This window comes from Citrobacter sp. UYEF32 (assembly GCF_040546205.1).
In the GTDB taxonomy this organism is placed as follows: domain Bacteria; phylum Pseudomonadota; class Gammaproteobacteria; order Enterobacterales; family Enterobacteriaceae; genus Phytobacter; species Phytobacter diazotrophicus.
This window is the reverse complement of record NZ_JBEPNI010000007.1, coordinates 56,200-171,542: the sequence shown is the minus strand read 5'-3', so window position 1 is coordinate 171,542 and position 115,343 is coordinate 56,200. Positions and strand designations below refer to the sequence as shown.

Genomic DNA, 115,343 nt, shown 5'->3' with positions numbered 1-115,343 from the left:
CCGTAGGCACCGCCCATGATGGCATTGACCGTGGCGTCGATATCAGCGTCCGGCATGACGATGGCATGGTTTTTCGCCGCGCCAAAAGCCTGCACGCGTTTGCCGTGTGCGCTGGCCGTGGCGTAGATATGCTGCGCCACGCCGGAGGAACCTACAAAGCTGACGGCCTGAATGCGCGGATCGCTGGTCAACAGGCTGGCCGTCTCATTACCACAATGCACCACGTTGAACACGCCATCCGGCAGACCGGCTTCTTTCAGTAATTCCGCAATGCGCAGTGAGGCTGACGGCACCGGGGCGGGCGGTTTAAGGATAAAAGTATTGCCGCAGGCCAGCGCGATAGGGAACATCCACATCGGCACCATCGCCGGGAAGTTAAACGGCGTGATCCCGGCAACCACCCCCAGCGGCTGCATGAGCGAATAGCTATCAACGCCGGAACCGACCGTGGAGGAGTACTCACCTTTGCTCAGGTGCGGGATCCCACACGCAAACTCCACCACTTCCATCCCGCGGGTCAATTCGCCCAGTGCGTCCGACCACACCTTGCCATGTTCACTCACAATGAGTTCGGCCAGTTCGTCGCGATGTTGTTCCAGCAATCCATTGAATTTGAAGAGAATACGTGCGCGACGTAACGGCGCCGTTTTACTCCACGCTGGAAACGCGTCCTGCGCGCAGCCGATGGCATCAAGCATTTCCTGATGTGTACTCTGCGTGACCTCGCGAATGATTTCACCGGTCGCGGGGTTAGTGACGGGCAGGGTTTTACCGCTGCGGCTCAGACACGTTTTACCATTGATAAAATTACCGACTATTTCCATCTCTATGTACCTTCTGAACGAGAGCTTGAGCCTGTTGAGGACCAGGAGTGGCCGCAGCCAGGCGAAAACATATGCAACATCAATGTAATTTTTTGGATTAAAAATTTCAAATCTAATTTTATGGAATTTTGATTTGATTTTTGAAAAAGGTATGAAAAAGAGATTTGATAACAGAATCCCCTCAATGAAATCACTTAATGTATTGAATTTAAATATTTTTAATTTACAGTACAACTGGGAGAGGAGATTTTCGTCTTCTGAATTTGGAAAGAATTATGATCTGTATAGCATTTTTATTTCATTTTAAGTGATATAAAAATTCAAGAAGCAGTCAGGTAGTAAATGTGTAGCGGAACGTTGGGGAACCGACATGGATGGCCCCCAACAGAGCCCGTGATGAGGTCAGAGACTGCGTCCACCGCCTTGCGCTAACTCAGCGTCGGGGCGGGCTAAAGATTGCATCGTGATGTCAGCCAGGAGAAGTAAGTCATGCGTTTGTGCTTCTGTCCGTTGGAACGTGAAAACAAAACCTTGCCGCAATTGGTTTATGTCAGTCAGGTGAGTGAAAGCGATGGGCCCTTTGTCCGATTTATGCACATGCATCCGCAAACCGTCGAGCTCATCCTCATCACCGAAGGGGAAGGGGAATACTTCATTGGCGATAGGATCTATCCTGTGCGCAAAGGCGATCTGGTTATTTACAACAGCCAGGTAGTACATGATGAGTATCTGGAAAGCGGGCGGCCGATAGGGACAATTTGCTGTGGTATCAATCATATCGATTGTCCTGGGCTGCGGGAAAATGCGTTGATTCCGGACGACCTGGTCCCTGTTATTCCGCTTTATCACCATTACGAAACCGTGATGAAAATCATGAGTTCCATTTTTACTATCATAAACCAGCGTGCGGTCGATGGCCCGGCAATGGCGCAGCTTATGACTCGCGCATTGTTGAAGTACATTGAGGGCAATGTGTTGATGCGCTCGGACAGTGAATTTATCCAGCGTAACGAGAATTTACTGGATTCGATAAAAAGCTATATCGATCTTAACTTCTACGAACCGATTCGTCTCGATACGCTGGCATTAAAATTCAACGTGAGTCCTTACTTTGTCTCCCATGAATTTAAAAGGCGCTATGGCTATTCGCCGATGGACTATCTTATTAAGCGCCGTTTGGGTGAAGCCCAGTCGTTGTTAACGACGGATGAAGGCGGCCGCGAGAAAATAACCTCGATTGCCTATCGGGTTGGCTTTAGCAATCTTAGCCACTTCCAGAACTACTTTAAAAACAAAGTGGGAAAAACACCGGGGCAATACAGAAAAGATTATCGAAAAGCAAATTATCTGTTTTTCGAAGGATAGTGAATAAACATTCCATTTTAAAACGACTGCCTTTGCAGTCGTTTTTTTTACTATTTTTTGACCAGGAAAACGCATAAAAATACAAGTTCATGTATGACGCAAGAATCATTAAAAACAGCCGGTGAAACTGTGATCATTGACACTTTTTGTCCCACCGCTGACCACCAGAAACATAAAGTTTTTCCACCCTGAAAACGTACTATGTCGCTATGCCAGAGGTTACCGCCCGGCGGTCTAAATAATTTTCATTAAGCAGGAGCCAGCAACATGTACAGTATGAAAAATAACATCAAATGGGGGATCGCGCCGATTGGATGGCGTAATGACGATATCCCTGAAATTGGTAAAGAAAATACCTACAAACAGATCCTGAGTGATGCTTGCCTTGCAGGTTTTGCTGGTACCGAAGTCGGCGGGTGCTATCCACAAGATCCTGAAGAACTGAACACCGAGTTGGCGCTGCGCGGCATGGAAATCCCGGGGCAGTGGTTCTCCTCTTTTATTATCCGTGATGGTATTGAGGCGGCGAAAAAAGCCTTTGAGCAACATTGTGCATGGCTGGAAAAAGTGCATGCCTATGTTGCGGTTGTCTCTGAACAGACCTACAGCGTACAGGGCATTATTGATAAATGTGTTTATACCCAGAAACCGTATTTCAGCGACAGTGAATGGAACTTACTGTGCGAAGGGCTGAATGAACTGGGAAAAATCGCCAATAAGCATAACCTTAAACTGGCTTTCCATCACCATATGGGTACCGGCATTCAAACGCTGCCGGAAGTTGACCGCCTGATGGAAAATACCAATCCCGAATTCGTTCATCTGTTATTTGATACCGGCCACATTTATGTTTCCGATGGCGATGTCATGCCGCTGGTGAAAAAACATTTCAACCGAATTAAGCATGTGCATTTTAAAGATGTGCGTGAAGATAAATTAAGAGAGTGCCGTCTGGCACGGAAATCATTCCTTAATTCATTTCTTGACGGTGTCTTTACCGTTCCGGGCGATGGAAATATTGATTTCAAAACCGTATTAGCCTTCCTGGTTCAGCATCAATATAGCGGCTGGATTGTCGTAGAAGCCGAACAGGATCCTAAAAAATACAACCCATTAGAATATGCGCTGAAAGGCTCTAAGCATATTAATGAGTTACTTAAAGATTATCTCTGAACTTTGATAAAAGGAAAACGATCATGACTTTAAAAGCAGGTATTGTGGGTATTGGCGCAATCGGTTCTGACCATTTACGTCGTCTGGCTAACACCGTTTCCGGTGTCGAAGTTGTCGCTGTGTGCGATATCGTTGAAGGCCGTGCTCAGGCTGCCCTTGATAAATTCGCCATTCAGGCGAAAGATTACAAAGACTATCACGATCTGGTGAATGACAAAGAGGTTGAGGTCGTGGTGATCACGGCGTCTAACGGTGCGCATGCTGATATCGCCGTTGCCGCGCTGAACGCAAAAAAATATGTCTTCTGTGAAAAACCGCTGGCCGTCACCGCAGCTGACTGTCTGCGCGTTATCGAAGCAGAACAGAAAAATGGCAAACGTATGGTGCAGGTCGGCTTTATGCGCCGTTACGACAAAGGCTATGTACAGCTCAAAAACATCATCGACAGCGGCGAAATCGGCCAGCCGTTGATGGTCCATGGCCGTCACTACAACGCCAGCACCGTACCAGAGTACAAAACTCCGCAGGCTATCTACGAAACGCTGATTCATGAAATCGACGTGATGCACTGGCTGCTCGACGAAGACTACAAAACCGTTAAGGTTTACTTCCCGCGTCAGTCCAGCCTGGTGACCACCCTGCGCGACCCGCAATTGGTGGTTATGGAAACCACGTCTGGCATCAATATCGTGGTGGAAGTGTTCGTCAACTGCCAGTATGGCTACGACATTCACTGTGATGTTTCGGGTGAAAAAGGCATGGCAGAACTGCCGACCGTGGCCAGCGCGGCGGTACGTAAAGGCGCGAAATACAGCACTGACATCCTGGTGGACTGGAAACAACGCTTTATCGAAGCATACGACATCGAGTTCCAGGACTTCTTCGACCGCCTGAACGCAGGCCAGGCACCGGCAGGCCCGAACTCATGGGATGGCTACCTGGCAGCGGTGACCGCCGATGCGTGTGTTAAATCACAGGAATCTGGCGAAACCGAGTTTGTTGAATTGCCAGCGAAACCTGCGTTCTACAAGTAATCCTCCCCTTAAAGATGGGCTTCGGCCCATCTTTTCTCTTTTTACCTGAGATTTTCCCTATGAAAGGCAGACTGATTTCCACCGATCCGCGCCATAAGCGCTTCCTTGTTGAAGAGCCTGTGTCCTTCTCTGACCGCGATGCCGGTTGTGCTGAACTGATCAAAGTCTTTCCGCGCCATACGCTGCAAAGCATCGACGGCTTCGGCGGTAGCTTCACGGAAGGGGCTGGCATGGTCTACAACAGCATGAGCGAGAAGACGAAAACGCAATTTCTGCATGAATACTTTTCGCCGCAAGAGCATGGCTACACGATGGCGCGTATGCCGATTCAGAGCTGTGATTTCTCGTTGAGCAACTACGCCTATGTTGAATCGGCGGAGGATTTGCAGCAGGGGAATCTCTCTTTTGAACGCGATGAAGCCAACCTGATTCCGCTGATTTCTGCCGCTCTGCGCGTGAACCCGCAGATGACGTTGATGGCGTCGCCGTGGAGCCCGCCGGGTTTCATGAAAACCAACAACGATATGAACGGCGGCGGCAAGCTGCGTCGAGAATATTACGGCGACTGGGCCAACATCATTGGGCAGTATCTGCTGGCCTATCGCAACCACGGTATTGAGGTGAAATGCCTGTCGGTACAGAACGAACCTGTGGCGGTTAAAACCTGGGATTCCTGCCTGTACAGTCTGGAAGAAGAGACGGAATTCGCTGTCAAATACCTGCGTCCAATGCTGGCCCGCTACGGGATGCCCGATACCGAAATTTATATCTGGGATCACGACAAAGACGGGCTGGTCGATTGGGCGGAACGGGCCTTTGCCAGTGACGAAAATTACGAAGGCATCAACGGTCTGGCGTTTCACTGGTATACCGGCGACCACTTCACCCAGCTGCAGTTTATTTCTCAGTGCCTGCCGGATAAAAAATTACTCTTCTCCGAAGGCTGCGTCCCGATGGAGCACGACGGCGAAAGCCAACTGCGTCACTGGCACACCTATCTGCACGATATGATCGGCAACTTTAAAGCGGGCTGTACCGGGTTTATTGACTGGAACCTGCTGCTCGATAGCAAAGGCGGGCCGAACCATCAGGGCAATCTGTGTGAAGCGCCGATTCAGTACGACAAAGAAAGTGACGCGTTGCGCCACAACTTCTCCTGGTACGGGATTGGCCACTTCTGCCGCTTTGTGCGTCCCGGCGCGAAAGTGATGCTCTCCTCAAGCTTCGACGCCAGCCTGGAAGAGGTAGGATTTGTGAACCCGGACGGCGAGCGGGTACTGGTGGTGTATAACCGCGAAACCAACGCGCGAAGCTGCCGCGTGGTGGATGGCGACAAAGAGTATCGCCTGACGTTATCAGGCCATGGCGCGGCAACGCTTATCTGGCGGCAATGAAGGAGGGGCCATGAAACTGGGGTTTAATGAAGCAACCTGCATGCGTAATTCAACGCTGGCGCAGGATATCGTGCTCGCTGAAACGTACGGCTATGACTATATCGAACTGCGGCTCGATATGCTGAAAGCCTGGTTGCGTGAACATTCGCTGGACGAACTTGCCGAATTCTTTGCAGCCAGCCGCCTCAAGCCGTGGGGCTATAACTCGCTTGAAGATATCACGTTCTGCGATACAGAAGGCTGGAAAGAGAAGCAAGCAGAGCTGGCATTTGCCTGTAAAGCCTCTGCGGCGGTAGGCGGTGACTGTCTGGTGGTGGTGCCGACCATTAAAGCCGGGCAACGCTGGACAACGCGGGCAACGGTGAAAGACTCGGTGAAACGGCTGCGCGAAATGGCGGATGTTGCCGGTGAGCAAGGGATGCGGCTGGCCTTCGAGCCGATTGGCTCCGCCGAGTGCTGCGTACGCAGTCTTGATCTGGCAATGGAGATCGTTGATACCGTGGCCTGTAAAAATGTCGGGCTGGTGGTTGATGCGTTTAATCTCTATCTCCACGATCAGTGGCGCGATCTTTCAACGCTGCGCCAGATCCCGGTAGAGAAGATCTTTGTCTATCACATTGATGATGCGGACGATCTTCCGCTGTCGATGCTCGAGCACTGCCACCGTTTGCTGCCTGGGAATGGGGTGATTCCGCTGCATGGCATTACCCGTGAACTGGTGGCGATGGGCTATGACGGTATCTGTTCGCTCGAGTTGTTCAACCCCGGTTACTGGCAAATGATGGCGGAAGACGTATTCAGCATTGGGGCGCAAAAAACACGCCCCTATCTGCTGCCTTAAACCTGGCGCAGTAACCCTCTGAGGATCGCCGCACCCAGCAATGCGCTGGCTGCGGCGATCAGAAAGACGTGCTGATAGCCCATCCATGGTGTCAGCATGCCTGCCAGTGGCCCCGTCAGGCCATAGGCCAGATCCTGAAACGCCGACCAGGTGCCCAGCGCGGTACCGCGGATCTCCGGCGAAACCCGGCGTACCACTTCCACCCCCAACGATGGAAACATCAGTGAGCACCCGCACCCGGTTATCGCCGCGCCGATAAGCGCCACCGTTGGGGTGGGCGCTCCCCAGAGCAACAGCAGGCCGGTGCCTTCAATCAGCAGCGAACAGGTAGCCACGCGGACACCGCCGTAGCGGTCGGGGAAATGGGCAAAGAAGAGCCGGACCAGGATAAAGGCTCCGCCGAACAGGGTCATGGCGAACCCGGCGTAGTACCACCCCTTTTCGTTAAAATAGAGCACGGCAAAGGCGCTGAGCGAGGCAAAGCCAATCCCCTGTAATACCAGGCCCATGCCCGGTCGCCAGACCTGACGAAAAACAAGACGCATTGAGGCGCGAGCGCGCACCTCCGGGGCATTTCCCGGTAATCCCTGGGTGAGCAGAAAGCTGCACAGCGGCAGAAATAGAGTAATGGTTGCCAGCACGGACAGGTTGTAATGGGTATAGAGCATCAGCCCAAGCGGTGCGCCTGTCGCCAGCGCACCGTAGGTGGCCATCCCGTTCCACGAAATCACTTTCCCCGCACTGGGTGCACCGGCAAGCCACATGCCCCAGGTCAGGTTTCCGGTCAGGATAAAACTCTCACCAAGACCGAGCAGCACACGTCCAGCAATCAGCAGGCTCCAGGCGAAAATGGGCAGTTCAGCCCCCTGCGCGCTGGCCAGCATAAAGATACCGGATGTGGCGCAGCAGACCTGGCCCATAATCACCGTCTGGCGCCCACCGAAGGCATCGGCTTTTCTCCCGGCCAGACCGCGGCTAAAAAGGGTGGCAATAAACTGGCTGCCGACCGCAATGCCGATCATCAGGTCATTGAGCCCAAGCTGCTGCTGAACGTAAAGCGGAAGGGTGGCCAGAGGAAGGCCGATCGTCAGATAAGAGAGAAACATGGCGGCGCTGATACGCAGCAGTGCAGATGCCGGGGTATTCACGCTGCTCATCGCTGGGCTTGTATTCATAACTCGCATCTCAAAAAAAAGTGCCCCTGCCGCCGGAAAGGCAACAAGAGCACGGGGGAGGTGAGGGAACTTAGTGCGCCGGGCGGTATTCTCTCCAGAAGCCAATCAGCGCCAGGTACTTCTCTTTCACCGCATCAATAAGTTGGCTGTCATTGTAGTTGCCTGCCAGCCACTGACGGGACGGTTCACCAAAGATGGTACGGCCGACGGCGAAGCCTTTCACCCAAGGGGCATCGGCTGCGGCGGCGAAACCGGCTTTCAGTTCGCTTTCCGGCGCATCCAGACCGAGGATTAAAATGCCACGGCATTCCGGGTCGAAATATTCGATGTGCTGGCTGATAGTGCGCCAGTTTTCCGGGCGCAGCGGCGGCAGTTTCCACCAGTCCGGCTGGATACCCAACTGGTAAAAATGCTCCACGATCTGCACGTAGTGGCGCTCATCCTGATCGGCGTTGTCGCGTGGCAGGATCACTTCCAGCAGTAGGTCGTGCCCGGATTTACAGCAGGCACGATAGACTTCATCAATCAGCGCTTCTTGTTCCTCACGCACCGATTGCGCGTCGTCCGGATGGTAGAACACCAGGCATTTCACCACGTGCTCCAGCGGCCAGTCGATCAGCTGAGAGCCGATGTTGCCATGCTCAAGGCGCAATGGATATGAGCCGGGCATTTCAATCGGCCGACCAATCCACCACCCTTGCCCCGTGACATCGTTGAGGACGTTTTGCCCGAAGGTCGAGTCGGCAAGAATGCCGCTGTTATTTCTCAGACCAGCTTCCTGTGCCGCTTCGCGCGCACCCTGCAACAGCAGCTTTTTCAACTGCGGGATACGGGCAACCTCGCAACCCACTTCGTGAGCGATATCCACCAGTTGCTTACGGTGGTCGAAGGCGAAGACGCACAGCTCCTGCCATTGTTGTTTACGGGTCGTGGCACGGTGCAGGTGATTCAAGCGGACATCCTGATCCGGTCGCGGCACGGATTGCTCGCGTTGAAGGTAGTCATCCAGCTCTTGCTTCGTCGGCATCGCCGGTGCGCAGCCGTGGCGTGAGACAACCAGTGCCCCGCAGGCATTCGCGTAACGACATGCCTGCTCCCAGCTTTCGTCATTCAGCCAGCCTCGCAGCAGACCGGACATAAACGCATCGCCTGCGCCGAGCACGTTCAGCACTTCAACACGCACGCCGCTGTTCAATTTCACCTGCGACCAGTCATCGGCGATTTTGCCTTCAAAGACGGAACAACCCTGAGCGCCACGTTTACACACCAGCACGGCGTTGGTCAGATCACGTACGCGTTTCAGTGCCTGCAGGGTGTCGGTGCTGCCGCCCGCAATGTGAAACTCTTCTTCTGTACCGACAATCAGGTCAAAATGATGCAGTACCTCCTGGAGTTGCTGGGTCACCTGCTCAGAGGCGATGAAACGCGTTTCACCGTCGCCAAGCGAGGTCAGCCCCCACAGCACCGGGCGATAATCGATATCCAACGCACGCCGTAAACCATGTTTTGCGGCATAGTCCAGCGCCTTAAGTACCGCAGCACGCGTGTTAGGATGCGAAAGGTGTGTGCCCGTGATTGCCAGTGCGCGGGAAGAGGCGAGATAGCTTTCGCTGATGTCCTCTGGCGTCAGCGCCATGTCTGCACAGTTGTCGCGGTAAAAAATCAGTGGAAAGGTATCCTGATCTTTGATCCCGAGGATTACCAGCGCCGTCAGACGCTCATGATCGGTTTTCAGACATTCGGTATCCACACCGACGCGATTTAACTCCTCGCGAATAAAACGCCCCATATGTTCATCGCCGACGCGCGCCAGCATCCCGGAGCGCAGTCCTTGAATCGCCGTACCGTAAGCCACGTTGCCAGACGACCCGCCCAGATATTTGGAGAAGGTCGTCATATCTTCCAGCCGTGATCCAATTTGTTGACCATACAGATCGACGGCAACTCGCCCCAGACAGATTACGTCCAGCGTTTTTTGTTCACCCGTTATTGCTTTGCCCATTGACATATCCTCGTCAGGAGATGATGTGATTTTCGGCTCATACTAAGGTTTGATGATTTCATTTTCAACAATAATGAAAATTTCATTTTCTTTTTTGTTTTGAACTTGATCACAAAAATCAGTGCTTTCATGGCTTGCTGGCAACAAGGTTATCGCGTTAAAAATACTATAAGAATATGATTTAAAGGAGTAATAGTCTTTGAAATGAAAAGTGGAAGGAAAATTTCGCATTTTTGCAAAAACAGTGCATGAAGCCGAAATTTTTTAAATTTGATCTTCTTCCCACAAATGGAATATAAATTCCATATAATCATTGTCACGGAAATTTTGATTCTGATTACGCGTCTTTTTTTAATGTGGGGCTGATGCGTGCATAAGCATGCCAGCCAGACGGCCGATAAAAGCAGGTGGGGTACATGAAAACTATCAGGTTGACCATGGCGCAGGCTCTGGTGCGCTTTCTTGACAATCAGTACATCGACGTAGACGGGCAGGAAATCAAATTCGTCAAAGGGATATTCGCTATCTTTGGCCATGGTAATGTCGTCGGCTTAGGGCAAGCACTTGAAGAGGACTGCGGCCAACTGAGCGTGCATCAGGGGCGCAATGAGCAGGGGATGGCACATGTTGCCACCGGCTTCGCCCGCCAAAAACTGCGCCAGCAGATCTATGCCTGTACCTCGTCCGTAGGGCCGGGTGCGGCGAATATGATCACGGCGGCGGCAACGGCAACGGCTAACCGCATTCCTTTATTACTGCTTCCCGGCGATGTCTACGCCACGCGCCAGCCCGACCCGGTGCTACAGCAGGTTGAGCAGGAGCACGATCTTAGCCTGAGTACCAACGACGCATTTCGTGCGGTAAGCCGTTACTGGGACCGTATCACACGCCCGGAACAGCTGATGACCGCCTGCATTAGCGCCATGCGTGTGCTGACTGATCCGGCAGATACCGGAGCTGTTACGATCTGCCTACCGCAGGATGTTCAGGGTGAAGCCTGGGATTACCCGGACTATTTCTTCAAACGTCGCGTTTATCGCCTGGAGCGCCATGCGCCAACGGCGGCGATGCTGGCCGAAGCCGTAGAGGTGATTCGCCACCACAAACGTCCACTGGTTATCTGCGGCGGTGGGGTGAAATATTCACAGGCCGAAGCGGCGCTGCTCGATTTTGCGCAGCGTTTTGGCCTGCCAATTGCGGAAACCCAGGCCGGGAAAGGGGCGTTAAGCTCGGAGTTGGCGCTGAATGTGGGCGGTATCGGTGAAACCGGCTCGCTGGCGGCGAACCTGCTGGCGAAAGAGACCGATCTGGTGATTGGCGTGGGAACGCGTTACACCGACTTTACCACTTCCTCGAAATGGATTTTCCAGAACCCGGACGTGCATTATCTCAACATTAATATCAGCCGTTTCGATGCCTTCAAGCTCGATGGTGTGCAGGTGCAGGCCGACGCCCGTGAAGCGCTGACCCAGTTGAGCGAACGCTTAGGGAAAACGGGCTACAGCAGCGCATGGGGTGATGCTATCGCCTCGGCGCAGGCGCGGTATAAAGCCGAAGTGGAACGCGTCTATGCCATTGAATACACAGGCAACAATTTCCAGCCTGAAATTGACGACCATCTCGATACTCGCAAAGTGTATGCCGAGTTCCAGGAGATCACCCGCTCCTGCCTGACACAAACCCGCGTGCTGGGCGTGCTGAACCGCACGTTGCCGGAAAACGCGCTGATCGTGGCGGCGGCCGGGAGTTTACCTGGCGACCTGCAGCGTGTCTGGCAGAGCCGTGGAAACAACGATTACCACGTGGAGTATGGCTACTCCTGTATGGGATATGAAGTGAATGCGGCGCTGGGAGCGAAACTCGCACAGCCGGAACGGGATGTTTACTGTTTCGTGGGCGATGGCTCTTTCATGATGCTTCATTCAGAGCTGGTCACGTCGGTGCAGATGGGCAAAAAGATCACGATTATTCTGCTCGATAACATGACCAACGGCTGTATCAACAATCTGCAGATGGAACACGGGATGAACAGCTTCTTTACCGAGTTTCGTTTCCATCAACAGGAAAGCGGGCAGCAGGAAGGGGGGTTAATTCCGGTCGATTTCGCCCGCATTGCCGAAGGCTATGGCTGCAAGAGCTACCGTGTGACCACCCTGGAAGCGCTGCAGGACGCGCTGGAAGATGCGCAGCGCCAGACCGTTACCACGTTGATTGATATTAAGGTTCTGCCCAAAACGATGGTGCACAAATACCTGAGCTGGTGGCGCGTTGGTGGTGCTCAGGTGTCGCGCAGTGAGCGCGTGCAGGAAGTGGCCCGTATGTTGGACGAACGCATTGGTGAAGCGCGGAAATACTGATTGTTCCCGTCAGAGGCGCGCCAGTCAGGGCGCCTTTTACCGCCTGAATATTCTCCCTCCCGATATTCATCAAAATCAGCCTGGAGCCTGTGATACGTATCACTAAAAGGCAGGCTTTTTTCATCAAGATAGTAAAAGCTTATTTATAGCCCAGGCGCTAAATTGTGCTCATGATTTAAACATCTTCTATTAATTCAGGTCGCACCCTGGGGGATATAATGAATATTGAAATAAGCCGATTTTGTATTAACCGTAAAATTGCACCGAATTTATCCATTGAGCGCTTTTTTAGTCTGGTACAGCGTCTTGGATTAAATAAAGTCGAATTACGTAATGATATGCCGGGTGGGAAAGTAACGGATAACTTAAGCCATGCTCAGGTTGCTGATCTGGCGGATAAATACGGTTTGGAAATTTTGACCATCAATGCCGTATATCCCTTTAACCAGCTTAATGATGAGGTCCTGAAAAAAACACAGGGGCTATTATGTGATGCAAAGGGTGTTGGTGCGAAAGCGCTGGTGCTTTGTCCGCTGAACGATGGTACGCCGGTGGCGGACGGTGTCACGCTGAATGCCATTAAAGAACTCAGCGTACTGTTCGCCGATTACGGTATACAGGGCTATGTTGAGCCGCTGGGTTTCCCCATCAGTTCTCTGCGTTCTGCCATTCATACTCAGCAGCTTATCCGTGAGGCGAAGTCGCCATTTAAGCTGATGCTGGACACTTTCCACCATCATCTTTACGAGAATGCTGAAAAAGAGTTTTCGCAAGATATCGATATTTCCGCCATCGGTCTTGTGCATCTTTCCGGGGTTGAGGATAAACGTCCGACTGCCACTCTGACCGATGAAGAACGCATTATGTTGAGCGACAAAGACGTGATGGAAAATTACCGCCAGGTTAAACGTCTGGAAGAGATGGGATATCGCGGTAACTATTCCTTTGAACCTTTCTCATCAACATTAGCCGCGTGGAATGAAGCGGAAATTGAAAAGCAAATTAACCACAGTATTGCCCTGTTATTGAAATAATCCCGTTGGGTGAGTGTTTTTCGGCATCAATATTTATCTTTTGGTTTTTTTCGAGGTTAACTATGAAAATCGCTTTTGATGTGGATGTAATCAAACATTTGCCGATCACGCAAATGGTCCGCCAGGTTTCTGAGTGGGGATATAAATATATAGAACAGTCTCCTCATCCACGTATTAACCCATTTTATAAACACCCGAAAGCAGGCCGTGAAACGATCAAAGAATACAAAAATGCGCTGCGGACGTATGGTGTGGAGCTCTCCTCGTTCATCGTGGTGTATCGCTGGTCTGGCCCGGATGAAGAGCGCCGCTGTGCCGCGGTAACGAACTGGAAACGGATGATCGAAATTGCAGTTGAAATGGGTGTACAAGTCATCAATACCGAGCTTTCCGGTACGCCGGACGAACCTGAGATTTGCGAAGAGATGTGGTATCGCTCAATGGAAGAGCTGCTGCCGATTATCGAACGTGAAGGCATTCGCGTCGAAATCCAGTCCCATCCCTGGGATTTCTGTGAACTTAACGATGAAACGATCGATATGGTGCAGTCGCTGCGCAGCGACAATGTGACCTATTTGTACAGCGCACCGCATAGTTTCTTTTACGACAAAGGCGTGGGTGATGTAGCGCGAATGCTCAACTATGCGGGTCAGGATCTGTCGCACGTGCTGCTGGCTGACACACACAACCATACGCTGCCGTGCCGCTACATCATGAACCCGCCTGGCGTGAACGCGACCATTCACCAGCATATCGGGCTGGGTGAAGGGGAGGTCGATTTCGACAGCCTGTTCAGCACGCTGCGTGAAATGGATTTTGCGAACCGTGAGTTTAAGGTTGGTGGTGAGTCGATTATCACGACCTCATTGTTTGGCTATCCGGAAAAAATGAATGTGCAGGCGGTGGAAACACGTGAACGTATTGAGCGGGAGCTGCTGAAACGCTAGCTGCACGATGAAGTATGCAGGAAACCGCGCCATCTGATGGGAATGGCGCGGTTTTTTATGCTTACTCTTTGGCGATTGGCGTGTCGATGATCTGCGGTGCTTTAGCTCCCTGAATATCAGCGACGCGTTTTTCCACATCCTTCACCTGGCTTGCGTTGTGCAGCAGGGTGTAGGTCAGGTCGAAACGGGTGCTCTGGCCCGGTTCCAGTTTCTTCACGCGTTTCTGTTCGCGTTCAATGGTCACCGGATAGGCGTAGCTGGTACCCGGTTCAATCCCCGTCACATAGCCCTGTTTCAGGGTGTCGGTATTTTTCCACAGCGTCAGCACCGGCAACTGCTGGGTGTTAAAGCTGATGGCCGCCCCTTTATCACCGGCTTTGTTAATTACCGCCGCCACGGTCTCTTTACGCGCATCAGCCAGCGGCTTGAAGTTAAAGACCATTTCATCGAAGCCTTTGGTCGGCCCGCTATAGGTTTGCCAGTTTTTCAGCCCGGCTTTGGCGTAATCGTTGAACGGGCTGACGCTCTCAACAGGGGCGATAAAGCGCGCGCCCTCTTCCAGAATCGGCGTGCCGAAGTTGCTGTGGTAGATGATTTGGTAATCGTGCGCGTAATCAGCATGGTTGGTCAGCACATCATGCAGGGTAAAGCTGTTGCTGCCCGGAATATAGCTCAGCTCCATTTCGGTTTGCAGATCGGCTTTTTTGAAGGTGCTCTCTTTTACCAGCCCACGAATGCGAATTTCATACGGCGCTTTCTCGCTGACATCCACGGAAACCTGTGAGGCCGGGGTGTTGCCCACTTTGCCGTGAAGGGTATAAATCTGCCCGTCAGCGGTGACCGGATGGCCGGTCCATTCATAGCCACAGCGCACCAGCATTTCGTTGAATCCTTCCAGCCACCCCAGACCATTGCGGCTTTCCAGATTCATATACGCCGGGTTAACCACCTCTTTTACCGGTGAATCCCAGCCCATCCGCACGCCAAAACCTTCTACACGAAGCAAATTCATGCCGCGAGTCGGGCTCAGGGTGATTGTCAGGCCATTCTGGCTGCTGATGGTGATGATTTTACTGCCTTCCTGCTTGCCGCCGTGCAGGACTTTTTGCTCAATGCTGAAAGTCTGATCTTTAATTTTCAGCTGCTGGCTGGTGACCTGCCAGTTTCCTTGTTCTACGCCGCTTTCAGCGCTTGTCAGCAACCATGTTTTTGCACAGACGTTGCCAGAGATAAGCAGAGCGAGGGTTGATAACACCAGGGCTTTCTTCATTTTTATTCCTTTTTTGCTGAATCGATTATTTTCATGACCCCTGAAATCTAATAATTGCTGACGCTAAAAAATGTGATCCGTTTCATCTGGTGTAATTAAGCGCAATTGAGTGATCAAAAGTCTGCTATTGATCGCTTTTAACTATGTAATCATGAAAGTCCATGCATAAAATCTGTGAACTAGGATGATTTTAGCTTTAACGATTCAGCTTAAATAAGCTGTGATTATCAAACAGATAGCTGTTAAGGAAGCGTTGCCAAAAAGGCAGGGAGAAGAGGAAAAACGATGTGCGGGGCGAGCCGCACATCCGGGGGAGATTACTCTGCGGCTTCGGACAGCTCGCGCAGGTACTGGAAAATCAAACGCGCGGATTTCGGCGGTTTGTTTCCTTCCTTCTCTTTCTTCGCGTTGCGGATAAGCGTACGTAATTGCTGACGGTCCGCATCCGGCCACAGGCCTAACACTTCCGCAATGGCGTCATCACCTTCCTCAATCAGGCGGTCGCGAATCTGTTCCAGCTTGTGGAAAAACGCCACCTGTTGGTTATGGCGGTTTTTCAGCTTATCCAGCGCCTGGCGAATTGGCTCAACGTCACGTTGACGCAGCAATTTACCAATCAACTGTAACTGGCGGCGGCGGCCTTCCATCTTGATGCGCTGTGCCAGTTCAATGGCGTCGCGCAGATCCTGGTCGAGCGGGATTTTCTCCAGCGCATTTTTACCCAGGTCTACCAGTTCTGCGCCCAGGCGTTTTAATTCCTCGGCGTCGCGTTTAATTTCACTCTTACTGACCCAGATGATCTCATCATCTTCGTCCTCGATGTCGTCACCGGGAACGTCGTCGAGCCAGTCGTCGGGCTGCTTTGTCATCTCAGGTTCCTCAAAAAAGAGGCTAATGTTACCAGTTAAGGGGCGCACTGAAAAACGGTTCTCTGTTAGACTTCAAAGATTCTCTCCTCTAATTATGGCATTGGCGATGAAAGTAATCACACAAGTTGCACAACAACGCAAAGCACTGGAAGAAGCGGTTTCTACCGCGCTGGAGTTGGCCTCCGGAAAAGCGGATGGTGCGGAAGTGTCTGTCAGCAAGACCACCGGGATCAGCGTCAGCACGCGCTACGGTGAAGTGGAGAACGTAGAATTCAACAGCGACGGTGCGTTAGGCATTACGGTTTATCATCAAAATCGCAAAGGCAGCGCGTCGTCCACCGATTTAAGCCCGGATGCGATTGCCCGCACCGTGCAGGCCGCGCTGGATATCGCCCGCTACACGTCGCCGGATCCCTTTGCCGGGGTGGCGGATAAAGAGCTACTGGCCTTCGAAGCACCGGATCTGGATCTCTTCCATCCGGCGGAGGTGACGCCAGACGAAGCCATTGATCTGGCTTCACGCGCAGAGCAGGCGGCGCTGAAAGCTGACAAGCGCATTAACAATACCGAAGGCGGCAGTTTTAACAGCCACTACGGCGTCAAAGTCTTCGGCAACAGCCACGGTATGCTGCAGGGCTATGCCTCCACGCGTCACTCGCTCTCAAGCTGCGTTATCGCCGAAGAGAACGGGGATATGGAGCGCGATTACGCTTACACCATTAGCCGTGATATTCGCGATTTGCAAAGCCCTGAATGGGTGGGGGAAGAGTGCGCGCGCCGTACGCTCTCTCGCCTTGCTCCGCGTAAACTCTCCACCATGAAAGCGCCGGTCATTTTTGGCCATGAAGTGGCGACTGGCCTGTTCGGGCATCTGGTCGGGGCAATTGCGGGTGGTTCGGTGTACCGCAAATCCACCTTCCTGCTTGACTCGCTGGGTAAGCAAATTCTGCCGGAATGGCTGACCATTGAAGAACATCCGCATTTGCTGAAAGGGCTGGCCTCTACGCCGTTCGACAGCGAGGGGGTGCGCACAGAGCGTCGCGACATCATCAAAGATGGCGTATTAACGCAGTGGCTGCTGACTAATTACTCCGCACGCAAACTGGGGCTGAAAAGCACCGGGCACGCGGGCGGGATCCACAACTGGCGGATCGCCGGGCGCGGCCTGAGCTTTGAGCAATTGCTTAAGCAGATGGGTACCGGTCTGGTGGTTACCGAACTGATGGGGCAGGGTGTTAGCGGTATTACTGGCGACTACTCCCGCGGTGCGGCGGGGTTCTGGGTGGAAAACGGTGAAATTCAGTACCCGGTAAGTGAGATCACCATTGCAGGAAATCTGAAAGATATGTGGCGTAATATCGTTACGATTGCTGACGATATCGAAACACGTAGTAATATTCAGTGTGGTTCAGTGTTGTTACCGGAGATGAAAATCGCCGGTCAGTAATGCCCGCCATATTTCAGGTTACAGGCGCGTTGGTTGTACGTGCGCACTCCGGTCGTTTACTCCTGTAAGCGGCTGGAATTCACACGTTTTCCGGCTGCCTGAATCTCGAATTATTGAGGGTATGGCTTTTTTTAATAATAAAAAAGGAAGTGAGCAATGCGGAAAAAACTGCTGGCGATGTTAGCTGTCTCTACCCTTGTCCTGGGCTCGGCACATGTCTTTGCTGCCGACCTTGAAGATGACATGGACACCCTCAACAAAAATCTCCAGGTTGTCGAAAAATCGGATGACGCCGCCACCATTAAAGATGCGTTAACCAAAATGCGCACGGCTGCCGAAGATGCGCAAAAAGCGACACCGCCGAAGCTGGAAGGTAAAGCACCGGACAGCCCTGAAATGAAAGACTACCACCAGGGGATGCAAACGCTGATTGGTCAGATCGACGGCGCGCTGAAACTGGCGAACGAAGGCAAAGTCAAAGAAGCAAAAGCGGCGGCTGAAGATTTTAAAGCCACCCGCAACAGCAACCACAAGAAGTTCCGCTAACTATCCCGAAGCGGGGCAAATGCCCCGCTTCTCTCCCCGCTACGGGACAAGTACGATTTTCCCGCTAAATTCCCGGTTCTCCAGCAAACGATGCGCTTTTGCCCCTTCCCTCAGTGAAAACGCGGTGATATCGGGCAGCGAAACGTGACCCTCTTTGATAAGCCCGAACAGGCGATCCGCCCGCCGTTGACGTTGCTCCCGCGAGGTCAAGTATGTCCACAGATCGGCCCCCAGCACCCCAGAAGATTTCAGTAAAAACTCAGCCGGATCCACGGCCGGAATTTTTCCTCCTGACATACCAAACAGCACCACGCGACCGCCTTCTTTCACGGCTTCGAGGCTTTGCAACAGGGTGCTGCCGACGGAGTCAAAAACGATATCGCAGCCTGCGGCCTGTTTCTGCCAGGTGTCATAACCCACCGCAATTTCCGCCCCGTGGGCAAGGCAGATGGCCTGCTTCTCCTGGCTTGATGCTACGGCAAGCACCTGAACACCCCGGTGGACGAGCATCCGCGTCAGTAGCCGCCCAACACCACCGGCAGCGGCCAGTACGGCAACGCGCATCCCCGGCAACACCGGCAATACATCGTGGATCAGGTAATCAGCGGTTAATCCTTGCAACAGCACGGCGGCGGCCTGCGCCTCGCTAAGCCAGTCGGGAAGGTGAATAGCATGGGTTTGCGGCACGATAACGTGGCTGGCATGTGCCAGCGGCACATCGGTAAAGCCAATACGATCCCCCGGCTGCCAGCCGCTGACCCCCGCACCGACCTGCACCACGCGCCCGGCCCCTTCATAACCCGCTGTCCAGGGGGCGTCTCCGGCAAGAGGATAGCGTCCCTGTCGCCGATAGACATCGGCAAAGTTAAGCCCGGCCGCGGAAATTTCAACGAGAATATCGCCCGGCCCTGGCTGCGGCGTGACGCTCTCTCGCAAGTACAACACGTCGGCAGATCCAAACTCATCGAAAACCAGTGATTGCATAATAAAATGACCTAATAGAGGGTAATGTGACGATTATTCCTCCCTGTTATGGGCGGATAAAGTGGAGTCTGTTATTTTGATTTGATAGCCAGGGTTTAGAATTGGGGTGGTGAATGGATTACTTAAAATGCGTTGAGTCCTTTGTCCGCACGGTAACCTGCGGCAGCTTCACCGCGGCGGCGGAAGAGCTGGGCATCACCCCGGCGATGGTGGGTAAACATGTGCGCGAACTGGAAGCCAGAACGGGATGCCAGTTGATTCACCGGACGACCCGGCGACAAGGGCTGACGGATGCCGGCCAGCGTTTTTACCAGTATGGCCTGCAGATTCTCGCCACCATTCGTGAGGCGGACGGGCTGGCAAACCACCTGTATGACAATGTCGCGGGCATGCTGCGTATCAGTGCGCCGGTGACCTTTGGCCAGCGCGTTCTCACCCCCATCCTGTCGCGATTTTTGCAGCAATATCCTGGGGTCGATGCTGAAATGGTGCTGACCGATCGGAAAGTGGATCTGATTGAAGAGCGCTTCCAGTTGGCGATACGCATTGGCAATATCAACGATGACGGGATCGTCGCCATTCCGCTTCCGCCGTATCGTATGATCCTCGCCGCCTCCCCCGAATACCTGCAACGCCACGGTACGCCGCTCACGCCACAAGATCTGAGGCAGCATCATTGCATCAGTTTCAGCCAGTGGCGCTCGGATCATAGCTGGCAACTGGAAGGCCCGTCCGGGAAGCTGGAGATTGCGATTACACCGCGTCTGATGGTCGATTCTGGCGAGGCGATACGCCAGGCGGCGCTCGCCGGGTTGGGGATAGTGCAGCACTCTGTTCTGACGTTACAACAGGATATCGACGACGGCCGTCTCTGCCCGGTGCTGCCAGACTACCTGCCACCTCCGCGCCCCATGCATTTGCTGCGCTTACCGATCAGGCCGCTGCTGCCGATTGTTTCCTCGTTTACCGACTATTTTTTGCAGGCGCTAAAAACGACCCTTTGATCCTTTTTCATAAGGAACCCTTATCTCGTCACACTTTTCTCTTCATGTTGACCGTTTTTTTATTCTCCCGTAGCCCCGTTTTTCCGCATTTTTCCATCAAAGCTGTGAGCGCTGCACAGTGAAAAGCCCCGGAGGGGCGCATTAATGTGGCGCAGATCACTAAAGTCTCCCGGCTTTCCACTTCAAAGTGGAAAACTCCTCGCTACAAACTCTTAACCTGCAACGTTAGTTTTATTCCAGGCCATTAACGGGGTAAGACGAGTGAAAAACGGAGCGGTAATGAACGACGCTGGAGACGGGGCGGAACAAACGGCAAGCCTGGCCGGGCATATGCTCACGCAGGTATACACTTTGCTGAGCCAGCACAACATCACGCCTAACGCGGTGCAGCAGCAGATGTTGACCTCGCATGTCCGTGCGATGGCGCACCGGTCAGTGACTGGCGAGCCGCTACCGGAGGTGGATGCCAGCCTGTTTGACGAAATCTCGCCTGAATCAATGCAACTTGCCCGCGACGTCGTGGCGCAATTTGGCAACCTCCCGGAAGAAGAAGCCTGGCTACTGTCGGTGCACTTCGAAGTGGCAAAAGACAACCTGTAAGGAGCGAACAATGGAACAGATTACCGTAGTGATTGGCGACCGTCTGGGTAAAGGCCAGAAAGTGGCGGCAGGTGTTGAGAAAGCCGGTGGGCGCGCCGTGGTGGTGCCGGGTGTGGCGGCGGATATGAAGCTGGGCGATGTGATGAAAGCGGAAAACGCGACGTTCGGCATCTCGTTTTGCGGCAGCGGCGGCGCGGGGGCTATCACCGCGCAAAACAAACACGGCTATAAAGCCAAATACGGCATGCGTTCGGTTGAAGAGGGCGTTACCGCCATCAACGAAGGCTGCAATGTACTGGGTTTCGGCTTTATGGATAAAGAAGAGTTAGGCGAGCGCCTGGTGCAGGCGTGGCAGAAAAAATACGGCGCGTAACCATGAAAGAACAGTTCACCACCACGGTCAGGGTTAAAGGGAAAGGCGAGGCGAAAGCGCGCGCGTTTTCCGATGCGCTGAACCATGTTCAGGCCGCGGTGATGAAAGCGTCGCCGCACATTTTACTGCGTATAGAGCCACAGGACGTGCAGGTTGTTCATGCGCATGAAACGACGCGGAAAGAGGCTTTTTTGTTCTTCTTTCTGCGCCGCGAAAGACGGACATACAGCGTGGAGCTGGATGTCACCGTCAACGTGACCGCCATCAATCTCGACAAAGTGGATTTCGTCACGCAACGCTGATTTTGACTAAAAGGGCAGACTGATGTTCCTGATAATTTTAATAAAATCGCTCATCATCGGCGGCCTTGTGGGCGTCGGGGTAGGCGCTGGGGCTGCACGCATGTTTCATGCGCCAACCACGCAAGGGATGGGCGCATTTCGTACACTCGGCGAGCTGAATTCCTGCGAAGGGGATCCGGCTTCTCACTTCTCCTTTGGGTTAGGTTTCTTCTTCAATGCCTGGGCCTCGTCCGTAGCGGCGGGTTCCTTCACTCAGGACGTTGATCATCGCATCATTCCGAACTGGGGCGCGGCGGCGTTGATGGTGAAAAACCGCAACGTCGGCGAAACCCTCCACGATCCGAAAAAGATGGCTATCGCCTGCGGTCTGATCGGCATGATCGTGGTGACCTTCCTTAACCTGACGGCCTCCTCCGTTCCGGCGGCACTACAGGTGACGGCGGTGAAAGTTCTGGTGCCTGCGGCGAACCTGCTGGTTAACACCGTCATGCCGGTGATCTTCTGGCTGGCGGCGATCGATGCGGGGAAAAAATCCGGCTTCTGGGCCACCGTTTTTGGCGGTGCCGCGCAGCTCATCATGGGTAACGCCGTGCCGGGCCTGGTGCTGGGTATTCTGATTGGTAAAGGTGTGGAAGAGAGCGGCTGGCATCGCGTCACCAAAGTGATGATGAGCGCCATTGTGGCCCTGTTTGTCCTGAGCGCCTTCTTCCGTGGCTTCGATCTGAAAATGATCCAGTCCTTCCACCTGAGCGCGCCGAACTGGCTGGAGCTCATCCATAACTCGCTCAGCGGCAAGTAAGGAACGATGATGGAACAGAATAAAGGTTTTTGGTACGCCGACTGGTCATTCCCGATTTTTGTCGGTCTGCTCTCTTCCGGCGTCTTCGCCGGGACCCATATGTACTACCTCTACGGCATCGGTGCCTTTAACGAAGTGGCGTTCGTGGCGATGCTGAAATCGGGAATTGATACCGGCGCCTACGGCGCGGTGGCGGCCTTTGGCGCGAGCTTCCTGTTCGCCCGCATTATCGAAGGTTCACTGGTGGGGATTCTGGACATCGGCGGGGCGATTCAAACCGGCGTTGGTCTCGGCGTTCCCGCGCTACTGCTGGGCGCGGGGATTATGTTCCCGGTGACCAACTTTATCGCTTCGCTGGCGACCGGCCTGGTGATTGGCCTGGCGATTGGTTACATCATCATTCTGGCGCGTAAGTTCACCATCAACCAGAGCGATTCCACCTACGGGGCGGACGTCATGATGGGGGCGGGCAATGCTTCCGGCCGTTTCCTGGGCCCGTTGATTATCCTCAGCGCGATGACCGCGTCGATTCCTATCGGCATCGGCTCTCTGATTGGCGCGCTGCTGTTCTACCTCTGGCAAAAACCGATTACCGGGGGCGCTATCCTCGGGGCGATGCTGCTGGGCTCCATTTTCCCGATTGCACTTTGATCTGACCGGGCGCGTAAGCGCCCGTTATCACTGGAGATTCGCATGTTTGATTTACTCCTGCGCCGGGCGCGTCTGGTGGATGACACGGTGACGGATATCGCCATCGAAAACGGTAACATCGCGGCGCTGGGCGACATTAGCGGCCCGGCGATGAAAACCGTTGATTTAGGTGGTGAGCATTATGTGAGTGCGGGCTGGATTGACTCCCACGTCCATTGCTACTCCAAATCGCCGATTTACAATGACCAGCCGGACAGCGTCGGTATCGCGACGGGGGTGACCACGGTCATTGATGCGGGAAGTACGGGGGCAGACGACATTGATGACTTTTATGCCATTACCCGTAAGGCGGTGACCGAGGTCTATGCGCTACTGAATATCTCCCGCGTTGGGCTGATCGCGCAAAACGAACTGGCAAACATGGCGAATATTGACGCCGATGCCGCGCGCGACGCGGTGAAACGCCATCCGGATTTTATCGTCGGCCTGAAAGCGCGTATGAGCAGTAGCGTCGTCGGCGAGAACGGCATTAAGCCACTAGAGCGCGCCAAAGCTATCCAGCAAGAGAACGGCGACCTGCCGTTGATGGTTCATATCGGTAACAACCCACCGGACCTGGATGAGATTGCCGATCTGCTGACTTCCGGCGACATCATCACCCACTGCTATAACGGCAAACCCAACCGCATTCTGACGCCATCCGGCGAACTGCGTGCCTCTATTACGCGTGCCATTGCGCGCGGCGTGCGTCTGGATATCGGCCACGGTAGCGCCAGTTTTAGCTTTGCCGTCGCAAAACAGGCTATTGCCCTTGGCATTCTGCCGCAGACTATCAGTTCTGATATCTACTGCCGCAACCGGATCAACGGCCCGGTCTTCTCGCTGGCGAAAGTGATGTCCAAATTCCTGGCTATTGGCATGTCGCTGCCACAGGTGATTGCCTGTGTGACCGACCATGCCGCCGACGGACTGCGTTTGCGTCGCAAAGGCCGGCTTGCCGTAGGCTATGACGCCGACCTGACCATTTTCGACCTGCGCCGTCAGCCCGCGCTCTTTCGTGACGCGGAAAACGACACCCTGCAGGCCGACCTGTTACTCACGCCGCTTGCCGCTATTCGCGCAGGCAAAGGCTATATGACCGAACAAGGGAGTGCGGAACATGTCTTCGATTTATGAAAAATATCAGTTAAAGCAAGTGATTAACGCCTCCGGGCGCATGACGATGCTGGGGGTTTCCACACCGCGCCCGGAAGTCGCTGAGGCCGTGTTGAACGGCATGAATCACTACTTCGAAATGAAAGATCTGGTGAACAAAACCGGCGACTACATTGCGAAGCTGCTGGAAGTGGAAGGGGCGACGGTTGTCTCCTGCGCCTCGGCGGGGATCGCCCAGTCGGTGGCGGCGGTACTGGTGAAAGATAGCGACTGGTTGCTGGAAAACCTGCACAGCACGACGATTGAGAACAACGAAATCGTCCTGCCACGCGGCCATAACGTCAACTTCGGCGCCCCGGTGGGCACCATGGTGGCGCTGGGCGGTGGAAAGGTGGTTGAAGCAGGCTATGCCAACGAGTGCTCTGCCGACCAACTGGCGGCGGCCATCTCCCCGCGCACGGCGGCAATCCTCTACATCAAATCGCATCACTGTGTACAAAAAAGCATGCTGAGTGTGGAACAGGCGGCGGTAGTGGCACGTAAACACAACCTGCCGCTGATTGTGGATGCGGCGGCGGAAGAAGATTTGCAGTGCTATTACCGTGCCGGGGCAGATCTGGTGATTTACAGCGGTGCGAAGGCGATCGAAGGGCCAACCAGTGGGCTGGTCATCGGCAAAACACAGTACGTGGAGTGGGTCAAACGCCAGACGGCGGGGATCGGGCGCGCCATGAAAGTGGGCAAAGAGGGTATCCTCGGGCTGACATGTGCCATTGAGCACTACCTGAGCGCCACCAAAGAGAGCGGCGCAGAGATGGTCGCCAAAATGACGCCGTTTATCGACAGGCTGAATACCCTCAACGGCGTCAGCGCCCGCGTGGTGTGGGACAGCGCCGGTCGTGATATCGCCCGGAGCGAAATCAAGTTTGATGAAGCGATCACCGGCATTGCCACCGGCGAGCTGGTCAGTGCCCTGAAACAGGGGGAATACGCCATTTATTTCCGTGGCTACAAAGCCAATGAAGGGATCATCGAAGCCGATGTACGCAGCGTGAGCGCTGAACAACTGGACATTGTGGCGAACCGTATCGCCGAAGAACTTAATAAGGAGCCCCGCGCATGAAACTGACGCCCAATTTTTACCATGACCGTGTCTGCCTGAATGTGCTGGCGGGGAGCAAAGAGAACGCCAGCGCTATTTACGAGGCCGCAGAAGGTCATGTTCTGGTGGGGGTGCTCTCCAAAAACTACCCGGATGTGGCAAGCGCGGTGGCAGATATGCGGGAGTATGCGGCGCGTATCGACAATGCCCTCTCCGTGGGCCTGGGAGCGGGTGATCCGAACCAGTCGGCGATGGTGAGCGCCATCTCCCGTGAAGTACAGCCGCAGCATGTTAACCAGGTCTTTACCGGGGTGGCGACCAGCCGTGCGCTGCTCGGCCAGAACGCGACCGTAGTGAACGGTCTGGTGTCGCCAACGGGCACGCCGGGTCTGGTCAAAATCTCTACCGGGCCGCTCAGCAGCCAGGCGGCAGATGGCATCGTCCCGGTGGAAACGGCGATTGCACTGCTCAAAGACATGGGCGGCAGTTCGATTAAATATTTCCCGATGGGCGGCCTGAAATGTCGCGAAGAGTACCAGGCGGTGGCGGAAGCGTGCGCGCGTTATGACTTCTGGCTGGAGCCGACGGGCGGTATCGATCTGGAGAACTTTGGTGAGATTTTGCAGATCGCACTGGACGCAGGGGTGAGTAAAATCATTCCTCATATTTATAGTTCTATTATTGATAAGGTAAGCGGCGATACCCGCCCTGCGGATGTCCGCCAGTTGCTGGCGATAACCCAACAGCGCGTGGGTTAACACACCCTCACCCCGACCCTCTCCCTCAGGGAGGGGGAGAAAAGCCATGTTAAGAGGACAACGACGTGCGATTCCCCAACCAACGTTTAGCGCAACTGTTTATGATGTTGCAGAACGAGACGCTGCCGCAGGATGAACTGGCGCAGCGGCTGTCGGTTTCCACGCGTACCGTCCGGGCTGATATCACTGCGCTGAATGCTTTGCTGGAAAGCCACGGGGCGCAGTTTATCCTCAACCGTGGCAGCGGTTATCAGCTAAAAATTGACGACGCCAGCCGTTATCAGACCCTGCAGGCAGAGCGTCCGCGCACGCTGCGTATCCCCCGCAGCGGAGCGGAACGGGTACAGCATCTTCTGCTGCGTTTTCTGACGTCGGCCTTTTCCATCAAGCTGGAGGATCTGGCGGACGAGTGGTTTGTCAGTCGCGCCACGTTGCAAAATGACATGGCGGAGGTGAGGGAGTGGTTTTCCCGCTACCGCCTGACGCTGGAAACCCGACCGCGTCACGGTATGAAGTTGTTCGGCAGCGAAATGGCGCTGCGTGCCTGCCTGACGGATTTACTCTGGGAACTGACGCAGCAGAATGCCCGCAACCCGCTTGTCACCGAAGAGGCGCTCAATAAAGGGATACCGGAGCAACTGGCGGTGATTCTTCGCGATGTTTTTACCCGGCATCATATTCGGCTGACCGATGAGGGCGAGCGCTTCATCCGCCTGTATTGTGCGGTAGCGGTACGCCGTATCAGCGAAGGGTTTCCGCTGTCAGAGTTCACCGCCGAAGACGGTGACGAGAATGTGCGGGATGCTGCGCGCGAGATTGCCGCCGCGCTGCAACAGCTTGCCGAAAAACCGCTGGCGGCTTCGGAAGTCCACTGGCTGCGGGTGCATATCGCCGGGCGTCAGTTGCAGGACATTACCCCCAGCGCCATCAGTGCGGACGATGACGAAGCGCTGGTCAATTACATCCTCAATTACATCAACACCCACTATAACTACAACCTGCAAAACGATGTGCAGTTACATGCGGATCTGCTTACCCATATCAAGACCATGATCACCCGGGTGCGCTATCAAATCATGATCCCTAATCCGTTGCTGGATAACATCAAACAGCACTACCCGATGGCGTGGGACATGACGCTGGCCGCGGTCTCCAGTTGGGGGAAATATACGCCGTATGTGATCAGCGAAAACGAAGTCGGCTTTCTGGTGCTGCACATCGGCGTTGGGCTGGAGCGGCATTACAACATTGGCTATCAGCGCCAGCCGCGGGTGATGCTGGTGTGCGATGCGGGTAACGCGATGGCGCGAATGATTGAGGCGGTGCTGCAACGCAAATATCCACAGATTGAGGTCACCCGTACGCTGACGCTGCGCGACTATGAGCAGTGCGAGGCCATTAGCGAAGACTTTGTTATCTCCACGGCAAGGATCAGCGATAAAGAGAAGCCGATTGTGACCATCGCGCCGTTCCCGACGGACTACCAGCTTGAACAGATCGGCAAACTGGTGCTGGTGGACAGAACGCGGCCGTGGATTCTGGAAAAGTATTTCGATGCTTCGCATTTCACGATTATCGACCAGCCGTTAGACAGACAAACGTTGTTCACTACGCTTTGTGCCCAGCTTCAGCGGGAAGGGTTTGTTGATGCGGATTTCCTCGACTCGGTCGTGGAACGTGAAGCGATTGTCAGCACCATGCTGGGTGAGGGGATCGCGCTGCCGCACTCGCTGGGCCTGCTGGCGCAAAAGACGGTGGTCTATACGGTGCTGGCGCCCCAGGGTATTCAGTGGGGAGAGGAGACGGCTCACGTTATTTTCCTGCTGGCCATTAGCAAAAGTGAATATGAGGAGGCGATGGCGATATACGATATTTTCGTCACGTTCTTACGCGAGCGGGCAGCATCCCGATTGAGCGCCTGTAAGGATTTCATGTCATTTAAAGCCGTAGCCATGGAATGCGTTAGCCGCTTTTAATGGGGATTGCGCGTTGAAACAACGCGCCCCACCTGACCAGACGTTACTGCTTAATATTCCGAAAGAGTAAAACGAATATTCTATTTAAAGCTTGTGCTTATTTTCCTTGGCGGAAATAAGGTTTTCTTATTTTATATATCTGTGTGCGTAGTAAATGATTTACTATTCCGCAAGCAAGATTGATTATATTTTTTAATATTTATTCTGCGTTACCGGCGTGAGATTTAATAGTCTCTCCCGGAGTCCCTGCAATGTTTGCCATCTCTATATTTAACGATTCCTGAACGCTTTCTGTAGAACGACTAAACTGTTGCTGCAGGTCTTGCGCCGTTAATTTGACGCCAGAGAGGGCATCAACCATCTCTTCACTCCCGTCAGGATATTTCACCACCGAGACCAGCCGACCATGAAATAGCGGGATGCCCGTCATCTCCAGGGTGTAGTCAGTCTTTTTTATTTCTTCCTGTTTTAATTGATGTTGTTTCTTAATTTCCTCCGCTGTTTTGGACGATAGCGAAAGTTTGGTGCTGCTATCATCGCTGCCAGAGCTATTAGTGTCAGAATTAGCATCTGCTGATTTAGGTTTATTTCGCAGACCAAACGTACTTTCATTATTTGATAAATGAGGATCACCAAGTGTGCCTGCGCTTACGGCGGTAACTTTATCAATACCGTTCATTGTCATCTCCGAAAAATGCAATCCAGGACCTGACGCAAGGAGCCTTCTGCCTCGTTGGATGATGAATCTACGCGGGAAAGAACGAGACTACGTCATTATCGGCAGTAATAAAAATATGTTTAGTAAATAATCACACTAAGGGTTCTTTCACTTTTTTTGAACGATAGATACAAATAGTTCTGCTTTCCCTAACTGGCTGGCAGGGCTACTCTTTTCACAGTCAGAGTAAACAGCCTGCGGGGTGTTTGCTCTCGTTTAAAGGACCGACAGGAAGCAGCGAACCATGAACTCGTTTCAGCGAATTTTGAACGCATTACTTTCCCGGGAGCAGCCTGTCACGCACACCCCAACTCCGTTGGAATTCACCACGCTTTCAGGAGGCGTTATGCCAGAGAACTACCTTGCCTTAGCGAAACAACGCAGAACCATTTATGCACTGGGCAAAGACCTGCCGTTGCCGGAAGATGACGTTGTTCAGACGATTCAGGACGCCATCAAGCAAGCGCCATCCGCGTTCAACTCGCAGAGTTCTCGCGCGCTGATCCTGCTGGGTAATGAGCACAATAAATTCTGGGAACTGGTCCGTGAGCAACTGAGAAAAATTGTTCCGGCAGAGAGCTTCCACGCCACCTCCGACAAACTCGATGGTTTTGCCGCTGCCGCGGGTTCCGTGCTGTTCTTTGAAGATCAGGACGTCGTAACCGGGCTGCAGGAGCAGTTTGCCGCCTACGCCGACAACTTCCCGATTTGGTCAGAGCATAGTTCAGGTATCGCGCAATATGCGGTATGGCTGGCACTGGCAGAGAAAGGCATTGGCGCCAACCTCCAGCACTACAACCCGCTGGTGGATGCGGATGTTCAGCGTACCTGGAATATCCCGGCGAGCTGGAAACTGCGTGCGCACATGAACTTTGGTTCGATTATTGCGCCTGCAGGCGACAAAGCCTATATGGATGACGCCAAACGCTTTATCGTGGCGAAATAATCCGCCCAGGCTGGATGTATCACGTGTCTTCGTCGCCCCGGCAGCATCGCGCCGCCGGGGAAAACCCGGATGGCGGCGCAAGCGCCCGATCCGGGTGACTGATAACCCTGGTACCTGTGCCGGGGTTTTACTATCGCAGGTGATGCACCACCTGGTTGCTGCTGCCCCGCCAGATAAGCGCCGGGTCTTTTAGATCCTGCACAAATTTCCCGTCGATCAATACGTTAATTAAATCGACAACGGCCATTTGCGCGTCGTTCAGCTCGTTTAACTTATACCCCGTCCAGACCCAGATATCTTTGCCCGGACATTCGGTGCGGATGCGCTGCACCAGCTTGAGGATATCCGGGACATTCTGCGGATGGAGCGGATCGCCGCCGGACAACGAGATCCCCTGGCGCTTGACGCGGGTGTCGTTGAGATCGTCAATGATCTGGTCTTCCATCTCTTTGGTAAACGGCTGGCCCGAATTCAGCCGCCAGGTGCTTTTGTTGTAGCAGCCGGGGCATTCGTGTATGCACCCGGAGACAAACAGGGTGCAGCGCGTGCCGGGGCCGTTGACGATGTCGACAGGGTAGTATTGATGAAACCTCATTTTCGCTTCCCAATTGACGCCATTACTGCGTTGGCTGCTCTCACTCACCGGGGTCACTTACTTATGTAAGCTCGCCGGGATTCGCTCGTTTGCCGCCTTGTCCTGACGCCAATTGCTTTGCGAAAAGCGCGGATCAGGTAAGTTACAGTAATTGAAGTTGCTTTCGATCGGTCCCCTCTCCCTTGAGGGAGAGGGTTAGGGTGAGGGGGAGAGGTCGGTAAAAAACTTAACCTATCTGCCCATTCCCCAGATGCTTAACCCGGCGCTTCACTTCTTCCTGCTTCCCGGCGTTAAACGGACGGGCATCCGGACTACCGAGATAACCGCACACGCGGCGGGTCACCGATACACGTGCTGCATCGTGGTTGCCGCATTTCGGGCAGGTGAAGCCTTTACTGGTACACTCGAACTCGCCGGTAAAACCACACTCGTAGCACTCATCTATCGGCGTATTGGTCCCGTAATAGGGCACATGCTGATAGCTGTAATCCCAGACATCTTCCAGCGCACGCAGGTTGTGCTGAATATTCGGATACTCGCCGTAGCAAATGAACCCCCCGCTGGCGAGCGGTGGATATGGCGCTTCGAAATCAATCTTGTCGTACGGGTTTACCTTCTTCTCGACATCAAGATGGAAGCTGTTGGTGTAATAACCTTTATCCGTCACGCCATCCACCACGCCAAACTCAGCGGTATCCAGACGGCAGAAACGGTCACACAGGTTTTCACTTGGGGTGCTGTAGAGGCTAAAACCGTAGCCGGTCTCTTCTTTCCATTGATCCACCGCCTGGCGCAGACGTTCTACAATCGCAACGCCTTTGGCACGCAGCGTTTCACTGTCGAACATATGCTCTTTGCCGAACAGCGCGTTAATGGTTTCGTGGATGCCGATAAAGCCAAGCGAGATAGACGCACGGCCGTTTTTGAAAATTTCAGAGACGTCGTCGTCCGCTTTCAGACGTACGCCGCAGGCCCCTTCCATATAGAGGATCGGTGCCACACGCGCTTTCACCCCTTCCAGACGGGCGATACGGGTCATCAGCGCCTTACGCGCCAGCACCAGACGTTCATCCAGCAGTTTCCAGAACGCGGCTTCGTTGCCTTTGGCTTCCAGCGCGATGCGCGGCAGGTTCAGGCTGATGACGCCCAGGTTGTTACGCCCGTCGTGGATCTGTTCGCCGTTCTCTTCGTACACGCCGAGAAAGCTGCGGCAGCCCATTGGGGTTTTAAACGAGCCGGTCACTTTCACGACCTGATCGTAGTTGAGGATGTCCGGGTACATGCGTTTGCTCGCGCACTCCAGCGCCAGTTGTTTGATGTCGTAGTTCGGGTCATCAAACTTATGGTTCAGGCCATCTTTAATGGCGAAAACCAGCTTCGGGAACACGGCGGTTTTACGGTTTTTACCAAGACCCGCGATGCGGTTACGCAGAATCGACTGCTGAATCAGACGCGATTCCCAACTGGTGCCAAGACCAAAGCCGAAGGTGACGAACGGGGTCTGGCCGTTGGCGGTGTGCAGCGTATTGACTTCATATTCCAGTGACTGGAAGGCGTCGTAACACTCTTTTTCCGTGCGGCTGTGTGCGTAGCCGTCGGCATCCGGAATTTTCCATTCGTCGGCGACTTTACGGTGTTTGGCAAAGCTTGCGGTGACAAACGGCGCCAGCACTTCGTCGATACGGTTGATGGTGGTACCGCCGTAAATGTGGCTGGCGACCTGTGCGATAATTTGCGCGGTCACTGCGGTTGCGGTAGAGATGGATTTCGGCGGCTCAATTTCCGCGTTGCCCATTTTAAAGCCGTGGGTCAGCATGCCTTTCAGGTCGATCAGCATGCAGTTGAACATCGGGAAGAACGGCGAATAGTCGAGATCGTGATAATGGATTTCACCACGCTCATGCGCCAGTACCACATCGCGCGGCAACAGGTGCTGACGGGCATAGTGTTTGGCAACAATGCCGGCCAGCAGGTCGCGCTGGGTCGGAATGACTTTACTGTCTTTGTTTGCGTTTTCGTTCAGCAGTGCGGAGTTGGTCTGTTCCACCAGCCCGCGAATTTCCTGGTTCAGGCGGCCCCGTTTTTCACGCGCGATATCACGATCGTGGCGATATTCAATATAGGCACGCGCGAGCTGCTTGTGGGAACCGGACATGAGCTGGTTTTCGACAGCGGTCTGGATTTCGTTGATGTCGACCTGTGAACGGTTTTGCATCTGCTGACTGACAATTTCTGCGACGGTGGCGCAATAGTCCGCGTCATCGACTCCCGCTGCTTTAGCTGCACGCAGAATGGCTTCTTTGATGCGCTCTGATTTGAACGGCACTTTCTTACCGTCTCGTTTCATCACATGCGGTGTCATGATCACTCCATATTAAAAACAGGTTATCCACAGAGGTGAGGAATTATTCACTGGAGGTAAGTGTTGTTGCGACAGTGAGTTCCCCGAATCCTGACCCTTGTTATCCACAATTCCGGCCAGCGTCGATGCCGTTGCTTTGTTGGAATAATAGACGATTAATACAATATGTTGGGTCGGCGTGCATTCTAAGTTCTATATATAGTGATTTGCATCAAACAAGTTTGCGATTTTTTTGATTCAGAACAAAGTAAAAAAGGGAGAGTACAAACGGCGGGCACTGGCGGCTTTGTAAATTCTACCAAGAAAAATCTGATTAATTATTCAACAAAAACAGTAAGGTAATAGGACACGCGGATATAACGCACTCCCCGGTGTCGCTATGCTTGCCAGGGCTACGAATTTCTTTTCCCCCTCTCCCTCAGGGAGAGGGCCGGGGAGAGGGAGAAAACCGGTCGTTGCCCGGATAAGGCGCCTGCGCCGCATCCGGGGCCAGGTCAGTCGTCGGATTGCAGCCACCATACCGCTTCAAACGGACGCAGCGTCATCTCACCGGGCGCCGGGGAAATTTCGGCGTAATTGCTCATGATCGGCTGCCACTGCCCTGGCATCTCTTTAGGTTGCCACTGCTGGCATTCACGACTCAGGTTTGCCGCCACCACCAGCGTCTGCCCCAGCCACTGACGGCGATAACACCACAACCATGGGTGCGCGGGCAGCAAATCCTCATAATCGCCCCAGGTCAGGATCGGCTGCTCTTTACGCAAGGCGATCAGACGCAGATAGGTATAAAACACTGAATCCGGATCGTTCATCGCCGCCTGCGCGTTAACTTCGTCGCGGTTTTCACACAGGCCAATCCAGGGTTCACCGGTTGTGAACCCGGCATGCTTCTCGCCCGACCATTGCATTGGCGTGCGGCTGTTATCGCGGGATTTACTGGCCAGAATCGCCAACAGCTCATCGGCATCGCGTCCGCTGGCCCGTAATTCGGCAAACATATTGTGGCTTTCCACGTCCCGATAATCGGTGATTCGCGTAAAATGCGGATTGGTCATCCCAATCTCTTCGCCCTGGTAGATATAGGGCGTCCCTTGCATACCGTGCAGCACCATCGCCAGCATTTTGGCGGACGGCACGCGCAGTTCGCCTTCATCACCAAAGCGCGACACAATGCGCGGCTGGTCGTGGTTACACCAGAACAACGCATTCCACGCCACTTTATGCATGCCCTGCTGCCAGTGGCTGAACAGCGATTTCAATGCCACGAAATCCGGGCGCGCCAGCTCCCACTTCTTACCGCCGGGATAATCCACTTTCAGATGGTGGAAGTTGAACGTCATCGACAGTTCGCGTCCATCCAGCGCGGCATATTGCTGGCAATGTTCCAGCGAGGTCGATGACATTTCGCCTACCGTCATCAGGTTACGCGGCTGGAAAACATCCCGGCTCATCTCCTGCAAGAATTCATGGGCACGCGGCCCGTCCGTATAAAAACGACGGCCATCACCGTCATGATCGTCCGGGAAATCCTGATCTTTGGAGATCAGATTGACCACATCCAGGCGTAAACCGTCGACACCGCGATCGGCCCAGAATTCGCAGACCTTTTTCAGTTCGCTGCGAACCGCCGGGTTTTCCCAGTTCAGATCCGCCTGCTCCGGCGCAAAGAGATGCAGATAGTACTGCTCGCTTGCCGCGTGCCAGCGCCAGGCGTTGCCGCCAAACTTCGAGCGCCAGTTATTGGGAAGTTCATCCGGTGTGCCATCGCGCCAGATATAAAAACTGCGGTACGGGCTGGCGGGATCCTGAGACTCACGAAACCAGGCGTGCTGGGTGGAGGTGTGGTTAAACACCATATCCAGCACCAGACGAATGCCGCGCGCTTTGGCCTGAGCGACCAGCTCATCAAAATCTTCCAGCGTACCGTAGAGCGGGTCGATTGCGGTGTAATTGGCTACGTCGTAGCCGTTATCCACCTGCGGTGAGATATAAAACGGTGTCAGCCAGATGGCGTCTACGCCGAGGGTTTTCAGGTAATCGAGGCGCATAATCACGCCGCGTAAATCGCCCGTGCCGCTGCCGGTCGTGTCCTGGAAGCTCTTCGGATAGATCTGGTAGATAACACCGTTCTGCCACCAGTGAGGAAGGGTATTCATAATGATTTCCTGGTAAAAGCGAAGGGGCGCAATCGCGCCCCAAAAAAGTTACACAATCTGCAGCGTGCCCTGGCGGAACTTACGCTGGTAAACCACCGAGGTCAGCGCCATCGGCACGATAATCGCGACGGCCATCGCCAGTGCGAACACCTGCCAGAAAGAGGGCTGAATGGAGAGGATGCCCGGCAGGCCGCCGACACCGATGCCATTTGCCAGCACGCCGTTCAGGCCACACAGCAGCCCGGCAAGACCGGAGCCGACCATCGCGCAGAGCATCGGGAAGCGGTATTTCAAGTTGATGCCGTACATTGCCGGTTCGGTCACGCCGAGATAAGCCGCAATGGCCGCCGGGACGGAGATTTCACGTTCGTTCTGTTTACGGCTGACAATAATGATCCCGGTTACCGCTGATGCCTGAGCAATGTTAGAGAGCGCAATCAGTGGCCACACCGGGGTGCCGCCCATGCTCTGAATCATCTGCATGTCGATAGCCAGCGTCGTCTGGTGCACACCGGTAATGACCAGCGGCGCATAGAGGAAGCCAAACAGCGCCGCGCCAATGGGCGCAAAGCTGCCGGTCATCAGGTGGCGTACCGCGAAGGCCACGCCATCGCCGATCATGCGGCCGAACGGGCCAATAAAGGCATGAGCGAGGAACACCGCCAGCAGCAGGGAACAGACCGGCACGACCACCAGATAGAGGTAATCCGGCACCCATTTTTTAAGGCGCGTTTCAATGAGCCCCAGCGCCAGACCGGCCAGCAGGGCAGGAATAACCTGTGCCTGATAACCCACTTTGGCGATGCTAAACAGCCCGAAATTCCAGACTTCCGGCACCTGGGAGCCGAGCAGGTAAGCATTCATCAGTTGCGGGGAGACGAGGGTCACGCCCAGCACGATCCCAAGGATCGGCGTGCCGCCCATTTTACGTACCGCCGACCAGCAGATGCCCACCGGCAGATAGAAGAAAATCGCCTCGCCAATCAGCCACAGGAAGTCGTAGACGGTTTTGAGGCCGGGGTACATCTGCGCCAGCGTCTGGCCGTTACTCATCGGCAGATCGCCAATGACGTTACGGAAGCCCAGGATCAAACCGCCGCTGATCAACGCAGGCAAGAGGGGGAAGAAGATCTCGGCAAAGTGTGAGATCAACTGTTCGTGCCATTTCATGTTCTGGCGCGCCGCACGTTTGATCTGTTCTTTATCGGCAGAGGCCTGGCCGATGGCACTGATGAGTGCCTGATACCAGTCGCCCACGTCGGTACCAATAACAACCTGAAACTGCCCGGCGTTGGTAAAGCAGCCTTTGACCATCGGCAGCGTTTCGATGGTTTTTGGGTCGGCTTTGTCCGGTGCGTTCAGGACAAAACGCAGGCGGGTGATGCAATGACTCACCGTAGCGATGTTTTCACGTCCGCCGACCAGTTCAATAAGCCTGGCGAGATCCTCTTGTCTGACTTTGCTCATCGTGATGCCCCACTGAGAGAAATAATGACTGCTGATGAATGTGCGCAAGCATATCCATTGGCTCAATAACTGAAAATGGGAACGTTCCCGAAACCAAGCGAAGATCACAATAAACCGTGCGAGAGGGGGACTCAGGCGAGGTGGGCGGGGATCACAATTTGACGTGGATCGGTGCGGCCATTGACCTGATCGATCAGTTGCGCCGCGGCCTGGCGGCCTGCTTCGGCATAGCCAGGATCAACGGTGACGATCTCCGGGTGGAGAAATTTCATCAGCGGTGTATTCCCCACGCTCGCCAGTTGCAGATTATCAATACGCTGTTCCTGCAAATATTTGCTGGCTCCCAGGGCAAGGGTGTCCGTTGCACAGAGCAGGGCGCTGGTGTCGGGCGTCAGCACGCTGGCGACGTTATCGTAGCCATGTTTCATCGCAAGACCCGGCAAAATGAAATTGGGGGTGAGTTGATGGCGCTCGCAAAACGCCAGATAGGCCTCGTGGCGACGCTTGCCCGTGGTGATATCGCTGTGCGGTACGCCAATAAAACTGATGTGGCGATGGCCCTGATCGTAGAGATTCTGCATCAGCAGATTTATGGCCCCTTCGTCGTCATAGCAGACGGAAGCGAACCCTTTGGCATCCCGCGCCAGCAGGACCAGCGAGGCGCGCCACGAGGATAACAGCTTCTCCGTGACGCCGGTAAAGCCAAACAGCACCACGCCATCAATATTGCGGCGGCGTAGCATATGCAGATGTTCTTCGACCAAATCCGGCGAGAACTGGCTTTCCATCATGATCGGGTCATAACCCTGTTCATAGAAGGTTGGGAGCATGGTCTGGACGGCCAGGTTTTCCGAAAGAGAATCGAGACGGGAGACAATGATGGCCACCACTTTATCGCTCTGACCGCGCATGGCGCGTGCGGAACGGGAAGGTGAAAAACCGTGTTGATTGACCACCGCTTCCACGCGTTCGCGGGTACGTTCGCTTACACCGCTTTCATTATTCAGCACGCGAGACACCGTTGATTTCCCAACGCCACTTAAACGCGCAATGTCTTTGATCGTCAGCCGGTTTTGCATGCGTCCTGTCCTGTTCCTCTTCTGGGCGGATAGCAGAATAAAGAAAGTTTGGTGAGTACTCAACCAAACGACAATGGGTAAAGTCTGGTTTACGTTCGGTTTAATTCACCGGAGTTATAATAGCGACGCTTGAAATCGTACTCTTTTCACCCTTACCGGAGGTTTTATGGACCCTGATCCCGCACCTCTCCCGCGACGGAGACACTCTTTCCGGTAAGCCCGCCTTTGCTGCCTTACCGGAAACGTAAGGCAGCGACGCAAAACGTCCCTGCATAACTGAAAACGCCTGCTGGCGCGGATGGCCCGTGCCTGCGGCAATGCACAACATCTTTCGTGATATGTCGAGCCAACAAATCGACATCGCGAAGGATGACGTGCAGTGGCACCCGCGTGATGCGGGGGCAAGGATGACTACTATGTTCAAAAATATCACCCGACTCCTGGCCCGGCTTAACCGCCACTTACCTCGCCGTCTCGTTCAGCGTGACCCGCTGCCTGACGCCGCTAATATTCAACACGTCGAGGTTCCGGCTTCGCTAAGCGATCGTTGCCTGGCGCTGTCGACGATGGAACTCGCCGAACTGTGGCAACAGCTCAACAGCCATCCGGAAGGGCTGAATGAAAAAGAGGTGCAGGACGCGCGGGAAAAACACGGCGTTAACCAGATCCCCGGTCAGCGCCCGGTGCCCTGGTGGGCGCATCTGTGGTCCTGCTATCGCAACCCGTTTAACCTGCTGCTGACCTGTCTGGGTATTTTCTCCTACGCGTCGGAAGATCTGTTTGCCGCCGGGGTGATTGCGCTGATGGTCGCTATATCGACCTTCCTGAACTTTATTCAGGAAGCGCGTTCCACCAAAGCGGCGGATGCATTGAAAGCGATGGTGAGCAATACCGCAACGGTGCTTCGTGTAGCCAATGAGCAGGGGGAAACCCGTTGGATGGAGATCCCGCTCGACCAACTGGTACCGGGGGACATTGTGAAGCTGGCGGCAGGAGATATGATCCCGGCTGATCTGCGTGTGGTGCAGGCGCGCGACCTGTTCGTGGCGCAAGCGTCGCTGACCGGTGAATCCCTGCCGGTAGAAAAAGTGGCAAAAACCCGTGCGGCGGATCAGACCAACCCGCTGGAAAGCGACACCCTCTGTTTTATGGGGACCAACGTGGTGAGCGGCACGGCGCAGGCGGTAGTTATCGCCACGGGCGGCAACACCTGGTTTGGACAACTGGCCGGGCGGGTGAGTGAACAAGAGAGCGAGCCGAATGCGTTCCAGAAAGGCATTGGCCGCGTCAGCATGCTGCTTATCCGCTTTATGATGGTGATGACGCCGGTGGTGCTGCTGATCAACGGCTTCACCAAAGGTGACTGGTGGGAAGCGGCGCTGTTTTCGCTCTCGGTTGCCGTGGGGCTGACGCCGGAAATGCTGCCGATGATCGTCACCTCTACGCTGGCACGCGGCGCGGTGAAACTGTCAAAACAGAAAGTGATCGTCAAGCATCTGGATGCGATTCAAAACTTTGGCGCTATGGACATCCTGTGTACTGACAAAACCGGTACGTTAACGCAGGATAAAATCGTGCTGGAAAACCACACGGATATCGCCGGTAAAGTCAGTGAACGGGTGCTGCACTGTGCCTGGCTGAACAGCCACTACCAGACCGGGTTGAAAAACCTGCTCGATACGGCGGTGCTGGAAGGGGTGGAAGCAGAAGCGGCCCGGACGCTCTCGACCCGCTGGCAGAAAATTGACGAGATCCCGTTTGATTTCGAGCGTCGTCGCATGTCGGTGGTGGTCGCCGAAAACGCGGATGCACACCAGTTGATTTGCAAAGGGGCGTTGCAGGAGATCCTCAACGTCTGCAGCCAGGTGCGTTACAACGGCGATATCGTGCCGCTGGATGAAACCATGCTGCGCCGTATTCAGCGCGTCACCGAAACGCAGAACCGCCAGGGGCTGCGGGTGGTGGCGGTGGCAACCAAATATCTCCCGGCACGCAGCGGCGATTACCATCGTGTGGACGAATCCGACCTGATTCTGGAAGGCTACATTGCGTTCCTCGATCCGCCGAAAGAGACCACGGCACCGGCGCTGAAAGCGCTGAAAGCCAACGGTGTGACGGTGAAAATTTTGACCGGCGACAGCGAGCTGGTAGCGGCGAAAGTCTGCCTGGAGGTGGGGCTGGATGTCGGCGAGGTGGTGACGGGCAACCAGATTGAGCATCTGGGTGATGACGAACTGGCGTCGCTGGCAAAACGTACCACATTGTTTGCCCGTCTGACGCCGATGCACAAAGAACGGATTGTGACCGTGCTGCGTCGTGAAGGGCACGTGGTGGGCTTTATGGGTGACGGCATCAACGACGCGCCGGCGCTGCGCGCGGCAGACATTGGCATTTCCGTGGATGGCGCGGTGGATATTGCCCGTGAAGCGGCCGATATCATCCTGCTGGAAAAAAGCCTGATGGTGCTGGAAGAGGGGGTTATTGAAGGGCGTAAAACCTTCGCTAACATGCTGAAATACATCAAAATGACTGCCAGCTCTAACTTTGGTAACGTGTTCAGCGTGTTGGTGGCGAGCGCCTTCCTGCCATTCCTGCCTATGTTGCCGTTGCACTTGCTGATTCAGAACCTGCTTTATGATGTATCCCAGGTGGCGATCCCGTTTGATAACGTTGATGACGAGCAGATTCGTCAACCGCAGCGCTGGAATCCTGCCGATCTCGGTCGTTTTATGATCTTCTTCGGCCCGATCAGCTCCATTTTCGACATTCTGACCTTCTGCGTCATGTGGTGGGTATTTAAGGCGAATGTGCCGGAAGCGCAGACCCTGTTCCAGTCGGGCTGGTTTGTGGAAGGGCTGCTGTCACAGACGTTGATTGTGCATATGATCCGTACTCGCCGCGTGCCCTTTATTCAAAGCCGCGCCGCCTGGCCGCTGATCATGATGACGCTGATGGTGATTCTGGTGGGTATCGCGCTGCCGTTCTCGCCGTTGGCAAGCTATCTGCAACTGCAGGCATTGCCGCTCTCTTACTTCCCGTGGCTGATTGCGATCCTGGCCGGATACATGACGCTGACGCAGATGGTGAAAGGGTTCTACAGCCGCCGGTATGGCTGGCAGTAACTTGCTGTAATAATCGACCTGAAGCCGTTTTGTTCAGGTCGATTATCTCAAGATCAGGTGCACGAACAGATACCCCAGTGAGCAGAGGAAAAGAATAATCAGGCACCAGCTTAACTGATAAAAGACATTATCCGCTCCTAAGCCTGAACGTGCGAGGGAGGTATCTCCTTCCTTGATATGTTCTGCAGACAGCGCACGATAGCGGCGGATGTAACGCAGGCAGTAAAGTAAGACAAAGGGAATAACCCAACTGGCAACGGGTTTTGAGAAAATAAAAGCGAGCAGTAAAGTCGAAATCAAGAAGCCCAGAAAGACGTAGGACGCGGTTTTTTCTGCTTGTTTTAACTCACCGCGTATCCGTTGGGCGTGTAATTCTTGCCAGCGTCGAAGCGTGCTCGGGCTGAATCCAAATTTCTCGCACAATACGTTGTTGGGAACCCCATTTTTGGATTGTTGAAGAAAATCAGCAATCTGCTCCTCAGTGAAACGTACTTTTGCCATGATCACCCCTCCATGGCGGCTATTAATATGTTTTTAGCGAGATTAGCGGCGTACCACGATGGCTTCAATCGCGATTTTTACCGCCTTTGGCAGATGAGTCACTTTAAGGCATATGTGGGGGAGATCCCCGGTGTCGCTGCGCTAACCGGGGCTACGTGGTGCCCGGATAAGGCGCTTGCGCCGCATCCGGGAAAGCCTTAGCGGCGTACTGCGATGGCTTCAATCTCGATTTTCACATCTTTCGGCAGACGCGCCACTTCTACGCACGAACGCGCCGGGAAGGTGGCGTTGTGCTCGGTAAAGAATGCTTCGTAGGTCGCGTTAACAGTAGCGAAGTCGTTCAGATCTTTCACAAACACCGTCGTTTTCACGATATCGCCCACTTTAAGGCCTGCGGCTTCCACGATAGCTTTCACATTTTCCAGCGACTGACGCGCCTGGGCAGAAACGTCGTCCGGCACGCTACCGGTTTTCGGATCCACCGGGATCTGACCGGAGGTGATGATCATGCTGCCGAGATCAACACCCTGAACATAAGGGCCGATTGCTGCTGGTGCATTTTCCGTCGCGATAGTTTTGCTCATGATTTCTCCTGAATTACAGCGGTAATAAAGTCGGGGCTCATTATACCCGTCATACTTCAAGTTGCATGCTTGTTGGCCAGGTTTGTTCGTCCCAGTCACTGACTTGAGTACACCTTTGCATCAATTACCCTGCCAGTACCACAGAATGCGAAAACTCTTTTTCACAGTATTTGCATTTCAGGGCGATATCGTGTGGGCGTTTCTTCACCGCGAAGCTGGAGGCGACCGGTTCAGCGTGGCTGATACAGTTGCTGTTCGGGCAGACCAGCACGCTGTCGATGCGATCCGGCAGGTTCGGATGAGACTTGCTCACCACTTCATAGTTGTCGATGCGGTTTACCGTCGCCTGCGGGGCATACAGCGCCAGTTGGTTAACCTGCTCATCCGTCAGGAAGGTATTTTCGATTTTGATCAGGTCCTTGCGGCCCATTTCGCCTGACGGCAGGTTCAGACCGATAGTGATACGCTGCTCGGTTTCCGTCAGCTTGAATAGCGTCAGCAGCTTAAAACCTACCTGTGCCGGAATGTGGTCAATCACCGTACCGCGATTGATCGCTTCAACCTGGAGTTTATTGTCGTGTGTCATTGTCGCTTCCTCCTACAGAGCCAAATCACTATTCAGAACCAGTGCCAGCAGTGCCTGGCGCGCAAAGATGCCATTACCGGCCTGTTGGAAATACCAGGCGTGCGGCGTTTTATCCACGTCGGTAGTGATCTCATCAACGCGTGGCAGCGGATGCAGTACTTTCATGTTGCCGCGTGCGCCGATAAGGTCGCTGGCGCGCAGGATGAACTGGGCTTTGACGTTGGCATATTCTGATGGATCCAGACGCTCTTTCTGCACGCGGGTCATATACAGAATATCGACCTCAGCCATCACCTCTTCGATGCTGGCGTGAATGCTCCACGCCAGCCCTTTCTCATCGAGCATGTCGAGAATGTACTGCGGCATGGCCAGCGCATCCGGGGCGATAAAGTAGAAACGGTTGCCGTTGAACTTCGCCAGCGCCTGTGCCAGCGAGTGCACGGTGCGGCCATATTTCAGGTCACCGACCATCGCGATGTTGAGGTTCTCCAGGCGGCCCTGGGTTTCCTGAATGGTGAACAGATCCAGCAGGGTCTGAGTCGGATGCTGGTTAGCACCGTCGCCCGCGTTCAGAACAGGAATGCCGCCGGAAAATTCGGTCGCCAGACGGGCGGCGCCTTCCTGTGGGTGGCGCATCACAATCGCGTCCACATAGGTGCTGATAACTGAAATCGTATCCGCCAGCGTTTCGCCCTTCTTGCCGAGCGAGGTGTTGCTGCTGTCAGAAAAACCCACCACGCTCGCCCCCAGGCGATGCATGGAGGTCTCAAACGACAGGCGGGTACGCGTTGAGGCTTCAAAGAAGCAACTGGCGATCACTTTGTGCTTGAGTAACTCCGGCTGCGGGTTGGCTTTCAACCGGGCGGCAGTATTCAGCACCAGTTCAAGTTCTTCGCGGCTGAGATCGTTTATGGAAATGATATGTTTTTGATATAGCGGGTTAGCCATGTTTATCTCCTGACGACTGCGCAAAAAAAAGCCCCTCAATAGAGGGGCTATGGAATGGGGTGGGCAACGGGAAGAAAAACGGCAGGCCTGCGTCCTTTTTCAGACGCCCAGGGACATTATGTCGAACACACTGGACCATGCTTCCTCCCGGCAAATTGTCCGCGATTATACTCAGCTACTTTTCGGTTTCAAGCGATTAATGCAACATTTGCGTCAGGCAATCGGTTTATTTGCATATAAATGCATATTTAATAAATAAATAATTACTTTACGGGCGTGTGAATAGTCGTACTGACAATCCGGTGGAATAAACATGCGCAAGCGCAACTCTTCGCTAAAAAGGGGTGGTGAGCATCGCCATTTTTCCGTATAAAAGCTAAAAATGAAACGATGTTTTATCTTGAGGAGAGAGCTATGATCGTTGGCAACATTCACCACTTACAAAGCTGGTTGCCGGAAGAACTGCGCCAGGCCATTGAACATGTCAAAGCCCACGTGACGGATGCCACCCCGACCGGGAAGCACGATATTGACGGTAACAACCTATTTTATCTCGTTTCTGAAGACATGACTCAGCCGTTTGCCGAGCGCCGCGCGGAATATCACGCCCGTTATCTGGATATCCAGATTGTGCTCAAAGGTCAGGAAGGGATGACATTCAGTACGCTGCCCGCAGGCGCGCCGGACACCGACTGGCTGGCAGATAAAGATATCGCGTTCCTGCCGGAAGGCGGTCAGGAAAAAACGGTGGTGCTGAGCGAAGGGGATTTTGTGGTGTTCTACCCAGGCGAAGTCCATAAACCGCTGTGTGCCGTGGGCGCGCCCGCACAGGTGCGTAAAGTGGTTGTGAAGGTTTTAGTAGCCTGACTTGCGTTACCCGTTTCCCCTCATCCCACCGGGGTGAGGGGAGCGATCGCGCGTGGTTGCCCGGGAAAACATCCAACTACCCCTCCACCCTTATCAGAGCTACCCGAACAGCGCACCCAACGAATCTGACTTTCCACTCTCCCTCCCTGCCTGGCTTCCCCTTACCACATCGCATAACGGAAACATGATGGCGATCTCATTAATACGTATTATAACGTATTAATGTTATCCCGAATTCAATATCCCTGCGTCTAACTTATGTGGAGATTTTCAACGTTATGAATATCAAAGAAATTATTGAAAAACTGGCGGGCAATGTTAAAGACAATGGCGGGATTCGCCAGGTGTTTCTGGTGGCATGCGGCGGTTCGCTGGTGGATATGTATCCGGCAAAATACTTCTTCGACAGCGAAGCCACCACGTTGCATGTGGGCATGTACACCGCGAATGAGTTTGTTTATGCCACCCCGAAAACCCTCAGTGAAAACTCACTGGTCATTGTCTGTTCGCACGGCGGCAATACGCCGGAATCGGTCGCGGCGGCAAAACTGGCGCGTGCGCATCAGGCGCAAACCGTGACCCTGACCCACAACGAACAGGCGAAGCTTATTCAGCACGCCAGCCATAATATTCTGTATGCCTGGGGCAACGATACCAATGTCGTTGATAACCCGATGGCAATTATCCTCAGCCTGTGCGTCGAGGTACTCAATCAGGTGGAAGGCTATGCGGCTTATGCGGATTTTCAGCAGGGCATGGAACAAATCAACGGCGTTATTGCAAAGGCGCGTCAACAGGTGGCTGACCGCTGCCAGCGCTTTGCCCGTCGTTATCAGGACGAAAAATTGTTTTATATCCTTTCCAGCGGTGCGTCCTATGGCCATGCTTACGGCTTCGCCATCTGTTCGTTAATGGAGATGCAGTGGCTGCACGCCGCGCCCATTCACTCCGGCGAATATTTCCACGGGCCGTTTGAAGTGACCGATAAAGAGACGCCGTTTATCTTACTGATGAACGAAGGTCGCACCCGCGTGATGGATGAGCGGGCTAACGCTTTCCTTTCCACCTACGCAGAAAAAGTGGAAGTGGTCGATGCAAAAGAGCTGGGTATTGGCGTGCTCCCTCCGCGCGTCGTGGAGTTCTTTAACCCGGTGCTGTTCTACAGCATTATGTGTGAATATCGTTCGGCGCTGGCGGATATTCGTCAACACCCGTTGGAAACACGTCGCTATATGGGACAAGTCGCGTATTAAGGAGAGCATGATGAAAGTCATAGGCGTTGGCGATAATGTCGTCGATCAATATGCCCATATTCGTACGATGTACCCAGGCGGCAATGCGCTTAATTTTGCAGCTTATGCCTCTATGCTGGGCCATGAAGCGGCGTATCTGGGTATTTTTGGCAATGACAGCGCGGCAAAACATGTTATTTCCGTACTGGACGAACTGGGTGTCAGACATCCGCACTGTTTATATGTCTCCGGGGAGAATGGTTGTGCGCAGCTTAAAATAGAAGATGGCGAGCGAATATTTCTCGGATCAAATGCCGGAGGTATTCGTAAAACAACCTCAATGGATTTTATTTTCCATCATACGGACTATCTGCGGGAATATTCTCTCATTCACAGCGGTTGTTATAGCTATATGGAAGAACAGCTTCCGGCATTACAGCAACTGGGTGTGCCCGTCTCGTATGACTTCTCGGATGATTTTGTGCTCGAAGAGGCGTTGCCGCTTTGCCAGTATGTCGACTTTGCCTTTTTCTCCTGCGCTGATTACAGCCTTGAGCAGACGCGAGACATTATTCAGCAGGCGCACAATAGTGGCAGTCGGATTGTCTGTGCTACGCGTGGCAGCGAAGGGGCAATTCTGTTTGATGGCAAACAGTGGTATCAACAGGCCCCGGAATATGTCACCCCTGTGGATACGATGGGGGCAGGCGACGCGTTTATTACCGCCTTCCTGTGCCATTATCTTGCACAGACAAATATCCCGAATGAAGAAGCGATTCCTGCAAGCCTTAAGCAAGCCGCATTATTTTCGGCGAAAATCTGCCTCAAAGAGGGGGCTTTCGGTTACGGTGTTCGCTATTAAATAACGCTATCTAAATAGGTTTTTATTTCGCTCATTTTATGAGGGGAAGGGGCGCGGTTTTGCGCTTTTTCCCCAATAAGGAAAGAGTTATGCCTGAATATCATACTGCCGACCTTATTCTGCGGTCGGATAATATATTTACTGCCGACAGCGATGAATTATTTTCTGGATATATTGTTATAAACCACGGCGTTATTTCAGCGATACTTGCAAACGATGAAGATATTAGCCCGTGGCGCGGCCCCACTACCCATTTTCGCGATCTCGGCGAGCGGCTAATTTGTCCTGGTTTTTGTGATAATCACACCTTTTTCACGGGGTATATGAGCATGCATCGCGGCGTAGATCTTAGCGCCACGAACACTAGCGCGGCGGCACTATTGCTGCTCAAAAAAGCGGAGCAGGATCTGCCTGCCGGAAAAAGCCTGTACGCGTGGGGCTGGTCTGCGGCGCAGTGGGGAGCGTTACCTGCCAGTACAGAACTTGACGACGCTTTTCCCTGTCGCCCGGTGGTCGCGATTAATAGTGACAAGAGCTATTGCTGGATGAACCAGGCAGCGATCGCTCGCTACGGGTTCATGCCTGACGACTGTAGCGCGGAGGCACGTGTGCACCTGCTTACAGAAATGCTTAACGACGCGGGGCAGGTAAAAGAAGAGTTGCGCGCCTTTATGGAGATGCTGGCGACGCGCGGTATAACGGCAATTAAAGATGTCTGTTTTGATGACGCCCCCGCGCTGCTGGACGCCTGGGCCGGGCTTGAGGCGAATGATGAACTGTCACTGCGCGTCAGCCTGGTCAGTGAGCCAGTGGCCAGCGCCGCTAATTTTACTTTTGCCCGCCAGGCGCGTGACCGTTTTCACTCTGACCGGCTGCGTTTTCATGGCTTTAAATTTATGGTGGATGGCGTGATTGCCGATTACACCGGAGACATGTTGCAGCCTTATACCGACCGGCCGCACACGCATAACGAAAAACCGGTGGATTACGCGCTATTGCGCCAACAGGTGCTGGAGGCCGATCGGCTTGGGTTTAATTGCTGCCTGAACGCCGAAGGGGATGCCGCCATACGTCATTGCATCGATATTTTCGCTGAATGTCACCGCGCCAATCCTCCCCGAGTTCGCCATCACGCCTTAAGCGATCTCGAGTGCCCGCATCCGGACGATATCCCACGTCTTGCCGCACTGGGCCTTTCTGCTGAGGTCTTCGCGCAGATACTGCTGCTTAATCAGAGCGCGTCTGACGCCTATATGCGTGAGCGCGGAGGCGAAGCCAGAGAGAGGCAGTTCTTTAACTATGCCGCGCTGTTTAATGCCGGGGTTCTGGTGACCATCGGCACCGATTTGCCGCTGTTTATCCCCAGTATTCCCGATGCGATCTATGCGGCCTGCTGTCGCCATTTTGCCGATGGTTCGCCACCAGAAGGGTGGTATCGCGAACACGGAATGACGCGAACACAGCTTCTGAAAGCCTGGACCATCAACGCCGCCGTTCAGCATGGCATGGGGGCACAGACCGGAAGTCTGGCCGTGGGCAAGCGCGCGGATATTGCCGTGTTCGACCGCAACCTGCTCACCTGTGCCGATGATGAAGTGCGTAACGCGCGAGTGGTGCTGACCCTGATGGATGGCCGTACAACACACGATGTTTTATAGACGCCCGCCTTCACGCGCACAGACGACGTGATGACAGGCGATAAAGCGAATTCTTACCGAGGCAGATTATGCGTATTCCAACAATAAAATGGGCCGTACCCCACTGCTACGCTCTGATCTTTTTTATCATTGTTGTGGTTGCCGTTTTAACGTGGTGCATCCCCAGCGGCAGCTTTGACTATCATGCGGTCACTTTACCGGGTGGCGAGACCAAAAACCTGGTGGTGCCCGGCTCTTATCATGTACTTGAAAAAGTCACCGCTGATGGTGACTTACGACAGGGGCTTTCGGCCATTCTTGCCGCTCCCTTAGAAGGCATCATTAAAGCAGCCGATGTGATCGCCTTTGTGCTGATAGTCGGTGGCGCGTTTGGCATTATTATGCGGACCGGCGCCATTGAGCGCGGCCTGCTTGCGCTGGCGCAGCGGCTGGCAGGCAAAGGGATTCTGGTGATTCCGCTGTCGATGACGCTGTTCAGCCTGGGCGGTGCGACTTTCGGCATGAGCGAAGAGGTCATTCCGCTCTATGCCATCTTCATTTCACTGATGTTCGCACTGGGCTATGACTCCCTCACCGCCATTTTGATCTTATTTCTGGGGACGCAGATTGGCTACGTCGGCGCGATGACCAACCCCTTTTCCGTGCTTATCGCCCAGGGCGTTGCCGGTATTCAGGGCAACCCACAGCTCTGGCTGCGCGCCATTGCCTGGGTGGTTTTTACCGCGATGTCGATTATCTTCACCATGTGGTACGCCCATCGTGTGAAGCGTGACCCGAGCAAATCACCGTCGTATGAAAGCGACTCCCAGAACCGCTCGCTGTTTATGGGAGAGCAGACAGGAACGGTACACTTTTCGCTGAGTGACCGGTTGATCATCATCGCCTTTGTACTCGCGCTGGCGGTCATCTCCTGGGGGCTCATCACCCGTGGCTGGTATATGGTGGAGATTGGTACCGTCTTTTTAGCGCTGGGACTGTTTGCCGGTATCGTCAGCAGAATGTCTGTGAGCGATGTGGCGGAAAGCTTTGTCGATGGCTGCAAAGAGTTTGTCTATGCTGCGGTCGTTATCGGCCTGGCGCGCGGCATTCTGGTGGTGGCGGAAAACGGCAAAATCATCGACACCCTGCTCTATGGCCTGTCGGAAATGCTAGATGGCCTGCCGCAGTATGCTTTTACGACGCTGATGCTGGTGAGCCATAACATCATCACCTTCTTCGTGCCGTCCTCTTCGGGGGAAGCGGCGTTAACCATGCCGGTGCTCGCACCGCTGGGCGATCTGGTTAACATCAATAAAGAGGCGATGGTGATGGCCTATCAATTTGGTAACGGGCTCACCAATCTTATTTCGCCCACCGGCGGTGTGCTGCTGGCCGGGTTGTCGATTGCGCGCGTAGGGTTTGGTCAGTGGCTGCGGGTGATTATGCGCCTGTTTCCGCTGCTGTGGATCACCAGCGCCATTTTTGCGGCCATCTCCGCCTGGGTTTAAGCGCGCTATGCGCGCCGGCATAGTTTGCCGTGCGCGCATCGACTATAATCCGGGTTCAAATCATTGGCCCTGTTGGTGAAAACGCGATGTTGAGTAATGGACTGCAACAGCATACCGCTGTCCCGCTATACAGACAGTTGAAGGACAAAATCCTCAGCGATATCTCCTCCGGTAAACTTGCGGAAGGGGCGAAAATACCCACCGAAGTTGAGCTGAGTGAGCTGTATGACATTAGCCGTGTGACGGTGCGTAACGCTATTAAAGAGCTGGTGGACGAAGGCTATCTGGTTAAGAAACAGGGAAAGGGCACCTTTGTTTGTCTGCCGAAGATTGAACGTAAAGTGGTGCATCTGCTGAGCTTTACCGATGCCTGTGACAGCAGCCATCTAACTACCGCCAGCAAGGTGCTGCGTACCGCTATCCTCGACGATTATCACCATGTTCGCGAAGCGCTGCGCTTAGCTGACGACGACTCGCTGCTCTATATTCAACGCCTGCGTCGCGCGGGGGACCAGCCTTTGATGCTGGAGAATAACTACTACTCGCTCAAGCGATTTGGTTTTTTACAGCAGGAAGATCTGAGCGGTTCGTTGTATCAGCTTTTACGCGAAAAGTACGCGATCCGCCCAACCCATGCCGGGGAGACCACCGTGGAGATGGTGCGCGCCCACGGCGAGACGGCAACGTTGCTGGAACAGCCGCTCGGAGAGCCGCTGTTTTTAATGAAGACACTGATTCTGGATGCTGACTACCAGCCTATTCACTACGGCGAGCAGCTTATCGTTGCCGAGCGGTATAAATTCAATTTTTGAGATGCGGGTGTTTTTCCCGGATGCGCTGCGCTCATCCGGGCTACGCCTGAGTGTCGCCACGGTAGGCGTAGCGCGCTGTGGAAATGATTACTGAGCCAGGGTCGCGACCATCACCGCTTTGATGGTGTGCATGCGGTTTTCCGCCTGATCAAACACAATACTGGCCGACGATTCAAACACCTCGTCGGTCACTTCCATTCCGCCGTGCAGACCGAACTCTTCCGCCATCTTCTTGCCAAGCGTCGTCTGGTCGTCGTGGAATGCAGGCAGGCAGTGCAGGAACTTCACATCCGGGTTACCGGTTAGCGTCAGCATCTGGCTATTCACCTGATACGGACGGAGCAGGTTAATGCGCTCGGCCCACTTCTCTTTCGCCTCGCCCATCGATACCCACACGTCGGTGTAGATAAAGTCTGCCCCTTTCACCCCTGCGGCGATATCTTCGGTCAGTGTAATATTGCCACCGTTTTTCTCCGCCAGCGCTTTACACTTCGCTACCAGACTGGCTTCCGGCCAGCAGGCTGTCGGGGCGACGAGGCGTAAATCCAGCCCGGTCATCGCCGCTGCTTCCAGCATGGAGTTGCCCATATTGTTACGCGCGTCGCCTGCATAAACCAGCGTCATTTCATTAAACGCTTTGCCCGGCAGGTGCTCTTGCATGGTCAACAGGTCAGCCAGCAGTTGCGTCGGGTGAAACTCATTGGTCAGGCCGTTCCACACCGGAACACCGGCAAACTGCGCCAGGGTTTCGACGATCTCCTGGCCATAACCGCGATACTGAATACCATCGTACATTCTGCCGAGTACGCGTGCGGTATCCTTAATTGATTCTTTATGCCCAATCTGACTGCCGCTTGGGCCGATCCAGGTGACGCGAGCGCCCTGGTCAAATGCGGCAACTTCGAAAGAGCACCGGGTGCGAGTTGAGTCTTTTTCGAAGATGAGCGCGATGTTTTTGCCGGTAAGCTTTTGTTCTTCTTTGCCGTTTTTCTTATCGGCTTTCAGTTTGGCGGCGAGTTGCAGCAGAGCGTTGATTTCAGCAGGGGTAAAATCGAGCAATTTCAAAAAATGTTTCTGGTAAAACGACGACATGGTTCCCTCACCTGGCTAAAGCCACTTATTGAATTAAAATTCAATTTATATGTATGAATATTCATTTGCAAGCCAAATGAATAAATCTTTTCCGCCAGGAGTGGAGGCATTGCCAACGGTATGTGACAATATCTCTATCTGCCACATTATGAGGAATGAGCCATGGCGAACCCGGAACACCTGGAAGAACAGCGCGAAGAGACGCGTCTGATTATTGAAGAATTGCTGGAAGATGGCAGCGATCCTGATGCGCTCTACACCATTGAGCATCACCTGTCGGCAGATGACTTCGAGACGCTGGAAAAAGTGGCCGTCGAAGCGTTTAAACTGGGTTACGAAGTGACCGAGCCGGAAGAGCTGGAGCTGGAAGAGGGCGAAGTCGTGATTTGCTGCGACATTCTGAGCGAATCCGCCCTGAAAGCCGAGCTGATTGACGCGCAGGTGGAACAACTGATTAACCTGGCCGAGAAATTTGACGTCGAATATGACGGTTGGGGCACCTACTACGAAGATCCGAACGGTGAAGACGAAGACGGCGACGAAGATGAATACGAGGATGAAGACGACGACGGCGTACGTCACTAAGTCTTCCCTGTGCGGCAGCTACGGCTGCCGCAGTGCAAGGAACAGCCATGGATTACCCGCAAATACTCTCCCCGGTTTTACACTTTCTGCATTGCCCAACACCTCAGGCCTGGATAGATAAAGCCCGCGACCCGCAAAACCTTCCGCTGTTGCTCACCGATCATATGGTCTGCGAATTGAAAGCCGCGCAAACCGCCATGCTGCTGGTGCGTAAATATGTGGCGGATAAAAGTGGGGCCGATGCGCTACTTGAATGGCTGAAACCCTATGAAGCTTTTACCTTTCTTGAAGGGCCGGAACCGGACTTTGTAGCGTTGCACAAGCAGATCGCCAAAGGCGCGATGCCGAAAGCGGATGATCCGTGGGGCAGGGCGCTGATCGACAGCATGGTGCTGCTTATCAAAGAAGAGTTGCATCATTTCTGGCAGGTACGCGAAGCTATGCTTGCCCGCAATATTCCTTATGTGAAGATCACTGCCAGCCGCTATGCGAAAGGGATGCTCAAAGGTGTGCGTACCCATGAGCCGCTTACGCTTATCGACAAGCTGATTTGCGGTGCCTATATCGAGGCGCGCTCCTGCGAACGTTTTGCCGCGCTGGCCCCGTATCTGGAAGAGGAGTTACAGAAATTCTATCTGTCCTTGCTGCGTTCCGAAGCCCGCCACTATCAGGATTATCTTGCGCTGGCACAACAGGTCTCGGAAACGGATATCGCGCCACGGGTTCGCTATTTCGGTGAGATCGAAGCCGAATTAATCACCTCGCCGGATCCCGAGTTTCGTTTTCACAGCGGCGTGCCGGGCTGACCTGCCAGAATCCGTAGTTATTTCGCTCGCCAGGTGACAATCCTCGCCGGGCTGGTACAACAATCAGCAAAATGGTTACAAGGAACCTGAAATGAACTGGACGTCTATTCTACTCTCCGCCCTCGTCGCTGGCCTGGCGACAGCACTGACGCAGTATCTGCGCCGGAAAGGGAAAATCGGCGGCATCACCTCGGCGGTGATTGTTGCGGTTGCTATTGTGGTCTGGAACGTGGGCTATCGGCAGTATATTGCACCCTTACTGCAAAATAGCGGTGAGTCGCAAATGGACGTGGCGTTCCGTGCGATAAGCAGCATGCCGACATACCAGGTGTTGCGTGAACAAGAACCGCAGTTGCTGGAAACTATTCGCAGCACGGCGAAAAAAATGGAAAAAGAGGGGAAAACTCCTCAGCAGATTATTGATTATATTCAACCGCAGATCGTCGGCGTACAGATGGTGCGTTTACAAAACGCCCCGGATGAGAACGTGATTGCTTATATGCAGATCAATATGGAGCAAACCGTGGCCATTCAGAAAGTCAGCGATGATAATTGCTTTCGTTTCCTGTTCCCGGCGGTGAAAGGGGGGATCAATCCCGCGAAAATGTTGTCGAGCGATTTCCTGATGAAACGCATGAATATTGATGCCGCGATGATGCGCGCTGCCTACGGCGTCAACCGACACACGGTGACAGATAAAGAGCGCCAGGACGCTCAGCAGCATCTGCAGCCAATTATTGCGGCGCTGGTCAAGAAATACGGTCAGGATATTGAGATCATGCCGGACCCGCGCAAAGGCGTCGGCAAAGAGAAAGTCGCCTGCGACATTGTGCAGGATTTGTGGCGTAACGTGCTGACGTTGCCCCAGGATGAGGCTGCGGGAATGATTCGTCTGATTATGGCGCCGGAGAATCAGTAAAGAAGAGGTTCCGGTCCTTTCCGGTAGAAAAGGAAAGGGCCGGGAACAATTACAGTGTTTTCAGCATTCGCACTTCGCAATCCACATGCCCGGTACAGCCCAGCGGCCCGCTGATATGGCTAAATCCGAGATGCTCATACAGGCCAATCGCCTCTTTTAAGAACGCGGTAGTTTCCAGATAACAACGGGTGAAGCCCTGCGTACGGGCGTGTTCAAGCGCCAGCAGCGCCAGTTTCTTCGCCAGCCCCTGACCGCGCGCGGCAGGCAGGAAATACATTTTTTGCAGTTCGCAAATATCCGGCTCGCTACATTTCAGCGGGGCGACACCGCCGCCGCCCACCACCTGGCCATCCTGTTCCACTACCCAATAGGCGTGCCCCGGCTGGCTGTAGAGTTGGTACAGCTCGTCCAGATTGGGGTCCGCCACGGTATAGCCTTTATCAGCGGTAAGACCGTATTCGGCAGAAACCCGACGAATAACGGAGGCAATCGCGGCATTATCGTCGGCAGTCATCCGGCGTAATGTCACGCTCTGCTTGGCCACAACATTCATACATTCACTCAATAAAATACATTCATTTATACGCGTATTTAATAGCACTCTCTGAAAGTGGCTGCAAGTCGTTTAATTGTGATGTGATTTACAGGGGGATACGTTATCGTAGCGCGCTTCACGGAAGTGATAATCATTATTTATCAAATCAATGTTTATATTTAAGGATGATGTAGTTATGAACGGTGATATCCGTTATACGAATAATTCCCGACAAACATTTATATTTCATGGCAAGGGTCTGGATTATTTTTTCATTTCTCTGGTTAATGTTCTGCTGAGTATCATTACGTTAGGGGGTTATATCCCCTGGGCAGTGGTGCGCTCCCGGCGCTACGTGTACGAAAACATGGAGTTAAACGGTGCACGCTTTGGCTATCATGCAAAGGGTGGCGCACTGTTTATAAGTTTCTGGTTAATGTCAATAATCCTTTTTGTCGTTATCTATACCGCAGAGATGCTTCATTCATTATTAGGTTATATTGCGATATTTCTTCTAATGTTGATCATGCCTTTTTTTATGGTGAAAAGCCTGCAATATAATGCGCTGATGACCACATTAAATAATATCCGCTTCGCCTTTCATTGTTCAATGAAAAAAGCCTGGTGGGTAATGATGGGCCTGCCGACATTACTGGCTATTTTATTATGCGTGGTTCTCTATGGTATTGGGAGTATGATGTTCAGCGGTTACAATTTTGACAGCTTACTGGCGAAGATTATTACGCTGGCACTGCTCGGAATCGTGGGCATGGGCGTGAGCAATGGCTATGTATATGCCAAATGGCTATCTCTGATCGGGAAAGGTGGTCAGTTCGGCGTCCATAAATTCGATATTCGTGTCAGCACGAAGTACTGTATTAAAGCCTGCCTGTTCTCATTAGGTATTCTGGTTCCGTTTATGGGGCTAATGTTTTACTTACTTTCGATCTCCAATAGCAGTATGGCGATGCTGCGTACGATTAACGGCTCGGAGGATTTCGAGCCCTCAGGGTTTCCGGGGCAAATTCTGCTGTGCTATCTGCTCTATATTGGCGGCATTCTGATCTCATCGGCTTATCTCTGGCAGGCCTTCCGCAACCATTTAATGAATGGTTTGACGCTGGCGGAAGGACGTATTCGTTTTACTTCCACCCTGACGTTCTATGGCGTTGTGATACAACTGGTTTTGCTGGTCTTCGTCTCCGGGGTCACGCTCGGCCTTGCCTATCCGTGGATGAAAATACGTTTTATCCGTTACCAGGCCCTTCATACCCATGTTGAAGGAGATTTGGACGACGTAGTGTTGACGGATCATGACGAGCAGGTTGAAAAGGGTTTTATCGCCCTGCTTTCCCGCGGCGTGATGCCGATAGCTCCTTTCATATAAAACCAAAAGGCCGGACTCTGCTTCGGCCTTTATTTGCTTTTATCGTCGTTTTCCTGCCATACCATCACTTTTCTGTGCTGACAAGACCAGTAATATTGGGCGCTACATTTTTAGTACAAAGTTTACTAAACTTAATAACGGAAATAAAAATACCGCAATATTTCTATGGCTTAATTAGCGTTGTTTCTGATTTACGATAAGGATTGTTATGACTTTTGAAAATGGTGGTGCTGCGGCGACGCCTTCCCGGAATTTTGTGTTCCAGGGCAGTGGCGCGGGATATTTCTGGATCTGGCTGGTAAACGTTTTACTCACCATCGTTACCCTCGGGTTGTTTCTGCCCTGGGCGCTGGTGCGTGCCCGCCGTTATTTTTATGAGAATACCGATCTGGAAGGGGCGCGTTTTTCTTACCACGCCACCGGACGTTCAGTATTTGTAGGCTGGCTGTGCCTCATGGTGCTGTATATCATATTTCTGATTAATATGGCGCATAATAACGTGGTGTTATCCCTATGTATGATAGGGTTGTTTTTACTTTTCTTCCCATGGCTGGTGACGCAGGGCCTGCGTTATCAATTCCTGATGACGGAAATTAATAATGTGCGCTTTAGCTTTTACGCCAGCCCGCTGCGCGCCTGGTGGGTCATGCTGGGCTGCCCGTTGTTAATTATGACGGTCTCTGTGGTGGTGTTTTCGCTGTTTATGTCGAGCACTCTCAGCATGGGTTCCTATACCGCGATTATTGTGGGTATTGGCGTTGGTACGCTGGCGTTGCTGCTGGGTTCCGCCATTATGCAGGGGGTTTATACCGCCCAGTGGTATGGCATGCTGGTGAATAATCTGCAGTACGGTACGCAGAAATTTGCCGCAACCTACTCCATCAAGAAGTGCATCTGGATAGCGCTGTTCTCCATGCTGCTGCTCTTCCCGTTCCTGGCACTGGCGTTGTTTATCATCGTGCCGGCCTTCTTTACGCTGATGCAATATTCCCAGGCGGTGGGCGATAGCCCGGAACAACTGGCGATGTTAGCCGGACCATTCTACGGCAAAATCGCGCTGGCCTATCTGGTGTACCTGTTCGGTATTATTGTCTGCTTTATCTATGCCTTCGTGAAAATGCGTAATTATATTTACGGGCAGGTCACGCTGGCCGGGCATATTCGCTTCTCATCAACCGTGACTATTAGGCGCGTGCTGTGGTTGTCTATCAGCAATACGCTGGTGTGCATGATTACGCTTTTCCTGGCATATCCATGGGCGAAAGTCCGCTTTACCCGCTATGTGCTGGAAAATACGCATGTTCACGGTGAGTTGCAGAATCTGACGCTGGAAAACCACGGTCAGCAACCGGCAAAAGATCCGGCGAACCTGCTGGCGCGCGGGTTGTCATTCTTCCCGGCGGTGTTTTAAGTCAGACGTTCCCGGATGCGTGATGCTGTTTGTAGCCCCGGTAAGCGCAGCGCCACCGGGGATTACCTGAGAGTTTCCCCCCTGAATTGTGGGACAAAAAAAGCCGGGCTATCGAAGCCCGGCTTTTTCATGTGCAGCCTGATTACAGCGCGCTAATAACGGCCTGCTGTTCAATCAGCTTGGTTTTGGCCTCTGCATAGCCGTCCAGCTTCTCACGCTCTTTGGCAATCACCGCTTCCGGTGCGCGCGCCACAAAACCTTCGTTGGACAGTTTGCTTTCGATACGGCCAATTTCCGCGTCGATCTTCGCCACTTCTTTCGCCAGACGCGCCAGCTCGTCTTCTTTGTTAATCAGACCTGCCATGGGAATCAGCAGCTCCGCGCCATCGATAATCTTGGTCACGGAAACCGGACCTTTATCATCGGCTGGCAGAACCGTGATGCTTTCCAGACGCGCCAGATTCAGCAGGAAGCTGCGGTTGTCATTTACGCGACGCTCCGCATCTTTACTGCAACCACGCAGCAGCAGCTCCAGCGGTTTGCCCGGGGAGATATTCATTTCGGCACGGATATTACGTACCGCCACGATCGCCTGTTTCAGCCATTCGGTATCTGCCAGCGCCGCTTCATCAACCTGAGACGCATCGTACTGCGGGATAGGCTGCAGCATGATGGTATCGGCGGTAATGCCTTTCAGCACTTTCACGCGCTGCCAGATGGTTTCCGTGATAAACGGAATGATCGGGTGCGCCAGACGCAGCAGCGCTTCCAGCACGTTCACCAGCGTGTTACGCGTGCCGCGCAACTCTGCCTCAGAACCGCCGCTCATCACTGGCTTGGTCAGCTCCAGATACCAGTCACAGAACTGGTTCCAGGTGAATTCATACAGGATGCCCGCGGCGATATCGAAGCGGAAGTTATCCAGCGCTTCACGGTATGCTTTCACGGTCTGGTTGAATTCCGCCAGGATCCAACGGTCCGCCAGCGACAGTACCATCTCGCCGCCGTTGAAGCCGCAATCCTGGTCTTCGGTATTCATCAGCACGAAACGGCTGGCGTTCCACAGCTTGTTACAGAAGTTGCGGTAACCTTCCAGACGCTTCATATCCCAGTTGATGTCGCGACCGGTCGATGCCAGCGCGGCCAGGGTGAAACGCAGGGCGTCGGTGCCGTGCGGCTCAATGCCGTTCGGGAACTGCTTCTCGGTGCGCTTGCGGATTTTTTCCGCCAGTTGCGGCTGCATCATGTTGCCGGTACGTTTCTCCAGCAGATCCGCCAGAGAGATACCGTCCACCATATCCAGCGGGTCAATAACGTTACCCTTGGATTTGGACATCTTCTGGCCTTCGTCATCACGAATCAGACCGGTCATGTAGACGGTATGGAACGGCACCTGCGGCTTGCCGTTTTCATCTTTGATGAAGTGCATGGTCATCATGATCATGCGGGCAATCCAGAAGAAGATGATGTCGAAGCCAGAGACCATCACGGTGCTCGGGTGGAACTGACGCAGGGCATCGGTGTTTTCCGGCCAGCCGAGGGTAGAGAAGGTCCACAGGGCAGAGGAGAACCAGGTGTCCAGCACGTCTTCGTCCTGGCGCAGGGCAACATCGGCGCCCAGGTTATTTTCCTGGCGCACTTCGGCTTCGTTACGACCCACATAGACATTGCCGTTGTTGTCGTACCACGCCGGGATGCGATGGCCCCACCATAACTGACGGGAGATACACCAGTCCTGAATATCGCGCATCCAGGAGAAGTACATGTTTTCGTACTGCTTCGGCACAAACTGGATCTCGCCATTCTCAACCGCTTCTACCGCCGGTTTCGCCAGCACGTCGGCACGTACATACCACTGGTCGGTCAGCATCGGTTCGATAACCACGCCGCCACGGTCGCCGTAAGGTACGGTCAGGTCGTGTGGTTTGATCTCTTCCAGCAGGCCCAGCGTGTCAACGGCAGCAACGATGGCTTTACGCGCCGCAAAGCGTTCCAGTTTCTGGAACTCCGCCGGGATTTCATTTGAGTAGACGTCGGATTCGTTGCCTTTGGTGTCGTACACTTCCGCCGTTTCGCGGATATCGCCATCAAAGGTCAGAATGTTGATCATTGGAAGCTGATGACGACGGCCCACTTCGTAGTCATTAAAGTCGTGCGCCGGGGTGATTTTCACGCAGCCGGTGCCTTTTTCCATGTCGGCGTGTTCGTCGCCCACGATAGGAATACGGCGGTTCACCAGCGGCAGAACCACATATTTACCGATCAGGTCTTTGTAACGCGGGTCTTCCGGGTTCACCGCCACGCCGGTATCGCCCAGCAGGGTTTCCGGACGGGTGGTGGCGACGACCAGATAATCTTTGCCGTCGGCGGTTTTCGCGCCGTCAGCCAGCGGGTAGCGAATGTGCCACATGGACCCTTTGGACTCGCGGTTTTCCACTTCGAGGTCGGAAATCGCGGTGCGCAGTTTCGGGTCCCAGTTCACCAGGCGCTTACCACGGTAAATCAGGTCTTCTTTGTACAGGCGGACAAAGACTTCTTTCACGGCGTTGGAGAGCCCTTCGTCCATGGTGAAGCGCTCGCGCTCCCAATCCACGGAGTTGCCCAGACGGCGCATCTGGCGGGTAATGGTGCCGCCGGATTCTGCCTTCCACTGCCAGATTTTTTCGATAAAGGCGTCGCGGCCATAATCGTGGCGGGTTTTACCTTCTTCGGCGGCAATCTTACGCTCAACCACCATCTGGGTTGCGATACCCGCGTGGTCGGTACCGGCCTGCCACAGGGTGTTTTTGCCCTGCATGCGCTGGTAGCGAATCATGGTATCCATGATGGTCTGCTGGAAGGCGTGACCCATGTGCAAACTGCCGGTGACGTTGGGCGGAGGGATCATGATGCAGAAGCTTTCCTGGCTTTCATCGCCATTCGGTTTGAAGTAGCCCTGCTTTTCCCAATGCTCGTAAAGCGGCTGTTCGATCTCTTGGGGGTTGTATGTCTTTTCCATTATTTCCAGGTTGCCGTGTTCAGGTTGAAACCAGCCATGCGATAGGCTTTATAGCGTTCGCGAGCCAGTTGTTTCAAAGAATCTTCGTAAGGAACGAAGTCTATCACTTCTGTGAAAGCGGTGGCAAAATCTGCAAAGTTTGTCCGCAAACTGATGAGAATATCGCGCGGGCTGCCGTTGCGCTTTTGCGGCCAGGCTATCTCAACAGGCGCACCGCCTCTGGGGCCTTCTCCGGCGAGGTTATGTGGTACAAAACTCTCCGGCGGCCTTGCCCACAGCGCTTCATCCAGTCGCAGCGCCTGCTGCTCGTCTTCACAGGCAATCAGCACGCGTTTGCCATTGCGCCAACGTTCTGCGGCAACCTCACACACCAGTTGTTCCACGGCGCTCAGGCCGTTGACGGTGGTCTCATTGTCCAGAAGATAAAACGTGGCGTTCTTCATGATATGGGGCTTCTTGTGGTGAATTTAAATCGTACACCCTCACCCGGTCATTCGCCCTCAAGAGAGAGGGCGAATGCCATCCCCACGCCCCTTAGGGGAGAGGGGACGGGTGAGGGGATTTCGCTTACTCTTCGCCAGTAAACCCGGCGCGGTTCAGCAGGAACTGCGACAGCATAGCCACCGGACGACCGGTTGCGCCTTTGGCTTTACCGGAACGCCACGCGGTACCGGCGATGTCCAGATGCGCCCAGTTGTACTTACGGGCAAAGCGGGAAAGGAAGCACCCTGCGGTAATCGCGCCGCCCGGACGACCACCAATGTTCGCCATATCGGCAAAATTGGAATCCAGTTGCTCGTAGTACTCATCACCCAACGGCAGACGCCATGCGCGGTCGCCCGCCTGCTCGGACGCGCCAATCAGCTCATGCGCCAGCGGGTTATGGTTCGACATCAGCCCGGTGATGTGATGGCCCAGGGCAATCACGCATGCGCCGGTCAGGGTCGCCACGTCGATAACCGCTTCCGGCTCGAAGCGCTCAACATAGGTGAGCACGTCGCACAGCACCAGGCGGCCTTCAGCATCGGTGTTCAGCACTTCAACGGTCTGGCCGGACATGGTGGTCAGCACGTCGCCCGGACGATAAGCGCGCCCGCCTGGCATGTTTTCACAGCCCGCCAGCACGCCGATGACGTTAATCGGCAGTTGCAGTTCGGCCACCATGCGCATCACGCCGTACACTGCCGCCGCGCCGCACATGTCGTACTTCATCTCGTCCATCCCTTCGGACGGCTTAATAGAGATACCGCCGGAGTCGAAGGTCAGGCCTTTGCCGACCAGGACAATCGGACGCACATCTTCCGACGGGTTACCTTTATATTCGATAACCGACATCAGCGATTCGTTTTGTGAGCCTGCGCCGACCGCGAGGTAAGAGTGCATCCCCAGTTCGCGCATCTGCTGCTCACCGATTACGCGGGTGATGACATTTTTGCTGTATGAGTCCGCCAGTTGACGCGCCTGAGAAGCCAGATAGGCCGCATTGCAAATGTTTGGCGGCATGTTGCCGAGATCTTTCGCCGCTTTGATGCCCGCAGCAATCGCCAGACCATGCTGGATTGCGCGCTCGCCGCTGGTCAGTTCCCGACGGGTCGGCACGTTGAAGACCATTTTACGCAGCGGACGACGCGGCTCGCTCTTATTGGTTTTCAACTGGTCAAAGCTGTACAGAGATTCTTTTGCTGTTTCGACCGCCTGGCGAACTTTCCAGTAGGTATTGCGGCCTTTAACGTGTAGCTCGGTCAGGAAGCAAACGGCTTCCATTGAACCAGTATCATTCAGGGTATTAATGGTTTTCTGAATGACCTGCTTATACTGGCGTTCATCCAGTTCGCGTTCTTTGCCGCAACCAATCAACAGAATACGTTCGGAGAGGACATTTGGAACGTGGTGCAGCAGCAGGGTCTGGCCCGGTTTGCCTTCCAGTTCGCCACGGCGCAGCAGTGCGCTGATATAGCCGTCACTGATCTTGTCGAGTTGCTCGGCAATCGGAGAGAGACGGCGCGGCTCAAAAACACCCACAACGATGCAGGCACTCCGCTGTTTCTCCGGGCTACCGCTTTTTACACTGAACTCCATGCACTATACTCCTGAATCTTAAAGACAACAGCAGGGGCTACAGATATACTCGACCTCTTTCAAACCGCAGATGCGTTGGCTTGCGCCTGCTTACCCCAGCCACTTACTGAACGTAAGTTCCGGGGCTTCACAGTCTCGCCGCCTTTCTGCAACTCGAAATCCATTGAGTATATAATTGCAAGCTTTCGTAACTCATGTCCGCTGTTGCGGTGACTTCGTGTTAATCTTAACGATACTTAGGTTTCGGCACGTCAGATACGGGTCGGATACGTTTTACCGCTGAGTATATTAATCTTAGCGATGATTTCGACGACTCAAGAGAATAAATGACGTTTAAGCCACGAAACAAGCGATTTTCCAGTAAAAAGACTGGTTTTTACGGGCGTAATATAAAGTGATAATCATAAGATATCTTGCGCGGGAGACGCTAAAAAGCCAGTTTGCGATCCTCTTCATCCTGCTTCTGATCTTTTTCTGTCAGAAACTGGTAAGGATCCTCGGCGCAGCGGTCGACGGCGAAATCCCCACGAACCTGGTACTCTCGCTACTGGGTCTCGGTGTGCCAGAGATGGCGCAACTTATCCTGCCGCTCAGTCTGTTCCTCGGTCTGCTCATGACGCTGGGCAAACTTTATACCGAGAGTGAAATTACCGTCATGCACGCCTGCGGCCTGAGCCGGGCGGTGCTGGTCAAAGCGGCGATGATTCTGGCGCTGTTCACCGGTGCGCTGGCGGCGGCAAACGTCATGTGGCTTAGCCCCTGGTCATCGCGCCATCAGGAATCGGTGCTGGCTGATGCCAAAGCTAACCCTGGCATGGCCGCACTGGCGCAAGGGCAGTTCCAGCCAGCCTCTGACGGTAACTCGGTGCTGTTTATCGAAAGCGTAGAAGGCAGCAAATTCCACGATGTCTTCCTGGCGCAGATTCGCACGAAAGGCAATTCCCGCCCCTCTGTGGTGGTAGCGGACTCCGGCCATCTTGCACAATTGAAAGATGGTTCTCAGGTCGTGACCCTGAACACCGGCACCCGCTTTGAAGGGACGGCGCTGTTGCGTGATTTCCGCATTACCGATTTCAAAGATTATCAGGCGATTATCGGCCACCAGGCGGTGACGCTGGACCCGGATGATACCGAGCAGATGGGGCTTGATACGCTGTGGCGCACGGATACCCCACGCGCTAAGGCCGAGTTACACTGGCGTCTGACTCTGATATTCACCGTATTTATGATGGCGCTGATGGTTGTGCCGCTGAGCGTGGTGAACCCGCGCCAGGGACGCGTGCTGTCGATGCTGCCCGCCATGCTGTTGTATCTGGTGTTCTTCCTGCTACAAACTTCCCTGCGATCCAATGCCGCAAAAGGCAAAATCGATCCGATGATTTGGATGTGGGCGGTTAACCTGGCGTACCTGGCGTTGGCGATGGGTCTGAACTTGTGGGACACGGTACCGATGCGTCGGATTCGCGCCCGTGTGATGGGCAGAGGAGCGGTATAATGCAGGCGTTTGGCGTACTTGACCGCTATATCGGCAAAACCATTTTTTCCACCATCATGATGACGCTGTTCATGCTGGTGTCGCTCTCCGGCATCATCAAATTTGTCGACCAGTTGAAAAAGGCCGGGCAGGGCAGCTATGACGCGATGGGGGCGGGGCTTTATACCATCCTCAGCGTGCCGAAAGATATTCAGATTTTCTTCCCGATGGCGGCGCTGCTTGGCGCGCTCCTGGGGCTGGGGATGTTGGCCCAGCGTAGTGAACTGGTGGTGATGCAGGCTTCGGGTTACACCCGTATGCAGGTGGCGCTGTCAGTGATGAAAACGGCCATCCCGCTGGTGCTGTTAACCATGGCGATTGGCGAATGGGTGGCGCCGCAGGGCGAACAAATGGCGCGTAACCAGCGCGCGCAGTCAATGTATGGCGGTTCGCTGCTCTCCACCCAGCAAGGGTTGTGGGCGAAAGATGGCGAGACGTTTGTCTATATTGAGCGGGTGAAGAGCGATGATGAGTTGGGTGGGGTGAGTATTTACTCCTTCAACGATCAGCGTCGTTTGCAGTCCGTTCGCTATGCCGCTTTAGCGAAGTTCGATAAAGACACTAAGCTGTGGCGGCTGTCGCAGGTGGATGAATCCAACCTGACCGACCCGAAACAAGTGACCGGTACACAGACGCTGACCGGTACCTGGAAGACCAACCTCACGCCGGACAAACTGGGCGTGGTGGCGCTGGACCCTGACGCACTGTCGATTAGCGGTCTGCACAACTATGTGAAGTACCTGAAATCAAGCGGCCAGGATGCCGGGCGTTATCAGCTCCAGATGTGGAGCAAAATTTTCCAGCCGCTTTCCGTGGCGGTGATGATGCTGATGGCGCTGTCGTTTATCTTTGGCCCGTTGCGTAGCGTGCCGATGGGCGTGCGCGTGGTGACGGGTATCAGCTTCGGCTTTGTATTCTACCTGCTGGACCAGATTTTCGGCCCGCTGACGCTGGTATACGGCATTCCGCCGATTATTGGCGCGTTGCTGCCAAGCACTTCGTTCTTCCTGATTAGCCTCTGGCTGCTGATGCGTAAGAACTAGGTTTCTGTTCTGTTCCCGGATGCGGCTTCGCCTTATCCGGGCTGCTTTCTCCTTCTCCCTGTGGGAGAGAGCGCCTGGCCGCACTAAACTCATCCTATTTCATCGACACACTTTCCCTTATCCTGGCTACGCTTTCCTTACGGTTCTCAAAAAATTCAGGAAGCTATGTCCAGATTCTTCTTTAATGACCGAAAACAATTGGTCAATGACGCCATTGAAGGAATGGTGATTTCCGCTCCCCACGGCAATTTAGTTCGCCTCGACATCGACCCCGCTATTCGTATTGTTGCCCGCGCCGACTGGGATAAATCCCGCGTTGCAGTGATCTCCGGCGGCGGTTCCGGCCATGAGCCCGCACACGCTGGCTTTGTAGGTAAGGGAATGCTCACTGCCGCCGTCTGTGGCGACGTGTTTGCCTCGCCGAGCGTTGATGCTGTGCTCAACGCGATCGTCGCCGTCACCGGTGACCGGGGCTGCCTGCTGATCGTTAAAAACTACACCGGCGACCGCCTTAACTTCGGCCTCGCGGCAGAAAAAGCCAAACGCTACGGGCTGAAAGTAGAGATGGTGATCGTCGCCGACGACATCGCCCTGCCGGACAATAAACAGCCGCGCGGTATCGCCGGAACGGCGCTGGTGCATAAAATCGCAGGCTACGCCGCCGAGCAGGGTAAATCCTTAAGCGAAGTGCGCGACATCGCCCGACAGGCAAGTGAGAGTGTCTGGAGCCTGGGGCTGGCGATGGAGACCTGCAACCTGCCGGGAAGCAGCGATGAAGACGACCGTATCCAGCGTGGGCAGGTCGAACTGGGGCTCGGCATTCACGGCGAGCCGGGCGCGAGCACGGTGGACTCGCATAACAGCCAGAAGTTGATTGAGACGCTGGTTGCACCACTGAAAGCACGGGCCGGGGATGACCGCGTTGCGGTGTTAATCAACAACCTGGGCGGTGTGTCAGCGCTCGAAATGGCCCTGCTCACCAAAGAGCTGGCACACTCGGCGCTGAAAGATCAGATTGCATATCTGATTGGCCCCGCGCCGCTGGTCAGTTCCCTGGATATGAAAGGCTTTTCCCTTTCGCTGTTACGCCTGAACGAGACATTTGAGAAAGCCATTAATGCCGATGTACAGACCGTCGGCTGGCAAAAACCGGTGCCTTTTGCGCCGATGAAAACCCAGCGCCACAACCCGGTTTACAACCAACTGGAAATCGAACCGTCGGAAAACCCACAGGTAAAAACGCTGGTCTCGACGGCGGCGCGGACACTTGTCGATCTCGAAAATCGCCTGAATGCGCTGGATGCCAAAGTGGGCGATGGCGATACCGGCTCGACGTTCGCCGAAGGGGCGCGGGAAATTATCCATTTGCTGGAGCAGGGTGCGCTGCCGCTGAATAACACCGCGCAGTTGCTGCAACTGGTGGGCGAGCGGCTGGCAACAGTAATGGGTGGCTCCAGCGGCGTGCTGATGTCCATCTTCTTTACCGCCGCAGGTCAGGCTGTGCATGATGGTAAATCTTTGCCAGAGGCGTTGCTCCGTGGGCTACATCAGATGAAACATTATGGCGGGGCGGACTTAGGCGACCGGACACTTATCGACGCGTTGCAACCGGCGCTGGAAGCCTTGCGCGATAGCGGGCTGGATGCCGCAGCGTCTGCCGCAAAAGCGGGTGCCGCCAAAACCGCGACCATGCAGACCGCTGGCGCGGGCCGTTCGTCCTATGTGAACAGTGAGAGTCTGGAAGGCGTCACCGACCCTGGCGCAGTGGCGATTGCAGAGGTGTTCGCGGCGCTGGCTAAGGGGTAAGCCATTTCCCGGATGCGTAGCGCTTATCCGGGCTACGCCTGGCTCCCGATGCAAATATGAGTGCGGGTTTTCGCCCTCTCCCTGTGAGAGAGGGCAGGAGTAAGGGCAGCAGGCTGCACAGCGCCATTAGCCGGATGTGCTGCCGCCTGGCTCCCGATGCAAATATGAGTGCGGGTTTACTCCCTCTCCCTGTGGGAGAGGGCAGGGGTGAGGGGCACATCAGAAATCCGCTTTCAACACCACGCGGTAACGCGCCTTCCCGTCACGCACATGCTGCAACGCCTCGTTAATCTGCGACATCGGGAACATCTCGGTAGTCGGTGCCACCTTCGCCCGCCCGGCAAACTTCATCAGCTTACGCAGCTCGAACGGTGTACCGGTCGCGGAACCGGACACACTTCTGTCGCCGCCAATCAGCGTAAAGGCCGGGACTTCCAACGGTTTCAGTACTGCGCCAACGGTATGGAACGCGCCGCCGTGGGCCAGCGCTTCAAAATACGGCTGCCACTGCAAATCAACGTTCACGGTGTTGATAATTAAATCGAACTGGCCCGCCAGCGCTTTTAAGGCCTCCGGATCGCGGCTGTTGACTACATAATCCGCGCCCATCAGGCGGACTTCGGCCTCTTTCGCCGGGTTCGAACTGAACGCCGTCACCTCGCAGCCCATCGCGCGCAGCAGTTTGATGGCGATATGGCCCAGCCCTCCAATCCCGATTACCCCGACACGGCTGGTAGCGGTGATATGATGCATCAGCAGCGGTTTAAACACGGTAATGCCGCCGCAGAGCAGCGGCCCGGCGGTCTCGACATCGATGGTATCCGGCAGCGGGATCACCCATTGCCAGCCCGCGCGGATTTTGTCGGCAAAGCCGCCGCGGTTAAGGATGGTTGGCACCGCGCCTTCCTGGCAGTTGATATTGTCGCCGTTGATACAGGCGTCGCAGTGACCGCAGCTTTTCGCCGTCCAGCCAATGCCCACGCGCTGACCGACTTTCAGCCCTTTGTTTTGCGCGGCACTACCCAGCGCCACCACGCGACCAATCACTTCATGCCCGGCGACCAGCGGATATTGAGAGAAGCCCCACTCGTTGTCGATCATCGACAAATCCGAGTGGCAGATCCCGCAATAATCCACTTGTACTTCCACATCTTCCTGACCCAATTCCCCCGCGTCGTACTCAAACGGCTCCAGGTCTGCCCCGGCTTCTTTAGCGGCATAGCTTTTGATAATCGACATCGCCTTTCCTCATGATGGTGTGAGATTTGAGTGTAGAGGATAGTCAGAGTAGTGGAGTTAATCTTTGCGTAACAAGGCGTTAAGCCAGGTTTCCGCACGATCCGGGCGTTTATCCTGCGTCGTCCACATCGACACCACCTGAACATCCGGTAATGGGCTGACCAGCGCGGTCAGGCCTGATTCGGTTAAGTCACTGAAATGACGACCTTCTTTCTCTCTTTCCTGTTCGCCATATTTGAACGAGACGTACCAGATTCCGCCGGGTTTCAGCGCCTGCGCCAGCCTGGACATCACCTGCGGTAAAGCGTGTGCTTCCACGTGTAGCAGGGACGCGCAGCACCAGATGCCGTCGTAACGGTCAGTGGCATCGACATCGCTGAATGTCATTTGCTTAACCGCCAGCCCGCTATGCTGCGATGCCATGCGAACCATCTCGGAGGACGCATCAAAGGCCTCGACCTGATAACCCATCTCCAGAAATGCACGGCTGTCGCGCCCGGAACCGCATCCGGCGTCCAGAACGCGCGCGCCAGGGGCAAGGTGCGCGGTAAAAGGGGCGTAGAGCGACGACATATCGACGCCGATGGTATCGGCAAAGAATGCCTGTGCATGATTTTGATAGTAGTTAATGGTCATCAGAAAGTATCCGGCCCGGTGGCCTTTGGCTCCCATTCGTGGAATAAGTTTACGCGAGCAGTGTTCCAGACATTTGACAGGAAATCATGCCGTTTTACAGTGCTCGCACCGGTCTGGCGTATCAGGGTTTCGCGCAGCGGGAGGTGGCTGGTAATGAAGTACTCGTTGCGATCGTGCAGGCGCTGCAGCAGTTTCAATGAGGGGACGTGGGCAAATTTCCCCTGTTTACCCCGGTTACAACATTTACAGGCCAGCACCAGGTTCCAGACGCCATTCACATTCCTCACCTGGTCTTTGAGCATCCACGGAATAAAGTGATCGACATCGGCCAGGTTTGCGTCGCCGGTTTCTACGCTTATAGGTGCGAAGCAGTAAAAGCAGCGGCCTTTCTGGTAGCCGTTGAGGCTGTCGCGACAACTGGTGATATCGACACGGCGGTTATTCTGGATGCTGAACAGCATGTTGTCCTGTTCGTCATGCTCCACGGCAATGAGGTTGCGCGACACGCCCATCGCCCAACCCTGCTCGACCAGGTTCCAGCGGGCGTCCGTCTCCAGCTTAAGGTTCTGATACTGCATACCTTCCGTGAGCTGATGAAAATTTGTCGTCAGGCGTATGCCTTTGTGGGTTTTACGCTCGTCGATAAAAAAGCGTTTTTCGATTTCGCCCTGATTGACGTTGTGAAACGCATTGAGCACAACACTAAAACCATTTCGCAGCGTCGCTTCTGTAAGCGCATTCTGGTCGATTTCCCCGGCATTAAACTGACGACAGGCATCCAGATACTGACTTCTGGAGGAGGTGATTTGCTTTGGTGCCTGCGCCAGATGGCGACACAGATGCTGGCTGAACGGGACGGCAAGATCTTCGAGAAGGATGAGGTCGCTGCCGTCGCGTTTCACGTCGTACAGCGCATGGGCCAGCGCGAATTTGTAGGAAGCGACATTTTTGCCAAAGAGGATTATGCCGCGCCAGTAGTTCTCCAGCGTGGGTTCAACCTGATAGAAACGCATGCCTTGTCCTGATCTATGGATGTGGGGAATGGGTAAAACCCGTAACAGGATCAGATAACAAGACGCGATAAATGTAAACCGCCGCTGTCACGTTGCAGCGTTTTGCGAGAAGCGTTCCAGATAGTGGGGAAGTGCGGTGGAGATGTGTCGATTTTTTCGGCATTTAGACGCGGCAAGGCGGGGGAATGCTTGCGCCGGGATCTGCAACAGGTATAATGCAACCCGCTATCAGCATCCCCTTCAGTGCCGAAGTGGCGAAATCGGTAGACGCAGTTGATTCAAAATCAACCGTAGAAATACGTGCCGGTTCGAGTCCGGCCTTCGGCACCAAAAGATGCAACAATCAAGCCGCCCAAGGGCGGCTTTTTTTGTGTCTAAACTCCAGTATCCGTAAGGTGTTGTCCCGCTTTTTCACTCAACTTAAATCAATCTGATTCCATCGACATCAACTTACTGATCTCCTCCCTGAAAACAGTGCCAATCTAAACTGAAGTATCCTGTCTTTCTTCCATCTCGCCGAGAGGCACCTCGACATCAAAAAGACCCGTTATACCGAAGAACAGATTGCGTTTGCGCTGAAACAGGCCGAAACCGGCTCCCGCATCGAGGAAGTCTGCAGAAAAATGGTATTTCTGAGGCCACCTTTTGCAACTGGAAAAAGAAATTTGCCGGTCTGGGCGTGACGATCGGGCAATAACCCTGCGCATCAGGGAGATAGCAGAAACCCGGATACGCTACGGTTGTCCACGCATTCATATCCAGTTACACCGGGAGGTCTGGCCTGTTAATCACAAGAAAACCCACCGGATTTATTGTCTGGAAGGACTGAATCTGCGCAGAAAACGGCCCCGCAGGCATTTCAGTGCAGCACGCCGTCAGCAGCGCCCGGCGCTGACGCATGTCGATCAGTGCTGGAGTATGGATTTTGTGTCGGATAATCTGTTTAACGGGCAGCGTTTTCGGGCACTGACTGTAGTGGATAATTTTAGTCGGGAATGTCTGGCGATCCATGCTGGAAAATCGCTGAAAGGTGACGATATGGTCAGCGTGATGGAAGTGCTTCGGGTATTGGATAAGCGCCTGCCGATACGTATCCAGACGAATAACGGCAGCGAGTTTATCTCGAAAAGTCTGGATAAATGGGCGTATGAACACGGTGTCACGATGGGTTTCTCCCGCCCCGTAAAACCGACAAATAATCCGTTTATTGAATCATTTAATGGTAGCCTGCGCGACGAATGCCTGAACATTCACTGGTTTTTATCACTGGAAGATGCGCAGGAGAAACTCGACAACTGGCGCAGGGAATATAATCATAAGAGAACGCATTCATCATTAAATGACATGACTCCGGCTGAATTTAACCGAAGTCTCCAGAAAGGCGAAGGTCTCTGATTTAGCACTGCACTGATTTTGGGAGAAGGTCAATTTGACCGGGAACTCAAAAAATGCATGGAACTAAAATAGATCTATTTACAATATCTTTTAAGGTTTTTTAATGTTATCAACTATCTATTATTAAATAGTCAAGAGATGATAGGCGATATTACGTCAAAAAATATTTTATAATTGCAAATGACAAAAATAATACTAATATAAATAAAGTGTCGATGTTATAGCTTGCTATGGGGTGTACAATGGAATCCATATTCATGGGGGGAATATGCCTAACATGAAGTTATTCAAGTCAAAGGATACAAAGCTTGAGTTAAAAATAAGGAAACCATTATTTGCTCGAGGGCTTCGTTATCGTTTGTATGATGCACAATGGCCCGGCAAGCCAGATTTATATTTCCCAAAATATAATGCGGTTATTTTTATTCATGGCTGTTTTTGGCATGGTCATGATAGATGTCAAATTTCCCATATACCCAAGAGAAATGAAACTTATTGGCGTGAAAAAATTGAAAGAAATAAAGAAAGAGATTTACGTGATCAGCAATATATTAAAAATCATAATATTCGGGTTTTAGTTATATGGGAGTGTGCCGTAAAGTCGAAATATATTGATTTTTATGACGTCATTGATTATATAGAGTGGTGGATTAAAGGGCTGGCGCAATCGACCGAAATGAGCGCAATAAATCCCATGCCGACATTTAAGTTTTAACATATTTACACGGTTTGGTGATTTAATTATGTCTAATATTTTTTATTGCCAAATATCATAAGCGGCATAAAGGATGTTGCCTTGTTAATTCTGTGGCATATATAACATCTTTCCGTTTTCTTTTATAGCTGACAGTAATTCTAAGAGATTAAATGGTTTCTTAAAATTATTGTTTAACCGAGATAGTTAAACTGAGATATAAATCTATTTAATATTTAAACACATCAAGTTCGCGATTTGTCTATTTTGGATGGATATATTTAAATGTTTTTAGATAATAATGTCAAGCCATTATCCCATATATATTTATTTATTGTATTTAACATAATCCTTCATGACAAAATAATTTGTCGAAGGTCACAAATAAATGATTACGGCAAAATGAGATTTTACTATACAAAACTATTCAAATTTATTATACATAAGTCAATGGAAAGTTAACTGCTGATGAGAGCGATTTGATGCATCGCTTTATAAGGTGAATAAGGCGAAAAATTTACCTTCATGCATTTAACTTTTTGAAAAATAAACAATTTTATGTGTTGAAGGTTAAATTATGGAAATTGTTTCGGGAAGAGCTTTGGGTGGAAAGACATTAACGATAAATTCAGCAAATGCGTTCATTGCCTATAGTGCTCGTGTTGATGTATCGGAGATGCATTTTAGTGACGTACTAACAGGGTTGAAGCATTTTGTTAACAATGCGGCATCTGAGAAAGGAGGAAGCGTTAGTGACAATTCTTTCAACAAATGTAATGGCGATTGGTATGAATGGTTAATAGCTATCCAATCAATTGTTTTTTTTCTAAATAATAATACGAATCGCCTGTTAATTAAAATGCCAAATGCTTCTTCATTTGACGTTATATCGATGTATAAAGAATATCTAAGTGGATTTATTTATGATCTTAGAGAGAAACTTAAAGTAAACGATGTAAATTTGATTACTTCTAATCCTGACTTTTCTATTATAGAAATTGGTGAGGCTCGCGCTTACTATGAAGAATATTTGTCTGGTATTTCTTTCTATAATCTAGATTTATCTACTTTAAGCAAGCTTGATAATTTATACAAGCAATTTGTAAATTATGCTGAATTAGATAGTATAGTTTCGTTTCTATCAGTTAAAACAACATTTAGGCCTGACAGGCGTCTTCAGCTTGCACATGAAGGAAGTTTGATGAAAGCTCTTTATACTCATCTTCAAACTAGAACGTGGAATATTAATCCCAGAGGGGTTAAGTATTATGCTGCTGCGACATCTATAGGCCCGGCTGACAAAATAGGGCTTAAAACTGTTGCAACTCACTCTATAACAGATGTAAAGAGTTTACCTCAGAGCGCAGTAGATGAACTCTTTAAGATAAACTCTATAAGTGATGTAAATACTTGTATGACTCACATCTTATTTAGTTGAGAAAGATATGAATATACAGTGTTGGCTAAACCTTTCGCTGCTAGATACGGTACTCCATTACCTATAGTTTTAAACATATCTGTTAAAGACATATTTGCTGGTAATTCAAACTCTTTAGGAAGAGATTGGATTGCCATTGCCTCAGCCGCTGAAATCCTTCTAGGTATAAATGGGTGAATATGTACTTCATTATTTCCATATGCAGCTGTGGGCGAGAATCTGCTTCTATGGAGCCTTTTATAAGATTTTTTACTAACATCACCTTCTTTTATCGTCATAAATTTTGATAACCCATTCCGGGGGATAAAATGATGTTTTGCATTAGGATGCGAGTCTACGTCATTTTTATTAAACCAGTACTCAATAGTAACCTTTTCTTGCCAGTCATACACAGGATTCCATTTCAAAAGATAACCGTCAGTAGAAGGCCAGATTTCTTTATCTAATATGATGTTTTTCTTATATTTTATATGTTCTTCCCAAGGGAAATCCGCGATGCTAAGGCTCATTTCTTTTCTAATACCAAACAAGAATATTCTATCGCGATCTTGCGGAGCACCATATTCAATGCTGTTTGTCAGCCTATCAGTCAAAGAATATTCTACTGAAAGAATATCCTTCATCCTATTATAAAATTCTCTATGTTTTTTGGTTCTCCATAAACCTTTTACATTTTCGAAAATAAAAAAATCTGGTTTAAATTCAATTATGGTATCAACGTATGCTTTAGTCAGTACACCGTTTTCGCCGTGTTCGCCTTTATTTTTTCCCCCCACAGAGAAATCAGGGCAAGGCGGACCTCCAATGAACCCAACAAGGCTGCTTTTTTTTGCATCAATAATTTTTGCAGCAAATTCATCTTTTTGATTGCATGAAATATCTCTTATATCCCCTTGATAATAACCGTACTTCGGCTCTGGGATACCGAGTTTTTTCCTGGAATATTTGTATGCTTCTAGGAAAGGTTTGTGGTATTCATTCACAAACTCTACTTTAAAACCAGACGCTTCGAACCCAAGATCAAGGAAACCAGATCCTGAAAAGAAAGAAAAAATTATTGGTTTTTCCATTGGTTAATGTAACCTTACTTTATGAAAATTTCACCATGATACGCACTCAGTGCGTAAAGTCAATATGTGATTTTGCTGATGGATAACTTTTCTATAACTCTAAAGAAATACAAAGATGATTTGAATATCACACAGTTAGAAATGTGCGATATTCTATATGGTGTACCACATCGTACTTTACAAAGCTGGCTTCAAGATGAAAAGTTACCGCCTGATTACGTTAAGTATTTGATAATTAATAGATTGGATATGTACTGCCACAATTATTTCCAAAATAAAAATCAATCTTAGATGCATTGATTGTTTGCATTGCTATAAAGCAAACCACCGCTTTTACGGTGGTTTGTGTGCTATTGGTTTCTAAGTTCGTCCACTCACCACCCCAATAAACTCTCTCACCTGCTTCTGTTTCCTCGCAGACAGCTTCTCCACCACCCTCAGCGACGCCAGCAGTTCCGGTTCTGGCTCTTTCGCGGTCAGCACAATGCAGCCATTCATCACTATGGCCTCCACCTCTGTGCCGGTGGCGAACCCGGCGGCTTCCAGCCAGTGGCCTTTCAGCGTGAGAGCCGGGAGACGCGCATAATCCGGATGACGGCTCGCATAACTTACCGTTAGTTTGTGCTTATTCGCCGGGAGAACTTCTGGTTGCTCAATATCTGCAATAGAATCCGCGTTAGTCATGATTACTATTCCTGTTTAATAGTGATTGTGGTTAGCGGAAAAGTGTGTTGGCGCACACTTTCTCCGCGCTAACTCTGTTCAAACTGTTTGCGCCAGTGACGCCTGCTGAATCAGATGATACAACTGTAAAAATACCCAGTATCTCTCCGCGAGTCCAGATGTAAATCAATGAAAATCAGCGCCTTATAAACGCTTTTGGAATCATTTTCTTATCATTTCCACAACTGCCCGTAACCATCCCCCCATTACATTCCGTTGCCGCCCATTTTGTGATCAAGCCTCAAAAAAGCGCAGTCTCCCCGTCTCTCTGATTTACCTCTGTGCAACACCTGGATTACAGTGAATCAAATTATAAGAACGTTGTTCTATAATGTAGAACAACTTCCAAAAAGATGTCGCCAGCCGTTCTTTGAACGCGGTTGACCGGGAGAATACGACAATGTCCATCGACACCATTTTTACGCCGCAGGATGAACAATTCTATGCGGTGAAAACCCACGCTGCCGGGCCACAGGGCGCGCTGCCGCTCACCCCGCAAATGCTGCTCGAATCCCCCAGCGGCAACCTGTTCGGTATGACGCAAAATGCCGGTATGGGCTGGGATGCCAACAAACTCACCGGCAGAGAAGTCCTGCTGATTGGCACCCAGGGCGGCATCCGGCACTCGGACGGTCGCCCCATTGCGCTGGGTTATCACACCGGGCACTGGGAGATCGGCCTGCAAATGTCGGCGGCGGCAAAAGAGATCACCCGCCTGAGCGGTATCCCGTTCGCCGCCTTTGTCAGCGACCCGTGCGATGGCCGCTCCCAGGGCACCCATGGCATGTTCGACTCCCTGCCGTACCGTAACGATGCGGCCATTGTTTTTCGCCGCCTGATCCGCTCGCTGCCGACGCGCCGGGCGGTGATCGGCGTCGCCACCTGCGATAAAGGCCTGCCCGCCACAATGATCGCGCTGGCGTCAATGCACGATCTGCCGGTGATCCTCGTGCCGGGCGGGGCGACCCTGCCGCCCACCTTCGGCGAAGACGCCGGAAAGGTACAGACCATCGGCGCGCGTTACGCCAACAACGAACTGAGCCTCAAAGAGGCCTCCGAGCTGGGCTGTCGCGCCTGCGCGTCCCCCGGCGGCGGCTGCCAGTTCCTCGGCACTGCGGGCACCTCGCAGGTGGTGGCCGAAGCGTTAGGGCTGGCGCTGCCGCACTCGGCGCTCGCGCCATCGGGCCAGGACGTCTGGCTGGAAATTGCCCGCCAGTCGGCGCGCGCGGTCATGGCGCTGGATGAGAAGGGCATTACCGCCCGCGACATCCTCACCGACAAAGCCATCGAAAATGCGATGGTGGTGCACGCGGCCTTTGGCGGCTCCACCAACCTGTTGCTGCATATCCCCGCCATCGCCCATGCGGCCAAATGCCGTATGCCGGACGTGGCGCAGTGGAGCGCCATCAACCGCAAAGTGCCGCGCCTGGTGAGCGTGCTGCCCAACGGCCCGGACTACCACCCAACGGTGCGCGCGTTCCTCGCAGGCGGCGTACCGGAAGTGATGCTCCACCTGCGTCGGTTGGGGCTGCTGCATGAAGATGTCATGACGGTCACCGGGCAGACGCTGGGCGAAAACCTCGACTGGTGGGAACACTCCGAGCGCCGCGCGAAGTTCCGCCAGTGCCTGCGCGAACAGGACGGCGTGGAGCCGGATGAGGTGATCCTCTCGCCGGAAGGGGCGAAAGCCAAAGGGATGACCTCCACGGTGGCCTTCCCGGTGGGCAACATAGCGCCGGATGGCTCGGTCATTAAAGCCACGGCCATCGATCCGTCAGTGGTGGACGACGACGGCGTCTATCGCCATACCGGCGAGGCGCGGGTCTTTGTCTCGGAAGAGGCGGCCATCAAAGCCATCAAGCAGGGGCAGATCAAGCAGGGCGATATCATGGTCATTATCGGTGGCGGGCCATCCGGCACCGGCATGGAAGAGACCTACCAGCTCACCTCGGCGCTGAAACATATCTCGTGGGGGAAAACCGTGTCACTGATTACCGATGCGCGTTTCTCCGGTGTCTCGACCGGGGCCTGCCTGGGGCACGTTGCGCCGGAAGCGCTGGCGGGCGGGCCGATTGGCAAGCTTCGCAGCGGCGATGTGATCGAGATTATTGTCGATCGCCTGTCACTGGCAGGAAGCGTGAACTTTATCGGCACAGCGGAGGCGCGCCTGACGCCGGAAGAGGGCGCAGTGGTACTGGCACAGCGCGAACTGCACCCGGAACTGAAAGCGCATGACTTCCTGCCTGACGACACCCGCCTGTGGGCGGCGCTCCAGGCGGTGAGCGGTGGCACCTGGAAAGGGTGCGTGTACGACACGGATAAAATTATTGAGGTGATCAATGCCGGTAAAAAAGCGCTGGGTCTTTAAATAATTAAACGAATTTGCCGGGCCGCCGAATAAATGTTTCGGCGGCTAAAAAATATTACGAAATAAAGTATCCCTCACGGGAGAAATAACTGTTTCTGTCACCAGGTAAAATGTATCGCTATCACAGAAGCTAAAATACATAATTGCGAAAGCAAAATTGATAATTGTTGCTGCATATATTCCTTCCTAGAATCAAATCCGCACTGAACATCTAATAAGCGTACGAATAAAGGGTGTATTCCTAGCAAAATGCACTGCACGCATTTTATTTTGTAGGTCCCGGCCGTTCGCAATCCATCCCTCTCATATGACTGGAGGTAGACATGCAATTAACGATGAAAGATAAAATCGGCTACGGGCTGGGGGATACCGCTTGCGGTTTTGTCTGGCAGGCCACCATGTTTTTGCTGGCGTACTTTTATACCGACGTTTTTGGCCTGTCCGCGGGCGTCATGGGCACGCTGTTTTTAATTTCGCGCGTACTGGATGCGGTAACCGACCCGCTGATGGGGCTGGTGGTTGACCGTACACGTACCCGCTACGGCCAGTTCCGCCCGTATCTGCTGTGGGGCGCGATCCCGTTTGGTATCGTCTGCGTATTAACGTTCTATACGCCGGATTTCTCCGCACAGGGGAAAATTATCTACGCCTCGATTACCTATATTTTACTGACGCTGGTATATACCTTCGTTAACGTTCCCTATTGCGCCATGCCTGGCGTTATTACCTCTGATCCTAAAGAGCGCCACGCGTTACAATCCTGGCGCTTTTTCCTCGCCGCCGCCGGTTCATTAGCCATCAGCGGTATTGCCCTGCCGCTGGTAAATATTATCGGCAAAGGCAATGAGCAGGTGGGCTATTTTGGCGCGATGTGCGTGCTGGGTATTTGCGGTGTTATCTTATTGTTTGTCTGCTTCTTTACCACCAAAGAACGTTATACCTTCGACGTTCAGCCGGGCGCTTCCGTTAAGAAAGACCTTAAGCTCTTAATGGGTAATAGCCAGTGGCGAATTATGTGCGCCTTTAAAATGATGGCGACCGGCTCCAACGTGGTGCGCGGTGGCGCGACGCTCTATTTTGTGAAATACGTAATGGACCACCCGGAGCTGGCAACGCAGTTCCTGCTGTACGGTAGCCTGGCGACCATGTTCGGCTCCCTGTGCTCATCTCGCCTGCTCGGGCGCTTCGACCGCGTGACCTCGTTCAAGTGGATCATTGGCATTTATTCCCTGATCAGTCTGAGCATTTTCTTTATTCCGTCAGACAATATCGCGCTGATTTTCGCGCTCAATATTCTGTTCCTGTTTGTCTTTAACACCACCACGCCGCTGCAATGGCTGATGGCCTCCGATGTGGTCGATTATGAAGAGAGCCGCAGCGGGCGCCGCCTCGACGGGCTGGTCTTCTCCACCTACCTGTTCAGCCTGAAAATCGGCCTGGCGATTGGCGGCGCGCTGGTGGGCTGGATCCTTGCGTTCTCCAGCTACTCGGCAAGCAACGCCGTACAGCCGGATAACGTCCTGACCACCATCAAAATCCTCTTCTGCATTGTGCCGGTGGTGCTCTATATCGGCATGTTTACGCTGCTGTCGTTCTACAAACTGAGCAGCAAACGGGTGGAAGAGATCAGCCAGCAACTGCAACGTCAACGCGCTGCGCACCATGCTACGCAGCCTGCCGATGCCGCGGCGGCGGTGAACTGAGGAGAGAACCATGTACCAGATTGAAAACCCGATCCTGACCGGCTTCAACCCGGACCCGTCACTGTGCCGCGTGGGGGAGGATTACTACATCGCCACCTCCACGTTTGAGTGGTTCCCCGGCGTACGTATTTACCACTCTCGCGACCTGAAAAACTGGTCGCTGGTGAGTACGCCGCTCGACAGCGTGGCGCTGCTGGATATGAAAGGCAACCCGGACTCCGGCGGCATCTGGGCACCCTGCCTGAGCTACGCCGACGGCAAGTTCTGGCTGCTCTACACCGATGTGAAAATTGTCGATTCGCCGTGGAAAAATGGCCGCAACTTCCTGGTGACCGCCCCCTCGGTGGAGGGGCCGTGGAGCGATCCCATTCCCATGGGCAACGGCGGGTTCGACCCGTCGCTGTTCCACGATACGGACGGGCGCAAATATTACATCTATCGTCCGTGGGGGCCGCGCCATCACAGTAACCCTCATAACACCATTGTGATGCAGGAATTTTTTGCCGACACGCACTCTCTCTCGCCGCAGCGATCCACGCTCTTCACCGGTACGCCGCTGGGTTATACCGAAGGGGCGCATATTTATCGCCGCGATGGCTACTACTATCTGCTGGTGGCGGAAGGGGGCACCAGCTACGAACATGCGGTGGTGGTGCTGCGGGCGAAGGACATTACCGGGCCTTATGAGCTGCACCCGGATGTGACGATGATGACGAGCTGGCACCTGCCGGAAAATCCGCTGCAAAAAAGTGGCCACGGCTCGCTGCTGGAGACCCATACCGGCGAATGGTATATGGCATACCTGACCAGCCGGCCGCTGCATCTGCCGGGCATTCCACGGCTGGCGGCTGGCGGGCGCGGATACTGCCCGCTCGGGCGCGAGACGGGGATAACCCGCATCGAATGGCGTGATGGCTGGCCTTACGTTGAGGGGGGCAAACATGCGGCGCTCACGGTGCCGGGGCCACGGATGACGGAGCAGCCTGGCGCAGGCACAGGCGCATGGCGCACAGACTTCGACAGCGAACGGCTCGACCCGGAATTGCAAACGCTGCGTATTCCGTTTGATGAGCAGTTAGGTTCGCTTACTGCCCGTCCCGGCTTTTTGCGCCTCTACGGCAATGACTCGCTCAACTCCACCTTTACCCAGTCAACGGTGGCCCGCCGCTGGCAGCATTTCCGTTTTCGCGCCGAAACGCAGATGGCCTTTTCGCCGCGCCACTTCCAGCAGAGTGCCGGGCTGACCTGCTATTACAACAGCAAAAACTGGTCGTACTGTTTTATGGACTATGAAGAGGGGCGCGGGCGGACGCTGAAAATTATCCGGCTCGACCATAAAGTGGCCCACTGGCACCTGTACGATAACCCGATTGAAGTGCCCCAGAGCGCGGAGTATGTCTGGCTGCGGGTGGATGTCGATCAGCTTGAGTACCATTACAGCTACTCATTTGATGGGGAAAACTGGCAGGCCATTCCGCTGACCTTTGAGGCGTGGAAGCTGTCGGATGACTATATTGGCGGCCGGGGCTTCTTTACCGGCGCGTTTGTTGGCCTGCACTGCGAGGATATCAGCGGCGACGGCTGCCATGCTGATTTCGCCTCGTTCACCTATCAGCCCGAGGCGTAGCAGGACGGCGGGCTAGCGTTCGCGGTAGCCCAGCGTTTTTGACAGCCCCAGCCCGGCCTCCATCAGCTTCTGGCGGCAGGCGGCCAGTTGGTCGTCATTAACCCGTGAGGTGAGGGTGGAGAGACTGAGCGCGGCGATAACCCGCGATTCGTGGTTCCATACCGGCACCGCGATGCAGCGCACGCCCGGCTCGTTCTCTTCGTTATCGAGTGCGTAATAGTTGTGGCGAGTTTGTGCCAGCGCGGCCAGCAGCGCGTCGCGATCGGTCAGGGTGGCTGGCGTAAAGCGCGTGAACGCATACCCGTCCAGTATGGCGTTAAGCTCCTCGTCTCCCAGCCAGGCCAGCAGTACTTTGCCAATGGCCGTGGCGTGTACCGGCAGGCGGCGGCCAATGCGTGAATAGGCGATGGCCGCCTGTTTACCTTCGATTTTTTCTATGTAAACGCCTTCGTTGCCGTCCAGAATCCCCAGGTGGGTCGTCTGCCCCGTCTCCTGGGAAAGGGCGGAAAGCCAGCTTTTTGCTTTCTGGCGAATGTCCATGGTGCCCACGACAAAGTGGCCGCGCTCCACCAGTTTCATCCCCAGACAATATTTGTCGTTATCCGGGTTTTGATCGATATAGCCATGAAGTTGAAGCGTTTTGAGCAGCGAGTGAAGGGTGCTTTTGCTTAATCCCATCTGTTTGCTTATCTCGGTGATTTTGAGTTCCGTCGCCTGATCGTTAAACAGGTCGAGGATCTGCAAAGCACGTTCAACAGACTGAATTATCGGCATAATTTTTACCATTCACGAGGAATTCTCTGCGTGTGACCGTACTATTTTCACCGGGGAAAAGCAATGGCGGGGGCTAGTGTTATCAAAACGGCTACAGCGTGCTGTTCCTCCCTTGCTGCCAGTGGGCGGGCGGGTACTATCAGCGCACGGCGATAGCCCAGGGTTTTAACCTGGTCGCCGACTTGCCAGGTAATCCCCACCTGCGCGGGTGGGGATTGCTTAACACCAATTATTGGTTGTCCAACTGCGCGCGGACATTGCTCAGACCGGTACGGTTAATGCGATAGGGCTGACCATTTACCGAGCGGATGAGTTTTTTGCTTCTCAGTTTCCTGAAGACGGCGAGCGTGCAGTCGCTGAGCAATAGCCCTTCACGGGTATAACACTCAACGGCGGTGACGCGCCCGGAGGTGTCGCGGGTATGAACGATACGTCCGCCTTTGGCAAGGACGTGCAGGGTACGTTGTTCCTGACGGGAAATATTCATGCTGAAAATGCCTGTAATCATCTTGTGCAAAACCTGCCAACACCCTGGGGTGTTAGCGCGAGTGTTTAGCGCAGTGATAACCAGCCCGGCCGCACGGGTCGGAAAGCTGATTATCAGATGGTTGCATTCTCCAGCATCGAAGCCTCGGTATTCGCTAAGAAATATTTATCCAGTCAATGTTAACACGCAACATCTATAAGGGAATTATTTTGCTTAAGGAGTGTGATCTGTGTGGGTACTCAGTGGCACGCTTTTTTTCACTCTGTGCGCAAGGCGACGTTATGGACAATCGGGTCGTTGTGAAGGCACGCAATGCTTATGAAATGTTCATTTATAAGATAATACTTAAGATAGAGATGCATATGGCCTTACACAGCACGTCGGCGGACTGAAGGAGTATGCGAATGAAAAGACAAGACCTGAACGCAGTGAAGAATTTTGATTTTTTGGCACGCAGTTTTGCCCGTATGTATGCGATGGGCCAGCCAGTTGATATTGATGCCGTTACCGGCAATATGACCGAAGAGCAGAAACAGTGGTTCCAGGAACATTACGACCATTATTGCAAACAGGCGCAGCGCGCCAGAGTGAAGGAACTGCAATAGCGATATCCACAACGGGCCTGGCGGCCCGTTGCGTTTTCTGGCCTAGGGGGTTCTTGCGGTCTGTTGCCACTTCTCCTCTCTGCCTGTCACATTTCTTTGAAAACCAGATGCCGTGATTATCAACTGAGATCGTGCAAGGACTTATTGAGCGGCGGTGTTAACGTCATGTCGCTGAATTTCACCGCTAATCCTTGCCGCTCCGGCGTGCAGCACATTACCCCGACCTTCACCTTTCCGGCGGGAAAAGGGCACAAACGCAGCAACGGCCAGCTCAGACCATCCGTCGAATATTGCAGACGCAGGGCGTCATCTTTACGCGTCAGACGCAGCCAGAATTCGCGCGGGTTGCCCGGAAAAACCCCCGTCGCCCAGTCGGAATAGTCCAGTGTCAGCACGCTACCGATAGCGGGGGCGCCATCGTTGAATTCAATACCCGCCTTCAGCCAGTGGCGGTTATCGGTCATCAACATAATGCCCGCCTGGTCATAAAGGGTGGTGAATTCCGCACAGATTTTGACCTGAAAGGTAAAATCCTCAGCGACTTCTTTGGCGAACAGATGACCGGAGAAGCGTTCGAAACCGTACCAGGTTTTGTGCCAGAAATCGGTGTGATCATCGGTGACAACCGACAGAACACCCTCTTCACATTGCCATTGGGCAGGTTCGTTAACCCATTGAAACTCCTCGTGCATGACGCTTCTCCTTTGTCTTTTGCGTGTTATACCGGCCCCTGCGCTTTGTCTGCCCAGGCCGGCATGGCCGTCAGATAGCGCACCGCGCGCTTGCGTGACTCTTCCGGCCCGACGTGTTGCCATGAATCAAGATAGCCTGCAAGTCCGGCTACCGCCTCCTCCCAGGATTTAAGATTGCCTTCGCTGTCGGTGCAATATTTGCAGTATTTGTCGCTCGGCCCCTGGGCGTCGGGGGCGGAAAGCGGCATTCCGCAGGAATGGCAGCACGCTTCATGTTGGGACATAGGACACTCCTTGTTTGATGAGATGAACAATAAATGTACATGTTTTCGCCAGGGCAGAAGTGCCGCACGATCATATAACCACAAATAAAAAGTGGATTTTCAGTTGTGCTAGCGTGATCCTGCTTACGTCTAACCCTTGACCACCGACAAAGTAAATCCCGCCGATCCCTCACATAATCACGGCCGCTTATCATTCCACAGGTGTGACCCCATGGCTTACCAACTAAACCTTAACTGGCCTGAATTTTTAGAGAAATACTGGCAGAAAAAGCCGGTTGTATTGAAAAACGCATTTGCGAGCTTTGTTGATCCGATCACCCCAGATGAGCTGGCAGGCCTGGCGATGGAAGTGGAAGTCGACAGCCGCCTCGTCAGCCATTTCAACGGTGAATGGCAGGCCAGCAACGGCCCGTTCGAACATTTCGATGGCCTGGGGGAAACCGGTTGGTCGCTGCTGGCGCAGGCGGTAAACCACTGGCATGCGCCGTCTGCCGAGCTGGTTAAACCGTTTCGTGCGATCCCGGAGTGGCGCTTTGACGATCTGATGATCTCTTTTTCCGTACCGGGCGGCGGCGTTGGCCCGCATATCGACTGGTACGATGTTTTCATTATTCAGGGGATGGGTAGCCGCCGCTGGCGTGTAGGGGATAAATTGCCCCTGAAAGAGTTCTGTCCGCATCCGGCGCTGCTCCACGTTGAGCCATTTGAGCCGATCATTGATGAAGACCTGGCGCCGGGCGATATTCTCTATATTCCGCCGGGATTCCCGCACGACGGTATTACCCACGAGACCGCGTTTAACTATTCCATCGGTTTTCGTGGGCCGAATGGCCGCGATCTGATCAGCAGCTTTGCTGATTATGCGGTTGATAAAGATCTGGGCGGCGATCACTACACCGATCCGGATTTAACCTGCCGTGAAAATCCGGGTCGGGTTGAAGAGTACGAGCTGGAGCGTCTGCGCGGCATGATGATCGAGATGATCAATCAGCCGGAGGATTTCAAGCAGTGGTTTGGCCGTTTTATCACTACGCCGCGCCATGAACTGGATATCGCCCCGGCCGAACCACCGTATGAGCCGCAGGAAGTGCTGGAAGCGTTGCAGGAAGGCCAGGTGCTGACGCGTCTGGGCGGGCTGCGCGTGTTCCAGGTTAGCGACTGTTTCTTCGTGAATAGCGAGCGTTTCGATACCGTTGCGCCGAAAGCCGCAGAAGCGCTGTGCCGCCATTTGTTGATCGGTAAAGAGGAGCTGGGTGAAGCGTTGAATAACCCAACCTTTATTGCCGAACTGACCGGGCTGGTGAACCAGGGCTACTGGTATTTCGACGAATAATCGCCATCCCGGATGCGGTCTCATATCCGGGCCACGGTCCTGATCCCCTCTCCCGGTGGGAGAGGGTCAGGGTGAGGGCAAACTAGCGGTACACCGGTAACAGATGAAAGCTGGAAAGCACGTGAATAATAGCGTTACCCGCGCCGAAACAGAGAATCAATATAATCATCGCCTTACCGCCCCACACGCGATAATGCGGGCTGCCGAAGCGTTTACGCGATGCGCTGGCCAGCAGCGCTGGCACAATCGCCGCCCAGACAGTCGCGGCTAATCCGGCAAAGCCAATCGCATAAATAAACCCGTTCGGCCACAGCACGCCCCCAATAATTGGCGGCAGGAATGTGACCAGTGCGGTCTTAAAACGCCCCTGCGGGCTGTCGTCAAACTTAAACAGATCCGCCAGATAGTCGAACAGCCCCAGCGTCACGCCGAGGAACGAACTGGCGACGGCAAAGTTTGAGAACACCGTCAGCAGCAAATCCAGCCCGCGGCTGTTCAGTACACCGCTCAGCGCTTGCACCAGCACATCGATGTTGCCGCCTTTCCCGGCGATATCAATAAATGCCGGGCGCGGAATATTACCCATCGTACCGACCAGCCAGAAAACGTAGAGAACCAGCGCCATCAGCGTACCGAGCAGCAGGCAGCGGCGGATAGTCAGCGGGTCTTTGCCGTAGTATTTCATCAGGCTGGGCACATTGCCGTGATACCCAAACGAGGCCAGGCAGAACGGCAGGGTCATCACGAGATAGGGCAGGTAGCTGGGGTTCACTTCGGCGGTGTTAAACAGTACCGCTGGCTGCACGTGCCAGATTAACCCACCAAAGCTCATAAAGAAGGTGAGGATCTTGGCGCCCAGCACAATGGTGGTCATGCGGCTGACGGCCCGTGTACTCAGCCAGACAATAAAGGCCACGACCAGCGCGAATAACAACCCGCCCAGCCGTGCCGGGAAGTCGATATTCATTTGTGAAAAGGTATGGTGAATAACGGAGCCGCTGGCGGAAATATAAGCGTACGTCAGAATATATAAAACAAACGCGACGGTAAGGCCGTTAATAATATTCCAGCGATTACCGAGAAGGTCTTTGGTAATAGTGTCGAAGCTGGCGCCAATATGATAATTCAGGTTAGCTTCAAGAATCATTAATCCTGAATGCAACATACAAAACCAGGTGAAAACTAATGCGAGCAGTGACCAAAAAAACCATGAGCCAGACATGACAACCGGTAAAGAAAACATGCCCGCGCCAATAATGGTGCCACCAATAATCATTGCGCCACCAACGAGCGATGGCGCTTTATTTGTTACTGATAGAGTAGCCATAGTACGTTTCCATAGACGTCATATTCCGCATCGCCCGAGTGGGCGACGTATATACCCGTCATCTTTCACGTTGCATATGCGTTGGCGTGCACTCCCCCTTCTGTAAGCTCCTGGAGGTTTACGCTCTTGCTAACTTTCTGCAACTCGAATTATTTGGGGTAGAGCTATTCAGGCGTAACATCGGAAAGACGCGCCCGTTGCAGGCGCGTCCGGGTGAGTTTTATTCCACCGGTTTTAAACGGGCCACGAAGTGGCGCAATACCGGCGGTTCATAGGTGAAGGTCAGGCCTTTGATGGACGATGCGCGTTTTTTCACGGCAATCAGCGAATCAGCGATGTAGTCCATATGGTCGTTGGTGTAGACGCGGCGCGGAATAGTCAGGCGCAGTAGCTCCATCGGCGACGGTTTTTGCAGGCCGGTGGCCGGGTCGCGCCCTAGCAGCAGCGAGCCAATTTCCACGCTACGAATACCCGCTTCCAGATACAGCTCGTTATTCAGTGCATGTGCCGGGAACTGTTCCGCCGGGATATGCGGCAGCAGCAGTTTGGCATCGACAAACACCGCGTGGCCGCCGGTCGGGTACTGGATCGGAATACCGCCTTCGCGCAGACGCTCGCCCAGATACTCCACCTGTGCAATACGGTAGGTGAGGTAATCTTCGTTGGTGCCTTCTTCCAGGCCGATAGCCATCGCTTCCATATCGCGTCCGGCCAGGCCGCCGTAAGTGACGAAGCCTTCCATCGGTACGCAGCGGATGCGTACTTCGTTAAACAGATCTTCGTCTTCGCGGAAGCAGCACATGCCGCCGATATTCACCAACGGATCCTTTTTCGCGGACATGGTCAGCATGTCGCCATAGGTATACATCTCGCGGATGATCTCTTTAATCGATTTATCCGCGCAGCCCTCTTCGCGCTGCTTAATAAACCAGGCGTTTTCGCAGAAGCGCGCGGAGTCAATGACCACCGGGATCTCATGACTTTTCGCGATTTGGTAGACTTCACGCATATTCGCCAGCGAAATCGGCTGGCCGCCGGAGCTGTTACAGGTCACGGTGGTGACGATCGCCGCCACGTTTTCCGCACCCTGCTCGGCGATGGTCGCTTTCAGTTGAGCGATATCGAAGTTGCCTTTCCAGTCGTACCAGGAGGTGGTATCGAACGCTTTCGGCGTCACTACGTTGATGGCTTTCGCACCGTTCAGTTCCACATGTGCGGCGGTAGTGTCGAAGTGGAAGTTGGAAATAAAGACCGGTTTTTTCGATTTGCAGCGCGCAATCAGCGATGGGAAGAGGATCTGTTCAGCACCGCGCCCCTGGTGGGTTGGGATGGTGAACGGATAGCCGATGATCTCTTTTACTTTTGCGCATAAATTCTGGTAGTTACGTGAGCCTGCATAGGCTTCGTCGCCCATCATCAGCCCGGCCCACTGGCGATCACTCATGGCCCCTGTGCCAGAGTCAGTCAGCAGGTCAATATACACATCCTCGCTATTAAGCAGGAAAGGGTTATATCCGGCTTCGGCCAGCGCTTTGACGCGGTCGTCGTAAGTGGTCATGCGGATATTCTCAACCATTTTAATGCGGAAAGGTTCTGGGATGCGTTTCATAATATTTCTCCAATAGCGTGCCTTGCGACGTCACGATATTTTCGGCGGTGTAAAGCGCGCAAAAAAATATCGCTCAACGTCGTGTTGAGTTTGATTTTTTTAATGAATAATGGGCAGCGGAGAATTAACGAGGGAAGTCGTTGGTAATGCGCGGATCGAGATTGTACCAGGCGTTCAGACCGCCCTGAGCAATGAGGCGGTAACTCAATCGGTATTTCATTACAGCGTCCTCTGACGTTACGGGAGTACTAAAAATAGATAAATATGAAAAAATATCCGCGATTAAACTCACAAATAGTTTATTGAGAGAACTATTCACTGTGAAATATGATGGCAGACACATTTTGCGTTCACTTTTTTAATCGCAATAACCCTGTGGATTTAAGGGGCTTGCTACCGTTTTCCTCATCCTTTGAGAATCGCAGCAAAGGCTGTACCCTATGTCGCGCAGAAACGGCGCACTGACCGCGCGGGCTTTTCAAAGGTAACGAATGAAATTCAAAGCAGACCAGACCAGCCAGAAACTCCGGGGTGGTTACTATACGCCGCAAAACTTAGCCGATTACGTGACCCGCTGGGTGTTGAGCACACATCCGGCCAGCGTGCTGGAACCGAGTTGCGGTGATGGTGCATTTATTCAGGCTATTCATAACAACAATGGCGATAAAGCGGTCAACCTGGAATGCTTTGAGCTTTTTGATATCGAGGCGCAAAAAGCTGTGCAGCGCTGCGAGACCCTGGGGTTTTCCAACGCGACGGTGACCGAAGGCGACTACCTGGTGTGGGCCAATAAGCAACTTGCTGAAAACCATACGCTTTATGATGGCGTGGTAGGTAACCCACCGTTTATCCGCTACCAGTTCCTCGAAAATGAATTTCAGGTGCAGGCGGAGCTGGTGTTTAAACAGCTCAAGCAGAAATTCACCAAACATACCAATGCCTGGGTCCCGTTTTTGCTCTCCTCGCTGGCGCTGCTTAAAGAGGGCGGGCGGCTTGGCATGGTGATCCCATCGGAAATCATTCACGTGATGCATGCGCAGTCGCTGCGCAGTTACGCGGGGCAGGTATGCTCGAAAATCGTGATTATCGATCCGAAAGAGATCTGGTTTGAAGACACCTTGCAGGGGGCGGTGATCATCCTGGCTGAGAAGAAAACCGATCCACAGCAGGAAACCGAAGGTGTGGGGATCGTCAGCGTTAACGGCTTTGATTTCCTTGCCGAAGATCCCAACGCGCTCTTTGCGCGTACGCCGGGAATCAACGGGGAAACCGTCGCCGGGAAATGGACCAAAGCGGTGCTGGAGCGCGATGAGCTGGCGTTGATTCAGTCGCTTATCAATCATGCGTCGGTGCATCAGTTTAATGATATTGCCACCGTGGACGTGGGGATCGTCACCGGGGCGAATGAGTTTTTCCTCGTGGATAATCAGACCGTTGAGCAGTATCAACTGGCCGATTATGCCCATCCGATGTTTGGCCGCAGCCAGCATTGTCAAGGGATTTTGTACGATGCAAACCAGCATGCGGAAAACCAGCGTGACGGCTTGCCGACTAATTTTCTGTATATCGCCGACGAGTTCGACGCGCTACCGTTAAAAGTGAAGGAGTACATCCTTTTCGGCCAGTCGCAGGAGTTGCACACGCGCTATAAATGCCGCATTCGCAAGCCGTGGTACAAGGTCCCTTCGGTTTACAGCACCAGTATCGGCATGCTGAAACGCTGCCATGAAGCGCCGCGTTTAATCCTCAATCAGGCGGAAGCCTACACCACCGATACCGCCTATCGTGTGCGTTCGACCTTTACCAGCAGTGAAAATCTGGTGTGCAGCTTTTTAAATCCGCTGACGGCCATTACCGCTGAGCTGGAAGGGCGCTATTACGGTGGCGGCGTGCTGGAGCTGGTGCCGTCGGAGATTGAACAACTGTATATCCCGGTTATTGAGGGGATGGAACACGATCTGGCGGGTATCAACCAGCAGGTGAAAGCCGGTGAGATCGCCGCCGTGATCCGCAGCCAGGGCGAGAAGATCCTCGCGGCGTTAGGTTTTAGCAAAAGTGATAACGATAGGCTGATGGCGATCTGGGAAAAGTTAAAGGATCGCCGGTTACGGAAATAACTCTCCCCGGTGGCGCTTCGCTAACCGGGGCTACGACTGATTTTCCCCCTCTCCCTGTGGGATAGCCCGGATAAGGCGTTTGCGCCGCCATCCGGGAGAAAACCACTCACAGCCCCTTATACAACGCCTCTATCGACGGGATTTTCTCGTCCAGCTCACCCAAATCAAACAGCGCCGCAATCAACGCGTCCATCCGCGCCTGCTGGGTGTCAAACTGGCGCTGATAAACGATTTTTTCCCGTGCGGATGCCTGCGTAATCTGCGCGTACAGGTGGTTGAGCTGCCTTTGCAGAGTGGCGATATCATCATGGCGCGCCGCGTCCGCGCTGTCGGCAAAGCGGATGGTCGGAATCGGCATCCGGGTCTGGATTTTGGTGCCCCTGGCGATAAAGCCGCCGCGGAAAATCTCACCATAAATCGATGCGAACCACTCCAGATGGCGGGAAGTCAACAGCGCCTGAATATAGTAAATGGAGTAGGGGCAATCGTCGGGAACGTTAATAATGCTGTAGCCCGCGGTGCCGCCGGAAGAGACAAACGTCCGGTGGTTATCAATGGCGTATTTGTAGCCATTCGACAGCACGCCGACGATAATTTTTTGCGGCACATCGCAGTTCTCCAGCGCCTGGCTGCGCCCATAGCGATACCACTCATGCGGCGTTGTCGGGTCTGGTTTTATCGACCGCTTGCCATTATCAAGATGCGGTTTGACCACCTGCAGGAAGGCGAACGTCTGCGGATAAAGGGCACGTAAATCGTCGTACTCAATAAACTGAATGCGGCCATCCACCTTATGATAGGGGTAAATGACGAAGGCGTTCGGCTCCACATCTTTATAGCTGTAGAAGTTATCCTGACCCGAGCGTGGCGTTTCAAAATAGGGGCGGGTTAAGGCCTCTTCAACTGAATATTCCACGCCGTCGTAAACGAACCAGACATAGCCATTTTCCGTTTTCAGGCTCTTATGGACGTAATATTCATTGGCGCTGGTCTGGATACCGTTGGCAATGGCTCCTTTGCCCAGAATCTCCCCCAGTTCGGCAGACTTGCTGAACATTCGCTGCAAAATATCGTTCGTTTCTTTCTCCAGCACCCAGGTGTCGAAGTCCAGCTTATCGGGCGAATGGAGACTTAACAGCGACGATTTATCTTCACGGGTCAGCCACTTTTTAAAGTCTTTCACTTCATAAAAAGCGAATTCATTCTGCGGCGATTTTTGCAGGCACAGCAGGCAGGTATAGGTGGTTTTATTGAGAAAGACCTGATGCGAACCAAACGAAATCAGTTTGCTCAGATAGCGGTTATCCGCCAGCAGCTTACGCAGGTTTTTCCCCGCGCCGATTTTGGTGAATTTGGACGGAAGAATATAGCCCAGATAGCCACCCTCTTTTAGCAACTGCATGGCGCGTTCAACAAACAGGAAGTATTTATCGAACTGTTTGTAAGCCGACTGGTATTTCTTTTTGTAGACAGGCAATTCGGCCGGGGTGAACTGCTTCATATGCTCCGTTGCCATATACGGAGGGTTGCCGACAATTACATCGAAGCTGTTTTCATCAATATGCAGCGGGTTCACGCTATAGCTGTCCGCCGCCGCAATCCCGTCATTTGCATCCACCAGACTATTGCCGAAAATAATGTTGCGCTGAATTTTCGGCAGGATGGGTTTGTCATCGCCAATCGTCTCTTTCGATTCCCCTTCCAGCAACTTGAGCAGCAGACCAAAAGCACAGGCTTTTACCGCGTTGTAATCTTTATCGATACCGTAAATACAGCGGCTGAGCAGCTCTTTTTTCACCGACAATTTCAGTTTGAAGCTGTGCGGCGAAAGCTGTTGAAGCTTCGTGCGATCGTGCCTGATGTAATAGTCGACCAGCGTATCCTGGAGATACTGAAAGACCTCCAGAAGAAAGGCACCCGAGCCGCAGGCGATATCGGCGAATTTAGCATTAAGGATCTGCTCATCGTTTTTGCCCCGGCAAAATTCGCTTACCGTGTTGCGGATAATCTCTTTAATGATGTGTACCGGTGTGGTCACCACATCGCGATCGAGATGTTCCTCTTTAGGGCGAATTTCGGGCGTGCCGTTGGGGCCAATTTTGATTTTTTCGCTCAGGAAGATCTCGTAAATACTGCCGAGAATATCGGAAGAAAAGACCGCAAAGGAGTAAGTGCTTTGTGGGAAATAGAGCTGATTGATGATCTCCCAAATCGCAGAATTATCATTACTGATCAGCTCCGCAATATGGTCGAGGGCGAACAGGCCGGAGTCATATTTGCGATCCGAGGCCTGCAACGTCTGCACCAGCGCCTGGTAATCCTGTTTCTGCGCTAAAGACCAGAGTGTCTCATAAGCTTCTAAGTCACGATCTTCACAGACGCGCAAAAAGACAATGCAGTTAATGTAGTTCTGCGTCAGATCGTTGATCTCTTCTTCATTCAGACCGGGCTTGAGGGAGAGAAACTCCCTGGCGAGCAATAAACGCCATTGATTGATTTGCCGGAGGAAAAGATCGTCGACGCTAAAGCGCAGGATCTTGCTTTCAATGGCGGACCATTCGTTATCAAATTGCCCGGAATAGACGCTATCACGGCCAATTAGCGCCATAATTTCATCGAAATGGGCCACCAGTTCGCTGTAGTGATACAGTTTGATACGTGAGTGGCTGGTCTGGTCGCTCTGTTCTACCGGATTGGAGCAGTCATAAATGGCGGTATATTCGAAATTAGTCAGCACCGAGATTTTTAATTTGCCGGTAAAGCCGTAGCGTCGCACCTGTTTTGCCGGTTCCGGGTCGAGGGTAATATCCACGCTCGGCTTTTTGGCCTCGACAAAGAATTTGCGCTCAGAGAACAGACGGAAGGTGTAATCCGGTTTCTTCGCGTTTTCCCCCATCCGCGCTTTTAATCCCTCTTCGACCAGCACTTCACGCTCGTTGGTTGGTTTACCCTGGGCGTTGATAATGTCCCAACCCAGAAGGGTAAACAGCGGATCGAGAAAATCAGTTCGTAGCTGCGTTTCGTTATATTTTCTGGAGTGGTAGTAGGCCAAATCATTCTGATATTTCGCCACCAGTTGCTCAAGCTGCTCAATTTTTGTCATCTGATTTCCCGATCCTGACGTGCGGTATTTTCCCTGTGGGCGTTACGCTAAGCGGATCATCATAGGCAATACGCGCAACGATGTCTTTCCCTGGAAACCGGAGCGGCTTGCGACAGGCAAAAAAAAGCCCCGCAAACGCGGAGCAATGCTCACAAACATTAACCTTAAAAATCCATTTTCACCGTGAACTGCACTTCACGCGGATCGCCAGGCTGGTTACCCAGGTTGTTGGTGGCGATGGACGAAGTGTAATAGGACTTATCGAACAGGTTTTTCACGTTCAATTGCAGCGTGACCGGGTATTGCAGCTTCATCTTGTAAGCGGCGAAGGCGTCAGCCACAAAATAGCCCGGCAGGTAGTAATCCGCGCCGTTGGTAGCCGAGCGACGATTCACCCCGTGACCGCCGCCGCCGAGCGTTAGCGTATTGCCGCCTGGCATATTGCGGATGTCATACGTCAGGAACACAGAACCCGTATGGCGCGGCACGTTTGGCAGCGGTTTCCCGGCATATTCCGGATCTTCGAGTACTTTGGCGTCGGTATAGCTGTAGCTGGCGATAACATTCATATTGCTGGTCAGCGCGCCGGCGATATCCATTTCCACGCCCTGCGAACGCACGCGGCCTGCGGTTTTCGCCACGGTCGCGTCACCGACAATCTCGCTGTACATCACGTTGCGTTTGTGAATATCAAACAGGGAAATATTGGCGGTGACGCCGTCAAAGAGGTCGAACTTCGCCCCCACTTCCCACGCGGTGGAGGTTTCGGGCGGCAGATCGCCAATATAGCTGGCGATGGAGTACTGCGGCATAAACGACTGCGCCACGTTGCCGAACAGGGAGATGGATGGCGTCAGCTTGTAGACCAGGCCGAATTTCGGTGTCCACTGTTCGTCGGTGCTGTCGGTGTTCACATTGAACGGACGGCCTTTGCCTGCGTACTCGGTGTAGTACTGGTAACGCACACCGGCGACGGCGATCCATTTGTCCGTCAGGTACAGCGCATCCTGAACATAGGCTGAGTAGCTCTCCTGCTTGATGGTCTGGTCGCTGTCCGATGCTGACACCGACGTACATTTGCTGGCATTGCCGTAGGTCGGGTTATAGATATTAAAATCTTTGACGTTTTTGCAGCGGATCATATCGGTACGCAGCAGATCGTAATTTTCATACGACACGCCGGTCAGGATCTCGTTATAAAACCCGGCGATATCCACGTTGCCCTGCAGATCGGCGCGGGTGCTGTGCATCCGCTGGGTCGATCCCTGCGTGGCATCCACTCGGCGCGTTAGATTTCCGGTGGCGGCGTCATAGGCCATCACGCGCGACTGGTTATCGGTGTATTTGTCCTGGCTAAAGCTGTAGTCAAACTTCGCCGTCCATGCACTGTTGAGACGGTATTCGGCATTCAGTTGCGCCAGATCAGATGCACCATCGGTAATGTTAAACGGCTCATCGAAGCGGGTTTCACGGCTGACATTCACCGGCTGTTTGGTCTTGAGATCGAAAATCGTGCCGCGATCAAACGGGGTGTTGTAGTCACGGTGCGAGTACAGCACGCTCACCGTGGCGTCATCGCCAAACCAGGTCAGCGACGGGGAGATAAAAGTGCTTTTCTCTTTACCGAAGTTGCGCCAGTAATCTTCATTCTGATATTCGCCAGTCAAACGATACGCCAGGCGAGTGCCTTCAATCGGCCCGGTAACATCGAGATCCCCGGTGCCACCGCCAAAGCTGGAAGAGGTGGCAGAGACGGAGCCACCAAAAGTGGTTTGCGGGCGTTTCGTTACAACATTGATAAGCCCACCGGGATCCAGAATACCGTATAGCGTGGAGGCCGGGCCTTTCAGTACTTCGACGCGCGAGGTCGCAGCATTAAAGCTGCGCGGCAGCACCGTTCTCAGACCATTGGTCATGATTGACCCGTCGCGGTTCGCGCCAAAGCCACGGCGCACAAAGGCATCCTGCGTGCCGCCTAAGGTGTTGGTCTGCACCACGTTACTGACGTTATACAGCGCTTCATCCAGCGTTGTCGCATGCTGATCTTCCAGCACTTTATCGCTCACGGTGTTAACCACCTGCGGAATATCCAGCAGCGGCATGGTGGTGAGCGTTGCCGCCGAGGTGTTCAGCGGTTGATAGCCCGCCGTCGCAGCCTGATCTGCCGATGACGCGCCTGCCAGTACGGTCAGCGTGTCACTGTCTTTATCCTGCGCAGCGTTTGTTGCTGCCTGTGCCAGAGGTGAAAAGGTTGCCCCCAGGAACAACGCAGAAAACAGTGCGTGCCCTTTTTTCCCGGAGATCGAAGAAGTTAACTCAGCCATGTTGTCCGTTTTTCCAAAATGCCCTCTGCCAGTCATGCATAAGGGAAGATTTTTATTCATTGCCCGCGACTGTAAATCTATCCTTCGGCGTGAAATATTCATGCCGGATATGTAATTGAGAATCATTCAATCATGGCGAAATGTAGTAGTAAATGGAAAAGTGAGAAAAATGGCTACACCGCATTTTGCGGATGAAAATGCGCCTGAAAACATCCCCTTTATCCATTTAGTTTATTGAAAATAAAAAGATTAAAAATAAGGCTCAGCCAATGAAGTGGCTGTAGTCACCCTAAAATACCCGGTAAAGTTATGGGTATTTGAATCTCTTGACTACTACAGTGCCTGGCGGCAAAATCTAAAAGAGAATGATATTTATTTTTATTTGTTAAGCTGGCGCGCGCGGAGTGTACCACGTGGTTGCGGCGCAGGAGTATACATGCCACAGCAGGTGGACAACGCGGCCAGTCGGCCCGGAATTGTGCTGGATAATCTCTCGGCAGGTTATCAACAAAAGGTGATTGTTGATGGCATCAGCCTTGCCATCCCCTCCGGCAAAATGACCGTGCTGGTCGGTGCGAACGGCAGCGGCAAATCCACGCTCCTCAGTACCATTGCGCGCCTGCTCAAACCGCTGGGCGGCAGCGTCCAGCTTGACGGCAAAGCCATTCACCAACAGCCGACCAAAGCGGTCTCGCGCCAGTTGGGGATCCTGCCTCAGTCACCGTTAGTCCCCGAAGGGCTCACCGTGTTTGAACTGGTCTCCCGTGGACGCTTCCCCTGGCAAACTTTTATGCGCCAATGGTCTGACGACGACCAGCAGGCGGTTGAAGAGGCGCTGGCGGTAACCGGCACCACAGCGTTCGCGCATCTTCCGGTCGACAGCCTCTCCGGCGGCCAGCGTCAACGCTGCTGGATTGCGATGGCGCTGGCCCAGCAAACCCCGGTGATTTTACTCGACGAACCCACCACTTTCCTCGACCTGCGTTATCAGGTGGAGATCCTTGAACTGCTGCACTCGCTGACCCGCCAACACGGGCGCACCGTAGTGGTGGTATTACACGATCTGAACTTCGCGGTGAATTACGGCGATACGCTGGTCTTTCTGCGTCAGGGCAAAGTGGAAGGCGTGTTGCACGAAGGCGATCCCTGCCCGGCGGAGCTTATCAAATCGGTCTTTGAGGTTGATGTGCATGTCTCCATTAACCCGATGACCGGGAAACCCTTCTTTATGCCATTTCGCCGTCAGCACGAGCCGCACGCATGACCACACAACCCCTTCTTGTACGCCACCGTAGCGGGCGAAGCGGGCTGGCACTCCTGCTGGTGCTGGTATTACTCGTGCTGGCCTCGGTGGCCCATCTGGGGCTGGGGGCGCGCACGATTGGCCCGCAAACCGTTGTGCGTGCGTTTCTGGCCTTCGACCCGCGCAACTTCGACCATCAGATAATTATCAGCCTGCGTCTGCTGCGCCTTGTGGCGGCGCTGGTGGTGGGGGCGGCGCTCGGCGTCGCCGGGGCGCTGTTACAGACGGTGATCCGCAATCCGCTCGGTGAGCCGCATATCCTTGGGCTGAACGCAGGGGCGGCGCTGGCGGTGGTTGCGACCACCGCGCTTGGGCTCGCTTTCGGGCCTGGGCAACCGCTGATCGCCGCCTGCGGTGCCGGGGCGCTGTTTGCGCTGGTGATGGGTATTGCCAGCGCCGGGAAAAGCGGGCTGACGCCGATGAAGGTCACCTTGTGTGGCGTGGCGCTCACCGCGTTTACCTCCTCTCTTACCGCCGCCATTCTGATCCTTGATGAACAAACCCTGTTGGCAATGCGCACCTGGCTTGCCGGAGATCTGGCAGGGCTACGCTGGGAGGCGGTCCGCACTGCGGCGCTGGTGGCAGCGATGGGGCTGGTTCTGGCACTGTGGGTAGCCCCGGCGCTCAATATGCTGGCGCTGGGGGATCAGGTGGCTATCGGGCTGGGGATTTCGCTGGCGCGTACCCGTGGCCTTGGGCTTGTTGCCATTGCCTTGTTGTGCGGGGCGGCGGTATCACTGGCCGGGCCGATCGGCTTTGTCGGCCTGGTCGTCCCGCATCTGGTGCGCCGTTTTGCTACCGATGACCTGCGCCCGGGCGTGCCGCTTTGTGCGCTCACGGGGGCATTACTGTTGCTGCTGGCGGATATCGCCGCCCGTACGCTGGTCGCCCCCCATGAGCTGGCAACGGGGGTGATGACCGCGCTCGTGGGAGCACCGCTGTTTATCCTGCTGGCATCGAGGTTATTCAAATGAGTTCGCTGCTATCGCGCGCAGGCTTTCGTTCGTTTCGTCTGGGGCGTTTTTCCCGTTTATGGCGGCCAAAGACGGCAGTGTGGGGCGCCGTGCTGCTGGTGCTCGCGCTGGGGTTATTACTTTCCGGCCTGATGCAAGGCTCGCTACCGGTTCCCGCATCGGCGATCGGGCGTGCGCTCTTTTTCCCACAGGCGCTTAATGCCGAACAGTTGTACATCGTGTGGGATATCCGTTTGCCGCGCCTGCTGATGGCGCTGCTGTGCGGCGCCATGCTGGGTATGGCCGGGGCGGCGATGCAGTCGATCACCCGCAATGGTCTGGCGGACCCTGGGCTGCTGGGGGTGAAAGAGGGCAGTAGCGTGGCGGTGCTGGCGTTAATCCTCCTCTTCCCGGCGCTGGGGTTGGCCTGGCGGCCCGTAGCGGGCATGGCGGGCGGCCTGCTGGCGGCGTTGATCGTGCTGCTGCTGGCGCGGGATTTTTCGCGTCCGCGTTTTATTTTGCTCGGTATTGGCGTCTCCTGGACGTTTGCGGCAGGCATTGGGGTGTTTATGACCACCGCCGATGTGCGCGATGTACAGACCGCGCTGGTGTGGATGGCGGGCAGCCTGCATACCGCCACCTGGCCGCTACTGCTGGTGGCGACCTGCTGGGCGCTGCCTGCCGCGCTGATGTTGTTTGTTACCGCGCGGGCCTCAGATGTGGCGCTGCTCGGCCATCAGGCCGCCGCCGGGCTGGGCGTGCGGATGGCGTGGCTGATGCGCATTCGTTTTTTTGCTCCGGTGTTACTGACCGCCGCATGCGTCTCTTGTGCGGGTAGCATCGGTTTTGTCGGTCTGATTGCGCCGCATATGGCGCGTTTTCTGCTGCGCGGCGGCCAGGTGGCGCTGTTGTCCGGCAGTGCGTTGCTCGGTGCGCTGCTGGTGCTGGTGGCCGATTCGCTGGGGCGGCTGGCATTTGCGCCGCTGCAAATCCCGGCGGGCATTGTGATTTCATTGACGGGCGGACCATTTTTCCTGCTGTTGCTCTGGCAGCGGCGGGACCGGTTATAACTCAGGGAGCCGTATGCGTTTACTTTTCGCTTTCTTATTACTGGCGGTGACGGCGGTGCATGCCGAACCCGCGACCCGCACCTTTACCGATGATCTGGGGCGGACGGTGACCGTGCCGCTGCATCCGCAGCGTATTGTCTCGTTGCACGATCTCGATATCACCATTCCGCTGATTGAGCTGGGCGTGCCGCCGGTCGCCAGCCATGGTCGCACCCGGCCTGACGGCAGCCATACGCTGCGCTCCAGTGCGATGTTGACCGGGGTGGATTTTGATAACAGCCAGATCGCGTTTATCGGCACCGCAACCATTGATATTGAAGCCGTGGCGGCGGCAAAACCGGATCTGATCATTACCGAGCCGAGTCGCAATACGCCGGTGGAGCAACTGGAAAAAATCGCCCCGACCGTCAGTATCGATCACCTTGACGGTGGCGCGCCGCGTATCTACAGCAAACTGGCGGAGTTGACCGGCAGCCAGGCGCGACTTGCCATTCTTGAACGTCGCTATCAGGCGCAAATCGCGGCGCTAAAAGCGACGGTGGATACCCGCAAAATCCGCGTGTCGGTGATTCAGGCCAACCAGGGGAAAATCAACGCCCTGCATACCTATCATTCACTGGGACGTGTGCTGCGTGATGCCGGGTTCACCTTCCCGCCGCTGATTGAGCGCATCCCGGAGGGCGGACGTATTGATGTCAGCGCGGAGCGGTTGCCGGAGCTGGATGCCGATTTTGTCTTCGCTACCTGGCGTGGGGATACCGGCGGTAAGCCGCAGGATGAGATGGCGGCGATGGATGCGGTAATGCCGGGCTGGTGTAATTTTCTGTCGGCCTGCCGTACCGGGCATTATGTGTTGATTTCACGGGAAGAGGCCATTTCCAACTCCTATGCGGCGCTGGGGCTGATGGCGGCGCAGGTGCAATCGCAGATTGCCGGGCGTCCGTTACCGGGTGCAACGCCATGATGCGCGCAACGAAAAGCAAAGGGCGGGTGGATGTCTATGGCGAGCGCTACCGGGCGCGGGCGCATACGCTGTCGCCGCGCTTATTGTCGGTGGCGCGCTACATCCACGATAACCGGGACGTGGTGCTGGAGCATACGGCCATTGAAATTGCGGCGGCCACGCAAACCTCGGACGCCACGGTGGTGCGTGCGATTCAGGCGCTCGGCTTTGCCGGGTTACGCGACCTGAAACAGACGATGGAGCACTGGTTTGGGCCGACGGTGACCTCGGCGGAAAAGATGAGTACCACGGTCGGGGCGCTGTCGTGCGATGTCAATTCCGGCATCGATTTTGTGCTCGAAGGGCACCAGTACACCTGCGAGGTGTTGTCTGCGCCGGATAACCGTTATGCCATCGCGCAGGCCGTCGCCCTGCTGGTGGAGGCGCGTCAGGCGGCCATTTTTGGGATTGGCGCTTCGGGGATTCTGGCCGATTACACCGCCCGCCTGTTCAGCCGCGTCGGGCTGCCCGCGGTGGCGCTCAACCGTACCGGTATTGGGCTGGCAGAGCAGTTGATTAGCCTGCAACGCGGCGATGTGCTGGTGATGATGGCGCAGAAATCGGCCCATCGGGAGGGGCTGACGACCCTGAAAGAGACCAAACGGCTGGGTATTCCGACGATTTTGCTGACCAATGCGCTGGATTCGCGTTTTAGCAAAGAGGCGGACGTGGTGATCCATGTGCCGCGCGGCGGTGAGAAGGGCAAAATCCCGCTGCATGGCACGGTGTTGCTGTGTCTGGAGATGATTGTGTTGTCCGTGGCGTCGGCTACCTCCCAGCGTGCCATCAAAACGGTGAAGCGCATCAATGAGTTTCACCGTGGCCTGAAGCCCGGCGGCAAAAAGGTGTAATTCCGCCGGTGGGCAAGGGGGCATTCCCGGATGGCGGCAGTCGAACGGTCCCCTCGCCCCTTTGGGCAGACGGTTAGGGTGCGAGGAAAATCACCCCACGCCACCCCCCAGGGATTGCCACAACGTTACCCGGTTCTCAAGATCCGTCTGCTGCAGCGAAATCAACCCCTCCTGCGCCGACCACAGCGAACGCTGTGCGGTCAGCACCGACAAATAATCCCCGGTCCCGGCCTGATATTGACGCTGAGCGATATCCAGCGTTTTTTGTTCGGCAGCCACATATTCACGCTGGGCGTCGAGCTGTTCATCCAGCGTCTGGCGGCGGGCGAGGGCATCGGCAACATCTTTAAACGCGCTCTGAATCGTTTTCTCATAGGTGGCGATCAATCCTTTCTTCTCTGCTTCCGCGTAGCGCAACTGCGCCAGGTTGCTGCCCCCGGTAAACAGCGGCAGCGAAATCGACGGGGCAAACGACCAGACCTTCATACCGTTATTAAACAACGACGACAGGGCTGAACTGCCCACCCCTGCGCTGGCGGTTAACGAAATCGACGGGAAGAAATTCGCCCGTGCCGCACCAATGTTGGCATTGGCGCTTTTCAGGTTGTGCTCCGCTTCCTGAATATCCGGACGGCGCAACAATACCGAAGACGACACCCCCGCAGGCGTCAGCTTGATGCTGTCCTGCGCCAGGCTTTCGAGCGTACCGGGCAGCAGACTTTGCGCCACGGTCGTTCCCGCCAGCAGATTGAGCGCATTGATATCCTGCGCCACCTGGGTTTTGTAACTGGCGACGCTCGCTCGTGCCTGCTGATAGACCGCCATGGCTTCGCTTACATCCGTCGCCGCCGCCGTCCCCACCTGCTGTTGACGCTTCACAATCGTGAGCGAATTTTGCGCGCTCGCCATTGTCTGCTGCGCCAGCGCCAGGTTGCTGTTATCCACCGCCAGCGTAATCCACGCGGTGGTGATTTCACCCACCAGCGTCAGGCGGGTGTTTTGCGCGGTATATTCGCTGGCAAGCCAGGTCTCCCGCTGGGCCCGCGCGAGGCTCTGGTTACGGCCAAACAGATCCAGTTCAAAGCTCGACACCGCGCCATTGGCCTCTGCACTGGACGTCACGCCGGTGGCCGCAGTACGGCTGCGGGTGTTGCTCAACTCTGCATTTACGGTGGGGAAGAGCGCGGCCCGGTCTTCGGCATAGAGCGCGCGTGCCGCATCGATATCGGCAATCGCTTTTTGCACATCGCGGTTTTGGGTGAGCGACAGGCTCACCACCTGCTGCAGGCGGCTGTCATTGACCACCTGCTTCCAGTCGGTGGCGACCACCTTCGCCTCACCGCTGCTACCCGGCAAAGTGGCAGGAACCGGGGCTGCCGGGCGTTGATAGGTCGGGTCGAGCGACACACAGCCCGCGCTCAGGAGAGCCAAAACAAGCACACTAATTCGAAACATAATTACTCCTGGCGTTGACGTTTACCGGCGAACAGACGTTTCACCAGCACAAAGAACAGCGGAACAAAGAAGATGGCGAGCAGCGTGGCGGCCAGCGTACCGCCGATGATGCCGGTCCCGATGGCGACACGGCTGTTGGCTCCGGCCCCGGTCGCCACTGCCAGCGGCAGCACCCCGGCGATAAACGCCAGCGAAGTCATCATAATCGGGCGCAAGCGGGTTCGTGCCGCACGCAGCGCCGCCCGGCTCAGGGAATAGCCTTCCTGCACCGCCGCTTCGGCAAACTCGACAATCAAAATGGCGTTTTTCGACGACAGACCGATGGTGGTCAGTAGCGCGACCTGGAAGTAGACGTCATTGTTCAGACCACGCATCCAGGCCGCCAGCGCCGCCCCAAGCAGGCCGAGCGGGATAACCAGGATGACCGAAATCGGCACGGACCAACTCTCGTAGAGCGCTGCCAGACAGAGGAACACCACCATGATCGAGATGGCATAAAGGCTCATGGCCTGGCCGCTGGCGAGTTTCTCCTGCAATGACAGGCCGCTCCAGGCCCAGGTAGAACCGGCGGGCAGATTATTAGCGAGGGTCTCCATTTTGGTCATCGCGACGCCGGAACTGAACCCGCTGGCATTCTCCCCCTGAATTTCATAGGCCGCCGAGCCGTTGTAGCGCACCAGACTTTCCGGGCCATATTCCCAGTGGGTGGTGGCAAAGGCGGAGAACGGCGTCATGCTGTCATCGCTGCCGCGTACGTACCATTTTTTCAGGTCAGACGGCGCGGCGCGAAACGCGCTATCCCCCTGGATATAGACCTTCTTCACGCGTCCACGATCGATAAAGTCATTCACATAGGTCCCGCCCCAGGCGCTGGAGAGCGTATTGCTGACATCGCTGAGCGACAGGCCCAGCGCGACGGCTTTGTTGCTGTCGATATCCACCTGCAACTGCGGCATTTGTGGCAGGTCGTTGGCGCGAACGGCTTGCAGCTCCTGGCTTTTGCTGGCCTCGCCAATCAACTGGTTACGCATTTTCAGCAGTTCGTCGCGATCGGTACTGCCACTTGCCAGCAGCTCAAAGGTAAAGCCGTTACTCTGCCCCAGACCGTCCACTGACGGTGGGATCATGGCGAAAATGCTGGCATCGCGGAGAGTGCTTAACTGCTGGGTGGCCCGCAGGGCGATTGCCTGGGCGGTATTTTCCGCCCCCTTACGCTCTGACCAGTTTTTCAGCGAGACGAAGGCCATCCCGGCGTTCTGGCCGTTACCGCTAAAGCTAAAGCCAGTGACCGTGAAGATGGCGTTGGTATTGGCTTTCTCTTTGGTGAGGAACCAATCAGTCACTTTGCTGGCGACCGCATTGGTGCGCGGCGCGGTGGCCCCGGCGGGCAGGGTGAACTGCACCATGACAGAACCCTGGTCTTCGGTCGGCAGGAAGCTGCCGGGCAGACGCCACATGACAAACGCCATCGCCGCACAGAGCACGCCATAGGTGGCGAGCACGGTCACGGAGCGACGCAAGACGCGCAGGACACGGTGCTCGTATTTATTTTCGGTGCGGGCATAGAAGCGATTGAACGCGCCGAAGAAGCCTTTCTTATGGGGCTTACTGTGCTGCATCACCGTGCCGCACAACGCCGGGGTCAGGGTGAGCGCAACAATCACCGACAGGGTCATAGCCGAGATGATGGTGACCGAGAACTGACGGTAAATCACCCCGGTAGAGCCACCAAAGAAGGCCATTGGCAGGAATACGGCGGAGAGTACCAGCGCAATCGCCACCAGCGCACCGGAGATTTCGCCCATCGATTTTTCAGTAGCTTCGCGGGCGGGCAGCCCTTCGTCGCGCATAATACGCTCGACGTTTTCCACCACCACGATGGCGTCATCCACCAGCAAGCCAATCGCCAGCACCATCGCAAACAGCGTCAGGGTGTTAATCGAGTAGCCAAAGAGCGCCAGTACCCCAAAGGTCCCCAACAGCACGACAGGTACCGCCATTGCCGGAATCAGGGTGGCGCGGACGTTTTGCAGGAACAGATACATCACGCAGACCACCAGTACGATGGCTTCGATCAGCGTCTGCACCACATCTTCAATGGAGATTTTGATAAAGTCGGTGCTGTCTTTCGGGTAGGCGACGTCATAGCCCTGCGGCATGCTATGACGGAACTCGGCAATTTTATCTTTCACCAGGGTGGCGGTATCCAGGGCGTTCGCGCCAGGAGCCAGCATCACCGCCAGGCCCGCCGCCGGGTGGCCGTTTAGTTTCGCTGTCGCCGAATAGTCTTCGCTGCCCATCTCTACGCGGGCAACGTCGCCGACGCGGACCACCGCACCGTTGGTTTCACTTTTGATGATGATATTGCGGAACTGCTCCACGGTTTGCAGGCGAGACTGCGCACGCACGGTGGCCGTCAGTTGCTGACTGTTTGAGGCCGGCAGCGCACCGATCTTCCCGGCGGAAACCTGCACGTTTTGCGCTTCAATGGCGGTCTGCACATCAGACGGCATCAGCGCATAAGAGGCCAGTTTGTCCGGGTCCATCCAGATACGCATGGCATATTCCGCACCGAACACCTGCAGGCTCCCCACGCCGTTAACGCGCGCGAGCGGGTCCTGCACATTACTCACCAGCCAGTCGGCGATATCGGAGCTGGAAGCACGGTCGGTTTTGTCATACATCGCCATGATGAGCAGGAAGCTGCTCTGGGATTTCACCACCGTCACGCCAGATTGGGTGACTTCGGTTGGCAGGCGGGATTCGGCCTGTTGCACCTTGTTCTGTACCTGCACCTGAGCGGTGTCCGGGTCGGTACCCTGTTCGAACGTCACGGTGATGGTCACCTGACCATCGGAACTACTGGTGGAGGTGAAATAGAGCAGGTTATCGAGCCCGGTAAGCTGTTGTTCGATAACCTGGGTCACGCTGTTTTCCAGGGTTTGCGCCGATGCGCCGGTGTAGGTGGCGGTGATTTTTATCGAAGGGGGCGCCACGTCCGGGTATTGCGCGATGGGCAGCGTGCGGATAGCCAGCACCCCGGCCATCATGATCAGTATGGCGATCACCCAGGCAAAGACCGGGCGACGCACGAAGAAGCTGGAGAACATCAGGCTTTGCCTCCGTTGTTTTGCACTTCAACGGCTTTCGCCTCTGCCCCGGCGGTAACTTTATCGGTACCTTCAACAATCAGCTTGTCGCCGCTTTGCAGCCCTTTCAGGACCAGCCATTTATCGCCGTAGGTGTCACCCGTTTCGACGCTGCGCTGCTCGACCTTGTTTTGAGCGTTGACTACCAGCGCCGTGGCATTGCCTTTGCTGTCGCGGGTGATGCCCTGTTGTGGGGCGAGAATGGCGTTTTCCATCACGCCTTCATTGACTCTGGCGCGGACAAACATGCCGGGCAGCAGTTGCTGATGCGGGTTAGGGAAGATAGCGCGCAGGGTGACAGAACCGGTGGCTTCATCCACGGCCACTTCGGTCAGCGCCAGTTTGCCGGTTTCGCTGTAGGTGCTGCCATCTTCCAGAATCAGCGATACATTCAGCGTGCTGTCGTTACTGGCGAGCGCCTGCTTACGTAAACGCAGCAGGTCGGCACTGGAGCGGGTGAGATCGACATACATGGTGTCCAGCCCGCGCACGGTTGCCAGCGCCGTGGTTTGTTCGGCAGTGACCAGCGCACCGGGAGTAACAGACGAGATACCAATCCGCCCGCTAATCGGCGACGTGATGGTGGTCCAGTTCAGGTTGATACGCGCGCTTTCCAGCGCCGCCTGTTTGGCGCTGACGCTGGCGCGATCCTGCGCACAGGTAGATTTCGCGTCGTCGGCATCCTGCTGTGATACGCCGTTGTCTTTTACCAGCAGCGCATAGCGGCGCGCTTTCTGACAGTCGGATTCCACCAGCGATTGCGCCTGTTTGAGTGAGGCATCGGCTTCATTGAAGGCGGCACGATAGCTGGACGGGTCAATCTGATACAGCGGCTGGCCGGCTTTCACGGCGTCACCTTCGGTGAAGAGGCGCTTCTGAATGATGCCGCCAACTTGCGGGCGGACTTCTGCGCTCAGCGAGGCCGAGGTGCGCCCGGTCAGGGTGCTGAATACGGCAAGCGGTTGGCTCTGGAGCGTGACGACCCCGACTTCCGGGGCCGCGTTGTGTTGTGCAGGTGGCGTGGCATTGTCGCAGCCAGTTAATGCGAATAATGCCACGACGGTGGTTTTTATTAACTTCATTATATTTTCCCGGCGTGTAAAAGGCCTGCCCGTTGATAATCAAAGGGCGGCTGGTTGACCATATTTTGGCGATGGCAATACGCCACTTCCGCTATTAGCGGAAATGATGACGGGCGATGTCGTTATACATCGCCTGAAATTCGTTTAATCCCGGATTATTTTTCAGTAAATAACATATGTATTATGTCCTGATATATTTTCTGTAATTGCGCCGGGTCGCATTTTTGCGGCGTCAGGTTTCTAAAAATGGTGCCTTCTATCAGCGACGCCATAATCTCCACGCAGCAGCGGACACGGCTATCTTCAAGATGCGGGTGCGCCTTTTTCAGGTGGGCGCAGGCGGTTTCATACATGCGCGCATCGGCCTGCGCCATCATTGCTGCAACGCGTGGATTGCGGGTTGCCTCGGCCGCCACTTCCAGCATCAGCGCATCATCGTCGTGGCTGAGCGTTTGCCGCCAGGCCAGCACCTGCGGGATATGCTGAGTCTGGGCGTTGCTTTCCATTTCCGCGATACGGTAGTCGATGATGCGGCGGATCATCTCTTCGATAATGGCGTCTTTACTGGCGAAATAGCGATAAATCTGCCCGACGCTCAACTGAGCCTCCAGCGCGATTTGCGACATGCTGGCCGCGTGAAAACCGCTGGCACGAAAGCAGCGCCGCGCCGCGACAATGATTTCGTCCTGGCGCATCTGATGGCGTTCTTGCTGCGAGACTTTTTGTGTCATGCCGGGCTCCGGGTAGTGGTGTTGAGAATGATCGTTCTCATTTGCCGTAAGAATATATGAATTTTGCGCCAGGCGTTAAGCATTTTCTGGGGAGATAATATGGATTTACAAAAGTCCATATTGTGGAGAAATAATGAAGAAGATAATGGGGAAATTAAGGAGAAAGGTGTCGATAAGCCATTGGGAATATTAATGGGGGTAATATCCATAATATTTGTGTGTATCATTAATTAGCGTTGCGCTAATGAAGTAAGAATATGGTTCAACTTTCACCTTTGAGAGCAGATCAGGACACGGCTTACGTTCTCAGATATCGAAGGGAAACGCAGTATGTCTGTTTGACCTGGAGGTTTTTTTGTAAGCATGAAGATGAGAGTGGATAAGTGGCATCCATGCGTTATGCTTTTCACGCGTCCTGGATAGGTCATCTATACCGAGACCAGGTGATCAGTGGAGGTGATGGTGCCGAAGCCCACTGGTTGGTAGCAATCTGAAAAGGAATATCATTATGGCTGACAATACCTCACAGTTTTCTGGCGTATCAGGTTCCGTGGGGACGTCCGGAATGAACAATCCGAATGACGTGAAAGCGTTGCAAAAGATGATTATTGATGCCGGATATAATCACATCCGTGGAAATAATATCTGCTTAAGATGAAAAATAATCTCATTAATTACCGTAAAGCTGATTGAATATATGAGCAATGAGTTAACTTGCCAAAGAATAAGGTATTTGCAATGAAACCTTTACGTGCAACGCTGGCGCTCCTGTTTCTGATGCCTGCAGTTTCATATGCGGCTCTTTATGAAGGGATGGAGAGAGATGTTTGCTTTAAAAATCAGAGCAATATACATATTGCTTATGATTGTCTGTCAAAAAAATCGGCGGAATCTTCGCATGCTCTGGATAATATTATTGCTGAGATGAATAAGCAAATAAAAATTAACAATCCAGGTCCGGTCTTCCGCAGCGAAGATCCGAAATTGACGATAGGGGATATCTACAGTAAATCATTTCTGGCTGCACAAGTGGACTGGAAAGCATATAGAGAAAATTTATGCCTGGCTGTCGCGTCACAAATAGGTGAGGATGCAAATGACTACCAGTCATATATTGATCAATGTGTGATTAATTTGAATAAGCGGCATGTTGAAGAAATAAAGATGATGGATATTAAATCTGGGCATAACTGAAATGGCTGGGCTGAAAAGTTACGGTAAGGCCTGTTGGTATTTTGGGATAAATGGCTCCTGAATTCTTAACGTGAGGCGTGGTGATTGAGAGATCCCCCGGTGGCGCTGCACTTGCCGGGGCTACGTGGTAGATACTGTGAACGTCTGCAACCTTTTTAGCCAGGCTGACCCGTTTCCCAGCATGACAACCACAGCGACATCTTTGTGTCCCCCTGGCACGTTCACGGGTTCTGTCGCGACAGAAAAGCAAGGAACATAAGGGGAACGGAACCCTCCACCTGAGCCGCATATCCCCCTCACCCTGACCCTCTCCCCAAAGAGGAGAGGGGACCGTTCGTGCTCGCATTTTTGTGGGGAATCCTCTGCCCCTGTACGGTCCGAATAAGGCGTTTACGCCGCATCCGGGGTTGGCCTAAAGGTGAGAACAATTCTCAATATTATTGCCGCCTGGCGGGGGCAATGGTAATCTGTAGGCGTTTTTCAGGGCGTCGACCCGGAAATTTTCGCGCATCCCCGGTGGAATGTTGAACATTGGACAGGATCACAATGGCTGCCCGCTATGCAAAAAAGACACTTTTCCGTTGAAGATTTTATCGGGTTTGGCGAACGCTACGGCATTGATTATCGCTTCCCGTCACTCTCTGCCTGCCGCGACGTCAGTAAAGAAAAACACATTGTCATTCAGGGCGATGTCGAAGAGATGTCGTTCTCATCCGGTCTCAACCTCACCAGCTCAGATATTCGCGTCCTGCAACCCTATGAAACCACCTCTTTGCATAGCTGCCCGCTCTATATGCTGGTGGTGCTGGAAGGCAGCGTGATGCTGCGCGTCAACGGTCAGGAATTTGTGGTGCGCTCCGGTATGGCCTTTACCTCGCGCCTTGGCGAGCAGCAGGTGATGAACGCCGTACACCTTGCCGACTACCACTTACGCACGCTTTCACTGGGCGTAGACCCGGCGCGCTGCTGGCAATCGCCGCTGCTCTCTGCGTTGCTTCAGCAGTGGGAAAACGGCGGTGCGCCAACCTTCTTATGGCAGGTGCCGGGCTTTTTGCTCTCTGGCCTGCAATACATCCAGCAGTCCAGCCAACCGGGGCTGTCGCGCCAGTTAATGCTCGAAGGCGTCATGCTACAACTGTTAGGTCACGGCCTGTCACAGCGCCTGCAAAATCACACATCCCGCCATGCCCCCAGCGGCGAACACCATCGGCTCGAAACCGTGCGTCGCTTGCTGGAGCAGCAGCCGGAGAAAGAGTACACCCTCACGGAACTGGCCCAACTGGCCGCCATGAGCAGCAGCAGCCTGCGGACCAAGTTTCGCCAGGCCTATGGTCACTCGGTGTTTGATTATCTTCGCGATTGCCGTCTGGAGCTGGCCCGCCGCTACCTTGCTCAGGGGTACAGCGTGCAGCAGGCAGCGTGGATGTCGGGCTATCAGCATGCCACCAATTTTTCTACCGCCTTTCGCCGTCGCTATGGCATTACCCCCGGAGAGGCGCGCCACGCCTGTTAATCCCCGTTATTCATCCGGTCATCCACGGGCCTGTAGACCAAAGTTCCACAGTGGTGATGCGTTTTGTCACCGCGCATACGTCTCTTGTCATTGCGCATAGCTGCCGCCGTCGGCAAAAGGGTAATAATTCTTATTTACAATAAAAACGGCTTCTGGAGATTTTCATGTTCGCAAAAACGCGACTGGCGCTGATGATTGGCTGCATGACGGGTGGATTGAGCGCGACGGTCCTGGCACAGGACACCTCGTCGACAAAAGAAGAGACGGTGGTGGTGACCTCACAAATGCAAAGTGGCGCAACCAAGCTGGAAACGCCGGATATCGAAACCCCGCAGTCGGTCTCTATTGTGACGCGCCAGCAGTATGAAGAGCAGGGGGCCACCAGCGTGCGCCAGGCGGTGGGCTACACGCCGGGTGTCTATGCCAACCAGATTGGTGCCTCCAACCGCTTTGATTACATCGTCTTGCGCGGCTTTTCCGATGGGAGTCTGGATAATATCTATCTCGACGGCCTGAAAATGATGGGTGACACCAACTCGCACAGTTCGTTGGTGGTGGACCCGTGGTTCCTCGACAGTATCGAAGTGGTGCGCGGCCCGGCTTCCGTACTGTATGGTCGCTCTTCGCCTGGCGGGATTGTGGCGCTGAATTCCCGTAAACCATCGTTTGATCCGGGGGGCGAAATCAAAGTGTTCGCCGGGAATAACAACCAGCGCGGTGCGGCCTTTGATGTGACCGGCCCGGTGGATGATAACGACCGCGTTGCCGTGCGTTTAACCGGCATGACCCGCTATGCGGATTCCCAGTTCGATCCCTTAAAAGAAGAGCGCTATGCCCTGATGCCGAGCCTCACCTGGCGCATCACCGATAGCACACGCCTGGATCTGATGGCCTATCTGCATCGCGATCCGGAAGGCGGTAGTCACTCGGGCTTACCGTATGAAGGCACCGTTGTCCCTCACGCCGGGCAGAAAATTTCTAATACCTTTTATGAAGGGGAAGACGATTACGACAAATACGACCGCCGCGAAAATATGGTCGGCTACAACTTCGAACACGCCTTTGATAGCGGCTGGTCAGTACGCCAGAAATTGCGCTATCTGCACACTAAAGTGAACCTGAATCAGGTGTATGCGGCAGGCTGGCTCAACGATACCGAACTGAACCGTGGCTATTCCGGTTCTGATGAGAAGATGAATGCCATCACGCTGGACAACCAACTGGATGGCAGCGTGGAGACCGGCCCGGTTAACCATCGTCTGTTGATGGGGGTGGATTACCAGCGCCGCAGCAATAATGTGGCCGGTTACTACGGCGCTTTCCCGGCGATCGACGCGTTTAACCCGGTGTATGGCGCAGATCCGGATTACATCACGCAGTACAGCAGCGAGAAGCATAAGCTGGAGCAGACCGGGATCTACATCCAGGATCAGATGTCACTCAATAAGTGGCGACTGACGCTGGGCGGTCGCCACGATCAGGTGAAGGTCACAAACGTTAATAAGCTCAATGACACCAGCGATACCCTGGATCAAGGCCATTACAGCAGCCGTGCGGCATTGCTGTATCTGTTCGATAACGGGATTGCGCCTTACGTTAGCTACTCAACCGCGTTCACGCCGACCAGCTTTACCGATGAAAACGGCAAGATCCTGGAGCCGATGAAGGGGAAACAGTGGGAAGCCGGGTTGAAATTCGAGCCGGAAGGGACGCAGACGATGTACAGCGCCTCGGTGTTCCGCATCAACCAGAAGAATATCGCCACCAAAGAAGAGCCGACCGATCCGTACCGTTCTATCGGCGAGATAGAATCCGAAGGGGTGGAACTGGAAGCGGTGGGGCAGTTAACGGATAGCCTGCGTCTACAGGCGGCCTATACCTACACCGATATTCGCTACAAGAAGAGCAGCCCGGAAGAGCAGGGCAAGCGCGCCGTCTACGCACCGCGTAATCAGGCCAGCGCCTGGCTGAGCTACGATGTGAAGAGCGGGCCGCTGGACGGGCTGACCGTCGGTTCCGGCGTGCGCTATGTGAATGGCATTACCTCGGATCGCCAGAACACGCATACGCTACCGTCCTATACACTGGTGGATCTGGCGGTCGGCTATGACCTGTCGAAGGTGGGTTTGAAAGGGCTGAGCGCGCAGGTTAACGTCAATAACCTGACGGACAAGAGCTATATTGCCGCCTGTAACTCGCTCTCTTACTGCTACTTTGGTGCCGAGCGCAGCATTGTGGGCAGCCTGTCGTATAAGTTCTGAGTGTCTTGAGAACTCCCGGGGGGCGGCGCGCACGCACCTTACCCGGGATACGATTTTACCGGGGCCGCGGTGCGGTGGTTTGGTAGCCCCGGTAAGCGAAGCGCCACCGGGGAAGGAAAACGAAGGGGAGATTAACTCTCCTCCATCGCGAAATGAATAGCTTCGCCCAGCTTCGAAATGGCCTCGCGATACCGTTCAGTCAGCGGCAGGGCGCAGTTAATGCGCAGGCAGTTGCGGTATTTCCCCGAGGCGGAAAAAAGCGAGCCTGGCGCAATCTGGATTTTCAGCCGACAAAGCTGGCGCGAGACACAGAGCATATCCACCCCTTCCGGTAGCTCCACCCACAGCATATAGCCACCTTTTGGCCGCGTAACGCAGATTCCGCATGGAAAATACTGGCGGATCCAACAGGTATAGGTTTCCAGGTGCTGCTGATAAAACTGGCGCATCCGGCGAATATGGCGATGGTAGTGGCCGTCGCGAATAAACGCCGCCATCGCCAACTGATTCGTAGGCACTGTGCTGCCGATAGCGGCATATTTCATATGCAGCACCCGATCGCGATAGCGCCCCGGTACAATCCAGCCCACACGCAGCCCCGGCGCGACCGATTTGGTAAACGAGCTGCACAGCAACACGCGGCCATCGATATCAAAAGATTTAATGGTGCGCGGGCGGGGATAATCGGTGACGAGTTCGCCATAGATATCGTCTTCGAAAATGACAATGTCATGGCGCTGCGCCAGCGCCAGTATCGCTTTTTTGCGCGCATCCGGCATGATCGAGCCCTGCGGGTTGCTGCAACTCGGCACGAGGATCACCCCTTTGATCGGCCACTGTTCCAGCGCAAGTTCCAGTGCCTCAATGCTGATCCCGGTTTCCGGATCGGTTGGGATCTCCATCGCTTTAATGCCAAAACCGCGCAGTAACTGCATGGTGCCATAGTAGGAAGGGGACTCCACGGCCACGATATCACCCGGTTTACACACCGAAAGCAGGGCGATGCTCAGCGCGCCGTGGCAGCCGTTGGTGATCACGATATCTTCCGGGTCCACCACCGTGCCGCCATCAACCATCAGGCGGGAGATCTGCTCGCGCAGTTCTCGCCGTCCTTGCAGGGCGTCGTAGCTCAGAATGTCGCACTGATTGTGCTGCACCAGACGCGCCATTTCGCGCCACAGCGGTTTCAGCGTCGGTTGCGAAATGTCCGGCGCCCCGCCGCCAAAATTGAGCATCTCTTTGTCCGAACGGGCATCGAGCAGTGTGAGCACTTCATCCCACTGCGTCACTTCTACCGGGCGCTGAACCGGGCGCGATATGGCAGGCACCGGCGGTTTAGCTTTGCGCGGGGCGACAAAATAGCCCGAGCGCGGCTGCGGGGTGATCAACTGTAGGTTTTCCAGCACCTGATACGCCTGCTGTACGGTGCTGATGCTCACGCCGTGCTCCTGGCTCAGATTCCTGACGGATGGCAGTTTCTCGCCATGGCGGTAAAGCCCTTGTTCAATGCGCTCCGCCAGTAAGGTGGCCAGGTTTTCATAACGTGTCATGCTGTATCCTTTGTTGTCACCATACAGATTGTAAAACCAGTACAGATGGCGGAGAAAAATGCCGTTCAGATACAGTTGTAGGCGATCTGTATGTTAAAGAAAAGTAATTTCTGCGTCTGTATTGCATACAGGGATTCCAGAGAAAATAGGGCTCTGTTCAGGTGAGGAGAGACGCGATGGAATTCTTTGAAAATAGACCGCAACGACCATTTTTCGGGTTAGTACAACTGTGGCATTGGGTGAAAAGAAAATGGGAACGGCGCAAGACTCGGATAATTTTGAGCAATCTTAGCGATGAGCAACTGAAAGACCTGGGATTGCGTCGTGACGATCTGGGTTATTGATCCCCCAAAAGTGCGGAGATAACATCTTGTTATTTTCCGCCTTTTATGGCGTAGACTATGCTTAATGCCATTATCACTACGGGGGATTCACCATGCATTATATGGGCAGTAAAGACGACGATAAAAAAGAGAACGAAGGCGGCAACGTCACTCAGATGATGCAGCAGAAGTTGCTGGATTCGCGCTCGATCATTATCTCCGGTGAGATTAACCAGACGCTGACCGAAAAAGTGGTGACCCAACTGCTGCTGTTGCAGGGGATCAGCGATGCGCCGATCAAAATCTACCTGAACAGCCAGGGCGGCCATGTTGAAGCTGCGGATACCATTCACGACATCATTAAATTCATCAAGCCGGAAGTGCATATCATTGGTACTGGCTGGGTGGCGAGCGCCGGGATCACCATTTTCCTGGCGGCGAAAAAAGAGCATCGCTACGCGCTGCCAAACACTCGCTTTATGATCCATCAGCCGCTGGGCGGCGTGCGTGGCCAGGCCAGCGACATTGAGATTGAAGCGAAAGAGATCATCCGCATGCTGGATCGCGTTAACCGTCTTATCGCCGATGCGACCGGGCAACCGGTTGAGAAAGTGAAACAAGACACTGACCGCAACTACTGGATGAACCCGCAAGAAGCGATTGATTACGGCATTGTCTCCCGCGTAGTAAACAGCTACGGGGACCTGAAGCTGGATTAATTTCCCCTCTCCCGATCCCCTTCCTGTGCGAGGGGGATCAAATCCACGTTATTTCCTTTCACCGTAGAAAAAATTTCACTTCTCCGAATGCACTAAATTCTTCACACTGTCGGCGATGGTGAATACGGAGAAACGGCATGAATAAAAGTTATAAAGCCGCACTGGTGATGATAGCGACGCTCAGTGCGCCGGCAATGGCAGAAAACAATAGCACCACGTTTAACCACAAAGATTGGGAAGTCGTTTGTGACAACACGCTGACCTGTCGCGCTGCGGGTTATAGCAAGGAAGAAGAAGCCAGCGGGTCGGTACTGCTGGTGCGTAAAGCCGGTGCGGATGCCCCGCTTGTTGTTGATGTTGTGCTCGCGGAAATGGAATCCGATGAGACTGCACCGCAGTCCAAATTGGTTCTGTGGATTGATGACAAAGAGATCGGTGAAGTTGAGCCGGAGGACACCGATACCTGGCGGTTGTCTCCCGCGCAAACTCAGGCGCTGATCGAGGCAGTAAAAGGCAGCGGCAAAGTCGAATTTAAAGGCGGTGCGAAGCCGTTCGAGCTGTCTGGCGATGGCGCGACAGCGGTGCTGCTGAAAATGGATGATGTGCAGGGGCGTCTGGACACCCCCGGCGCGCTGGTGAAGAAAGGCGATAAACCGGAAAGTAGCGTACCGGCGGCCAAAGAACCCCCGGTGATTCAGGCGGCCAAAGTGAGTGATGCGCAGGAGCGCGTGCTCAATGAAACGGAAGTCGCCGCGCTTAAGCCTAAATTGATTGCTTCGTTACCGAAAGACACCAATTGCGAGCGTTTGAAATCACCGGACCCGCAGGCGGATGAGGGCGATAACGATATCAGTCTGACGCCGCTTGACGATACCCATGCGCTGATTTCCACGCTCTGCTGGCGCGCGGCGTATAACGAAGGCTATGGCTTCTGGGTTATCGACAGCAAGCTCGCGGGCGAACCCGTGCTGGTGACCGATTCCGCTTCGGATTACAGCGATGGCCTGATTTCGCTGGGTCAGCGTGGCCGCGGGATAGGCGACTGCTGGGCATCCGCGGAGTGGGTGTGGGACGGTAAAGCATTTACCCAGAGCAGCGAATCCACCACCGGTATGTGCCGCTACATTCGCGCGGGCGGCACCTGGGATCTCCCGTCATTTGTTGCGCAGGTCAAAGAGCCGGAATAAGGCATTTATCGTTGAATGGCATCCCGGTTTACCCTTTTGGTATTTTTGGGTAAGCAGGGTGCCATTGTATTCATATACGGGTAACGTATTTCATACCTGAATGGATGTCACTTCACATGCACACCAAACCCGCTCTCGCCTGGTGCGATATCCGGGCGCAGGGTTAGCGCGGGAATGGTGTAATCCCCGGCATTTTGCCGACGGAAGGGCAGCGGTTCCGCCTGCCAAAGCGTGTCCAGACGCTGTGCCAGTTGCTGGCAATACGCTGCATATTTCTCA

Annotated in this window: 101 protein-coding genes, 1 tRNA gene and 1 pseudogene (2 of these 103 only partly in view); 60 read left to right on the top strand and 43 right to left on the bottom strand. The window is 54.0% G+C overall.

Going from position 1 to position 115,343, the window contains the following annotated elements:
* Nucleotides 1-824: the 5' portion of a CoA-acylating methylmalonate-semialdehyde dehydrogenase gene (locus ABIB59_RS20270; RefSeq protein WP_354036793.1), read on the bottom strand. It extends 682 nt beyond the left edge of the window; 824 of the gene's 1,506 nt are visible here — the first part of the coding sequence; it begins with the start codon at nt 822-824; its stop codon lies off the left edge, out of view.
* A gap of 540 nt (nt 825-1,364) precedes the next feature.
* Between ABIB59_RS20270 and reiD the strand changes: the two genes are divergently transcribed.
* The 5 genes from reiD (at nt 1,365) to ABIB59_RS20245 (ending at nt 6,631) form a co-directional block, all read left to right on the top strand.
* Nucleotides 1,365-2,189, top strand: a complete 825-nt coding sequence (gene reiD, locus ABIB59_RS20265) for a myo-inositol utilization transcriptional regulator ReiD (RefSeq protein ID WP_354036928.1) — start codon at nt 1,365-1,367, stop codon at nt 2,187-2,189.
* Nucleotides 2,190-2,456: 267 nt separating this feature from the next.
* Complete coding sequence (gene iolE / locus ABIB59_RS20260) at nt 2,457-3,362, top strand: myo-inosose-2 dehydratase (protein WP_354036792.1); 906 nt, start codon at nt 2,457-2,459, stop codon at nt 3,360-3,362.
* A 23-nt stretch (nt 3,363-3,385) separates the two neighbouring features.
* Entirely contained in the window at nt 3,386-4,396 is a 1,011-nt protein-coding gene (gene iolG1, locus ABIB59_RS20255; protein ID WP_354036790.1) for an inositol 2-dehydrogenase IolG1, read from the top strand.
* Nucleotides 4,397-4,455: 59 nt separating this feature from the next.
* On the top strand, nt 4,456-5,790 hold the full coding sequence (locus ABIB59_RS20250) for a glycoside hydrolase family 30 protein (protein WP_354036788.1): 1,335 nt from the start codon (nt 4,456-4,458) through the stop codon (nt 5,788-5,790).
* Between the two features lie 10 nt (nt 5,791-5,800).
* Nucleotides 5,801-6,631, top strand: a complete 831-nt coding sequence (locus tag ABIB59_RS20245; RefSeq protein WP_354036786.1) for a sugar phosphate isomerase/epimerase family protein — start codon at nt 5,801-5,803, stop codon at nt 6,629-6,631.
* Here the strand turns inward: ABIB59_RS20245 and ABIB59_RS20240 are convergent.
* Both ABIB59_RS20240 and ABIB59_RS20235 read right to left on the bottom strand, forming a co-directional pair.
* Entirely contained in the window at nt 6,628-7,815 is a 1,188-nt protein-coding gene (locus tag ABIB59_RS20240) for an MFS transporter (RefSeq protein ID WP_354036784.1), read from the bottom strand. The two genes, ABIB59_RS20245 and ABIB59_RS20240, sit on opposite strands and share 4 nt — an antisense overlap.
* 61 nt (nt 7,816-7,876) lie before the next feature.
* Entirely contained in the window at nt 7,877-9,814 is a 1,938-nt protein-coding gene (locus ABIB59_RS20235) for a bifunctional 5-dehydro-2-deoxygluconokinase/5-dehydro-2-deoxyphosphogluconate aldolase (RefSeq protein ID WP_354036782.1), read from the bottom strand.
* Between the two features lie 410 nt (nt 9,815-10,224).
* Between ABIB59_RS20235 and iolD the strand changes: the two genes are divergently transcribed.
* The 3 genes from iolD (at nt 10,225) to iolH (ending at nt 14,146) form a co-directional block, all read left to right on the top strand.
* Nucleotides 10,225-12,165, top strand: a complete 1,941-nt coding sequence (gene iolD / locus ABIB59_RS20230; RefSeq protein ID WP_354036780.1) for a 3D-(3,5/4)-trihydroxycyclohexane-1,2-dione acylhydrolase (decyclizing) — start codon at nt 10,225-10,227, stop codon at nt 12,163-12,165.
* Between the two features lie 218 nt (nt 12,166-12,383).
* The gene (locus ABIB59_RS20225; protein WP_354036778.1) at nt 12,384-13,199 is read left to right on the top strand and encodes a TIM barrel protein; all 816 of its coding nucleotides are present in this window, start codon (nt 12,384-12,386) and stop codon (nt 13,197-13,199) included.
* Between the two features lie 62 nt (nt 13,200-13,261).
* Nucleotides 13,262-14,146: a sugar phosphate isomerase/epimerase IolH gene (gene iolH / locus ABIB59_RS20220; protein WP_354036776.1), complete on the top strand. Its 885-nt coding sequence runs from the start codon at nt 13,262-13,264 to the stop codon at nt 14,144-14,146.
* A gap of 61 nt (nt 14,147-14,207) precedes the next feature.
* Here the strand turns inward: iolH and ABIB59_RS20215 are convergent, their stop codons facing one another.
* Together ABIB59_RS20215 and yjgA are read right to left on the bottom strand one after the other, a co-directional pair.
* Nucleotides 14,208-15,416 carry an aldose 1-epimerase family protein gene (locus ABIB59_RS20215; RefSeq protein WP_071193499.1) on the bottom strand — a complete coding sequence of 403 codons (1,209 nt, stop codon included), beginning with the start codon at nt 15,414-15,416 and terminating at the stop codon, nt 14,208-14,210.
* Nucleotides 15,417-15,733: 317 nt separating this feature from the next.
* Entirely contained in the window at nt 15,734-16,285 is a 552-nt protein-coding gene (gene yjgA, locus ABIB59_RS20210) for a ribosome biogenesis factor YjgA (protein WP_039077752.1), read from the bottom strand.
* Nucleotides 16,286-16,379: 94 nt separating this feature from the next.
* On the opposite strand from yjgA, the gene pmbA reads away from it, so the two are divergent.
* Nucleotides 16,380-17,732, top strand: a complete 1,353-nt coding sequence (pmbA, locus tag ABIB59_RS20205) for a metalloprotease PmbA (RefSeq protein ID WP_039077751.1) — start codon at nt 16,380-16,382, stop codon at nt 17,730-17,732.
* A 156-nt stretch (nt 17,733-17,888) separates the two neighbouring features.
* Nucleotides 17,889-18,278, top strand: a complete 390-nt coding sequence (cybC, locus tag ABIB59_RS20200) for a cytochrome b562 (protein ID WP_039077750.1) — start codon at nt 17,889-17,891, stop codon at nt 18,276-18,278.
* A 39-nt stretch (nt 18,279-18,317) separates the two neighbouring features.
* Here cybC and ABIB59_RS20195 read toward each other — a convergent pair whose 3' ends face one another.
* Nucleotides 18,318-19,262, bottom strand: a complete 945-nt coding sequence (locus ABIB59_RS20195; protein WP_354036773.1) for a quinone oxidoreductase family protein — start codon at nt 19,260-19,262, stop codon at nt 18,318-18,320.
* Between the two features lie 113 nt (nt 19,263-19,375).
* On the opposite strand from ABIB59_RS20195, the gene ABIB59_RS20190 reads away from it, so the two are divergent.
* From ABIB59_RS20190 to ABIB59_RS20145, 10 genes are all read left to right on the top strand, one after another.
* Nucleotides 19,376-20,266: a LysR family transcriptional regulator gene (locus tag ABIB59_RS20190; protein WP_132439839.1), complete on the top strand. Its 891-nt coding sequence runs from the start codon at nt 19,376-19,378 to the stop codon at nt 20,264-20,266.
* Between the two features lie 261 nt (nt 20,267-20,527).
* Nucleotides 20,528-20,866, top strand: a complete 339-nt coding sequence (locus ABIB59_RS20185) for a PRD domain-containing protein (protein WP_075203554.1) — start codon at nt 20,528-20,530, stop codon at nt 20,864-20,866.
* A gap of 10 nt (nt 20,867-20,876) precedes the next feature.
* Entirely contained in the window at nt 20,877-21,239 is a 363-nt protein-coding gene (locus tag ABIB59_RS20180) for an SFCGS family glycine-rich protein (protein WP_020456288.1), read from the top strand.
* Between the two features lie 2 nt (nt 21,240-21,241).
* Nucleotides 21,242-21,541, top strand: a complete 300-nt coding sequence (locus tag ABIB59_RS20175; RefSeq protein ID WP_039077746.1) for a DUF4312 family protein — start codon at nt 21,242-21,244, stop codon at nt 21,539-21,541.
* Between the two features lie 22 nt (nt 21,542-21,563).
* Entirely contained in the window at nt 21,564-22,340 is a 777-nt protein-coding gene (locus ABIB59_RS20170) for a DUF4311 domain-containing protein (RefSeq protein WP_039077745.1), read from the top strand.
* Between the two features lie 9 nt (nt 22,341-22,349).
* Complete coding sequence (locus ABIB59_RS20165; protein ID WP_039077744.1) at nt 22,350-22,991, top strand: DUF4310 family protein; 642 nt, start codon at nt 22,350-22,352, stop codon at nt 22,989-22,991.
* A gap of 42 nt (nt 22,992-23,033) precedes the next feature.
* A complete protein-coding gene (locus ABIB59_RS20160; protein ID WP_079497714.1) occupies nt 23,034-24,167 on the top strand; it encodes an amidohydrolase/deacetylase family metallohydrolase in 1,134 nt (377 codons plus the stop codon).
* A complete protein-coding gene (locus ABIB59_RS20155; RefSeq protein ID WP_317077559.1) occupies nt 24,151-25,269 on the top strand; it encodes a DgaE family pyridoxal phosphate-dependent ammonia lyase in 1,119 nt (372 codons plus the stop codon). The genes ABIB59_RS20160 and ABIB59_RS20155 overlap by 17 nt, the downstream gene beginning before the upstream one ends.
* Nucleotides 25,266-26,006 (top strand): 2-dehydro-3-deoxy-phosphogluconate aldolase, encoded by a 741-nt coding sequence (gene dagF / locus ABIB59_RS20150; protein WP_039077741.1) that lies wholly within the window; start codon nt 25,266-25,268, stop codon nt 26,004-26,006. Before ABIB59_RS20155 ends, dagF begins: the two co-directional genes overlap by 4 nt.
* Nucleotides 26,007-26,071: 65 nt before the next feature.
* Complete coding sequence (locus ABIB59_RS20145) at nt 26,072-27,982, top strand: BglG family transcription antiterminator (protein WP_354036769.1); 1,911 nt, start codon at nt 26,072-26,074, stop codon at nt 27,980-27,982.
* Nucleotides 27,983-28,181: 199 nt separating this feature from the next.
* On the opposite strand, the gene ABIB59_RS20140 is transcribed toward ABIB59_RS20145, so the two are convergent.
* Nucleotides 28,182-28,661, bottom strand: a complete 480-nt coding sequence (locus tag ABIB59_RS20140) for a hypothetical protein (RefSeq protein ID WP_052249205.1) — start codon at nt 28,659-28,661, stop codon at nt 28,182-28,184.
* 385 nt (nt 28,662-29,046) lie between these two features.
* Between ABIB59_RS20140 and ABIB59_RS20135 the strand changes: the two genes are divergently transcribed.
* Entirely contained in the window at nt 29,047-29,646 is a 600-nt protein-coding gene (locus tag ABIB59_RS20135; RefSeq protein ID WP_039077739.1) for a nitroreductase family protein, read from the top strand.
* Nucleotides 29,647-29,776: 130 nt separating this feature from the next.
* On the opposite strand, the gene nrdG is transcribed toward ABIB59_RS20135, so the two are convergent.
* The 5 genes from nrdG to treR form a co-directional block, all read right to left on the bottom strand.
* Complete coding sequence (nrdG, locus tag ABIB59_RS20130) at nt 29,777-30,241, bottom strand: anaerobic ribonucleoside-triphosphate reductase-activating protein (protein WP_354036767.1); 465 nt, start codon at nt 30,239-30,241, stop codon at nt 29,777-29,779.
* Nucleotides 30,242-30,467: 226 nt separating this feature from the next.
* The gene (nrdD, locus tag ABIB59_RS20125) at nt 30,468-32,603 is read right to left on the bottom strand and encodes an anaerobic ribonucleoside-triphosphate reductase (protein ID WP_354036765.1); all 2,136 of its coding nucleotides are present in this window, start codon (nt 32,601-32,603) and stop codon (nt 30,468-30,470) included.
* A 494-nt stretch (nt 32,604-33,097) separates the two neighbouring features.
* Nucleotides 33,098-34,759, bottom strand: a complete 1,662-nt coding sequence (gene treC / locus ABIB59_RS20120) for an alpha,alpha-phosphotrehalase (protein WP_354036763.1) — start codon at nt 34,757-34,759, stop codon at nt 33,098-33,100.
* Between the two features lie 48 nt (nt 34,760-34,807).
* Nucleotides 34,808-36,226 (bottom strand): PTS trehalose transporter subunit IIBC, encoded by a 1,419-nt coding sequence (gene treB / locus ABIB59_RS20115; protein WP_071193507.1) that lies wholly within the window; start codon nt 36,224-36,226, stop codon nt 34,808-34,810.
* Between the two features lie 131 nt (nt 36,227-36,357).
* Nucleotides 36,358-37,305 (bottom strand): trehalose operon repressor TreR, encoded by a 948-nt coding sequence (gene treR, locus ABIB59_RS20110; RefSeq protein WP_039077734.1) that lies wholly within the window; start codon nt 37,303-37,305, stop codon nt 36,358-36,360.
* 166 nt (nt 37,306-37,471) lie between these two features.
* Between treR and mgtL the strand changes: the two genes are divergently transcribed.
* Nucleotides 37,472-37,522, top strand: a complete 51-nt coding sequence (mgtL, locus tag ABIB59_RS20105) for a mgtA regulatory leader peptide MgtL (protein ID WP_222557130.1) — start codon at nt 37,472-37,474, stop codon at nt 37,520-37,522.
* A 199-nt stretch (nt 37,523-37,721) separates the two neighbouring features.
* Nucleotides 37,722-40,427, top strand: coding sequence for a magnesium-translocating P-type ATPase (gene mgtA / locus ABIB59_RS20100; RefSeq protein ID WP_354036926.1), 2,706 nt, complete (start codon nt 37,722-37,724; stop codon nt 40,425-40,427).
* A 42-nt stretch (nt 40,428-40,469) separates the two neighbouring features.
* On the opposite strand, the gene ABIB59_RS20095 is transcribed toward mgtA, so the two are convergent.
* The 5 genes from ABIB59_RS20095 to pyrL all read right to left on the bottom strand — a co-directional run bounded on the left by ABIB59_RS20095 (nt 40,470) and on the right by pyrL (nt 43,185).
* Entirely contained in the window at nt 40,470-40,928 is a 459-nt protein-coding gene (locus ABIB59_RS20095; protein WP_039077732.1) for a transposase, read from the bottom strand.
* A gap of 197 nt (nt 40,929-41,125) precedes the next feature.
* On the bottom strand, nt 41,126-41,512 hold the full coding sequence (gene ridA / locus ABIB59_RS20090; RefSeq protein WP_012134342.1) for a 2-iminobutanoate/2-iminopropanoate deaminase: 387 nt from the start codon (nt 41,510-41,512) through the stop codon (nt 41,126-41,128).
* A gap of 124 nt (nt 41,513-41,636) precedes the next feature.
* On the bottom strand, nt 41,637-42,098 hold the full coding sequence (gene pyrI, locus ABIB59_RS20085) for an aspartate carbamoyltransferase regulatory subunit (RefSeq protein ID WP_039077731.1): 462 nt from the start codon (nt 42,096-42,098) through the stop codon (nt 41,637-41,639).
* A 12-nt stretch (nt 42,099-42,110) separates the two neighbouring features.
* Nucleotides 42,111-43,046 carry an aspartate carbamoyltransferase gene (gene pyrB, locus ABIB59_RS20080; protein WP_039077730.1) on the bottom strand — a complete coding sequence of 312 codons (936 nt, stop codon included), beginning with the start codon at nt 43,044-43,046 and terminating at the stop codon, nt 42,111-42,113.
* On the bottom strand, nt 43,039-43,185 hold the full coding sequence (gene pyrL / locus ABIB59_RS20075; protein WP_072039708.1) for a pyr operon leader peptide: 147 nt from the start codon (nt 43,183-43,185) through the stop codon (nt 43,039-43,041). Before pyrL ends, pyrB begins: the two co-directional genes overlap by 8 nt.
* A 275-nt stretch (nt 43,186-43,460) precedes the next feature.
* On the opposite strand from pyrL, the gene ABIB59_RS20070 reads away from it, so the two are divergent.
* The 6 genes from ABIB59_RS20070 (at nt 43,461) to ABIB59_RS20045 (ending at nt 49,964) form a co-directional block, all read left to right on the top strand.
* Complete coding sequence (locus tag ABIB59_RS20070; protein ID WP_039077728.1) at nt 43,461-43,913, top strand: YhcH/YjgK/YiaL family protein; 453 nt, start codon at nt 43,461-43,463, stop codon at nt 43,911-43,913.
* A 278-nt stretch (nt 43,914-44,191) separates the two neighbouring features.
* A complete protein-coding gene (locus ABIB59_RS20065) occupies nt 44,192-45,166 on the top strand; it encodes an SIS domain-containing protein (RefSeq protein ID WP_039077727.1) in 975 nt (324 codons plus the stop codon).
* Between the two features lie 10 nt (nt 45,167-45,176).
* Nucleotides 45,177-46,007 (top strand): fructoselysine 6-kinase, encoded by an 831-nt coding sequence (locus ABIB59_RS20060; protein ID WP_354036924.1) that lies wholly within the window; start codon nt 45,177-45,179, stop codon nt 46,005-46,007.
* Between the two features lie 89 nt (nt 46,008-46,096).
* Nucleotides 46,097-47,665 (top strand): amidohydrolase, encoded by a 1,569-nt coding sequence (locus tag ABIB59_RS20055; RefSeq protein ID WP_354036758.1) that lies wholly within the window; start codon nt 46,097-46,099, stop codon nt 47,663-47,665.
* 68 nt (nt 47,666-47,733) lie between these two features.
* The gene (locus tag ABIB59_RS20050) at nt 47,734-49,152 is read left to right on the top strand and encodes a YfcC family protein (protein WP_079497725.1); all 1,419 of its coding nucleotides are present in this window, start codon (nt 47,734-47,736) and stop codon (nt 49,150-49,152) included.
* 86 nt (nt 49,153-49,238) lie between these two features.
* Nucleotides 49,239-49,964, top strand: coding sequence for a GntR family transcriptional regulator (locus ABIB59_RS20045; protein ID WP_125125441.1), 726 nt, complete (start codon nt 49,239-49,241; stop codon nt 49,962-49,964).
* 87 nt (nt 49,965-50,051) lie between these two features.
* Here ABIB59_RS20045 and argF read toward each other — a convergent pair whose 3' ends face one another.
* The gene (gene argF / locus ABIB59_RS20040; RefSeq protein WP_071193518.1) at nt 50,052-51,056 is read right to left on the bottom strand and encodes an ornithine carbamoyltransferase; all 1,005 of its coding nucleotides are present in this window, start codon (nt 51,054-51,056) and stop codon (nt 50,052-50,054) included.
* Nucleotides 51,026-51,121 carry a putative translational regulatory protein ArgL gene (gene argL, locus ABIB59_RS26435; protein ID WP_380081253.1) on the bottom strand — a complete coding sequence of 32 codons (96 nt, stop codon included), beginning with the start codon at nt 51,119-51,121 and terminating at the stop codon, nt 51,026-51,028. The genes argF and argL overlap by 31 nt, the downstream gene beginning before the upstream one ends.
* Nucleotides 51,122-51,218: 97 nt before the next feature.
* On the opposite strand from argL, the gene rraB reads away from it, so the two are divergent.
* The 3 genes from rraB (at nt 51,219) to ABIB59_RS20025 (ending at nt 53,366) form a co-directional block, all read left to right on the top strand.
* Nucleotides 51,219-51,641: a ribonuclease E inhibitor RraB gene (gene rraB, locus ABIB59_RS20035; protein ID WP_039077721.1), complete on the top strand. Its 423-nt coding sequence runs from the start codon at nt 51,219-51,221 to the stop codon at nt 51,639-51,641.
* A 47-nt stretch (nt 51,642-51,688) separates the two neighbouring features.
* The gene (gene miaE / locus ABIB59_RS20030) at nt 51,689-52,447 is read left to right on the top strand and encodes a tRNA isopentenyl-2-thiomethyl-A-37 hydroxylase MiaE (protein WP_354036755.1); all 759 of its coding nucleotides are present in this window, start codon (nt 51,689-51,691) and stop codon (nt 52,445-52,447) included.
* A gap of 91 nt (nt 52,448-52,538) precedes the next feature.
* Nucleotides 52,539-53,366, top strand: a complete 828-nt coding sequence (locus ABIB59_RS20025; protein ID WP_354036753.1) for a topoisomerase II — start codon at nt 52,539-52,541, stop codon at nt 53,364-53,366.
* Nucleotides 53,367-53,415: 49 nt separating this feature from the next.
* On the opposite strand, the gene ABIB59_RS20020 is transcribed toward ABIB59_RS20025, so the two are convergent.
* Complete coding sequence (locus ABIB59_RS20020) at nt 53,416-53,919, bottom strand: GNAT family N-acetyltransferase (protein ID WP_039077718.1); 504 nt, start codon at nt 53,917-53,919, stop codon at nt 53,416-53,418.
* Between the two features lie 178 nt (nt 53,920-54,097).
* On the opposite strand from ABIB59_RS20020, the gene ABIB59_RS20015 reads away from it, so the two are divergent.
* Together ABIB59_RS20015 and ABIB59_RS20010 are read left to right on the top strand one after the other, a co-directional pair.
* Entirely contained in the window at nt 54,098-55,288 is a 1,191-nt protein-coding gene (locus tag ABIB59_RS20015; RefSeq protein WP_354036751.1) for a YjgN family protein, read from the top strand.
* A 208-nt stretch (nt 55,289-55,496) separates the two neighbouring features.
* On the top strand, nt 55,497-56,699 hold the full coding sequence (locus ABIB59_RS20010; RefSeq protein ID WP_354036749.1) for a YjgN family protein: 1,203 nt from the start codon (nt 55,497-55,499) through the stop codon (nt 56,697-56,699).
* 142 nt (nt 56,700-56,841) lie between these two features.
* On the opposite strand, the gene ABIB59_RS20005 is transcribed toward ABIB59_RS20010, so the two are convergent.
* The 3 genes from ABIB59_RS20005 to pepA all read right to left on the bottom strand — a co-directional run bounded on the left by ABIB59_RS20005 (nt 56,842) and on the right by pepA (nt 61,776).
* The gene (locus ABIB59_RS20005; RefSeq protein ID WP_079497727.1) at nt 56,842-59,697 is read right to left on the bottom strand and encodes a valine--tRNA ligase; all 2,856 of its coding nucleotides are present in this window, start codon (nt 59,695-59,697) and stop codon (nt 56,842-56,844) included.
* The gene (gene holC / locus ABIB59_RS20000) at nt 59,697-60,140 is read right to left on the bottom strand and encodes a DNA polymerase III subunit chi (RefSeq protein WP_354036747.1); all 444 of its coding nucleotides are present in this window, start codon (nt 60,138-60,140) and stop codon (nt 59,697-59,699) included. Before holC ends, ABIB59_RS20005 begins: the two co-directional genes overlap by 1 nt.
* A 124-nt stretch (nt 60,141-60,264) precedes the next feature.
* A complete protein-coding gene (gene pepA, locus ABIB59_RS19995; protein WP_039076902.1) occupies nt 60,265-61,776 on the bottom strand; it encodes a leucyl aminopeptidase in 1,512 nt (503 codons plus the stop codon).
* 279 nt (nt 61,777-62,055) lie between these two features.
* Between pepA and ABIB59_RS19990 the strand changes: the two genes are divergently transcribed.
* The 4 genes from ABIB59_RS19990 to ABIB59_RS19975 all read left to right on the top strand — a co-directional run bounded on the left by ABIB59_RS19990 (nt 62,056) and on the right by ABIB59_RS19975 (nt 66,159).
* Nucleotides 62,056-62,106 carry a hypothetical protein gene (locus ABIB59_RS19990; protein ID WP_216637209.1) on the top strand — a complete coding sequence of 17 codons (51 nt, stop codon included), beginning with the start codon at nt 62,056-62,058 and terminating at the stop codon, nt 62,104-62,106.
* Nucleotides 62,107-62,170: 64 nt separating this feature from the next.
* Nucleotides 62,171-63,271 carry an LPS export ABC transporter permease LptF gene (gene lptF / locus ABIB59_RS19985; protein WP_354036745.1) on the top strand — a complete coding sequence of 367 codons (1,101 nt, stop codon included), beginning with the start codon at nt 62,171-62,173 and terminating at the stop codon, nt 63,269-63,271.
* Entirely contained in the window at nt 63,271-64,353 is a 1,083-nt protein-coding gene (gene lptG / locus ABIB59_RS19980; protein ID WP_071193522.1) for an LPS export ABC transporter permease LptG, read from the top strand. The genes lptF and lptG overlap by 1 nt, the downstream gene beginning before the upstream one ends.
* 165 nt (nt 64,354-64,518) lie before the next feature.
* Entirely contained in the window at nt 64,519-66,159 is a 1,641-nt protein-coding gene (locus ABIB59_RS19975) for a dihydroxyacetone kinase subunit DhaK (RefSeq protein ID WP_354036743.1), read from the top strand.
* Nucleotides 66,160-66,378: 219 nt separating this feature from the next.
* Here the strand turns inward: ABIB59_RS19975 and ahr are convergent, their stop codons facing one another.
* Genes ahr through ABIB59_RS19960 form a run of 3 tightly spaced genes read right to left on the bottom strand, consistent with a single transcriptional unit; the run spans nt 66,379 to nt 69,047 of the window.
* Nucleotides 66,379-67,398 carry an NADPH-dependent aldehyde reductase Ahr gene (gene ahr, locus ABIB59_RS19970; protein ID WP_354036741.1) on the bottom strand — a complete coding sequence of 340 codons (1,020 nt, stop codon included), beginning with the start codon at nt 67,396-67,398 and terminating at the stop codon, nt 66,379-66,381.
* A gap of 57 nt (nt 67,399-67,455) precedes the next feature.
* A complete protein-coding gene (locus tag ABIB59_RS19965; RefSeq protein WP_354036739.1) occupies nt 67,456-68,034 on the bottom strand; it encodes a class I SAM-dependent methyltransferase in 579 nt (192 codons plus the stop codon).
* A complete protein-coding gene (locus ABIB59_RS19960; RefSeq protein ID WP_354036737.1) occupies nt 68,034-69,047 on the bottom strand; it encodes an HNH endonuclease family protein in 1,014 nt (337 codons plus the stop codon). The genes ABIB59_RS19965 and ABIB59_RS19960 overlap by 1 nt, the downstream gene beginning before the upstream one ends.
* 245 nt (nt 69,048-69,292) lie before the next feature.
* Between ABIB59_RS19960 and ABIB59_RS19955 the strand changes: the two genes are divergently transcribed.
* From ABIB59_RS19955 to ABIB59_RS19940, 4 genes and pseudogenes are all read left to right on the top strand, one after another.
* Nucleotides 69,293-69,377: transfer RNA gene (locus ABIB59_RS19955), tRNA-Leu, on the top strand.
* Between the two features lie 203 nt (nt 69,378-69,580).
* A pseudogene (locus tag ABIB59_RS19950) lies at nt 69,581-70,442 on the top strand (IS3 family transposase).
* Between the two features lie 268 nt (nt 70,443-70,710).
* On the top strand, nt 70,711-71,157 hold the full coding sequence (locus ABIB59_RS19945; protein ID WP_193795003.1) for a very short patch repair endonuclease: 447 nt from the start codon (nt 70,711-70,713) through the stop codon (nt 71,155-71,157).
* Nucleotides 71,158-71,713: 556 nt separating this feature from the next.
* On the top strand, nt 71,714-72,574 hold the full coding sequence (locus ABIB59_RS19940) for a Cfr10I/Bse634I family restriction endonuclease (RefSeq protein ID WP_193795004.1): 861 nt from the start codon (nt 71,714-71,716) through the stop codon (nt 72,572-72,574).
* On the opposite strand, the gene ABIB59_RS19935 is transcribed toward ABIB59_RS19940, so the two are convergent.
* Nucleotides 72,556-73,644: a DNA cytosine methyltransferase gene (locus tag ABIB59_RS19935; RefSeq protein ID WP_354036735.1), complete on the bottom strand. Its 1,089-nt coding sequence runs from the start codon at nt 73,642-73,644 to the stop codon at nt 72,556-72,558. The two genes, ABIB59_RS19940 and ABIB59_RS19935, sit on opposite strands and share 19 nt — an antisense overlap.
* Nucleotides 73,645-74,004: 360 nt before the next feature.
* Nucleotides 74,005-74,328: an endoribonuclease SymE gene (gene symE / locus ABIB59_RS19930; protein ID WP_354036733.1), complete on the bottom strand. Its 324-nt coding sequence runs from the start codon at nt 74,326-74,328 to the stop codon at nt 74,005-74,007.
* A gap of 439 nt (nt 74,329-74,767) precedes the next feature.
* Between symE and ABIB59_RS19925 the strand changes: the two genes are divergently transcribed.
* The 3 genes from ABIB59_RS19925 to ABIB59_RS19915 all read left to right on the top strand — a co-directional run bounded on the left by ABIB59_RS19925 (nt 74,768) and on the right by ABIB59_RS19915 (nt 80,065).
* The gene (locus ABIB59_RS19925; protein ID WP_039076890.1) at nt 74,768-76,735 is read left to right on the top strand and encodes a YjhG/YagF family D-xylonate dehydratase; all 1,968 of its coding nucleotides are present in this window, start codon (nt 74,768-74,770) and stop codon (nt 76,733-76,735) included.
* Nucleotides 76,736-77,058: 323 nt separating this feature from the next.
* A complete protein-coding gene (locus ABIB59_RS19920) occupies nt 77,059-78,438 on the top strand; it encodes a glycoside-pentoside-hexuronide (GPH):cation symporter (RefSeq protein ID WP_071193536.1) in 1,380 nt (459 codons plus the stop codon).
* 10 nt (nt 78,439-78,448) lie between these two features.
* A complete protein-coding gene (locus ABIB59_RS19915; protein ID WP_354036730.1) occupies nt 78,449-80,065 on the top strand; it encodes a glycoside hydrolase family 43 protein in 1,617 nt (538 codons plus the stop codon).
* A 12-nt stretch (nt 80,066-80,077) separates the two neighbouring features.
* On the opposite strand, the gene ABIB59_RS19910 is transcribed toward ABIB59_RS19915, so the two are convergent.
* Entirely contained in the window at nt 80,078-80,839 is a 762-nt protein-coding gene (locus tag ABIB59_RS19910; RefSeq protein WP_039076907.1) for an IclR family transcriptional regulator, read from the bottom strand.
* 229 nt (nt 80,840-81,068) lie between these two features.
* On the bottom strand, nt 81,069-81,326 hold the full coding sequence (locus ABIB59_RS19905; protein ID WP_039076906.1) for a YjhX family toxin: 258 nt from the start codon (nt 81,324-81,326) through the stop codon (nt 81,069-81,071).
* 398 nt (nt 81,327-81,724) lie between these two features.
* Between ABIB59_RS19905 and glgS the strand changes: the two genes are divergently transcribed.
* On the top strand, nt 81,725-81,931 hold the full coding sequence (gene glgS, locus ABIB59_RS19900; protein ID WP_369943835.1) for a cell surface composition regulator GlgS: 207 nt from the start codon (nt 81,725-81,727) through the stop codon (nt 81,929-81,931).
* A 119-nt stretch (nt 81,932-82,050) separates the two neighbouring features.
* On the opposite strand, the gene ABIB59_RS19895 is transcribed toward glgS, so the two are convergent.
* Together ABIB59_RS19895 and ABIB59_RS19890 are read right to left on the bottom strand one after the other, a co-directional pair.
* Nucleotides 82,051-82,623, bottom strand: a complete 573-nt coding sequence (locus ABIB59_RS19895) for a DUF1349 domain-containing protein (RefSeq protein ID WP_317087449.1) — start codon at nt 82,621-82,623, stop codon at nt 82,051-82,053.
* Between the two features lie 26 nt (nt 82,624-82,649).
* Nucleotides 82,650-82,907 (bottom strand): zinc ribbon domain-containing protein, encoded by a 258-nt coding sequence (locus tag ABIB59_RS19890; RefSeq protein WP_039076885.1) that lies wholly within the window; start codon nt 82,905-82,907, stop codon nt 82,650-82,652.
* 211 nt (nt 82,908-83,118) lie between these two features.
* Between ABIB59_RS19890 and ABIB59_RS19885 the strand changes: the two genes are divergently transcribed.
* Nucleotides 83,119-84,240, top strand: a complete 1,122-nt coding sequence (locus ABIB59_RS19885) for a ribosomal protein uL16 3-hydroxylase (RefSeq protein ID WP_354036727.1) — start codon at nt 83,119-83,121, stop codon at nt 84,238-84,240.
* 82 nt (nt 84,241-84,322) lie between these two features.
* Here ABIB59_RS19885 and mtr read toward each other — a convergent pair whose 3' ends face one another.
* The 3 genes from mtr to tnaC form a co-directional block, all read right to left on the bottom strand.
* The gene (mtr, locus tag ABIB59_RS19880; protein ID WP_071193542.1) at nt 84,323-85,567 is read right to left on the bottom strand and encodes a tryptophan permease; all 1,245 of its coding nucleotides are present in this window, start codon (nt 85,565-85,567) and stop codon (nt 84,323-84,325) included.
* Nucleotides 85,568-85,787: 220 nt separating this feature from the next.
* Nucleotides 85,788-87,176 carry a tryptophanase gene (tnaA, locus tag ABIB59_RS19875; protein ID WP_222557029.1) on the bottom strand — a complete coding sequence of 463 codons (1,389 nt, stop codon included), beginning with the start codon at nt 87,174-87,176 and terminating at the stop codon, nt 85,788-85,790.
* A gap of 124 nt (nt 87,177-87,300) precedes the next feature.
* Nucleotides 87,301-87,396 carry a tryptophanase leader peptide gene (gene tnaC, locus ABIB59_RS19870; protein WP_072039686.1) on the bottom strand — a complete coding sequence of 32 codons (96 nt, stop codon included), beginning with the start codon at nt 87,394-87,396 and terminating at the stop codon, nt 87,301-87,303.
* A 271-nt stretch (nt 87,397-87,667) separates the two neighbouring features.
* Between tnaC and ABIB59_RS19865 the strand changes: the two genes are divergently transcribed.
* The gene (locus tag ABIB59_RS19865) at nt 87,668-89,293 is read left to right on the top strand and encodes an Eco57I restriction-modification methylase domain-containing protein (protein ID WP_354036725.1); all 1,626 of its coding nucleotides are present in this window, start codon (nt 87,668-87,670) and stop codon (nt 89,291-89,293) included.
* A gap of 106 nt (nt 89,294-89,399) precedes the next feature.
* On the opposite strand, the gene ABIB59_RS19860 is transcribed toward ABIB59_RS19865, so the two are convergent.
* Together ABIB59_RS19860 and ABIB59_RS19855 are read right to left on the bottom strand one after the other, a co-directional pair.
* Nucleotides 89,400-92,396, bottom strand: a complete 2,997-nt coding sequence (locus ABIB59_RS19860; RefSeq protein WP_354036723.1) for an Eco57I restriction-modification methylase domain-containing protein — start codon at nt 92,394-92,396, stop codon at nt 89,400-89,402.
* Between the two features lie 164 nt (nt 92,397-92,560).
* Entirely contained in the window at nt 92,561-94,720 is a 2,160-nt protein-coding gene (locus ABIB59_RS19855; RefSeq protein ID WP_354036721.1) for a TonB-dependent siderophore receptor, read from the bottom strand.
* A 436-nt stretch (nt 94,721-95,156) separates the two neighbouring features.
* Between ABIB59_RS19855 and ABIB59_RS19850 the strand changes: the two genes are divergently transcribed.
* Genes ABIB59_RS19850 through ABIB59_RS19830 form a run of 5 tightly spaced genes read left to right on the top strand, consistent with a single transcriptional unit; the run spans nt 95,157 to nt 99,900 of the window.
* Nucleotides 95,157-95,984, top strand: a complete 828-nt coding sequence (locus tag ABIB59_RS19850; protein ID WP_108702098.1) for an ABC transporter ATP-binding protein — start codon at nt 95,157-95,159, stop codon at nt 95,982-95,984.
* Nucleotides 95,981-96,997: a FecCD family ABC transporter permease gene (locus ABIB59_RS19845; protein WP_354036719.1), complete on the top strand. Its 1,017-nt coding sequence runs from the start codon at nt 95,981-95,983 to the stop codon at nt 96,995-96,997. Before ABIB59_RS19850 ends, ABIB59_RS19845 begins: the two co-directional genes overlap by 4 nt.
* Complete coding sequence (locus ABIB59_RS19840; protein WP_354036717.1) at nt 96,994-98,046, top strand: FecCD family ABC transporter permease; 1,053 nt, start codon at nt 96,994-96,996, stop codon at nt 98,044-98,046. The genes ABIB59_RS19845 and ABIB59_RS19840 overlap by 4 nt, the downstream gene beginning before the upstream one ends.
* 13 nt (nt 98,047-98,059) lie before the next feature.
* A complete protein-coding gene (locus tag ABIB59_RS19835; protein ID WP_039076876.1) occupies nt 98,060-99,010 on the top strand; it encodes an ABC transporter substrate-binding protein in 951 nt (316 codons plus the stop codon).
* Nucleotides 99,007-99,900, top strand: a complete 894-nt coding sequence (locus tag ABIB59_RS19830) for a MurR/RpiR family transcriptional regulator (protein ID WP_039076875.1) — start codon at nt 99,007-99,009, stop codon at nt 99,898-99,900. The genes ABIB59_RS19835 and ABIB59_RS19830 overlap by 4 nt, the downstream gene beginning before the upstream one ends.
* Nucleotides 99,901-99,990: 90 nt before the next feature.
* On the opposite strand, the gene ABIB59_RS19825 is transcribed toward ABIB59_RS19830, so the two are convergent.
* The 4 genes from ABIB59_RS19825 to ABIB59_RS19810 form a co-directional block, all read right to left on the bottom strand.
* Nucleotides 99,991-101,355, bottom strand: coding sequence for an efflux transporter outer membrane subunit (locus ABIB59_RS19825; protein WP_354036715.1), 1,365 nt, complete (start codon nt 101,353-101,355; stop codon nt 99,991-99,993).
* 2 nt (nt 101,356-101,357) lie between these two features.
* Nucleotides 101,358-104,465, bottom strand: a complete 3,108-nt coding sequence (locus tag ABIB59_RS19820) for an efflux RND transporter permease subunit (RefSeq protein ID WP_317087456.1) — start codon at nt 104,463-104,465, stop codon at nt 101,358-101,360.
* A complete protein-coding gene (locus ABIB59_RS19815; protein ID WP_317087457.1) occupies nt 104,465-105,586 on the bottom strand; it encodes an efflux RND transporter periplasmic adaptor subunit in 1,122 nt (373 codons plus the stop codon). Before ABIB59_RS19815 ends, ABIB59_RS19820 begins: the two co-directional genes overlap by 1 nt.
* 155 nt (nt 105,587-105,741) lie before the next feature.
* A complete protein-coding gene (locus tag ABIB59_RS19810; protein WP_039076871.1) occupies nt 105,742-106,317 on the bottom strand; it encodes a TetR/AcrR family transcriptional regulator in 576 nt (191 codons plus the stop codon).
* 508 nt (nt 106,318-106,825) lie between these two features.
* On the opposite strand from ABIB59_RS19810, the gene ABIB59_RS19805 reads away from it, so the two are divergent.
* The 4 genes from ABIB59_RS19805 (at nt 106,826) to foxA (ending at nt 111,285) form a co-directional block, all read left to right on the top strand.
* On the top strand, nt 106,826-106,975 hold the full coding sequence (locus ABIB59_RS19805; protein WP_172600686.1) for a hypothetical protein: 150 nt from the start codon (nt 106,826-106,828) through the stop codon (nt 106,973-106,975).
* 80 nt (nt 106,976-107,055) lie between these two features.
* Complete coding sequence (locus tag ABIB59_RS19800; protein ID WP_354036711.1) at nt 107,056-107,511, top strand: lysozyme inhibitor LprI family protein; 456 nt, start codon at nt 107,056-107,058, stop codon at nt 107,509-107,511.
* Nucleotides 107,512-108,070: 559 nt separating this feature from the next.
* Nucleotides 108,071-109,024 (top strand): AraC family transcriptional regulator, encoded by a 954-nt coding sequence (locus ABIB59_RS19795; protein WP_039076870.1) that lies wholly within the window; start codon nt 108,071-108,073, stop codon nt 109,022-109,024.
* 164 nt (nt 109,025-109,188) lie between these two features.
* Complete coding sequence (gene foxA, locus ABIB59_RS19790) at nt 109,189-111,285, top strand: ferrioxamine B receptor FoxA (protein WP_079497337.1); 2,097 nt, start codon at nt 109,189-109,191, stop codon at nt 111,283-111,285.
* 131 nt (nt 111,286-111,416) lie between these two features.
* On the opposite strand, the gene ABIB59_RS19785 is transcribed toward foxA, so the two are convergent.
* The gene (locus tag ABIB59_RS19785) at nt 111,417-112,835 is read right to left on the bottom strand and encodes an aminotransferase-like domain-containing protein (protein WP_039076868.1); all 1,419 of its coding nucleotides are present in this window, start codon (nt 112,833-112,835) and stop codon (nt 111,417-111,419) included.
* A gap of 176 nt (nt 112,836-113,011) precedes the next feature.
* On the opposite strand from ABIB59_RS19785, the gene ABIB59_RS19780 reads away from it, so the two are divergent.
* The 3 genes from ABIB59_RS19780 (at nt 113,012) to ABIB59_RS19770 (ending at nt 115,064) form a co-directional block, all read left to right on the top strand.
* Nucleotides 113,012-113,179: a DUF1127 domain-containing protein gene (locus ABIB59_RS19780; RefSeq protein WP_064572393.1), complete on the top strand. Its 168-nt coding sequence runs from the start codon at nt 113,012-113,014 to the stop codon at nt 113,177-113,179.
* 92 nt (nt 113,180-113,271) lie between these two features.
* Nucleotides 113,272-113,877, top strand: coding sequence for an ATP-dependent Clp protease proteolytic subunit (locus ABIB59_RS19775; protein ID WP_039076867.1), 606 nt, complete (start codon nt 113,272-113,274; stop codon nt 113,875-113,877).
* Between the two features lie 137 nt (nt 113,878-114,014).
* Entirely contained in the window at nt 114,015-115,064 is a 1,050-nt protein-coding gene (locus tag ABIB59_RS19770; protein ID WP_039076866.1) for a DUF1176 domain-containing protein, read from the top strand.
* A 107-nt stretch (nt 115,065-115,171) separates the two neighbouring features.
* On the opposite strand, the gene ABIB59_RS19765 is transcribed toward ABIB59_RS19770, so the two are convergent.
* Nucleotides 115,172-115,343, bottom strand: the 3' end of a protein-coding gene (locus ABIB59_RS19765) for an NAD(P)H-dependent oxidoreductase (protein WP_079497336.1). Its footprint extends 605 nt past the window's final position; the window shows 172 of its 777 coding nt (coding positions 606-777); its start codon lies beyond the right edge, outside the window; it ends in the stop codon at nt 115,172-115,174.

Excerpts from the sequence above, each read along its gene's own strand:
- ABIB59_RS19850 (WP_108702098.1), top strand. The coding sequence starts at position 95,157 with ATGCCACAGCAGGTGGACAACGCGGCCAGTCGGCCCGGAATTGTGCTG.
- ABIB59_RS20155 (WP_317077559.1), top strand. The coding sequence starts at position 24,151 with ATGTCTTCGATTTATGAAAAATATCAGTTAAAGCAAGTGATTAACGCC.
- iolH (WP_354036776.1), top strand. The coding sequence starts at position 13,262 with ATGAAAATCGCTTTTGATGTGGATGTAATCAAACATTTGCCGATCACG.
- nrdG (WP_354036767.1), bottom strand. The coding sequence starts at position 30,241 with ATGAGGTTTCATCAATACTACCCTGTCGACATCGTCAACGGCCCCGGC.
- ABIB59_RS19795 (WP_039076870.1), top strand. The coding sequence starts at position 108,071 with ATGCAAAAAAGACACTTTTCCGTTGAAGATTTTATCGGGTTTGGCGAA.
- ABIB59_RS20215 (WP_071193499.1), bottom strand. The coding sequence starts at position 15,416 with ATGAAGAAAGCCCTGGTGTTATCAACCCTCGCTCTGCTTATCTCTGGC.
- pyrB (WP_039077730.1), bottom strand. The coding sequence starts at position 43,046 with ATGGCTAACCCGCTATATCAAAAACATATCATTTCCATAAACGATCTC.
- iolG1 (WP_354036790.1), top strand. The coding sequence starts at position 3,386 with ATGACTTTAAAAGCAGGTATTGTGGGTATTGGCGCAATCGGTTCTGAC.
- ABIB59_RS20235 (WP_354036782.1), bottom strand. The coding sequence starts at position 9,814 with ATGTCAATGGGCAAAGCAATAACGGGTGAACAAAAAACGCTGGACGTA.
- ABIB59_RS19805 (WP_172600686.1), top strand. The coding sequence starts at position 106,826 with ATGGCTGACAATACCTCACAGTTTTCTGGCGTATCAGGTTCCGTGGGG.
- dagF (WP_039077741.1), top strand. The coding sequence starts at position 25,266 with ATGAAACTGACGCCCAATTTTTACCATGACCGTGTCTGCCTGAATGTG.
- ABIB59_RS20175 (WP_039077746.1), top strand. The coding sequence starts at position 21,242 with ATGAAAGAACAGTTCACCACCACGGTCAGGGTTAAAGGGAAAGGCGAG.
- ABIB59_RS20180 (WP_020456288.1), top strand. The coding sequence starts at position 20,877 with ATGGAACAGATTACCGTAGTGATTGGCGACCGTCTGGGTAAAGGCCAG.
- ABIB59_RS20160 (WP_079497714.1), top strand. The coding sequence starts at position 23,034 with ATGTTTGATTTACTCCTGCGCCGGGCGCGTCTGGTGGATGACACGGTG.
- treB (WP_071193507.1), bottom strand. The coding sequence starts at position 36,226 with ATGAGCAAAGTCAGACAAGAGGATCTCGCCAGGCTTATTGAACTGGTC.
- ABIB59_RS19780 (WP_064572393.1), top strand. The coding sequence starts at position 113,012 with ATGGAATTCTTTGAAAATAGACCGCAACGACCATTTTTCGGGTTAGTA.
- ABIB59_RS19840 (WP_354036717.1), top strand. The coding sequence starts at position 96,994 with ATGAGTTCGCTGCTATCGCGCGCAGGCTTTCGTTCGTTTCGTCTGGGG.
- ABIB59_RS20025 (WP_354036753.1), top strand. The coding sequence starts at position 52,539 with ATGAACTGGACGTCTATTCTACTCTCCGCCCTCGTCGCTGGCCTGGCG.
- ABIB59_RS20135 (WP_039077739.1), top strand. The coding sequence starts at position 29,047 with ATGCCAGAGAACTACCTTGCCTTAGCGAAACAACGCAGAACCATTTAT.
- ABIB59_RS19865 (WP_354036725.1), top strand. The coding sequence starts at position 87,668 with ATGAAATTCAAAGCAGACCAGACCAGCCAGAAACTCCGGGGTGGTTAC.
- treR (WP_039077734.1), bottom strand. The coding sequence starts at position 37,305 with ATGCAAAACCGGCTGACGATCAAAGACATTGCGCGTTTAAGTGGCGTT.
- ABIB59_RS19860 (WP_354036723.1), bottom strand. The coding sequence starts at position 92,396 with ATGACAAAAATTGAGCAGCTTGAGCAACTGGTGGCGAAATATCAGAAT.
- tnaC (WP_072039686.1), bottom strand. The coding sequence starts at position 87,396 with ATGAAATACCGATTGAGTTACCGCCTCATTGCTCAGGGCGGTCTGAAC.
- ABIB59_RS20095 (WP_039077732.1), bottom strand. The coding sequence starts at position 40,928 with ATGGCAAAAGTACGTTTCACTGAGGAGCAGATTGCTGATTTTCTTCAA.
- ABIB59_RS19915 (WP_354036730.1), top strand. The coding sequence starts at position 78,449 with ATGTACCAGATTGAAAACCCGATCCTGACCGGCTTCAACCCGGACCCG.
- ABIB59_RS19885 (WP_354036727.1), top strand. The coding sequence starts at position 83,119 with ATGGCTTACCAACTAAACCTTAACTGGCCTGAATTTTTAGAGAAATAC.
- ABIB59_RS19855 (WP_354036721.1), bottom strand. The coding sequence starts at position 94,720 with ATGGCTGAGTTAACTTCTTCGATCTCCGGGAAAAAAGGGCACGCACTG.
- ABIB59_RS20020 (WP_039077718.1), bottom strand. The coding sequence starts at position 53,919 with ATGAATGTTGTGGCCAAGCAGAGCGTGACATTACGCCGGATGACTGCC.
- ABIB59_RS19910 (WP_039076907.1), bottom strand. The coding sequence starts at position 80,839 with ATGCCGATAATTCAGTCTGTTGAACGTGCTTTGCAGATCCTCGACCTG.
- ABIB59_RS20045 (WP_125125441.1), top strand. The coding sequence starts at position 49,239 with ATGTTGAGTAATGGACTGCAACAGCATACCGCTGTCCCGCTATACAGA.
- ABIB59_RS20055 (WP_354036758.1), top strand. The coding sequence starts at position 46,097 with ATGCCTGAATATCATACTGCCGACCTTATTCTGCGGTCGGATAATATA.
- ridA (WP_012134342.1), bottom strand. The coding sequence starts at position 41,512 with ATGAGCAAAACTATCGCGACGGAAAATGCACCAGCAGCAATCGGCCCT.
- pmbA (WP_039077751.1), top strand. The coding sequence starts at position 16,380 with ATGGCATTGGCGATGAAAGTAATCACACAAGTTGCACAACAACGCAAA.
- ABIB59_RS19775 (WP_039076867.1), top strand. The coding sequence starts at position 113,272 with ATGCATTATATGGGCAGTAAAGACGACGATAAAAAAGAGAACGAAGGC.
- foxA (WP_079497337.1), top strand. The coding sequence starts at position 109,189 with ATGTTCGCAAAAACGCGACTGGCGCTGATGATTGGCTGCATGACGGGT.
- tnaA (WP_222557029.1), bottom strand. The coding sequence starts at position 87,176 with ATGAAACGCATCCCAGAACCTTTCCGCATTAAAATGGTTGAGAATATC.
- ABIB59_RS19935 (WP_354036735.1), bottom strand. The coding sequence starts at position 73,644 with ATGGAAAAACCAATAATTTTTTCTTTCTTTTCAGGATCTGGTTTCCTT.
- ABIB59_RS19820 (WP_317087456.1), bottom strand. The coding sequence starts at position 104,465 with ATGTTCTCCAGCTTCTTCGTGCGTCGCCCGGTCTTTGCCTGGGTGATC.
- ABIB59_RS19810 (WP_039076871.1), bottom strand. The coding sequence starts at position 106,317 with ATGACACAAAAAGTCTCGCAGCAAGAACGCCATCAGATGCGCCAGGAC.
- ABIB59_RS19815 (WP_317087457.1), bottom strand. The coding sequence starts at position 105,586 with ATGAAGTTAATAAAAACCACCGTCGTGGCATTATTCGCATTAACTGGC.
- ABIB59_RS19890 (WP_039076885.1), bottom strand. The coding sequence starts at position 82,907 with ATGTCCCAACATGAAGCGTGCTGCCATTCCTGCGGAATGCCGCTTTCC.
- rraB (WP_039077721.1), top strand. The coding sequence starts at position 51,219 with ATGGCGAACCCGGAACACCTGGAAGAACAGCGCGAAGAGACGCGTCTG.
- ABIB59_RS20195 (WP_354036773.1), bottom strand. The coding sequence starts at position 19,262 with ATGCAATCACTGGTTTTCGATGAGTTTGGATCTGCCGACGTGTTGTAC.
- ABIB59_RS19830 (WP_039076875.1), top strand. The coding sequence starts at position 99,007 with ATGATGCGCGCAACGAAAAGCAAAGGGCGGGTGGATGTCTATGGCGAG.
- ABIB59_RS20070 (WP_039077728.1), top strand. The coding sequence starts at position 43,461 with ATGATCGTTGGCAACATTCACCACTTACAAAGCTGGTTGCCGGAAGAA.
- cybC (WP_039077750.1), top strand. The coding sequence starts at position 17,889 with ATGCGGAAAAAACTGCTGGCGATGTTAGCTGTCTCTACCCTTGTCCTG.
- pyrI (WP_039077731.1), bottom strand. The coding sequence starts at position 42,098 with ATGACACACGACAATAAACTCCAGGTTGAAGCGATCAATCGCGGTACG.
- ABIB59_RS20170 (WP_039077745.1), top strand. The coding sequence starts at position 21,564 with ATGTTCCTGATAATTTTAATAAAATCGCTCATCATCGGCGGCCTTGTG.
- ABIB59_RS20050 (WP_079497725.1), top strand. The coding sequence starts at position 47,734 with ATGCGTATTCCAACAATAAAATGGGCCGTACCCCACTGCTACGCTCTG.
- ABIB59_RS19925 (WP_039076890.1), top strand. The coding sequence starts at position 74,768 with ATGTCCATCGACACCATTTTTACGCCGCAGGATGAACAATTCTATGCG.
- miaE (WP_354036755.1), top strand. The coding sequence starts at position 51,689 with ATGGATTACCCGCAAATACTCTCCCCGGTTTTACACTTTCTGCATTGC.
- argF (WP_071193518.1), bottom strand. The coding sequence starts at position 51,056 with ATGTCGTCGTTTTACCAGAAACATTTTTTGAAATTGCTCGATTTTACC.
- ABIB59_RS19800 (WP_354036711.1), top strand. The coding sequence starts at position 107,056 with ATGAAACCTTTACGTGCAACGCTGGCGCTCCTGTTTCTGATGCCTGCA.
- ABIB59_RS20010 (WP_354036749.1), top strand. The coding sequence starts at position 55,497 with ATGACTTTTGAAAATGGTGGTGCTGCGGCGACGCCTTCCCGGAATTTT.
- treC (WP_354036763.1), bottom strand. The coding sequence starts at position 34,759 with ATGAATACCCTTCCTCACTGGTGGCAGAACGGTGTTATCTACCAGATC.
- ABIB59_RS20015 (WP_354036751.1), top strand. The coding sequence starts at position 54,098 with ATGAACGGTGATATCCGTTATACGAATAATTCCCGACAAACATTTATA.
- ABIB59_RS19845 (WP_354036719.1), top strand. The coding sequence starts at position 95,981 with ATGACCACACAACCCCTTCTTGTACGCCACCGTAGCGGGCGAAGCGGG.
- ahr (WP_354036741.1), bottom strand. The coding sequence starts at position 67,398 with ATGTCGATTATCAAAAGCTATGCCGCTAAAGAAGCCGGGGCAGACCTG.
- mtr (WP_071193542.1), bottom strand. The coding sequence starts at position 85,567 with ATGGCTACTCTATCAGTAACAAATAAAGCGCCATCGCTCGTTGGTGGC.
- yjgA (WP_039077752.1), bottom strand. The coding sequence starts at position 16,285 with ATGACAAAGCAGCCCGACGACTGGCTCGACGACGTTCCCGGTGACGAC.
- ABIB59_RS19945 (WP_193795003.1), top strand. The coding sequence starts at position 70,711 with ATGCCTAACATGAAGTTATTCAAGTCAAAGGATACAAAGCTTGAGTTA.
- lptG (WP_071193522.1), top strand. The coding sequence starts at position 63,271 with ATGCAGGCGTTTGGCGTACTTGACCGCTATATCGGCAAAACCATTTTT.
- ABIB59_RS20250 (WP_354036788.1), top strand. The coding sequence starts at position 4,456 with ATGAAAGGCAGACTGATTTCCACCGATCCGCGCCATAAGCGCTTCCTT.
- ABIB59_RS20225 (WP_354036778.1), top strand. The coding sequence starts at position 12,384 with ATGAATATTGAAATAAGCCGATTTTGTATTAACCGTAAAATTGCACCG.
- ABIB59_RS20140 (WP_052249205.1), bottom strand. The coding sequence starts at position 28,661 with ATGAACGGTATTGATAAAGTTACCGCCGTAAGCGCAGGCACACTTGGT.
- symE (WP_354036733.1), bottom strand. The coding sequence starts at position 74,328 with ATGACTAACGCGGATTCTATTGCAGATATTGAGCAACCAGAAGTTCTC.
- ABIB59_RS20005 (WP_079497727.1), bottom strand. The coding sequence starts at position 59,697 with ATGGAAAAGACATACAACCCCCAAGAGATCGAACAGCCGCTTTACGAG.
- ABIB59_RS20245 (WP_354036786.1), top strand. The coding sequence starts at position 5,801 with ATGAAACTGGGGTTTAATGAAGCAACCTGCATGCGTAATTCAACGCTG.
- nrdD (WP_354036765.1), bottom strand. The coding sequence starts at position 32,603 with ATGACACCGCATGTGATGAAACGAGACGGTAAGAAAGTGCCGTTCAAA.
- pyrL (WP_072039708.1), bottom strand. The coding sequence starts at position 43,185 with ATGGTCCAGTGTGTTCGACATAATGTCCCTGGGCGTCTGAAAAAGGAC.
- ABIB59_RS20065 (WP_039077727.1), top strand. The coding sequence starts at position 44,192 with ATGAATATCAAAGAAATTATTGAAAAACTGGCGGGCAATGTTAAAGAC.
- ABIB59_RS19825 (WP_354036715.1), bottom strand. The coding sequence starts at position 101,355 with ATGTTTCGAATTAGTGTGCTTGTTTTGGCTCTCCTGAGCGCGGGCTGT.
- ABIB59_RS20190 (WP_132439839.1), top strand. The coding sequence starts at position 19,376 with ATGGATTACTTAAAATGCGTTGAGTCCTTTGTCCGCACGGTAACCTGC.
- mgtA (WP_354036926.1), top strand. The coding sequence starts at position 37,722 with ATGTTCAAAAATATCACCCGACTCCTGGCCCGGCTTAACCGCCACTTA.
- ABIB59_RS19965 (WP_354036739.1), bottom strand. The coding sequence starts at position 68,034 with ATGACCATTAACTACTATCAAAATCATGCACAGGCATTCTTTGCCGAT.
- ABIB59_RS19960 (WP_354036737.1), bottom strand. The coding sequence starts at position 69,047 with ATGCGTTTCTATCAGGTTGAACCCACGCTGGAGAACTACTGGCGCGGC.
- ABIB59_RS20240 (WP_354036784.1), bottom strand. The coding sequence starts at position 7,815 with ATGCGAGTTATGAATACAAGCCCAGCGATGAGCAGCGTGAATACCCCG.
- glgS (WP_369943835.1), top strand. The coding sequence starts at position 81,725 with ATGCGAATGAAAAGACAAGACCTGAACGCAGTGAAGAATTTTGATTTT.
- iolD (WP_354036780.1), top strand. The coding sequence starts at position 10,225 with ATGAAAACTATCAGGTTGACCATGGCGCAGGCTCTGGTGCGCTTTCTT.
- ABIB59_RS20060 (WP_354036924.1), top strand. The coding sequence starts at position 45,177 with ATGAAAGTCATAGGCGTTGGCGATAATGTCGTCGATCAATATGCCCAT.
- ABIB59_RS19905 (WP_039076906.1), bottom strand. The coding sequence starts at position 81,326 with ATGAATATTTCCCGTCAGGAACAACGTACCCTGCACGTCCTTGCCAAA.
- holC (WP_354036747.1), bottom strand. The coding sequence starts at position 60,140 with ATGAAGAACGCCACGTTTTATCTTCTGGACAATGAGACCACCGTCAAC.
- argL (WP_380081253.1), bottom strand. The coding sequence starts at position 51,121 with ATGAATATTCATACATATAAATTGAATTTTAATTCAATAAGTGGCTTT.
- ABIB59_RS19895 (WP_317087449.1), bottom strand. The coding sequence starts at position 82,623 with ATGCACGAGGAGTTTCAATGGGTTAACGAACCTGCCCAATGGCAATGT.
- ABIB59_RS20165 (WP_039077744.1), top strand. The coding sequence starts at position 22,350 with ATGGAACAGAATAAAGGTTTTTGGTACGCCGACTGGTCATTCCCGATT.
- ABIB59_RS19975 (WP_354036743.1), top strand. The coding sequence starts at position 64,519 with ATGTCCAGATTCTTCTTTAATGACCGAAAACAATTGGTCAATGACGCC.
- ABIB59_RS19770 (WP_039076866.1), top strand. The coding sequence starts at position 114,015 with ATGAATAAAAGTTATAAAGCCGCACTGGTGATGATAGCGACGCTCAGT.
- ABIB59_RS19940 (WP_193795004.1), top strand. The coding sequence starts at position 71,714 with ATGGAAATTGTTTCGGGAAGAGCTTTGGGTGGAAAGACATTAACGATA.
- ABIB59_RS19920 (WP_071193536.1), top strand. The coding sequence starts at position 77,059 with ATGCAATTAACGATGAAAGATAAAATCGGCTACGGGCTGGGGGATACC.
- pepA (WP_039076902.1), bottom strand. The coding sequence starts at position 61,776 with ATGGAGTTCAGTGTAAAAAGCGGTAGCCCGGAGAAACAGCGGAGTGCC.
- ABIB59_RS19835 (WP_039076876.1), top strand. The coding sequence starts at position 98,060 with ATGCGTTTACTTTTCGCTTTCTTATTACTGGCGGTGACGGCGGTGCAT.
- iolE (WP_354036792.1), top strand. The coding sequence starts at position 2,457 with ATGTACAGTATGAAAAATAACATCAAATGGGGGATCGCGCCGATTGGA.
- ABIB59_RS19785 (WP_039076868.1), bottom strand. The coding sequence starts at position 112,835 with ATGACACGTTATGAAAACCTGGCCACCTTACTGGCGGAGCGCATTGAA.